Origin of the sequence: Streptomyces sp. GMY02, assembly GCF_019056675.1 — a bacterium.
GTDB classification, from domain to species: domain Bacteria; phylum Actinomycetota; class Actinomycetes; order Streptomycetales; family Streptomycetaceae; genus Streptomyces; species Streptomyces odonnellii.
Map to the genome: position 1 here is coordinate 3,799,656 of NZ_CP077658.1, position 115,343 is coordinate 3,914,998.

The window sequence follows — 115,343 nt, forward strand, 5'->3', positions numbered from 1 at the left end:
GGCCGGCGTCGAGGGTGCTGCTGTTGCTGCTGGCGAAATGCGCGTCGTGCAGATCCTGGCGGCCGAAGGCGTGAATGGTACGGATGCCTTGAAGTGATTCGGTGACGAACGCGGCGAGGTGTCCTTCGGCGGCGCGCTGCCGCCGTTCCGTCTGGCGGGTCAACCGGGTGTAGCGGGCTGCCGTGATGAGTATCAGCGGGGCGCCCCCGATCGCGATCAACCCCAGGCGCCAGTCGACGGAGAGGATGACGATGGCGTAACCGGTGAGGGCCAGCAGTCCGGGCAGAAGTGTGGAGAACAGGTCGACCAGAGCGTCCTGGATCCGGCTGGTGTCGATCGCGACACGGCTCGTCAGTTCCCCGGCGGCCTGCCGGTCGTGGTAGCTCATGGGTAGCCGTTGCATGTGGGCGAAGACGTCCGTGCGGATCTCCGCGGTGATGCGCTCTCCGGCGCTGTTCATCACACGGTCACCGAGGTAGTCGAACGCCCCCGAGGCGAGAGTGATCAGCAGCAGTGCGACGGCGGCCACGCTGAGCATGGCCAGCGGGGAATCGCCCACGATGCCCGTGAGCCAGACCAGTGGGCCGCTGGTCCGGCCCTTGAGTACGTTGTCGATGACCAGCGCCAGCGGCCAGGGTGCCGCCAGGTCGGCGATCAGCTCTCCGATGCGCAGCAGCACGCCGAGCACGAGCGTGCCCAGGTGCGGGCGGCCATAGGAACGGAATCGCCATAGGTGTCGCAGCATTCCCGCGTCGTCACGCCGGTCCTTCGTCCCCGCATCGTCACGGCAGCCCTCCATCCCCGTATCGACACAGCGGCCCTTCGTCCCCGCGTCGTCACAGCGGCCCTTCATCCCCGTATCGACACGGCAGCCCTCCATCCCCGTATCGACACAGCGGCCCTTCGTCCCCGCGTCGTCACAGCGGCCCTTCATCCCCGCATCGTCACAACGGCCCCTCATTCCCGTATCCGCACTGCGGCCCCTCATCTGCCCACCTCCCCGCTCAGGTCCGCGCGGGCGGCCTCCTTGAGGGCCGCGTTGCTCGCGCCCGGGCGTATGCCGTGCTCGGCCATGGCGGTCAGCACCACCGGCGCGAGTCCGGGGTCGGCACGCGTGATCGCGGACAGCAGCCGTGAGAATTGGCCGCGCTCGTTCAAGGCGTCCTTGGTCGGCTCGGTCACCCCGGCGGTATCGGCCCCGGCCGACTCCATGCCGCGCAGCAGCGCCGTATCGAAGCGCGCCGCGTCGGCACCCGTGGCGACGACCCGCTCACGGGCGGACCAGCATGCCGATGCCCACACGGTGCCGTCGGCGTGCGGGTCCTGGTCCGGCCCGCCCCAGAAGTGCGCCATCGTCCACCGGGGTTGCAGTTTGCGGCGCCGCGGGTCCCACTCGGCGATGGCACCGCGGTGCCAGCCGTAGATGTCCGGGGTGCCCAGCAGGATGGCCGTGAGGAAATCGGCTGTGCCCTCGTCCAGGGCGATTTTCCGGTTGGACTGCTGGGCCGGAGGACGCAGCCGGTTGAGCCGGAAGTCCGCGGTGTGCCGGCACAGATGATGACCGACCTCGTGACAGATGATCGCGACGTTGTGTGAGGGGGCGTGGAAATACCGGCTGCCGTCCGGTGTTGGGACGAATCCGGCGCCGCCCCCGAGATGAACCTCGCCCGCACAGCTCAGAGCGGCGGGCTCGTCCGTGAGTGACGGCCTGGGGAGCCGGTAATGCCCTCCGTGCCAGCGGCGGGGCTGGTTGTGCATCCCGATTCTGACCACCAGGTGAGGGAGAGGGTGGCCGAGCAGGGCTGAAGCGAACCGCAGGGCACGCTGGACGTGGAAGGCCGTGTTGGTCACGCCGAATGCTCGGGCCTGCCGGTCCGCGGCGGCGTCAGCCAGGGGGCCGCCACCGCCGGCGGGGTCGAACATCAGCGTGGAGCCGTCGAACAGCAGCCCGCCGCGCTCGTCACGGATCGTGGCCTCGGGCAGCACCAGTTCGGCCGGCCGCAGCTCAAGGACGTCCAGGGCGGCTTCGCGCAACTGCCCGGGCCGGGAACGCCCGTCAGGTATGTAGACGATCGCCGGGATCACGGGGCATCATCCCCAGGCAGCAGCAGCGTCGGCGAAGGGTTCCGTCGTGGCGACGGGCTGCCGGTCCGGTGCGCGCACCAGGTCCACAGCCGCGCCGTTCGCCAACTGTGGCGGGGACACGACCGGCAGGCCCGTGGCCGCGCGTGCTTCCTGGGAGGCAAGGGGGCTGGCGGTGACGAGGCCGCTCACCACGCGGACCGGAACGCCCATTCCCCGCAGGATCGTCACCCCGGCCACCGCGTCCAGCGCGTTGGCCGCCGCCAGTACGACACTGTCGGCGAATCCGGGCAGGCACTCGGCCAGCGCCCGTGTCTCGGACTGCAGCAGCCCGTCGGCTATCTCCAGGACGACCGCGTCCGCACCGTCGTCGACCAGGGCATCGCGAATGGCGACCATCGTGGTCCGCAGCCGCTCGACCGGATAGCCGAATGTGGAGGACATGCCGAAGTCGAGGAATTCGGCTACCGCGCGGGCGCCCGCGTCGATGTACGTCCAGCGGTCCTTGCCGCTGCCGGAACCGGTGACCTTGCCCGCACCGGCAGCCAGTCCGGCTCGCGTCCAGCCGCACACCATGGCCGATGCCGTTGTGGTCTTGCCCGCGTTCATCGACGAGCCGAGTACGACCAGAGTGCCCCACTCCGGCGCCGTGTGCGGCGACGGCGTCCGCGCGTAGTGTTCCAGCGACAGCGGCATCCCGGACCGGTCGTTCAGCGTGCCGATCACCTTCAACTCGGTCGGCGGCAGCCGTCGCGTATGCGCCGAGGCGACCGTTCCCACAAGGCCGCCCGCCGTGAGCAGATGAACGTTGGGTCCGGTCGGCAGGTAGCCCTCGTAGAAGTCCGTGGCATACCGGTTGCCGTACGCACCCACCACGATGTCGCCCGAGTAGAGACGGACGCGCCGACCATGGACATCCTCCAGATGGTCGAGCTCGCCCAGGTGGGCCACGGTGGCTACCACAAGATCCCCGAGCTGCGGTTCGCGCACCGATCCACCGGGCGCGGTCGCGTCCCGGTCGTGGATACGGCGCGTCACATAGCCCCACTTGGCCCCGGCAAAGTCTCTCATCACAGATCCCTCACGGTGCGGTTCGGGCCCGTGCCGGCGCCCGAACTAGTGGTCGTCCATTCGATCGCTCCCACCCATGTTCCGTGCTCCCGCGATCGATCGCATTGTGGTGGTCGGTCCTGGCGGTGGCCGGTGAGGCGAAGATCCAGGGCCGGGGCGGGAGTCGGCAGGTCCCAAAATTCTTGGCGGGTACGGTGATCGAGGTGCTGCCGCGGGCCTACCGGGGAGAGCTACGAGTTCGAGCAGACTCCGGCCGGGACTCAATTCGTGTACGACACACCGATGCAGGCCCGTGTATGGCACACCCAGGCGTTCTTGAACGGATCGGCGCTCCTGAAGGCCATGCACACCGTGGGTTCACATCCCGTCACCCCGACGGCCGAAACATCGGGTCAGGGCCGGTCTTCCGATCCAATCCGATCCGATCCGATCGACCGTTCGGGAAGGCCGGCGGCCCTCAAGCGTTCCCGGAGTGGCTTCGGGAGGGTTGGGGCGAGCGGTCTTCGGTGAGGAGGAGGGTGGCGACCGCGTCGGAAGTCAACCGGTCGCCGACCCGGCGGACCTGACCGGCGCCCCTGATGCCGGCCCCCGCGCCGGTCCCGGCACCGCTCCCCTGGCGGCCAGGGCGGTGGCCGTAACGTCCCGCGTTGGTACGGCTGGACGGTTGCGGACGCCGGACAGGTCGTGCGCGGTCACGCTGTTGCGGTCGTGGACGCTGCGGCCGAGGGCGAACTGCGGCCAGATCCCGGCGGCCTGGCGGCGGCTGCGTTCGCTCCACTCCCTGGCCGGCCCGCTCCTGGTTTTGTAGTAGTTCAGCGCATAACCGCCGGAATGGACCCTCAGCAGGCAGAACCCGCCGGGATACTCCTTCACCGCGCTGACCTCCTGCAGTGTCACGCCGGGCGCCCGCGGGACGATGGTCCGCTTGTTGCGGTGGGTGTGGCCCGCGTGGTGCAGGAAGACGCCGGGCGCCGAGGCGTAACCGTCCAGGATCGACCGGGCCTGGCGTCTGTTCAGGCGCTGGCCGCTGGTCACCGGGAACGGCGAGTGCGGTACGGCCAGCGGATGGTGCCCGAACACCACCGTGGGCTGGTCCTTGTGCTGCCTCAGGCCGGCCCGGAACCAGGACAGTTGTTCTCCCGAGAGCCCACCGGCATCGCCGCCGTTACCCGGCTTGTCGTAGGTGTCCAGGCCGACGACGCGCAGACCGTGCAGGTCGCGGGAGAAGTACGTGGGCCCGTCGCCCTCGAAGAAGCCGTCGCGGAAGGAGTCGTACGCCTTGGGGCGGTCGTGGTTTCCGCGGGCGACGAAGTAGTCCTGGCCGTAGTTGCCGAAGCCGTCGAGGATCTCCTTCGCCCTGCGCAGGTCCGCCGCCCCGCCCTCGGCGGAGATGTCCCCCGCGGCCAGCAGATAGTCCGCCCCGCACCGAGCCGCGTCCTCCACCAGGGCCCGGCTCATCACCTCCGGGTACGGCGCGAGCCCCGGGCGCTGCGCGAGGCCGCGCAGCAGCGGGATGCCGGCGATCCGCCCGGCGGTGGTCTCCCCGAGGTGGAGGTCGTTGCACAGCGCGATCGAGAACAGGTAACGCCCGGGCGGCGGCTGGGGCGTGGTGAAGGAGTACGGTCCCGCTGAGCCGAGCCCGTACGAAGAGGTGCCCACCGCGTTGCCCGAGACGAGGTGCAGAGGGGTGGGCGTGGCCGCCCTGCCCCGGGAGCGCGCACGGTAGTAATACGTCTGGCCCGGCTCAAGGCCGGTCAGTTCCACATAGTGGTACGCGCTGGGGCCGTCCCCCACCGCAATGCGGTCCAGCCGGGCGGGATGCGTACCGTAGACGACCTCGCCCTCGGTGACGGCGGGAAGCATACGGCCGAGGCCGTCGTCAGTCCCGGGGACACCGGTGTACCAGGTGACAACGGCCCGGTCTTCGGTCAGCGTGACCAACTCAAGGTTGACGGCCGACACCGCGTCGCGGCCGCGGGAACGGCCGCACCTGGTATCGCGGCGGGAGTCGAGGGCGGCCACGCGCGAGGCGGAGGCGATGACCGCGGCCCAGTGGAGGAGTTCCTGCCGGGTGGAGCGACAGCAGCGCATGTGGGGGCAGTGCCCGCGGGCCATGAACGCCCGAGAAGCTTCCGTGGGCACCATCACATATGCGAAGTGACATCTCCCTCCGCCCACCGCCCGCCCGCCACTTGTCGCCGGTACGACGCCGAGACGTCCGAGCCCCGCGGTTGCCGGCATCGGCCGTGCGGGTGCGGCTTTCGGTCTGTCGGTTGGTTGTCGGCGGGGTGTCGGTGGGGGCTGGGAGCGTGTGTGCGCGGGGGCGGGGGCAGGGGCGTACGCGTCGTTTGGCGTCGGAGCCCTCCGCCGCTCCCGCCTTGGCGAGCCCAAACCAAGGAGCCCCAAACGTCCGTGGCCGCTCTCGGGCTGGACCGGCTCGATGCCGTCGTCCACAACGCCGGTGTCGCGCTGGACCATCCGCCGCGTCACGAGACCACGGACGGCCACGAGCTGATGTTCGCGACCAACCACCTCGGGCACTTCGCCCTGACCGGATGGCTGGCCCCTCTGCTCGCCGCTGCACCGGCGGGCAGAATCGTCACCACCGGCAGCGTTGCGGCCAAGACCGCGGCTCGTCTCCGGACCGCGAGCCGCGCTCTGACCGGCATCGATCCGACCGGTGCCGACGTGCCCCGTGTCGACTGGTTCGGATTCCTCAAAATGCCCCCGGCGGTCGCTAAGTTTGCCGTAACCGAAATGGTTCCCTTCGAAATCCCAAAGGGAAATCTCGGAAAGCTCGGAAATCTCAAAGGATTGGCGCGATGGGACAACTCGACAGCAAAGTGGCTCTCGTGACCGGCGGAACGACCGGGATCGGCCGTGGGATCGCGGAGCGGCTGGCCGCCGAGGGGGCGACGGTATACGTGACCGGGCGGCGGAAGTCCGAGCTGGACGAGGCCGTGGAGATCATCAACGGGCGGGCGACCGGTGAGCGGGCCATCGGTGTGCAGAGCGATGTGTCGAATCTGGTCGACCTCGACCAGTTGTACGAAATGATCGGGACCCGCAGCGGACGGCTGGACGTCCTTGTCGCCAACGCCGGCGGCGGCACCTTCGCGCGGCTCGGGGAGATCACCGAGGAGCACTACGACCGTACCTTCGACGTCAACGTCAAAGGGCTCCTCTTCACCACCCAGAAGGCACTCCCGCTGCTCCCCGACGGCGCCTCGATCATCGTCCTCTCCTCGATCAACGCCTCACTCGGCCTTGAGAACCTGAGCGTCTACAGCGCCACCAAGGCCGCCATCCGCAACCTCGCCCGCACCTGGGCCGCCGAACTCGCCGGGCGCGGCATCCGCGTCAACGCCATCAGCCCCGGCCCCATCGACACACCCGGGATCCTCAGGATGGCCGGTGGCGATCCGCAGGCCGAGAAGGATTTCAAGGACAGCATTACGGCGCGGATTCCGCTCGGCCGGATGGGCCGGACGGACGAGGTGGCCGCCGCGGCCCTGTTCCTCGCCTCCGACGAGAGTTCGTTCACCACCGGAGCCGAACTGTTCGTCGACGGCGGCTTCGCACAGGTCTGACGGCGGCTTCGCGCAGGTCCGACCGCAGCACAGGGTTGATCGAGACGCAGGGCTGATCGAGGCGCGGGGCTGATCGCGCCATCACCGGGCTTCCGTGTCGTCACGGGGCTAGCCCCGTCACACCCTTGGCGCGAGCAGGTCCAGCGCCTCGTCCCAGCGGAAGCCCTCCGCGGCGTCGGCGCCGCCGTCGGGCTCGTGTGGGGTGTGCGTACCGATCAGGACGTTCATCTCGCGCAGCCGGTCCAGGCTCTGCCGGTACGCCGGGTGGGCGGCCTGGGCCGCGTTCAGAAAGGGCAGTACGGCGGTGGGGATGCCCATTCCGTACGCCTCGCACAGGATGCCGACGGCCAGGGTGTCGGAGATGCCCGCCGCCCACTTGTTGATCGTGTTGAACGTCGCCGGGGCCACCGCTATCGCGTCCGGCGGCGGGAGGGGGCGCGGCTCGCCCGGGGTGCGCCAGGCCGAGCGGATCGGATAACCGGTTCGGGCGATGATCGCATCGGTGTCGATGAACCTCAGGGCATGCGGTGTGGCGATCACGCCCACATCCCAGTGCCGCTCCTGAGCCGCGGCGATCAGGGTGGTGACGTCCGCGGCGATCCCGGCCGCGCAGACGACGACATACAGAAACGGGTTCTTGCGCTCATCACCTGGCCGGTCAGTCGGCTGATCCGACTGACCGTCAATCGGCTGATCCTGGAACTGATCCGTCATTGCCCACTCCCCGTCATTGCCCGCTCCCCGTCACTGCCCGCTCCCCCCGCGGAGTCGCGGCCCCCTGGAGTCGCGGCCCCCTCGACCGCGAGGATGTCGCCCGGCCGGAGCCGCTCGTACAGCCACTCGGCGTCGGACGAGCGCAGACCGATCCAGCCGTGGGTGGTGTCCTGCCGGCCGACCGCGCTCTCGTTGTAGGTCATGGCGACGATGTAATTCGTACGGTTGTCGGGGGTGCGCAGTTCGATGACCCACGGCAGCCTGACCTCGTACTCGCCCCCCAGGACCGCGCCCGCGCCCATGCCCTCGGTGGGCATGAGCTTGGTGGGGTACTTGGCGGTGACGGTCATCCGGCCGGTGGGCGTGGGGGCCTTGAGCGCGCCCGAGGAGATGGGCAGTTCGCGGCCCTCGACGGTCAGCAGCCGACGCGAGAGATCGGCCGTGCCCGCGGGGGGTGCCGGAGCGCTGTGGCTCGCCGCCGGGGTGGTTGTCCGCCCGGCGGTGCCGCCCTGACCGACACCGAGGCCGACAGTCAGGGCCACGACAACGGCTCCGGCGGCGACAGCTCCACCCGCCAGTGCCGCGCCGCGTCTCCGGCCGCGTCGTACGGCCGCACGGCGCCTGATCTCCGCACCCGGAAGGCGTGGCGGACTCTCGTGCGACTGGGCCAGTTCGCGCAGCGCGTCGGTGAGTTGGGCACGGGAGCGCGCGTCGGCTCCCGCTCCCGCTCCGGTTTCCGCTCCCGCGCTGCGGGCGGTGAGACCGGCGGGGCCGGTGAGGCGGGTGCGGTCGGTGAGGCGGGTGCGGTCAGTGGGATCAGTCAGGTCGGCGGGGTCGGTGAGGTCATCGGACACGGCCGTCCTCCTTCTCACCCTGCTCATCGGCGTCGCCCACGGAGAGATGCCGGGCGAGCGCCGCCCGGCCGCGCGCCAGACGGGCCTTGACGGTTCCGACAGGGGCGCCGGTTTCGGAGGCTACCTGCTCCACGCTCAGGTCGCACAGATGGTGCAGGACGACCGCCGTCCGCTGGGCCTCAGGCAACTGCCGCAGCGCCGCGACCAGTGCCGTGCGCTCGGGGTCCGGGCCGGGGGTGTGTTCGGGCGCGTGGGTACGGCGTACCAGCTCCAGCCAGCGGCGCGTCCGGCGCCACCGGCTCACCGCGAGCCGCATGGCCACCGTACGGATCCAGGCCTCGGGAGCCTCGTCGGCCAGGAAGCTCTGCCGCCGGTCCCAGGCCCGTACGAATGCCTCCTGGACGACATCCTGCGCTTCGCCGTGGTCCCCGGTCAGGGCGTACAACTGGCCCGTCAGCCGAGGGAACGCGGACGCGTAGAAGGCGTCGAACTCGTCCTCGGTCATGCCCCCGTCGGCCCCCTCCCCGTACCGACCGCACCGAACTTCTTGGTTTCTTGTGCAACCCGTTCGGCTCCGTGGTGCGTACAGGTCGCGTACATCGAAACACAAGAGGGGGAATCACATGATCTCGGGAGTCAGGACCGGTCGTCCGGCCCGTAGCGCAGGTCGTCCGGCCCGTGTCCGGAGCGCGGCGGCCGTCTGCGCGGCAGCAGCCGCAGTCACGCTCGCGCTCGCGGGCTGTTCGGCCCAGGCGGGCACGAGCGGTACGGGCGGCACGGACGGTACGAGCAGCACGGACGGTACGAGCGGCAGCGCCAGTGGCACAAACGGGAAAGCCGGTCAGAAGCAGCCCGCCGCCGCGGACCCCGCCGCCCGGCGCGCGAACACCCAGGCTCAGCCCACGCCTTCAGCGACGCCCTCAGCGACTCCGGAGCCCGCGGCGCTCAAGAACGTACGGATCAATGTCACCGACGGACAGACCGTGGGCGTCGGCATGCCCATATCGCTCACATTCGACCATCCGGTCCCGGCCGCCGAACGGGCGGCCGTGGAGCGGCTGTTGACGGTCTCGACCTCGACGGGCGTCACCGGCTCCTGGAGCTGGATCAAGGACCGCAATCTGCTGGACGGACAGCGGATCGACTACCGGCCGCGGCAGTTCTGGGCACCTGGCACGAAAGTGACGGTACGGGCCGGCTCCGGTGTCACCCGTAACTTCGCGGTTGGCCGCTCGTTGGTCGCCACCGTCGATGTACGCACCCACACGATGACCGTCGTCAAGGACGGCACCACCCGGCAGGTCCCGATCACCGCGGGCGCCCCGGGCATGGACACCTGGAACGGCACCATGGTCGTCTCCGACAAGCAGCGCCGGGTGCTGATGGACTCCCGCACGGTCGGCTACGGGGACGCGTACAAGGGCTACTACTCGTACGCCGTCCACCTCACCACCTCCGGCACCTATCTGCACCAGAACCCCAAGGCGGACACCTACGCGGGCCGGCAAAACGTCACGCACGGCTGTGTCGGCCTCGCGACGGACGGCACGGCCAGGCGCTTCTACGAGGAGGTCATCCCGGGGGACGTGGTACGGGTGACCGGTTCGACGGAGACGGTGGCGGCGGGCAACGGTTACGGGGACTGGAACCTCGATTGGGAGGAGTGGCGGGCGGGCAGCGCACTACGCTGAGTCCGGCCGCGGTCACGACGTGATGCGTATCCGTGCGGGGATCGGTATTCATATACGTCAAAAGTTGCGCACGCATTAAAGTGTCTCTATGGGCATGCGCATGAGCGGTCACGATCACAGCAGAACAAAGAGCAGGTCGGAGCGCGGAACGGAGTGGGAGACCGCGGTCCTCGACGGAGGGCCGGCGGACGGGGTACGGATGCGGGTCACCGACCGGCCCGCGGTGGTGCAGGTGACGTACCCCTGCGAGGTGGAGGGGCCGGCGGGCGGAGCGCAGGTGGAGGCGCTGTACGTGTACCGGCGCGATCCGCGCGTACAGGAGCAGCCACTGCGGTACGGGTTCGACCAGGCGAGCCCCTGAGGGGTACGGGAACGGGGTCCGGGGGTGATGTACGGGCTTGAGGCCGGGGGCCGGGGCCGAGGGCCGAATCGGGCAGGCCGCGCTTCCAGCAGGCTGCGGGATCCGGGGGCCGGTCCCCGGCCCGGTCTCGCTCCCGCCCCGGCTCCCGCTCAGGCAGGGCGGGCCGGCGGGCGCGTGGCACGGTCGGTCAACTGCCCCAGCATCAGCCGGACCACGGTCACGACCTCGGGGTCGTCGACGAAGTACACCTGTCTGCGCCCCTCGCGGCGCGACCGTACGAGCCCGGCCAGCTTCAGCTTGGTCAGATGCTGGCTCACGGCCGGGAGCGCGCCGCCCACCCGCTCGGCGAGTCCGGTGACATCGCTCTCGCCCTGGGCCAGCGCCCAGACGATACGCAGCCGTGCGGACGACGCCAGCAGCCCGAACGCGGCGGCGGCCTCGGCGAACACCTCCGCGGGAGGGTCTCCTGAGCCGGAGCGCGGAGAGTTGGGGCCCTCGGAGCCGGAGCCGGACCGCGGGGAGTTGGGGCCCTCGGAGCCGAACCGTCCGGAATCGGGGTCTCCGGAGCCGGGCCGCCCGAAGCCGGTGCCTCCGGAATCAGGGCCTCCGGAACTGAGGCGCCCGAAACCAGGGCGCCCTGAGTCGGGAATCGCGGAGCCACCGACGTCTGCCGCCACGACCGCTCTCCCGTCCCGCACGGTCCTTCGACCCGACTTGCCCGAACCTGCCCGAACCAGAACCCGACGGCTCAGTCTAGGCACGGGGAGCCAGTCGCCCCACGGGCTCACGGACGCACAGGAGGATCGTTCCGCTCGACGATCGTGCCGGTCACCACACGGCCGCCGGACGCGGTGGTCTCCGTATCCGTCCTCGTCCCCGCACCCGCATCCTCGCCCTCCTTCTCCTTCTTCAGCGCCTTCGTCTCGCTCTTGAGGATCCGCGCGGCCTTTCCTGCCGAACGGGCCAGCTCAGGAAGCTTCTTGGCGCCGAGCAGCACCACAACGACGATGAGGATCAGGGCAAGTTCACTCAAGCCGAACATCGGATCTGCTCTCTCCCGGGGACGGACGGGACCGGTGGGTGGCCGGTACGGGACCGATGCGGGCGCATCGGTATCTACAGGTCTGTAGAAGTATCCCGTACCGTACGACCGGCCAACAAGCCCGCGCCTACACCCACGCCCACACCCAACAGGCCCACCATGAACTACGCGGGGACTCCGAGCGCCCTCTTGGAGGAGCGGTAGCGCGTCATCAGAACCGGGCGGATCCAGCGCATCGGCGCGGGGAAGTTGCTCACCAGGGGCGCGTAACCGGGGACTGCCTGGGGATCCTCCATCAACCCGAACACCAGGTGCGGACCCGTATGCGGCGCTCCACCGATGATCGCCTTGCGCAATCGGGTCAGCTCGGCTTCGGGCACCTGCGGCATCAGGTCCTGCAGAACCGCTTCCTCTTGGTCGAAGTGCCTGTTCAGAACGGCCTGGACCCGCTGCGCCGACGGCAGCCCCAGGAGCGCCGCCTGGCCCACGACCACCAGGGCCGCGTCCGGCTCGCCCGTCACATGCTGGGCGGCGAGCGTGTCGACCGTCCTGGCGAGCGTCTGCAGTTCGGCGTCCAGCGCTTCATGCGCGACGGCCAGTTCGTCGATTCGCAGGGCCTCCAGCGGAACGAGATCACGCAGGGCCGGCCAGAAGAGTACGTCCTCGCTCGCGTGATGCCGGCGGATGGACGCGATCAGCCAGCGAGCGGTGTTGACGAGCACCTTGACGTCGACGGGCTCACCGCCGGCGAGACGCCCGAATGATTCGGATACGAGGGCGGTGCCCCGGCGCAGGATCGTGTGAACGGCGAGGAGTTCGTCGTACAGGCACGACCGATCGGCACAGAGCCTGGGTGGAGCAGCCATCGTCTTTCCTGTCCCATATGGGGAAGCAACGCAATGGATCATCACATCACACTTACTTGAAATGACTACCCATACAATGTAAAAATTGTATACATAAGGTCTCATTTCTCCTCTACCCAGGGGGGATCGCCCCACACTTCGGCGTCATGGATGCGTCAGTAACGCGTTAATGGGACGTCAATGGGCGACCCGTCGCGACAGGCGTCGAGCCGGACTCCGCGCGGGAGTTGTCCACAGGCTGAGGGGGACTCCGACTGGATGTCAGGGATCCGGCGCAGAATGGGGGCATGAATCAGATCGCCGGTTCGATGCCGGAGTGGGAGAAGCGCTTCCGGGCGCCGCGGGTTTCGCTGCCCGACTGGGCGGAGGACGCGCCGGACCGAGCGCTGTTCGTGTCCAATGCGACGGGCACGTATGAGCTGTACGCGTGGGATCGCGCGACCGGCGCGCAGCGTCAGGTCACGGACCGGCCGAACGGGACGACGGACGGGGTGCTGTCGCTCGACGGTGAGTGGATCTGGTGGTTCTCGGACACGGACGGGGACGAGTTCGGGGTCTGGATGCGCCAGCCGTTCATCCCCCGGCAGGAGAGTGCGGCCGCCGGCGAGGGCGGCCGGGACGGAGCGGGGGGTGCGGAGCCGGAAAGGGGCGGGATCTCCTCGCTCGACGAACCGGCCGCGCCGGGGCTCGGTCCTTCCTATCCGGCCGGGCTCGCGCTCGGCCGGGACGGCACGGCGGTCGTCGGGCGGTCGACCGACGAGGACGGCTCGACGCTCCATGTCGTACGGCCCGGGGCCGAGCCCGTCGAGATCTACCGGCACCGGGAGTCAGCCGGGGTGGGTGATCTGTCGTACGACGGGACGCTGCTCGCGATCGAGCACACCGAGCACGGGGACGCGATGCACTCGGCACTGCGGGTGCTGCGGCTGGACGGCTCGGTGGTGGCGGATCTGGACGACACCGAGGGGGGTACGCGCGAGCTGGGGCTCGAAGTGCTCGGCTTCGCACCGGTGGACGGGGACAGCCGGCTGCTCGTCGGCCATCAGCGCAGGGGCCGCTGGGAGCCGATCGTCTGGGATCCGCTGACCGGCGAGGAGACCGATCTGGCGATCGAGCTGCCCGGGGACATCAGCGCCGAGTGGTATCCGGACGGCTCGGAGCTGCTGATCGTGCACAGCTTCGAGGGCCGCAGCGAGCTGTGGCGGTACGACTTCGCCAAGAGCGCGCTGATCCAGGTGGAGACCCCGCCGGGGACGGTGTCGGGGGCGACGGCCAGGCCGGACCGGAGCGTGGAGTATCTCTGGTCGTCCGCGGCCCTGCCCCCGCGGGTACGGTCCACGGCGGGCGGGGTCGTGCTGGACCCGCCGGGGATGGCGGCACCCGCCTCGGTGCCGGTGGAGGACGCCTGGGTCGAGGGGCCCGGCGGCAGGATCCACGCGCTGGTGCAGCGGCCCGCGGGTGAGGGTCCGTTCGCGACGGTCTTCGAGATCCACGGCGGTCCGACCTGGCACGACAGCGACGCGTTCGCCGCTGGACCTGCCGCCTGGGTCGACCACGGCTTCGCGGTCGTACGGGTCAACTACCGCGGATCCACGGGATACGGGCGGGAGTGGACGGACGCGCTCAAGCACCGGATCGGGCTGATCGAGCTGGAGGACATCGAGGCGGTCCGGGAGTGGGCGGTCGAATCCGGTCTGGCCGACCCGGAGAAGCTCGTCTTGGCGGGCGGTTCCTGGGGCGGCTATCTGACCCTGCTGGGGCTCGGCACCCAGCCGGACGCCTGGACGGTGGGGCTGGCCGCGGTGCCGGTCGCCGACTATGTGACGGCGTACCACGACGAGATGGAGGCGCTCAAGGCGATGGACCGCACGCTGCTGGGCGGCACCCCGGAGGAGGTCCCGGACCGCTGGAACGCGTCGTCCCCGCTGACCTATGTCGACGCGGTCCGCGCGCCGGTCTACATCTCGGCGGGCGTGAACGACCCGCGCTGCCCGATCCGCCAGGTGGAGAACTACGTGGACCGCCTCGCGGCCCGCGGCGCGGTGCACGAGGTGTACCGGTATGACGCGGGCCATGGCTCGCTGGTGGTGGAGGAGAGGATCAAGCAGGTCAGATTGGAGCTGGACTTCGCGACTAGACATCTGAAGTAGACGGGGCGCCCCGGCCGGGGCGCGGGGGTGCGGGAGCCGGGGTTCGGACGGTCGAGCCCTGGGCTCGACAGGCACCGGCTTCCGGGCCAGGCCTCGCGGCCCTCGGCTCCCGGACCTCGGCTCCCGGGCTCGGGCTTCCGGGCACGGTCGAGGTGGCCGGTGCCCGGACCCGGCAGTCGCGGCCGGGTGACCGGGGTTCGGGCACGGGTCCGGTGGCCCGGACTAGGCGGCCGGGTCCGGGTGGTCGGGCGCGGGCACCGGGCGAGGTGGCTGGCGCCCTGGTCCGGCGGTCGCGCCGGGGTGGCCAGGGTTGGGGCACGGGTTCCGGTGGCCCGGACGAGGTTGTCGGGTCCGGACGGTCGGGGTTTGCGGGGGCGGACCCGGAAGCACGGACCCCGGCAGCTCGGACCCGGGGGCGTGTGGTGGGATGCGGGTCCGTACCTTGGAGGGGTGTACCGGTTTCTGGTGACTCCGCGCTGGTGGGGAATCAATGCGTTCGTCGTGCTGGCGATCCCCTTCTGCATCTTCATGGGGACCTGGCAGCTCGGCCGGTTCGAGGACCGCGTCGCCACCCACGAGGCGGCCCAGGAGCGGCCGGATCCCGGGGAGCGGGCCGCGGTGGCGCTGCGGACGCTGCTGCCCGTCGATCAGGAGACATCCGGCCGGCTGGCCACGGCGACCGGGCGGTATGGGGAGCAGTTCCTGGTGCCGGACCGGGAGCTGGACGGCAGGAACGGCTCGTACGTCCTGACCATGCTGCGCACCGACGACGGCGAGGCGTTGCCCGTGGTGCGCGGGTGGCTGGCCGAAGGCAGGAAGGCACCCGCGCCGCCGGGCGGCGAGGTCCGGGTGACCGGGGCGCTCCAGGCCTCCGAGTCCGCCGGATCCGACGGAGTGCGGGCGGGCGGGGGGTTGCCGCCGGGGCAGCTCGCCATGATCAGCGCGGCCTCGCTGGTCAACGTCGTGCCGTACGAGGTGTACGACGCGTGGATCACCGTCAGCCGCGCGTCGGACGGACTGCTGCCGGTGCCCGCGACCGCGCCGCAGAACACGGGGCTGGATCTCAAGGCGTTCCAGAACCTCGGATACACCGGTGAGTGGTTTGTCTTCGCGGGCTTTGTGCTGTTCATGTGGTTCCGGCTGTTCCGGCGCGACGCGGAGGCGGTCAAGGACCGGGCGCTGGGTCTGGAGACCGCGGCATAACGAGCGCAGGAGCGCAGCCGTCGCGAGCACCACCGAGACCCGACACCTCCGGGGCTCGCGACGTCCGAGCCAGGGGCGTCCGGGCCCGGGGCGGCCCCGCGCGACCGGTGCGCGCCGACCGCCGCGCCGTTACTGCGCGTTGAGGACGCCCGTACGGTAGATCGTGCCCGCGCAGGCGTTGGGGATGGTCGTCTGGGCGACCGGGGCTCCAGGCTCCGGGGTGTGCAGGACGGAGACGCTGCCGTCCATGGTGCCGCCTTCGGAGAGGAGCTGGGACTCGGTGTTCGTACCCGTGCCGGTTCCCGCGTCCGTACCGGTGCCGCCGCCCGTGCCACCCGTCGTGCCCGCGCCCGCCGAGGTGTCGCCGCCCGAAGGTGACGGGTCGGGAGAGGCACCGGTGGTGGGACAGGTCTCGGCCGGCACCCAGGCGAACTTCACCTCGTAGGCGCTGTTCGGCGCCAGCAGCACCGTCGTTGTCTCCTGGGACGGGTCGGGCAGCCCGGTCGCCGCGTCGCCCGCGGCGTGCGCGACCACGTTGATCTTGCTCGGGTCGGCCGCGCCCCCGGTCTGGAACGCTACCGAGCCGCTGCCGGTGACCGCGCAGTCGGTGCCGGAGACATTGGTGACGCGGAAGGTGCCGTACACCGTGCCCCCGGAGTCGGGCGCGCCGGCTTCGGCGGCCGTGACCCCGAGCTGGTCGGCGGAGCAGGCGGGCGAGGACGAGGAGTGGGTGTCACCGGGGTTGGCCTTGTCGCCGGAACCGCCCTCGGTGGTGCCGCCCGAGGCGGGGTTCTCGGGCTTGTCGACCTTGTCCGGGGTTTCCTTGGCGGGAGACACCTTGTCGGAGGGCTGGTCGGAGTCCTTCCAGCCGCCGCCGGAGTCCTTGCTCGCGTTCGTGCCGCCCTGGGCCTGTTCACCGTGGCCGGCGTTGATGGAGTGGTCGTCGGCGGTGCCGGCGGAGTTGGCGACATGGACGAAGGCCGGGACGGCCGTGCCGAACAGCAGCGCCGCGGCGGCCATGCCGACAACGGCCTGGCGCTTCCTGGCGCGCCGGGCCGGTACGGCCTTGCGCAGATGGTCGAGGGCGCCCTCGGAGGGTCGCAGGTCGTCGACGGCGCTGTGGAGCAGGCGGCGCAGGGCCAGTTCGTCGGCTTCGGAACCCCCGGAACCCTCGGAGCCACCGGAACCGGCGAGGCCGTCAGAGCCCTGGACGCTGTCGAGGCCGCCGAGGCGGTTCAACCCGCCGAGGCCGCTGAGTCCGGAGAGACCGGTACTCGGGCCACCGGACCGGTCCGCGCCGAGACCATCGCTCGGACCGGCACCCCGCTCGCCACTCCGGTCGCTGCTCAAGCCGGCGTCCCGCTCGCCGCTCTGCTCGCCCTTCAGGTCACCGGCGTCTTCGCCGGCGTCACCGCCCGGCTCGCGGCTACCCGTAGCCCCGGTGCTCGTACCAGCGGCCGTGCCCGTACCAGCGGCCTCGCGGCCGTCGGCCGCACCGCCGCCGGCCTCGGAACCGCCGACACCGCTCGTACCGCCAGCAGCGCCGACGTCACGCATACTGCCCGCGCCACTCGTACCGCCGGCGTCTTCGCGGTCGCTCCCGCGGCCGTCGCCGCTCTCACCACTGCTGCCGGCACCCGAATGCCCGAGGCCGCTCAGCTCGTTATCCGGCCCGTTGTTCACAATTCCGTTCCCAGTCAGGTCGTTCAACGGCGCGTCCGGCCCGATCGGCTCATGCTCATGGCCGAAGCCGTGCCGGTCCTTCCGCCCACTCATGCCGTGGCCTCCATGGCGACGCGCAGCGCCTTGATCCCGCGCGAGCCGTACGCCTTCACCGAGCCCAGGGATATGCCCAGGGTCTCGGCGACCTGCGCCTCGGTCATGTCCGCGAAGTACCGCAGAACCAGCACCTCGCGCTGCCGCCGCTGCAACCCGCGCATCGCCTTGATCAGCGCGTCCCGCTCAAGCTGGTCGTACGCCCCCTCCTCCGCGCTCGCCATGTCCGGCATCGGCTTGGAGAGCAGCTTCAGACCGAGGATGCGACGGCGAAGCGCGGACCGCGAGAGATTCACCACGGTCTGGCGCAGATACGCCAGCGTCTTCTCCGGCTCCCGTACGCGGTTGCGCGCCGAGTGCACCCGGATGAAGGCCTCCTGGACGACATCCTCGCAGGACGCGGTGTCGTCCAGCAGCAGCGCGGCAAGTCCGAGCAGCGACCGGTAGTGGGCGCGATAGGTCTCGGTGAGGTGATCGACGGTGGTACCCGCTGCCATCGTGCCGTCAGCGTCCTGGCGCTGGGACGGCAGCCCGGCCGGGCGCGCGGCGGGCATGGGGGCGATCACCGGCATACCGCCGGGCGTACGGGGCCGCCGGAGCGGCCGTACCGCCGCGCCGCGCACCGGGGCGATCGCTGTGATGTCGAGAACCTCTGCCACGCCTGTTGGACACGCTTCCCCCCGTCAGGGTTGTACGCGCACGTCACCCCACTTGACGCTGCACCAAATGCCACCATGCGTACCCGATCTCCCCCTATGCCCCAATTTCTCGCAGCACCGCGAAGGGGCGACCGCAGAGACGCTTCCCGGCCGGTCGGCGGTTGCAGCGCACGCGCAAAAAGTCGGACGGGCATCGTCGAACAAGACAGCGTCCCCGCTCAAGCAGCCCGAACAGATCCGTCTGACCAGGCGCTTGACCACAGGACGTTCACAGATCGTACAAAGTTTTAGGGTTCAACGGCTTCTTGTTTTCGTCGACTTTTGAGCCACACCTGAGGTTACGACCGGTTAAGGCGGTGGGTCGCTCCGGGGGTGGAGGCGTTTACGGGTGCGTGGCGCGAGTCACAGGCACGGATTACGAGCGCGACAGCTCCCGCGCGATGCCTTCGGCGATCTGAGCCGTGTTCAGGGCGGCGCCCTTGCGGAGGTTGTCGCCGCAGACGAACAGTTCCAGCGCCCTGGGGTCGTCCAGCGACCTCCGTACGCGCCCCACCCAGGTCGGGTCGGTCCCCACCACATCCGCCGGGGTCGGGAAGTCGCCCGCGCCCGGGTTGTCGAACAGCACCACGCCCGGCGAGGTCGCCAGGATCTCGTGTGCCCGGGCGACCGTGATCTCCTGCTCGAAGCGGGCGTGCACGGCGAGGGAGTGCGCGGTGATCACCGGGACATGGACACAGGTCGCGGTCACCCGCAGTCCGGGCAGATCCAGGATCTTCCTGGTCTCGTCACGTATCGCCAGTTCGTCGGAGGACCAGCCGCCCGCCTCGGGCACGCCGGACCAGGGGACGACATTGAGCGCGAGCGGCGCGGGGAAGGGGCCGGTGGTGTCGCCCACGGCGCGGCGCACATCGCCGGGGTGCGTGCCCAGTTCCGTACCGGCCACGACGGAGAGCTGCTCGCGCAGGGCGCTGATGCCGTCCTGGCCCGCGGCGCTCACCGCCTGGTACGAGGAGACCACCAGCTCACGGATCCCGAACTCGGCGTGCAGCGCGCCCACCGCGACGATCATCGACAGCGTCGTACAGGCGGGGCTCGCGACGATGCCGCGGGGGCGGGACCGTACGGCGTGGGGGTTCAGCTCCGGTACGACCAGGGGCACATCGGGGTCGAGCCGGAAGGCGGCCGAACTGTCCACGACGACCGCGCCCTTGGCGGCGGCGACGGGTGCCCAGCGGGCGGACACCTCGTCCGGTACGAGGAACAGAGCGACGTCGACGCCGTCGAGCGCCTCCTCGGAGAGCCCGACGACCTTGGTCGCCTCACCGCGGACGAAGAGCTCACGGCCCTCCGAACGCGGGGAGGCGATCAGACGGATGTCGCCCCAGACGTCGGCGTGCTGCGACAGGATCTGGAGCATGACGGCGCCGACGGCCCCGGTCGCACCCACGACCGCGAGCGCCGGCCGCCCGTTCATCGCGCGGCGCTCCGCCATGGGGTCCCCGCGGGGACGTTTCCGTACGGGTGCTCGCCGCGCGGGGGGTTCATCGGCCGGTGCCTCCGTAGACCACGGCCTCGTCCGAGTCGCTGTCGAGGCCGAAGGCGGTGTGCACGGCCCGGACGGCCTCGGTCACGTCGTCCGCGCGGGTCACCACGGAGATACGGATCTCGGAGGTCGAGATCAGCTCGATGTTCACGCCCGCGTCCGACAGCGCCTCGAAGAAACCGGCCGTGACGCCCGGGTTGGTCTTCATACCGGCGCCGACGAGCGAGATCTTGGCGATCTGGTCGTCGTACCGCAGCGACTCGAAGCCGATCGTCGACTTCGTCTTCTCCAGCGCGTCGATCGCCTTGCGGCCCTCGGTCTTCGGCAGCGTGAAGGAGATGTCGGTCAGACCGGTCGCCGCGGCGGAGACGTTCTGGACGACCATGTCGATATTGATCTCGTTGTCCGCGATCGCGCGGAAGATCGTCGCCGCCTCGCCGGGCTTGTCGGGGACGCCGACGACCGTGATCTTCGCCTCGGAGGTGTCATGGGCGACACCGGAGATGATGGCCTGCTCCACCGTGCGGTCCCCTTGTGGCTCGTTGCTGACCCATGTGCCCTGGAGCCCCGAGAACGAGGAACGGACATGGATCGGGATGTTGTAACGGCGTGCGTACTCGACGCACCGGTGCAGCAGCACCTTGGAGCCGGAGCTGGCCAGCTCCAGCATGTCCTCGAAGGAGATCCACTCGATCTTCCGGGCCTTCGTGACGACCCGGGGGTCGGCGGTGAAGACACCGTCCACATCGGTGTAGATCTCACACACCCCGGCGTCCAGCGCTGCGGCGAGCGCCACGGCCGTGGTGTCGGAACCGCCGCGCCCCAGGGTGGTGATGTCCTTCTTGTCCTGGGACACGCCCTGGAACCCGGCGACGATGGCGATGTTGCCCTCGTCGAGCGCCGTACGGATCCGGCCCGGCGTGACATCGATGATGCGCGCTTTGTTGTGGACCGAGTCGGTGATGACGCCGGCCTGGCTGCCGGTGAACGACTGGGCCTCGTGGCCCAGGTTTTTGATCGCCATCGCCAGCAGGGCCATGGAGATCCGCTCTCCGGCGGTCAGCAGCATGTCGAACTCACGCCCGGCAGGGATCGGGGACACCTGCCCTGCGAGATCGATCAACTCGTCCGTCGTGTCGCCCATCGCCGATACCACGACGACCACTTGATGGCCGTCCTTCTTGGCATCGACGATGCGCTTGGCGACCCGCTTGATGCCCTCGGCATCGGCTACGGAGGAGCCTCCGTACTTCTGCACGACAAGGCCCACGTGCGCTCCTCGCTCGGTCCGTCGCTACTGTCGGCTCAGTTTAACGAGCGGCCGCGTGACGACTCGGACATATCACATCGTGAGACGTCCAGCTCACTCAGTGATCACCAACCGCCACCCGCCATCGGGGCCCGGCCACTCGCTGAGGATGCATGCCCGGCCTGCCGGAAGGCACGCGGGAACGTGTGCCGCATCACACAGGAGGGCACACGCGCCCTGCGGCAAATGCCTCGCGCGGGCAGCGGAGCGGGACGTTCCCCCAGCGGGTCTCGGCAGGTCTCGGCGGGTCTCGGCGGGTCTCAGTAAGTCTCAGCGGGCGGTGGGCAGGCCCAGGGGGCGGCGATTTCCGCTGCCATTACCCTGCCCGCCTCCTCCGCCAGCGCGTCCTCGCCCAGGTCCTGGTCCGTGTCCAGGCCGTCGAGGGCCGGGAGGGGCTGGTCGAGGCGGACATGGGCGACCAGGGACTGAAGGGCGCGGAGGGTGGCGGAGGCCGTGGAGCCCCAGCTTGAGAAGTACGAGAACTGCCACCACCACAGCGCCTCGGTCGTACGGCCCGCGCGGTAGTGGGCCATGCCGTGGCGCAGGTCGGTGACGACCCCGGCGATGTCGTCGGAGATACGGGCCGCGACGGGCGCCTTGCGCGGCTCGTACGGGTCAAAGACCTCCGAGTACACATCGATCGGCTCAAGGATCACGGCGAAGCGCTCGCGCAGCTCGTCGACGTCCGGTTCCGGGCCGAGATCGGGCTCGTACCGTTCCTCGGGAAGGATGTCCTCGTGCGCGCCGAGCCGGCCGCCGGCCAGCATGAGCTGGGAGAACTCCAGCAGCAGGAACGGTACGGCGCTGTCCGGCTCATCGCCCTTCGCCACTTCCGTGACGGCCACGATGAAGCTCTCGATCTGGTCGGCGATCTGGACCGCGAAGTCGTCCGGGTCCTGATGGGCGGCGTGCAGCGTTGCGTCAGACATCGAGAAGTCGTCTCCCCTCGAAGGCACGCCCGAGCGTGACCTCGTCGGCATATTCCAGGTCGCCCCCCACGGGCAGACCACTGGCCAGGCGTGTGACCTTCAGACCCATGGGCTTGATCATGCGAGCGAGGTACGTGGCCGTGGCCTCGCCCTCCAGGTTGGGATCGGTCGCCAGGATCAGTTCGGTGACCGTACCGTCGGCGAGACGGGTCAGCAGCTCACGGATCCGCAGATCGTCGGGGCCGACGCCCTCGATGGGGCTGATCGCGCCACCGAGCACGTGATACGTACCGCGGAACTCACGGGTACGTTCGATCGCGACGACATCCTTCGGTTCCTCGACCACGCAGATGACCGCAGGATCGCGGCGCGGGTCACGGCAGATCCCGCAGCGCTCCTCCTGGGCGACATTGCCGCAGACGGCGCAGAACCGGACCTTGTCCTTGACCTCGAGGAGCGCGTGGGCGAGGCGGCGGACATCGGTCGGCTCGGACTGGAGGATGTGGAAGGCGATCCGCTGCGCGCTCTTGGGACCGACGCCGGGCAGCCTGCCCAGTTCGTCGATGAGGTCCTGAACCACGCCTTCGTACAACGGACTGCCTTCCTTGATGCCGCACTGTCGCCGCGGTGCCGCCGCGATGTCTCGCCGAGTACGTACGTATCGGATCGAACTGAATTGAACCGGATCGGACTGGACTGCTACGGGCCGGATACTCGCCCCGTACGTACGCTAGTTGGTGCCAGGGGCTCCTTAGAAGGGCCTCAGAAGGGCAGTCCCGGCATACCGCCGAGGCCCTGCGCCAGCGGACCCAGCTTCTGCTGCTGAAGCTGCTGCGCGTTCTCGTTCGCCGCGTGCACGGCGGCGATCACGAGGTCCGCGAGCGTCTCCCCCAGCTCCTGCAAGGAGGACGCGGACTCGGGGTCGACTGCCTTGGGGTCGATCACCAGCCCCCGCAGTTCGCCCGAGCCGTTGACGGTCGCCTTGACGAGGCCACCGCCCGCCTGGCCGTCGACCTCGGTCGCCGCCAGCTCCTCCTGCGCCCGTGCGAGGTCCTGCTGCATCTTCTGGGCCTGCTGGAGCAGCTCGTGCATATTGGGCTGACCACCACCGGGAATCACAGTCACTCCTGGCATTCGACGACGTTTTTCTCCGTAAGGCGAGCCTACGTGGTCACCGGGCGGCCCGCTCCACCCCACCGGAACGAACTCTTTCGAGTGAGAGCCTCACAGCTTCTCCACCTGTTCAAGGCCCACACGTGCGGGTAAATGCCGGGATTTCCGGCACGCGGCCCACCATTCGGCGGTAGGAATGCATGCACGAAACCGCCCGCCGCCGCCCGTCGGCCGCCCGGCGTACCGCCCGACCCGTCGATCCACCGACCGCCCCGACCACGCACAGCCACGCACCGTCACAGCAGACCGCAGAGGAGTGCCCAGGTGAGCCAGCCGGAGATGCAGCCCGGAGGCCCTGCCCGGGAGGAGGAGACCTCGTCCGACGCAGGTGCCGGAGCCGGAGGTGCCGGGGGTGGCGCGGGCGGCGCGGGCGGCGCGGGTGGGGGGAGCGCGGGTGGCGGGAGCACCGGCGGTGGGAGCGGGGGTGCCGGAGGCGGTGCCGTGCCGCACGGCGGCGAGGCGGACGGCGATCTGACCGGGGGCCCGTTCCCGCACGGCGACTGGGGCGAGCCCGCGGAGCGGCTCGACGAGCTGTACCGCTGGGTCGAGACCGGGGCGCTGCGCACCGTCGACTGGTATCTGACCACCCGGCTCCGGAAGCGGCGCGCCGCCCGCGTCCTGCGGACCGCGACCGCGCTCGGCGGGACCGCGGGCGCCGCCCTGCCGCTGCTGGATCTGACCGGGGCGCTGGAGGGCGCGGCGGGCTGGGGCTATCTCTCGCTGTTGCTCGGCGCCGCGTCGCTGGCCTGCGACCGGTATTTCGGGCTGACGTCGGGGTGGATGCGGGCGGTCGCGACGGCACAAGGGGTGCAGCGCCGTCTTCAGACGCTCCAGTTCGACTGGGCGTCGGAGTGTGTACGGGAGGTCCTCGGGCCGACGGAGGGTACGGCGAGCGAGGCGGCGGAACGGTGCCTGACGGTGCTGCGGCGGTTTACCGAGGATGTGACCGAGCTGGTACGGGCGGAGACGGCGGACTGGATGATCGAGTTCCGCGCGGGCCCGGCGCCCCTGGTGATGCAGTCGATGCCGATGGGCGGGGCGCGGGGCGAGGGCTCCGTACCGCCGCACCCGGGGCGCTTCCCGCTTCCCCCGGGCACCCGGCCGAACATGCCGAGGCAGCGACCACCGGAGCCGAGGTGACGGCGGGCCGCCGCCGGGGCCGCCTTGGAGGCGGGGCGCGGTGACGGCGGGGGCAGGGGCCGGCGTGGATCGCGCCGGGCCCTGCCCCCGCCGTCAGCCGAAGTGGCTGAAGCGGCCGAATCGGCCGAGTCGGTCAGCTAAAGATGATCATGGAGCCCTGGCCCAGGCTTCTGGTGGCCGCCGCGTGCAGCCCCAGCCAGACATGGCGCTCCCGGGCGAACGGACTGTCGTCGTACGGGATCGAGGTCGCCGGTTCCTCCAAGGACGTGGGGCGCTCCGGCGGGGCGGGGGCGGCCGGGGGGTTGGCCGGGTCGATACCGATCGCCGGGGCGACGATCTCCAGCTCCCGCAGCAGCCCTTGCGTGGAGCCCAACGGGCCGCCGCCCGCGAGGAGTTCGTCGTTCGACAGGGGCGCGTCGTAGTCCACGGGGACATACGCGCCGGCGTGGTCGTAGTGCCAGACGAGATGCGACTGCTGGGCTGTCGACTCGAACATCTCCAGCAACTGCTCGTAATCCCCGCCCAGTTCGCCGACCGGCGTCACCGCGAGGCCGCAGAGCTGGAGCAGGTACGCGCGGCGCAGGAAGTGCAGCGCGTCGTAGTCGAAGCCGGCGACCGGGGCGACATCGCCCGAGAGGCCCGGCATATAGGCGAAGACGGGGACGGACGGCAGCCCGGCGTCGCCGAGCGCCTTGTCGTATACGGCGATCTCTTCGGCGAAGGGATTGTCGGGGCTGTGGCACAGCACATCGACGAGGGGGACCAACCACAGGTCACAGGCCAAGGGAGGCTCGCTCTCCAACGGGTCGTACGCGTGCGCGCGATGGTCGGGACAGCGTAATGCGGCGGGCACGTTCAGCGAAGGGTCCCCGTCGGGGCGCGGTTGCGCGACCAGGCGGTTGACGCTCCGCCAGGTGGCCCCGGGAGCGCGCGGGTGGCTCCGGGGGCGCGGTGCCGGCGCTCGTCATCCCTTGCGGAGAGCTCCGGCCGCCGGGCTCGCTCCCGCGCTCGTACGGGCTGTAGCTGTAGCTGTAGTTGTAGCTGTATTCACACCCGTGCCCCCGGTCGGTGGCAGGTCCCAGATCCAGACGCCTCCGATCCGCTTCCCCGGGCGTCCGAGCAGCTTCTCCAGCATTTCGTACAGGGCCGCGTCATTGGCCTGGGGCGCGAGCACCACCACGCCCGCCCGCCAGAAGGCGAGGTCGTAGCGCGCCTGCGCCCGCCAGTTGGCGCCGATGACCGGGGTCTGGCCGCCGTAGCGGACATCGCGGAAGAGGTTCGAGGTGTAGCGGGCGGGGGCGCCGTAGATGCCGATGCGTTCCTCGCCCCACGGTCCGTTGAAGTAGCCGCCGGGCACGGAGAATCCGAGGCCGGTCGCGGACTGCCAGTGCAGCGCCTCCGCGCTGCCGGGATCGGGCAGCGGTACGGGTACGACGGACTCGCCCTTCGTGACGTACGCGCGGTACATCCCGTCGGCGATGAACGGCGGGATGTCCGGGCGGTCGCGTACCGGCAGCGCGGTCGGCAGGATCGGGATCAGCGCCGCGGCCACGGCGGCGAGCCCGATGAGCCGGTGCCTGCGCCAGCGCGCGGCAGCGACCGGGATCACTGGCGCACCGGCGCCCGCGCCGACGCTCGTACTCGTACCGGCATCCGAATCCGTGCCCGCACCGACACCGGCATCCAGACTCGCGCTCGTATCAGCATCGGCATCGGCATCCGGACCCGCGTCCGTACCGGTGCCGGTACCGGCGCTCGTATCCGGGTTCGCGCCGGCGTGCGCCGTCGCCGCGCGCGCCGTCAGCCGGGCCGTCGCCAGGGCCAGCAGCGCGCCGAGCGCCGGGGCGCAGATCATCGCGACCCTCGACTCGATGACCGACTCGAAGAGCGGCTGGTGGGCGAGGGCCCGCCAGGGGCCCGTCAGTACGACGTCCGTGAAGGGGATACGGATCTTCGGCCCCAGCGAGAGCAGCGCCGCCGCCACCGCCGTGAACGCCAGCGCCCTGACCGCGGCCAGCCGCCACAGCCACACCACGATCCCGAAGGCGAGGGCGATCAACGGCCAGCCGTAGAAGGCGTTCTGCTCGGTACGGTTCATCGCGAGCGCGTCGGCCGTCGCCTCGTCGCCCAGCAGCGCGCGGCCGGAGAACTCCAGGAAGGCGAGCGGGCTGTTGCCGGCGTTGTCGCCGTGCAGGACGCTGTGGTAGCTCTGCGGGCCGAAGAACTGCCAGTACAGCGGGAACGCGAGCAGGGGCAGACAGACCTGGAGGGTGTAGCCGAGCCCGGTGAGCAGAGGGCGCAGGGCCGCGCGCGCGACATCGCGCCGTACCACCGCGTACGCCAGCGCGAAGAGCAGCATGCCCATCGCGGCGAGCAGCAGCGGCTCCTCGCCGAGGAAGATCTGATACGTGACGAAGAGGCCGAGCAGCAGGCCGTCCCGCATGACCCGGCGCGCCTCGTCCTCGTCAGTTGTGGTGCGGGCCTTCGTGGTGCGGGCCTCGTCACGTGTGGTGCGGGCCTCGCAGAGCCGGAGCGCCCGGTCGATGATCACCGGGATCATGAAGAGGACAAGGAAGTTGGGGTGCGCGTTGGCGTGCGACATCATCGGGGGCGCGAACGCCGCGAGCCCCGCGCCGAGCGCCGCCGCGCGCCGGTCGCGCACGAGCCGGCGCGCGAACAGCCAGTACCAGGAGTAGGCCGTGGCCGCCAGACCAAGGGTGAGCACAAGCGCCCAGGTGACGGTCGGGCCCAGCGCGAGCGTGACGGGGGTGAGCGGCACGGAGAGCCCGAGCATGGCGGTGTTCGCCATCAGGTTCACGCCGTCGGGGACGTTCTGGAACGTGGTGAACAGCGGATTCCGCAGATGCACGACATTGTCGGCGGTGACCCGGAAGAACCACTCCCACTGGTTCTGGTCCGACCCGGCGTCGGCGAGATAAGCGTGGTCGAGATCGGCCCACAGGCCGTTGTAGAGGTAGAAGGCGGCGAGCAGGAACAGCCCGGCCACGGCGAGATCGGTCCGTCGGGAGCGGGGGGCGCCGACGGCGGGGACGGTTGCACCGGACGCGGTACGGGCATCCGGACCGCCTCCGGCGGTCGTACGGGCGTACGCGCCGGCGCCGCCCGGCTCGCCCGCGCGTCCCGCTCGGAGCCGTACCAGTTCCAGCAGCACCCTGCCGTAGTCCAGCGGCCGTACCTTCGAGCCCGGCTGGTGCGCCCAGCGGACCGGGACCTCGGTCACCGGCCAGCCGGAGCGCCGGAAGAAGCGAAGGATCTCGACGTCGATGCTCCAGCCGTCCAGCCGGGAGGCGGCGAAGGCCGCCCGTGCCTGCTCGCCGTCGAAGAGCTTGAAGCCGCACTGGGTGTCGCTGATGCCGTCGACGGCGACGAGCTGTATCAAGCGGTTGCCGACGCGCCCGAGCCACTCGCGCACGGCGAGCTGCCGTACCTCGATGCTCGCGTCGGGGTGGGCGCGCGAACCGATCGCCGCGCCCCCGCCGTCCGCCGTGAGCTGCTTGTCGAGCCGGTCCAGTTCGTCGATGGGGGTGGCGAGATCGGCGTCGGTGACGAGGACACGACGGCCGTACGAAGCGAGGACGCCCTGACGGAGGGCATGGCCCTTGCCGTGGTTGCCGTCGCTGGTCAGCACCTGTATCCGCGACTCACCGGCCGCCGCCTCGGCCGCGATCGCTCCCGTACCGTCCGTGGAACCGTCGTCGACGACGATCAGCTCCCACACGCCCCAGCGGCCCGCGTCGGCGGCCAGATACGCACAGATGGCATCGAGGGTGGGGCGCAAACGGGCCTCTTCGTTGTACGCCGGTACAACGACGCTGAGATCCACACGCCCGGAGTGCGCGCCGGGGACGCCGCCCTGGTCGCCCCCGTCCGCGCCCGGCGCGGCGCTCCCGTCCGCAGGCTCCGATGCGTTCACGCCGTCCCCGCCCCCGTTTCCGCTCACCGCGGCGAACTCTCCAGTCTGTCGGCCCACTTGAGCGCGTGGTCGTCGTACTCCGCGATCACGGCGCGTACCCCGGCGGCGTCGCCGAGGGTCAGTGCGTCGACGAGCTGTTCATGCCCGTTCCACAGCCACTTTCCGCCCTCGGTCTCCTCGCGGAGGAAGGGGACGGAGAACACCCATGCCTGGACGCGCAGCCGGTGCAGGAAATCGGCGACATAGCGGTTGGCGACCAGCGCGCCCAGCTCTCGCCAGAATCGCAGGTCGTAGCCGATGAGGATGTTCAGGTCCCCGCATCGCGCCGCGCGTGCGGCCTCCTCGGCCCGGCGCCGTACGGACACCAGCTCCGTACCGTGCGCCCTGGCCGCCAGCCGTTCGCCCTCCAGCTTGCCGAACACGCCGTCCACGATCAGTGCGCGGGCCTCGACCATGCCACGGAAGTCGTCGATCGAGAACCGGTGCACCCGGAAACCGCGGTGCTGGTCGGAGTCGAGCAGATCCTGTGCGGAGAGATCGACCAGGGCTTCCCTGACCGGGGTCGCCGATACGCCGTACTGCTCGGCGATCTGCTTGACGGTGAACTCCTGCCCCGGCAGTAAACGCCCTGCCAGCACTTCGTCACGCAGCGCGTCCGCGATCTGCTGCCGCAAGGTGCTGCGGGTCACGGCTCCGCTGGCGGGCATGGTCTTTCGTTCCCCTCATCCGGCTCCGGACACCTTAAGGCAGCGGCGCGGTGCCCCTTCCTGCCCTCCCCGCCCTCCGTCCCCTCCGGCCCGCCCGGGCCCTGTCCGGCGGACCTACGCCGTGTACTCGTCGGCGACCGTCAGCGCCCCGTCCAGGACCGCCAGCCCCTCCTTCGCCTCGGCCTCGGTGATGTTGCAGGCGGGGACCGCGTGCGTACGGTTCATGTTCACGAAGGGCCACAGGCCGTTCCGCTTGCAGGCGGCGGCGAAGGCGGCCATGGGCGCGTTCGCCGCGCCGGTCGCGTTGTACGGGACGAGCGGCTCGCGGGTCTCCTTGTCCCTGACCAGGTCGAGGGCCCAGAACGCGCCCATGCCGCGGACCTCGCCCACCGAGGGATGGCGGGCCGCCAGCTCGCGCAGCCCCGGGCCGAGCACCGTCTCCCCGATGCGCGCGGCGTGCTCCACGGTCTTCTCCTCCTCCATCACCCGGATGGTGGCGACGGCCGCGGCACAGGCCAGCGGATGGCCGGAGTAGGTGAGCCCGCCGGGGTACGGGCGGGTGGCGAAGGTCTCCGCGATCTCGGCGGAGATCGCGACGCCGCCGAGCGGGACGTACCCGGAGTTGACGCCCTTGGCGAAGGTCAGCAGATCCGGTACGACCCCGTAGTGGTCGGCGGCGAACCAGGCGCCCGTACGCCCGAAGCCCGCCATCACCTCGTCCAGTACGAACACGATGCCGTGCCGGTCGCAGATCTCCCGTACCCCCGCGAGATAGCCGGGCGGCGGGGGCATGATGCCGGCCGTGCCCGGGACGGTCTCCAGGATGACCGCGGCGATGGTCGCGGGGCCCTCGAAGGCGATGGTCGTTTCGAGGTGCTCCAGCGCGCGGGCGCACTCCTCGGCCTCGGTCGTGGCGTGGAAGGGCGAGCGGTAGAGGAACGGCGAGTGGAAGTGGACGACGCCGGACGTTCCGGTGTCGGACGGCCAGCGGCGCGGGTCGCCGGTCAGACCGATCGCGGTGGAGGTGGATCCGTGGTACGAGCGGTACGCGGACAGCACCTTGGGGCGGCCGGTGTGCAGCCGGGCCATGCGGATCGCGTTCTCCACGGCCTCGGCGCCGCCGTTGGTGAAAAAGATCTTGTCGAGATCGCCGGGGGTGCGCCGCGCGATGAGGCGCGCGGCCTCGGACCGTACGTCGACCGCGAACCCGGGCGCGAAGGTCGTGAGGCGCCCGGCCTGTTCCTGGACCGCGGCGACGACGGCGGGGTGCTGGTAGCCGATGTTCGTGAAGACGAGACCGCTGGTGAAGTCGAGGTAGCGGTGCCCGTCGTAGTCCCAGAAGTACGCGCCTTCGGCACCCGCGACGGCGAGCGGATCGATCAGTTCCTGCGCGGCCCAGGAGTGGAACACATGAGCGCGGTCGGCGGCCTTGACGGCGGCGCCCGCCGCCGGATCGGTAGAGGGGATCATGCGAGCCAGGGTAGAGAAGGCCTGGTGGGGCGTGGTACGGCCAGGGTGTATGGCATGGGCGGCGCGGCTGGGCATGTTGTCGGGTGTGGCGGGCGGGTGCGGGGCGCGGTGATCGCCGGCGTGGGCGGGGCCGGGTCGCCGCCGCCGGGTCGCCGGGGCCGTTACGGGCGGTGGGGAGCCGTGGTGTGATGGGGATGTGAGCCGTGCCGCCGAAGAGTCCAACCGTCGCTTGCTCCGGGCGCGCGACGCGATGGACCGCGCGTACGCGGAACCGCTGGACGTACCGGCCCTGGCGCGGATCGCCCATGTGTCGGAGGCGCATTTCACACGTACCTTCCGGGCCACGTTCGGCGAGACCCCGCACCGCTACTTGCAGCGCCGCCGTGTCGAGCGGGCGATGTTCCTGCTGCGGGAGACCGACCGCAGTGTGACGGAGATCTGCTACCAGGTCGGTTTCGGCAGCCCGGGAACCTTCAGCCGTACGTTCCGCGACATCGTCGGCCGGTCACCGCGGACGTACCGCAAGGAAGCGGCTGCCACGGGCGTACCGACGTGCTTCACGATGGCGTGGACGCGGCCCAGCGCCTGACCGTCCGCACGGGCCGGCCCGTGGCGTCCCTGGTGCCGGTCGACTGAGTGGTTTCGTCCCGATCGCCGAGCAGTTTCGCGCCGGTCGACCGAGCAGTTCCGTGCCGGTCGACTGAGCAGTTTCGGATAAGTTTTTGTCCGGCTTGCCCGCTAGCGTGAAGCACATGTTCAACGCCATCACGCATTCACAGATATTCGTTCTCGATCAGGACGAGGCCCTCGACTTCTACGTCGGCAAGCTCGGCCTGGAGGTTCACGCCGATGTCGACCTGGGCTTCATGCGCTGGCTGACCGTCGGCGTCGCCGGTCACCCGGAGCGGCAGATCCTGCTGGAGAAGCCGGGCGCCCCGGCGATGCCGGAGGAGACGGCCCAGCAGGTCCGCGAGCTGGTGACCAAGGGGGCCATGGGCAGCGTCATCTTCAGCACGGACGACTGCCGCAAGACGTACGAGACGCTGGTGGGACGGGGGGTCGAGTTCACCCAGGAGCCCACCGAGCGCCCGTACGGAATCGACTGCGGCCTCCGCGACCCCTTCGGCAACAACATCCGCTTCACCGAGCCGAAGGCGTAGCCCGCGAGCGCGTAGCCCCCGGGCTCGACGGGCCGGGGCTCGACGGGCCGGGGCTCGACGGGCCGGGGCTCGCACTGCGGGGGCCGGCCCGGCCCCGCAGCCGTCAGCCCCGCGGCGGGCCCGTCGTACGGAAGCGGGCCCGGTAGGTGGACGGCGGGACTCCCAGGTGGCGGAGAAAGGCGCGCCGCAGGGACTCGTTGGTGCCCAGGCCGGTCCGCCGGGCCGCGGCCGTCACCGTTTCGCCCGCTTCCAGCAGCGCCTTCGCGGCCTCCAGGCGTACCGATTCGACGTACGCCGCCGGAGTCGTGCCCGTCTGCTCGTTGAAGACGCGTGAGAGGTGGCGCGTGCTCAGGCCGGCGCGGCGGGCGAGGTTCGGGAGGGAGTGGTCCGCCGCCGGGTCCGCCGCGATCTCGCGCAGCAGGGCGCGCAAGCCGTCGTGCGGCGGGCTCGGCGTGCGTGCCGCGACCGAGAACTGCGACTGCCCGCCCGGCCGCCGCAGGAACACCACCAGATCCCTCGCAACCTCCCGCGCCAGATCCGCGCCCTCGTCGTCCTCGACCAGCGCCAGCGCGAGATCAATGCCGGCGGTGACACCGGCCGAGGTGTACATACGGCCGTCCCGTACGAAGATCGCGTCCGGTTCGACGGTCACCGCCGGGTAGCGCCTGGCCAGGGCCGCCGCGTGCCGCCAGTGGGTGGTGGCGCGGCGGCCGTCCAGCAGCCCGGCGGCGGCCAGCGCGAACGCGCCGGTGCAGACGGACGCGACCCGCGAGGAACGGCCGGCCAGGTCGGTGACCGCGTCGAGCAGTCCGGTGGGCGGCGGGCGCAGAGGCAGTTCGTCCGAGCCCGGGACGACAAGGGTGTGGAAGTCCGTGACGTCGGCCACCGCCGTGTCGGCGTGCAGGCGGGTGCCGGTGGAGGTGGTCACGGGGCCGCCGTCCGCCGAGCAGACCACGGTCTCGTACGGGCCGCCCGACCCCGCCGGGCCGTACGCGCCGCCCAGCCCCGTCGCCGTACCGAACACCTCCAGAGGCGCGGCGACATCCATCAGCCGAACGCCGTCGTAGACGAACACCACGACTTCTTCCCGCGCCCCGCGCGTTCTGCCCCCGCATGACACCGACCGTAGCCCGGATCCATGGCCGGATGTGTGGGATGTGTGTCCCTGGAGACATGGCGGGAGAACGCCACCTGGCCTGACAGTGGAGGCAGGGCCCGGTGTCGCACACGGGCATCGAGGCCCGAGCCGAGGCGGCCCGCGCCCCCGGGCCGCCCCCGGCCCGGAGCCCGTCGCACGGAGTCCGTCGCGGACGCACGGCTCCGCAGCCCCACCCGGAAGGAACCCGCCATGACCGAGCGCATCGCCGACATCGAGATCCCCGACAGCGGCCTCGTCAAGGAGGCCACCGAGCTGGTGCGGGACATCGAGAGCCCCCTGCTGTACGACCACTCCCGCCGGGTCTTCCTCTTCGGCTCGCTCCAGGGCCGGCGGCGCGGCCTCGCGTACGACCCCGAGCTGCTCTACATCGGCGCGATGTTCCACGACCTCGGCCTCACCGAGCGCTACCGCACCTCCCACCAGCGCTTCGAGATCGACGGCGCCGACGCGGCCCGCGACTTCCTGCTCGGCCAGGGGCTGCCGGCCGAGAGCGCGCGGCTCGTCTGGACCGCGATCGCCCTGCACACGACACCGGAGATCCCGGCGCACATGGAGCCGGAGGTGGCGCTGGTGACGGCGGGGGTGGAGTTCGACGTGCTGGGGATCGGGCTGGACACCGTGCCGGAGAACGTACGGAACGCGGTGGTCGCGGCGCATCCGCGGCCCGACTTCAAGCACCGGATCCTGCGGGCGTTCACGGACGGCATCCAGCACCGGCCGGAGACGACCTTCGGCAATGTGAAGGCGGATGTGCTGGCGCGCTTCTCGCCGGGGTTCGTACGGACGGACTTCGTGGACGTGATCGAGAACTCTGCCTGGCCGGAGTGACCCCCGGCGGACCCCGGCCGGACCCCGGTGCCGCCGACGGGCCCCCCGCCGGACCCCCGTGCTCCCGGCGGACCCGGGTGCCTTGACCGACCGTGCCGGTTCGCCGCCCGCCCGCGCCGGTTCACCGACCGCGCCGGTTCACCGCTCGTACGCCGAGCCCCCGCACAACTCCCCCAAGTGTCATTCGAGATAGTCGGGACACCCGGCAAGTCCCTTCGCCTCATGCGAGATGATCCAGGCCGGACACCGGACCGGACGTACGACGTACGGGGAGTACGAGGAGGGGCCGCACGGCCATGGAGAAGCTGGTAGCAGGAGATCCGCAACGCATCGGCGCCTACCGGCTGCTGGCACGGCTCGGCGCGGGCGGCATGGGCCGGGTCTATCTGGCGCGCTCGGACCGGGGCCGTACGGTCGCGGTCAAGCTCGTACGGCGGGAACTGGCCGAACAGGAGGAGTTCCGCAACCGGTTCCGGCAGGAGGTCGCGGCGGCGCGGCGGGTCGGCGGCGCGTGGACGGCGCCGGTGCTCGACGCGGACACGGAGGCGCCGGTGCCGTGGCTGGCGACGGGTTACGTGGCGGGGCCGACGCTCCAGTCGATCGTGTCCGGCGGGCACGGTCCGCTGCCGGAGCGTTCCGTACGGATACTCGCCTCGGGGCTCGCGCACGCGCTCCAGGACATCCACGCGGCCGGACTCATCCATCGCGACCTCAAGCCGTCGAACGTGCTGGTGACGATCGAGGGGCCGCGCGTCATCGACTTCGGGATCGCCCGCGCACTGGAGACGGTCACGGCGGAGGGGCTGACGCGGACGGGCTCGCTGGTCGGGTCGCCCGGCTTCATGGCGCCGGAGCAGGTACGCGGGGACCGGGTGACGGCGGCGTGCGACGTGTTCTGCCTGGGCTCGGTGCTGGCGTACGCGGCTACGGGACGGCTGCCGTTCGGCGGGGCGGACAGTGGCGCGCACGCGCTGATGTACCGGATCGCGCAGGAGGCGCCGGACCTGTCGGGGCTGCCGGAGCAGCTCGCGATCCTGGTGCACGCCTGCCTCCAGAAGGACCCGGCCGCGCGGCCGACCACGCGGGACATCCTGGCCCGCGTCGGCGAGGCGGCGGACGCGGGCGCGGGCCCGGGCGGCGAACCCTGGCTGCCGGGCGGCCTGCTGGCACAACTGGGCCAGCACGCGGTGCGGTTGCTGGAGTACGAGGACCCGACGGGCCAGATACGGACCCCGGAGCTGCGGGTGCCGCCGGGGGCGGCGGGTGCGGTGCCGGGGGCGGGTTCGGGGGTCGCGCCGGGAGCGGCCGGGTCCGCTGCGGGCTCGTTGCAGCAGGGTGCGAAGGCGGCTGCTGCTGCGGGGGCTGCGGCGCAGGCCGCAGCAGCCGGGCGGGGTCCGACAACGCAGCCTGTTGCGGCCGCGGCAAAGGCGCAGGCGGCGCAGGTGCCCGCGGCGACCCTGGAGAAGACACCGACGGGGCCGCCTGCCGCGCCGAAGGCACAGGCGGGTACGGGGGCGGGAGCAAACACCGGCGGACTGCCTGCTGAGCCTCAGGCACAGCAACAGCAGCAACAGCCTCAGGCGCACCCGGCACCGGGGGGCCGGCCTCAGGCGCAGCCGGGACTCGTACCGCAGGTGCCGGCCCAGGGCCAGGCAGCACCGGGGCAGCCGCCCCAGGCACAGAAACAGCTTCGTCCAGAGCCGGCGGCGCAACAGCAGCCGCAAGCACCGGCACCGGCACCGGCACCGGGCCAACCGAAGCCCCAGGGACAGGGCCAGACTCAACCGCAGGCCCAGATCCCGGGCCAACAAGGCGGGGTCCAGGGCCAGGCGCAACCGCAAGCACTTGCACAGGCACAGGCATTGGCACCGGGTCAGCCACAGCCCGCGGGCCAGGCTCAGGCCCCGTCGCAGCCGCAGGCTCAGGCCCAGCAGCAAGCGCCAGTCCCCGGTCAACCGCAGCCGCAGCCGCAGCCGCAACACCAGGGCGAGCACGCACCCCAGGGCCAGGCCGGGCCGCAAACGCTCCCTCTGGCCCGGGTACCGGGCCAAGTGCCGCACCAGCCTCAGGCCGAGGGTCACGGCCAACCCGTGCCGCCGTCACAACCGCACGGCCAAGGCCAGGCGCAGCCCCACGGCCGGCCGCCCCTGCCCGCACCCGCGTCGGCCACCCACGCCCCGCCCACCGTGCTCAACGCCGCCGCAGCGGCCGTACCGGCGGCGCCCCAGCCCGGCGCGCACCCGGCCCCCCTGCCCGTACCGCAGCCGCCTCACCCGTACCGCGGCCACCCTCAGTCCCAACCGCGGCCCTACGGCCAGTACAGCCCCGTCGGCCCCGCGAACCCCGCCCGTCCCGCCGGCCCCTTCGGGCCCACCCCGCCGTACGGTCCGGCCCCCGTGCCCGCCCCGGACCAGCCGTCCCGGCGCAGTGCCCGCGGTACCGCCGCGCTCATCGTCGTCGCGCTGATCGTCGCGATCGGGGCGGGCGGGTCCGTGTACGCCTTCATGAACGGCGGCAGCACGCAGGACGACGGGCGGGCCGGGGCCAGTGCCTCCCCCGGCCCCAAGGCCCCCGCGGACAGCACGCCCGGCTCCAGCCCGTCCGCGTCACCCACCGACACCGACACGGCGGACGCCGGCGCCGTACCCGAGGAGTACCTCGGGACCTGGTCCGGAGGGCTGGAGACCGCAGCCGGGTACAGCACCCGGCTGCTGGTCATCCGGCAGGGCGAGGTCGGCGGGACGGTTCTCTCCCTCACCGCGGACGGCCCGGCGCAGGACGGCGGGAAGTACCACTGCGTCTTCGAGGCGCCGCTCGCCGCCGCCCCGGAGCCCGGCACCCCGCTCCGTATAGGCCCCTCCAAGGTCGCCGAGGGGGAGCCGATGTCGTCCTGCACCCCGGGGAAGCCGACCGAGCTGACCATCGGGCCGGACGGCAGCCTCCACCGGGAGTCGAAGGGCGGGGAATCCCTCACGTACGCCAGGACCAACGAGAGCGGCTGACCGGCCAGGTTCGCGGACTGGGCCGGGCCGCCCGGCCCGGCCCGCGAACCCGCTCCACCTCGCGCCCTCTACAGGGACAAGCCCTACAGGAACGAGTTGATCTGGATCGTCTCCGTACGCCCCGGACCGACCCCGATCGCCGACACCGGCGCCCCCGACATCTCCTCCAGCGCCTTCACATACCCCTGCGCGTTCTTCGGCAGGTCGGAGAAGGACTTCGCCGTCGTGATGTCCTCCGACCACCCCGGCAGGTATTCGTACACCGGCTTCGCGTGGTGGAAGTCCGTCTGGCTGTACGGCAGTTCCTCGACCCGCCGGCCGTCGATCTCGTACGCCACACAGACCGGGATCCGCTCCCAGCCGGTCAGGACGTCCAGCTTGGTGAGGAAGAAGTCGGTCAGACCGTTGACCCGGGTCGCGTACCGCGCGATCACCGCGTCGAACCAGCCGCAGCGCCGGTCGCGCCCCGTCGTGACACCGCGCTCGCCGCCGATCCGGCGCAGCGCCTCGCCGTCGTCGTCGAACAGCTCGGTCGGGAAAGGACCGGCGCCGACCCGGGTCGTGTAGGCCTTGAGGATGCCGATGACGCGGCTGATCCTGGTCGGCCCCACACCCGTGCCCGTGCAGGCGCCGCCCGCCGTCGGGTTGGACGAGGTGACGAAGGGGTACGTGCCGTGGTCCACGTCGAGAAGCGTCCCCTGGCCGCCCTCGAAGAGGACGACCTTGCCCTCGTCGATGGCGTTGTTGAGCACCAGGGTAGTGTCGGAGACGTAGGGCTTGAGCTGGTCGGCGTAGGTCAGCAGCTCCTCGACGATCTTGCCGGATTCGATGGCACGCCGGTTGTAGAGCTTGGCGAGGATCTGGTTCTTGAAGTCGAGAGCCGCGTCCACCTTCTGGGTCAGGATCGACTCGTCGTACAGGTCCTGGACCCGGATACCGACGCGGTTGATCTTGTCGGCGTAGGTGGGACCGATGCCCCGTCCCGTCGTACCGATCTTCCGCGAACCGAGGAACCGTTCCGTCACCTTGTCAATAGTGGTGTGGTACGAGGTGATGAGATGAGCGTTACCGCTGATCAGGAGCTTCGACGTATCGACACCACGCTCGTTGAGCCCGCTCAGCTCGGAGAGCAGGACGGCCGGGTCGACCACCACTCCGTTACCGATCACCGGGACACATCCCGGGGAGAGGATTCCGGAAGGGAGGAGATGCAGTGCGTACTTCTGGTCGCCCACGACGACCGTGTGACCGGCGTTGTTGCCACCCTGATAGCGCACGACATAGTCCACGGATCCACCGAGCAGATCGGTGGCCTTTCCCTTGCCTTCGTCACCCCACTGAGCACCGAGCAGCACAAGTGCGGGCACAGGCGTACACCCCTTCCGGGCGGGGCATGTCCAAGGTCGGGGGCCGCGCACGCCGTCCATGCGGCTCGTGCTCATGTACGCCGTACGACATCGCACCACGCTGTAGCCACTGAAACCGCTGTACCGCTGTACGACTGCTTGCACTGCCGTACCGCTTGTATGACTGTACGAGCTTGTACGACCGTACGAGTCAGCCCTGACCGTCGAACCGGTGCCCCGGAATAGACGAAGCCCCTGGCGCAATAGCGCAAGGGGCTCTTGCACAAAGATGCTACCCGAGGAAGGACCGAGCTGTTGGCTCCAGAGCCCGCCGAGAACGGCGCGCAGCAGCTTCTGGTGGTCATCGACCCGGTCGCCGGCAGAGCCGACGGCGAATCGGTGCGGATCGCGAAGGACGTGCTCAGCGCGGGCGCCGCGGTGAAGATCTGCTTCCCCGACGGCCCCGAGGAGTTCGCGCGGGCGCTGGCCAGACGCGGGAACAGACGGCCGGTGGTGGTGGGCGACGACCGCGCGCTGCTGCGTACGGTCTCGCTGCTGCACCGCGAGCGGGAGCTGGCCTCCGGGGCACTGTCGGTGGTGCCGGTGGGGGCCGCCGTGGATCTGGCGCGGTCGCTGGGCGTCCCGACGGGCGCGGTGGCGGCCGCGCGCGCCGTGCTGGACGGGGTGGTGCGCCGGCTCGATCTGCTGGTCGACGACAGCGACGGGGTGGTGCTGGGCGATCTGCGGATCCCGGCGCTGCCCGTGCTGCCCGCGCCCGGCACGGGGGCGGCTCCGGTGGCCGCGTCGGTGTGGCACGCGTGCCGTTCGCTGGTACGGACGCTCGTACGGCCTGTTCCGCAGGCGCTCGCGGCGCATTCGCACCGGCTGCGGGTGGAGGCGGACGGGGTCGTGCTGAACGATCTGGACGAGCCGGTCGAGGGCGTCACGGTGCGGTCGTGCGGAGGGCGCGCGGAGGTCGTGATCCGTACGTGCGCGTCGCCGGAGCCGGTCCGGGCGAAGGCTCTGTCGGTGACGGTGTCGGGGGCGGACTTCCGCTACCGGGCGGACGCCCGGGTGGCGGGGCCGGTACGGACACGGACGTGGACGCTGCGGCCGGACGCGTGGGAACTGACGCTGCCGAGCGGCGCGGCACGGGCACGTCCGTAGGGCGGGGCCCGGACCGCGGGCCGGAGCGGGAGACCGGGGCCGCGGCCGGGGCTGGAGGCTTACGGCGGTCCGGCGGGGCGTGTGATGGTCCAGTGGCCCGGCGGTCCGGTGGGGCGTGCGACGGTCCGGCGTGGTCCGGTGGTCCGGTCCGGTGGGCGTACGGACGTCAGGCCGGCGGGAGCGCTCCGTCCGGCTCCGCCGGGTGCAGCCTCTCCTGCTGGATCCGCCACCGGTCCATCAGGGACCCGAGTTCGTTGTGGAGGAACTCGAAGAACTCCCTCGTCTCCGCGACCCGCGCCCCCGCCGGGGTGTCCGCGCCGAGCGATTCGACCCCGGCCCGCAGGGTGTTCTCCCAGCGGATCAGCACCGAGTCCCGGCTGGCGAAGGTGGCGTACCAGAGCTGGTGGTGGAGCCGGTAGCGGTCGCGGCGCGAACCTGGGTCGCGCTCCCTGCTGACCATGCCGACCTGGCTGAGATAGCGGATCGCCCCGGACACCGCGGCCGGACTGATGCTGAGCCGCTCGCTCAGCTCGGCGGAGGTCATGCTCGCGTCGTCCGAGGTGAGCAGCGCCGTGAAGACCCGGGACGCGGTGCGCTGCATTCCGGCCTCGGTCATGTCGGCCGCGAAGCGCTCGACGAAGCGGGAGACGGCCTCCTCGTTCCGTTGCGGGCCGGGCCCGCTCGCACCGCCCATAGCGCCTCGCTCGCCCGTACCGCCCGCACCACCGCGCTCAGCCGCAGCGCCGCGCTCAGCCGCACCACTCGTACCGCCCATGTCACGGCTCCCGCTGTCCATCGCCCCACCGTCTCCCTGCTCGGATCCGCCCCGGTCACTTCCCGATCTTAACGCGACCCCTTTTGACGCTTTCTTAACTTCACAAGTTTGTGAAAGTAGCGTACGTTCCGAAGCATGACGAAGGCAATCACGGTCGCCGGACTGCACAAGTCGTTCGGCCGGACACACGCGCTGGACGGCCTCGACCTGACCGTCGAGACCGGCGAGGTCCATGGCTTCCTCGGCCCCAACGGAGCGGGCAAGTCCACCACCATCCGGGTCCTGCTCGGACTCCTGCGCGCCGACTCCGGCGCGGCACAGCTCCTCGGCCGGGACCCGTGGAAGGACGCGGTCGAACTGCACCGGCGCGTGGCCTACGTACCCGGCGATGTGACGCTGTGGCGGAACCTCTCCGGAGGGGAGGTCATCGACCTGTACGGGCGGCTGCGCGGCGGCCTCGACCCGGCGCGGCGGGCCGAGCTGGTCGAGCGCTTCGAACTCGACCCGACCAAGAAGGGGCGTACGTACTCCAAGGGCAACCGGCAGAAGGTCGCCCTGGTCGCCGCGTTCGCCTCGGACGTCGATCTGCTGATCCTGGACGAGCCGACCTCCGGGCTCGACCCGCTGATGGAGGAGGTCTTCCAGCGGTGCGTCGAGGAGGAGCGCGACCGGGGCAGGACCGTGCTGCTCTCCAGCCATGTGCTGAGCGAGGTGGAGGCGCTCTGCGACCGGGTGAGCATCATCCGCAAGGGCGTGACCGTGGAGTCGGGTTCGCTGGCGGAACTGCGGCATCTCACCCGTACGAGCGTAAGCGCGGAACTCGTCGGCGCGCCCGACGGGCTGGCCGGGCTGCCCGGCGTCCATGACCTGGCCGCGCAGTCGGTCGAAGGGGGCCGGGGCCACCGGGTCAGGCTCCAGGTCGACACCGAGCATCTGGACGCGGTGCTGCGCTCGCTCTCCGCCTCCGGGATCCGCTCGCTGACCAGCACGCCGCCGACTCTCGAAGAGCTGTTCCTGCGCCACTACGCCGCCGACGGCAGCGGCCCGGCCGATGCCCCGGATACGACCGGTCCCGGAACCGGTCGCGGAGCCGGTCGTGGAGCGGACAGCACCGGCGCGTCCGGCGGCGGAGCGGACGGCAGCGACGCGGCGGTGGCCCGATGACCGCCACCACCGTCGGCGCCCCGGCCGCACGCTCCGTACGCTCCCGCCATCTCGCCGGCACCGGGCCGCTGCTGCGGCTCGCGCTGCGCCGCGACCGGGTCATGATGCCGGTGTGGGTGCTGGTCATCGGCGCTTCGTACATGTCCGTCGCGCAGTCCTTCGCCGCGCTGTACGACACGGCCGCCAAGCGGGCGGATGTCGTCCGGTCCACGGCGAGCAACAGTTCGCTGCGTGCTCTCTACGGTCCCGTCTTCAGCGACTCCCTCGGCGGGCTGGCGACCTGGCGCATGATCGGCTTCGGGGGCGCCTTCGCGGCCGTGATGAGCCTGATCATCGTCATCCGGCACACCCGCGAGGAAGAGGAGACCGGCCGTCAGGAGATGCTCTCCTCGGCGATGGTCGGGCGGCGGGCGCCGCTGACCGGCGCGCTGCTGGCGGCGCTGACCGCGAACGGAGCGCTGGCGCTGCTGGTCACCGCGGTGATGGCCACGTACGCGCGGGGCGAGGGCGAGAGCGGCGCCGGGCAGTTCGCCGGTTCGCTGGCGGTCGGGCTGGCCACGGCGGGCGTCGGCATGCTCTTCGCCTGCACCGCCGCCATCGCCGCGCAGATCACCGAGAACGCGCGGCTGGCGAAGGGAATGACGGCCGCGGTCATCGGCGCCGCGTTCGTCCTCAAGGCCGCGGGCGACTCGGCGTCCGCCGACGGCTCGTCCGTCCTGACCTGGCTGTCCCCGCTCGGCTGGGCCGAGAACGTCCGGGCGTTCGCCGGCGAACGGTGGTGGGTGCTGCTGATCCTGCTGGCCGCGATCGGCGTCCAGGCCGTCATCGCGTACACCCTGGCGGGACGGCGTGACATCGGGATGAGCTTCCTGCCCGCGCGGCCGGGCCCGGCGCACGGTCGGCTGGGCACGGCGGACGCGCTCGCCTGGCGGCTCCAGCGGGGCGGTGTCCTCGGCTGGGGAGCGGGGTTCCTGGTGGCCGGGCTGATCTTCGGCGGTCTCACCGACGGCGCCGCCGACCTGGTCGGCGGCAACGAGCAGACCAGGGAGATCTTCGAGCGCATGGGCGGCCGGCAGGGTCTGACGGACTCGTTCCTGGCCGCGATGACCGGCATGCTCGGTATGGTCGCGGCGCTGTACGTGGTCGCCTCGGTGCTCCGGCTGTACGGCGAGGAGACCGGCCAGCGCGCGGAACCGGTACTGGCGGGCGCGGTCGGCCGGCTCCGCTGGGCGGCGGGCCACCTGGTGATCGCATTCGGCGGCGCGGCCCTGATCATGCTGCTGGGCGGTCTCGGCCTGTTCCTGGGCTACGGCCACCGCCTCCCGGGCATCCTCGGCGCCTCGCTCGTCCAGCTCCCCGCGATCTGGGTGGTGGGCGGACTGGCGGTCCTGCTGTACGGCCTGTACCCGAAGGCGGCCGCAGCGGCTTGGGGGGTCGCGGGCCTCATCCTGGCCCTGGGCTGGATCGGCCCGGCGGTGAACCTCCCCCGGCCGGTCATGAACCTCTCCCCCTTCACCCACCTCCCCAAGCTCCCGGGCGCGGACATGACCTGGCCCCCGGCCCTGATCCTGACGGCGGTGGCGGCGGCGCTTGTAGCGGCGGGCCTGGGGGGCCTGAGCCGCCGGGACATGCTGACGTAGACCGGACCGTACGCGTACGACACCGGCCCGCTTTGCCCACAGCCTGTGGACGAAGCGGGCCGCCGCGTCGGGCGCGCGTCAGCGCACGAATCCCTTCAGCTCTTCAGTGTCGAGTCCGATGCCGACGGGATCGGGGAGCAGCACCTTCACGCCGAAGTCCATCACATGCCGATCGCGGTAGCCGTCCGCCGCGGGATCACTGTGCACGGTCACCGTGCCGTGGTCGCGGTCGATCAGCAGGTGAACCGGGATCCCTGCGGCAGCGTAGGCAGCGAGATTCTCCGTGTGATGCCGCCGATCGATCTCGGAGCCGGTCTCGTACGAGGCGATCTCGGCCGCCATCAGCACTCCTGCCCGGCCCTCGCGGTCCGCCCCGACCAGCAGCCCCAGCTCGCCGCCCGCGTACAACCGCAGTTCAGTCCGGACCTGCGTACAGCGTTGTCTCAGCCACGTGGTGATCTCTTTGCAGTCGGCGTCCGTCGTGGCCTTGAAGCAGATCTGTCCGCCCAGAAACTCCAGCTCGACGGTGTCTGACACCTTGTCGACCAGCTTGGCGATCTTCTCGAACTCCTCGACCGACATCTGAGCCGCGCGCTCTGCCGCACCGGTCATCGTGCACCTCCTGTCAGGCGGAGGCCAGCGTGACAGGTCCCCGGACGGCCACGGCCGCATAAGCCGAACCGATCACTCGTGCGAGCGATCAAATGACCAGTACTCGCCATGCGCCCCGGGCGGGCCGATCAGCCCGGTGTCACCAGGCGTGCCTCGTACGCGAAGACCGCCGCCTGCGTACGGTCGCGGAGGCCCAGTTTCACCAGGATGCGGCTCACATGGGTTTTGATCGTGGACTCCGCCACCACGAGGTGTTCGGCGATCTCCGCGTTGGACAGGCCCTGCGCGATGAGGACCAGGACCTCCGTCTCGCGTTCGGTGAGGTCGCCGACGCGGGCCATGGCCGGGGCGCGCGGGGTTTCGGAGAGTTTGGAGAACTCCGTGATCAGACGGCGGGTGACGGTGGGGGCCAGGAGCGCTTCGCCGGAGGCGACCACCCGTACGCCGTCCGCGAGCTGGCGGGCCGAGGCGTCCTTGAGGAGGAAGCCCGAGGCACCCGCGCGGAGCGCCTGGTAGACGTACTCGTCGAGGTCGAAGGTGGTCAGTACCAGCACCTTCGCGTCCGCGTCCGCCGCCACGATCTCGCGCGTGGCCTCGATGCCGTTCAGCTCCGGCATCCGGATGTCCATCAGGACGACATCGGGGCGCAGCGCCGTGACCTGGCCGATCGCCTCGCGGCCGTTCACGGCCTCCCCGACGACCTCGATGTCCGGCATCGCGTTCAGCAGGACCGAGAAGCCCTCGCGGACCATCACCTGGTCGTCGACGATCAGCACTCGAATCGTCACGCCGCGTCCCCTTCCCGCTCGCGCCCCACGCCGCCCGCGCCGCCCGCGCCGCCTTCGGCGTCCCGCCCGTCCCGTTCCGCCGCCGCGACCGGTATGAAGGCCACGACCTCGTATCCGCCGTCCTCGGTGGGTTCCGCGGTCATCTCCCCGCTCAGCATGGCCACCCGTTCCCGCATCCCGGTGATGCCGTGCCCGGCCCCGGGCGACGGCTTGACCAGGCCCCGCGGCGCGGTGTTGACGATGCGCAGGCCCAGCCCGCCCAGTACGTACGCGATCTCGACCCGCGCGGTCGACCCCGGCGCGTGCCGCAGCGCGTTGCTCAGCGCCTCCTGCACGATGCGGTACGCCGACAGTTCGACGCCCGGCGGCAGCTCACGTACCGCCCCGGTGACCGTCTTCTCCACGGTCAGACCGGCCTCCCCCACATTCGCCAGCAGCCCGTCGAGATCGGCGAGAGTGGGCTGCGGGGCGTCGGGGGCCTGGTAGTCCGCCGCCCGTACGACCCCGAGCACCCGGCGCAGTTCGGTCAGCGCCGCGACCGCGTTCTCCCGGATCGTGACAAAGGCCTGCTCCAGCTCGGGCGGCGGGTTCTCCACCCGGTACGGGGCGGCCTCGGCCTGGATCGCGACCACCGACATATGGTGCGCGACCACATCGTGCAGCTCGCGGGCGATGGTGGTGCGCTCCTCCAGGAGCGTGCGCCGGTCGCGTTCGACCGCGGTGACGCTCTGCTGCGCCGCCACCTCCTGCTCCGCCTTCCTGCGCACCTGGAGCAGGCTCACGGTCAGCAGGACGAGCGCGGAGACGAAGAGCATGGGGACACCCGAGGAGCTGTACCCGTACGGCGTGAGGAGCACCTCGGAGAACAGCACGTACGCGGCCGTCATCACCCAGAGCCAGGCGGCGGTGCGCGGGCGGGTACGGGCCGCCACCACCGTCATCACGATCAGATAGGCGGCGAAGGCGCTGGGCTCCCAGGGCCAGTCGCGCCACCCCACGACACTCAGCGCCGCGGACAGCACCAGCGCCAGCCACCAGGCCCCGACCGGCCTGGTCAGGGTCAGCAGCACCGGTACGACGGGCAGCAGGCGGAACAGGGAGCCGCCGTCGGCGAAGCCGATGAACAGCACCAGCAGCGCCGCGGCCACGATGACGGCGTGCGGGGTCCGGGCCGCGTACTCGCGTATCCGGCCCGGCAGCCGGCGGGTGAGCGGGCCGTCCGTCCGCATGGGGGCCAGCGGGCGGTAGGCGAAGGCATCGTGGAAGAGGTCCTGGCGCAGGCTCCTGATCGCTCCCGCGGCCAGGCGGAACTCCGGGCTCCGGGCCTTCCCGGTATCTGTCTGGGTCACGCTGCCACGGTAGGGGGAGTGCGGGGACGGGGTCGTCACCACGGAAGCGGATCCTCGGCCGTCCGTCCCAGGTACTACACGGGTCGGCACTGGGCGGGTCCGGGCACTACGCGGGCCCGGGCCACCGCGCGGGGCCCGCGCGCTTCACCACGCGAGCTGTGCGATCTCCTCCGCCACCACCGCGCACGCGTCCGCCTTCGGGTCGATCAGCGGGAAGTGGCCGACGTCCTCCAGCAGCGTCAGGCCGACCGTTTCGCCCGCCCTCGCCGCCGCGGCCACATACTCCTCGGCGACGGTGTACGGCACGGTCAGATCCGTACGGCCCTGCACCACCGCCGTCGCGATCCCCGTCGGCAGCAGCGCCGCCGGGTCCGCGCTCTCCCTGCGGCGCTTGAACTCCTCCTCGCCGCCCAGCAGTTGCTGAATCGCTCCGCCGCACACGTCCAGCTCCACGGCCCGCAGCAGATCCGCGATCGGCGCCAGCGCGACGACCCCGCGCAGCGGCGGCGGTTCCGGCAGCCGCCAGGGCGAGCCCGCCGGCAGCACATGCCGGGCCGACGCCCACAGCGCGAGATGCCCGCCCGCCGAGTGCCCGGTCACCACGGTCCGCCGGGCATCCGCGCGCGGCAGCGCGTCCGCGACCAGCGCGGGCAGCGCGTCCATCGCCGCCGCCACATCATCGAACGTCTCCGGCCACCGCCCCGCCACCGGAGCGCCGTCGCCCTGCTGCGGGACCGCGGGGCCCCGCCGGTACTCGACATTGGCGACGGCGAAGCCGCGGCGGGCCAGGAAGTCCGCGAAGGGCGTCAGATGCCCGCGGTCGTACGGCGCCCGCCAGGCACCGCCGTGCAGGACGACGACCAGCGGCACCCGCTCCTGGTCGCCCCGGGGCGCGTAGAAGTCGATCACCTGATCAGGGTGGTCACCGTACGCGGCGGTGGTATCGGGCCGGACGACCGGATGGGCCAGGACCGACTCGGTCTCTGCGGCGTCACGCGCGAGGGCATCGGGCGCGGCGGGGTCCGGCATCTTGCGCCAACCTTTCGGTACGGGGGCCGAATTGACCTGATCAGCGGGGACGGTATCAGCCCTGAAGGGGGTCGATCACACCCCGCGTCCCGGTCCGGCCACCGCCCCGGCGCCCGGGCCGCCGGGAAGGCCCGCCGAGATCCCGCCCGGCACCCCCGGCGAGGTCCCGGGCGCCACCTCCCGCAGCACCTCCCCGAGCACCCGCGCGGCTCGTTCCGCATCGGCGAAACCGATGTACAACGGGGTGAAACCGAAGCGCAGCACGTCCGGCCTGCGCAGATCGCCGACGATCCCGCGCGCGATGAGCGTCTCCATCACGGCGGGCGCCTCGGCGCAGCGGAGGGCGACCTGACTGGCGCGTTCCGTATGCGCCGCCGGGGTCAGCGAGGCGACCCGGCCCGGCGGCGCGTACGCCTCGACGCACTCCAGGAAGAAGTCGGTGAGCGCCAGGCTCTTCGCGCGCACCGCCTCCATCCGTACCCCGGCCCACACGTCGAGGGCCGCCTCCAGCGCCAGCATGGAGAGGATGTCGGGGGTGCCGACCCGGCCCCGTACCGCGCCCTCCGCCGGCGTGAAGTCCGCGGCCATCGCGAACGGATCGGTGTGCGCGTTCCAGCCGGGCAGCGGGGAGTCGAAGCGGGCCTGGTGGCGCTCGGCGACATAGAGGAAGGCGGGCGAACCGGGCCCGCCGTTCAGATACTTGTACGTGCAGCCCACCGCGAGATCCACGCCGTGCTCGTCCAGACCGACCGGCAGCGCGCCCGCGCTGTGGCACAGATCCCAGACGGCGAGCGCCCCGGCCTCGTGCACGGCGGCGGTGATCCCGGGCAGGTCGTGGAGCCGTCCCGTACGGAAGTCCGCGTGGTTGACCAGCGCCACCGCCGTACGCGGCCCGAGCGCGCCGGCCAGCTCCGCCGGGGCGACGGGCACGATCCGGCTGCCCGTCATCCGGGCCGCGGACCGGGCGATATAGCCGTCCGTGGGGAAGGTCGTGGCGTCGACGAGGATCTCGTCCCGGCCGGGGCCCGCGAGGCGGGCGCCCGCCACCACGGCCTTGAAGACATTGACGCTGGTGGAGTCGCCGACCACGATCCGGCCCGGCGCGGCGCCGACGAGCGGCGCGATGCGGTCGCCGATCCGCTCGGGCGCCTCCCACCAGCCGCTCTCGGTCCAAGAGCGGATGCGCAGCTCGCCCCACTCGCGGGCGACGACGTCCTGGAGGCGCTCGGGGACATGGCGGGGGAGAGCGCCGAGCGAATTGCCGTCGAGATAGACGACACCGTCCGTGAGGGCGAACAGCTCGCGGCGGCCGGCGAGTTCGTCGGCGGCGTCGAGCGCGGCGGCGCGCAGCGCGAGGGGCCGTGACTCCTCCGGCGATTCCGGCGATCCGGACGTGGCGGCCGGCGACTCGGACACGGCTCGGCCTTCTTCCAGCGACTCAGACATGGCTGCGCGCCGTCCACAGCTCGGGGAACACGTTCTTCGCGGCCCGTTTCTCCAGCCAGGCGACGCCCGCCGACCCGCCCGTCCCGGTCTTGGACCCCATCGCACGCCGGGTCGCCACGAGATGGTCGTTGCGCCAGCGCCACACCAGTTCACCGACGTCCGTCAGCGCCTCGCCGAGCCGGATCAGTTCGCTGTGCTGGTCGCGGTCCGCGTAGATCCCGGCCCAGATCTCCTCGACCGCGGGCGACGGCTCGTACCGCGCCGACAGATCCCGTCCGAGCACCTCGGGCGGCACCGGCAGCCCGCGCCGGGCGAGCAGCCGCAGGACCTCGTCGTACAGGCTCGGCTCCTGGAGCGCCTTCTCCAGCTCGGCGTGCACGCGCGGGGCGCCACGGTGCGGTACGAGCATCGACGCCGACTTCTCGCCGAGCAGGAACTCCATCCGCCGGTACATCGCCGACTGGAATCCGGAGCCCTCGCCGAGGGCGCCGCGGTACGAGTTGAACTGCGCGGGGGTGAGCTGGGCGAGCGGGCGCCAGGAGGCGTTGAGCGCGTCCAGCTCCCGTACGGAACGCTTGAGGGCGTCGACCGCCGGGCGCGTACGGTCCTCGCGCAGCGCGCGGGACGCGGTCTCCCACTCGTGGACGATGACGGTGAACCACAGCTCCATGACCTGCGTGGTGACGAGGAACACCATCTCGCCGGGGTCGTCGGAGCGGGGGTGCTGGAGGTGGGTGAGGACGTCGGCCTGGACGTAGTCCTCGTACGGGGTGGTCCCGGCGAAGTCGAGGTTCGGGGCTTCCGAACCGGCTTCGGGGGTATCGGGGGCGTGCGACATCTCTGTCTCCTCGACATGTGCTCCGGGTAGCGGTCCGCCCCTTCCGTGTTGGTTACGGAGCCCCGGTCCCCTGTGGGCATCATAAGCCGGTACCGGCGTGGGAGGCGGGGTCGAGGCGGGCCCGGACCGGGGCTCAGACCCTGGGTCCGTCGATGTACGTCCCGTGCTCGTCGTACGGCCACGCGTTGGACACACAGCCGTCCAGACCCTTGATCTGCTGCATCATGACCGGCGCGGGACGGCCGGGGCCCGAGCAGCCCAGATGGTGGTGGATGCCGATCTCATGGCCGACCTCGTGGTTGATGACGAGGTGGCGGTATTCGGCGGGAGGACCGTCGAAGGTGGGCGAGCCGAGGAGCCAGCGGCGCAGATTGACCACGACCCCGTCGGTGGTCTCGCAGTTCAGCTCGCCGTGGGTGTTGAGGCCCTCGGCGAGGCAGAGCGCGTCGGCGGTGGCGGGGGTGGCGATACGGATCACGAAGTCGGCGTCGGCCTTCGAGGAGACGAGCTGGAAGGAGCCGCGGCCGTGGGCGGCCCAGCCGCGCGGGTGGGCGAGTATCGCCTCTATCTCGGCGGCGGCGGCCTTCGCGGATATGTCGACGCCCTTCTCGACCTGGACGCGGTAGCGGCGCAGTGGACCGGAACCGACCCGGCGCCCTTGCGCCTGCGCGGTGGTGAAGGTCCCGGGCCCGGAGGCGGGGACACGGGGCGGGGAGCTGCTGGGGGACGGGGAGCGGCTGGGTGACGAGGACGGCGACGGGGACGACGGCGACGGGGAGCGCTCCGGAGGCGTCGGCGCGCTGGGACTCTTCGGAGGCGCCGTCGTGCTGGAACTCTCCGGGGGCCGCAGGCCGCGCACGTCAGCGGTCTCGGCGGCCCCTCCGGTACTGGCTTCGCCCCCGTCCCCCGACCGCAACGCGAACGCGGCACCGCCGAGGACGACCACGAGGACCAGGCCGAACCCGCCGAGGGCGAGCGGACTGAGCGAACGCCGACGGCTGCCTCGGCTCGTGCCTCGGCCGGTGCGTCCGCTGGTGTCTCGACGACTGGTGGCGCGCTTGCCCAAGACGGGACTTCTCCCTGGTGAGACCGGTGTACCGGATACGAACGGTGGTAGCGGCGGGACCAGGTCGTACAAGTGCGTCGTACGGAGTCGTGTACAGGTCGTCGTACAGACCGAAGGCCCGCGCCCTGGCAGACGGGCGGGGCCTTCGAAAGGTTGCGTGCTGCACCGAATTACTTGACCCGGGGGTGCGGCCCGGCGCGGGCGCCCCAGCCTCGGGTTCGGGCTCAGCCTTGGGCTTGGGCTTGGGTTCGGGTTCGGGTTCGCTCAGCCCAGCGTGTCGGCCGCCAGCGGCGAGGAGTCCCGCAGAAACGTCGAGCAGCGCTCGTACTCGTCCTGCTCCCCGATCGCCTGCGCGGCCCGCCCGAGCGCGTGCAGCGCCCGCAGGAACCCGCGGTTCGGCTCGTGCTCCCAGGGCACCGGACCGTGCCCCTTCCACCCGCTCCGCCGCAGGGCGTCGAGCCCCCGGTGGTAACCGGTCCTGGCGTACGCGTACGACTCGACGACCCGCCCGGCCTCGAACGCCCCATCGGCAAGCTGTGCCCAAGCCAGCGACGACGCCGGATACTTGGCGGCGACCTCGTCGGCCGGCGTTCCCTGGGCGAGCAGCTCCCGCGGCTCCGGATCATCGGGCAGATGAGTGGGGGCGGTCCCCCCAGAAGGTTTCCATGGATGGCCATACGTACAGTCTGCCTTGCCCCGGCCCGCGCCCCGCTCACGGGACATCCGGTTTTCCGTCCGCCGCCGGGCGGTCCGTGGGGCCGCGGTCCCCGGGCACCTGGTCCCGGGCCGGCCGTACCGCCTCGGGTTCCAGGGGCGGGGCCGCCAGGCCGCAGTGGACCTTGCATTCCGGCTGTTCGCCGGTGGGTTTCGGGGTACGGATCGTCACCGCCGCGATCAGGGCGCCGACCACCAGGATGCCCGCGCACAGCGGCATCGCGCGGTCGAAGCTGGCGCCGAACTGGGCGGCCGAGCGGTACGCCTCCGGGCCGAGGCCCGTCAGCAGGGGGAGGGCCGCGACCGCGATGAGGCCGGCCGCGCGGGCCGCCGCGTTGTTGATGCCGCTGGCGAGGCCCGCCCGCGCGGTGTCCACGGACGCCAGGACCGTCGCTGTCAGCGGCGCGACGAGCGTCACCATGCCCAGCCCCATCACCAGCAGCGCGGGCAGCACATCCGCCAGATACGACGACCCCTGGCCCACCCGCAGCATCAGCAGCATGCCCCCGGCGCACAGCAGCGGCCCCACCGTCAGCGGGAGCCGCGGTCCCGTCTTCTCCCCCAGCTCGCCCGACCGTGCCGAGAGCAGCAGCATCAGGATCGTCGTCGGCAGCAGCGCCGCCCCCGCGCCCAGCGCCGAGTAGCCGACCACCACCTGGAGCTGGAGCGCGGCGAGGAAAAAGAAGCCGCCGAACGCCGCGTACACGCACAGCGTCACCAGATTCACCGCGGTGAACAGCCGGGACCGGAAGATCGACGGCGGCAGCATCGGTTCCGGGCGGCGTCGCTCGACCATGACGAAGGCCACGGCGACCACCACCCCGGCCAGCCCCGCCCAGACCGTCTCGCCGATCAGCGCGTACGTGATCAGCGCCAGTGCCACCGCCCCGAGCACCGCGCCCAGCACATCGAACCGCCCGTGCGCCGCCGGGGCCCTGGTCTCCGGTACATGCCGCAGCGCCACCGGCGTACAGATCGCGGCCAGCGGCACATTCAGCAGGAACACCCAGCGCCAGCCCGGGCCGTCGACGAGCCAGCCGCCGACGAACGGCCCGATCGCCGCCCCCACCCCGCCCAGCCCGGACCACAGTCCCACGGCCCGCGCCCGGTCGTCCGGATGGAAGCTGGCCTGGATGATCGCCAGCGATCCGGGGACGAGCAGCGCCCCGCCGATGCCCTGCAACGCCCGAGCGGTGATCAGCACCTCGGCGTTCGGCGCGACTCCGCAGAGCAGCGAGCCCAGTGCGAACCAGACCACCCCGAGTACGAAGATCTTCCGCCGCCCGTACCGGTCGCCGAGCGACCCGCCCAGCAGGATCAGCCCGGCCAGCGTGACCAGATAGGCGTTGACGGTCCACTGGAGGGACGCCAGATCCGCGTTGAGCGACCTCCCGATGTGCGGCAGCGCCACATTGACGACGGTCGAGTCGAGCAGAGCCATGCTCGAACCCAGCACCGTCGTCAGAATGATCCAGCGGCCCGTGGCCGAGGACAGCCTGATTTCCATACGGGGATCATCCCTCGCCCCCGCGCCAGCGGGCGACCCGGCCACCGGCACCGGACCGGACCGGTGCGGTGCGGTCTGGTCTGGTCCGACGACATGGCTCGGGCCCGGCACCGCGTACCGTACGTACGAGATGCCGGGCCCGGCGCCCGAAGACGCGAACCGCGCGGAACCAGCGGAACTACTTGAGCTTCGTGCCCGTCGACCGCAGCGCCGCACAGGCCTCCGTGACCCGCTTCGCCATGCCCGCCTCGGCCAGCTTGCCCCAGGTCCGCGGGTCATAGGTCTTCTTCGAACCGACCTCGCCGTCGACCTTCAGCACACCGTCGTAGTTGGTGAACATGTGCGCCGCGACCGGACGCGTAAAGGCGTACTGGGTGTCCGTGTCCAGGTTCATCTTCACGACACCGTTCTCCAGCGCCGTGGCGATCTCCTCGGCCGAGGAGCCCGAGCCGCCGTGGAAAACGAAGTCGAACGGCTGGCTGCCCGCGGCCCTCTCGTACTTGGAGGCCACGCCCTCCTGGAGGTCCTTGAGCAGCTCGGGACGGAGCACCACATTGCCCGGCTTGTAGACACCGTGGACATTGCCGAAGGACGCGGCCAGCAGATAGCGGCCCTTCTCGCCCAGCCCGAGCGCCTCGGCCGTGCGCAGCGCGTCCTCGACGGTCGTGTACAGCTCGTCATTGATCTCGTGGCTGACGCCGTCCTCCTCGCCGCCGGTCGGAGTGATCTCGACCTCAAGGATGATCTTGGCGGCGGCGGCCTTGGCGAGCAGCTCCTCGCCGATGGCCAGGTTGTCGGCCAGCGTCTCCGCGGAGCCGTCCCACATATGCGACTGGAAGAGGGGGTCGCGACCGGCCCGTACCCGCTCGGCGGAGATGTCGAGCAGCGGACGGACATAGCCGTCGAGCTTGTCCTTGGGACAGTGGTCGGTGTGCAGCGCGACCGTGATGTCGTACTTCGCCGCGACCACATGCGCGAACTCGGCGAGGGCGACCGCGCCGGTCACCATGTCCTTGTTGTACTGACCGCCCAGGAACTCCGCACCACCAGTGGACATCTGGATGATGCCGTCGCTCTCGGCCTCCGCGAAGCCGCGCAGCGCAGCGTGCAGGGTCTGGGACGAGGTCACATTGATGGCCGGGTAGGCGAACTTGCCTGCCTTCGCCCGGTCGAGCATCTCGGCGTAGACCTCGGGGGTTGCGATGGGCATCGGGCCGCTCCTTGTGATGTGCGGGTGTGAGGTGCTTGTCCCTGACTGGGGTCCCTGACCTGGGGGCGACGTCATCGTCGACTCCATCCTTCCAGACTCCCGCACGGGCTCCACTCGGAGCACCACCCTGGCGGCTCCTGTCTGGGCCACCGGACAACGGCAGTGGCCCTGGCTGTTTCACGTGAAACAGCCAGGGCCACACCAAATGCCCAGCTCAGAGTTGCTGTACGGACGCCGTACGGGCAGCCGGCCGGCCGGGGAGACCGCCGAGGCGGGGTACGTCCCGGGCGTCCCGGCGTCCCCGACTCAGGCCAGACCCAGTTCATCCAGCCCATAGACAGGGAGATACGGAAGTCCCGCCTCGGCGATGGCCGGAGCCGCCCCCCGCTCCACGATGACCGCCACCGCGACCACCTCGCCGCCGGCTTCCCGTACGGCCTCGACGGCCGTCAGCGGCGAGCCGCCCGTGGTGGAGGTGTCCTCGACGACCAGACAGCGGCGGCCCTTCACCTCCGTACCCTCGATCCGGCGCTGAAGACCGTGCGCCTTCTGTGCCTTGCGGACGACAAACGCGTCCAGGCGCCGGCCCCGGGCGGCGGAGGCGTGCAGCATCGCGGTGGCCACCGGGTCGGCACCCAGGGTCAGCCCGCCGACGCAGTCGAAGTCCAGCTCGGCGGTGGCGTCGAGCATGACCTGACCGACCAGCGGCGCGGCATGACCGTCCAGGGTGATCCGGCGCAGATCGATGTACCAGTCGGCCTCACGGCCCGAGGAGAGGGTCACCCGGCCGTGGACCACGGCCTTGTCCTTGATCAGTTGCAGCAGCTCAGCCCGTGCGTCAGTCATGGCCCCGAGCTTATGCGCTGCGCGCGGCCGGCCCGGATGCCGTCCCCGGGACCGGACCCCGCCGCCTGTGCTCGGCCCGGGGCCAGGTCGGCGCCGTACGCCGTGCCCGGCCCGGGGCTAGGTCCGCGCCGTACGCCGTACGCGGCCTGGGGCCAGGTCGGCGCCGTGCGCCCCGCATCGCGAGGCCGTGCTCAGAGCCGCCGCCAGGTCCAGTTCGCGGTGATCTCCAGCGGTTCCACGGGGGTGACCAGCCGGGGCAGGGTGTTGAGCCCGTTCGGCGGGCCCGACTGGGGCTCCACACAGACCGCCTCGGCCTGCTCGTCGTACACCACGACCCACTCCGCCCGGCTCGTGACCTTCAGCTCCAGTTCGCCGGGCCAGGTCAGGGTCACCGCCACGCCGTCGGGCATCCCGAAGCAGTCGTCCCAGGGGCCGGGGCTCGGCGGGACCCGGCGGCCGGTGGGCAGATGGTCGGCGCCGCGCTCCTCCTGCCAGGCCGGGGCGAAGTCGATACCTGCCTTACTGCCGTTGAGGGTGCGCAGGAACCAGGGGTGCCAGCCGGCCTGCGCCGGGAAGGACGTGTCGTACGTCTCCACCCCCAGCGCGAGCGACAGCGAGTCCTCGGTCAGCTCGAAGGTCTGGGTGACCCGCCCGCTGTACGGCCAGGGGTCGACGAGGTCGTACGTGAACGCCGCCTCGCCGGCGCCCGCCCGGGCCGTGCGCCAGGCCGTGTCCCGGCCGGTGCCATGGATCGCGTGCGGCGGGGAGTTGAGGGGCATCTGATGGACCACGCCGCCGTTGCGGAACTGCCCGTGCTCGATGCGCCCGCACCACGGCACCATCGGGAAACAGCCGTACCGTGCGCCCTGGCGCAGCAGTTCGGTCCCGCCGATCCGCAGACTGCCGATCCGGCAGCCATTCGCCGGGTTGATGGTCAACTCGGCGTCGCCCGCCGCCAGTCGGATGCTCTCTTCGCTGCTACTCACACCCCGACACTACTTGCGGCGGCGCAGTGCGCGGCCCACCACCACGGCGGAGGCGAGCGCCAGCGCGGCGGCCGGCGCGACCCAGCGCAGGGTGGCCCCCGCGCTGCCGGAGTCGGGCGCGGGCACGGGGGCGTACCGGCCGCGCGGCGGCGCGTGGTCGACCTCTTCGGCACTGCGGCCGATCATGGTGCGGCGGGCGTGGGCGGCTTCGGCGGGCGGTTCGCCCTGGATGAGGAAGTCGCCTTCGCCGGAGATGGTCTCGCCGTCGAGGGGGGACGAGGGGAGGTCGACCTCGAAGGCGGAGACGTCGAGTTCGTCGTCGTCCAGCTCATCGTCCAACTCGGCGTCGTCCAGGTCGTCTTCATCGAAATCGTCGGCGTCGAGGCGGTCGGCGTCGATGTCGTCGGCGTCGAGATCGCCGTCGCGCTCACCGGTGGGACCGACGGGCTGGTCAGTAGAGCCGCCGGCCTCGCCGGTGTCCTCAGCCTCGATGTCCTCGGCCCCGGACTCGGCTCCGGACTCCTCGGCCCCGGTCCCCTCGGCCCCGGTCCCCTCGGCCCGGGTCTCCTCGGGCTCCGCCCCAGCCTCGCTCTCCGGTACGGCGTCCGCAGCCGGAGGCCGGCCCGAAGCCGCCGCAGCCGCCGACCCACCCGAAGCCTCCACGGCCCCGGCGATCCCGCCCGCCTCACCCGCCTCACCCGAATCCGAGCCCTCGGCCTGCCGGGCTGCCTCAGCCTGCTCAGCCGCCTCGCCCTGCCCGGCCGCCTCAGCCCGCTCGACCGACTCAGCCGCCTCGGCCTGCTTGACCGACTCAGCCGACTCAGCCTGCTCAGCCGACTCGCCCGTCCCAGCCCCCAGGCCCAGCTCCGCCGCCACCTCCCCCAGCCCCGCCGCCAGCCGGTCCAGAAGCCGGTGTGCCGCCGCCGTCACCGCTTCGGCGGGCAGGTCCGCCAGCCGGCCGTCCACGCTCGATCCGCCGGTGAACGTCAGCGCCGTACCGCCCGGTGCCGCGGCGAGCCGGAGCGTGAGCGTCAGCTTCGCCGCACCGGTGCCCCGGGCCTCGGTGCCCTCGCCCTCGGCGGTGAAGACCCCGTCCCGTTCGGCCAGTGTCAGCGTGCCGCGGTAGGTGATCGTATGGCCGCCGGCACGGACCTTGAGCCGGCCCGAGAGCGGGCCCGCCGACGCGTCGGCGTCCTGCTGGAAGCCCGGAACACAGCGGGCCACCCGCGCGGGGTCCCGCAGCGTCTGCCGGAGGGCCTCTGCCGCCACCGGAACGAATACCTCATGCTCCATGGAAACCGAGCCTACTCAGCCCAGGCCCCCGAGGCGGCCTTCTTGCCCGGGCGGATTCACCCCCGCTCACTCCGTGTACCGCGGGTGCACCAGCGTCGACGGCGGCAGGTCCGGTATGCGCGTGCGCTCCACCCCTCTCGCGCCCGCCGCCAGCAGGGGAGTCCCCAGGGACCGCAGCCTGGGCGCGTCCTCCGCCAGACCGAGATCCGGGCGGGCGCCCAGCCGGGCCAGCGCGAACCCCCAGTCGGACAGCGCCGGGGTGCCGTCCTTCACCCGGTCGGGCCCCGCGGCGAACCCGGACGGCGGGCCCGTCGCGCTGTACGGAGCGGTGCCGAAGCCGGCCGCGCGCAGCGTCGCGTCGACCGTCCAGTACGTACGCGGCTGGGTCGTCGGCGATCCCGCGTGCACCGCCAGCCGCCCGTCCTCCGCGAGCACCCGGGTCGTCAGGCAGTAGAACTCCTCCGAATACAGCTTGGTGCTGGCCGTGATCCCCGGGTTCGGCAGGTCCGAGATCACCACGTCGTACGTACGCTCCGGCCCGGCCCGCAGCCAGGTGAACGCGTCCGCGTAGACCGTACGCAGCCGTGGATCGTCGAACGCGTGCCCGTTCAGCGCGGCCAGCGCGGGGTCCTCCCGGGCCAGCCGGACCACGCCCGGGTCCAGCTCGACGACGGTGACCACCCGCACGTCCCCGTACTTCAGGACCTCGCGCGCGGCCAGCCCGTCACCCCCGCCCAGGATCAGCACGCGCCGGTGGCGCCCGCGCATGGCGGGGTGCACCAGCGCCTCGTGGTAGCGGTACTCGTCGCGCCCGCTGACCCGGAGCCGCCCGTCCACATAGAGGTCCAGCGGCCCGTCCCGCCCGCCGGTGAGCACGACCTCCTGGACGTCCGTGTGTACGGCGACCCGCACCCGGTCCCCGTACACCGCGCGGCGGGCCGCCCGCTCGAAGTCGTCGACCAGTACGGCCGCGGTGGCCAGCACCGACAGGACCAGCACATTCGCCCCCACCAGCAGCCAGCGCGAGCGCGGGCTCAGATCGCGCCGGAAGAGCCAGAGGACCAGCGCGCCGCCCGCCACCGCGTTGACCCCGCCGGTCAGCAGCGCGCCCGTGAGCTGTCCCAGCCAGGGCAGCAGCAGGAACGGGAAGGCCAGCCCGCCGACGAGCGCCCCCACATAGTCGGCCGCGAACAGATCGGCGACCGTCCCCTCCGCGTCCTGCCGGGAGAACCGCTGTATGAGCGTCATCAGCAGCGGGATCTCGGCGCCGATGAGGATGCCGATGGCCAGCGAGAAGCCCACCAGGGCATACCGCGACTCGCCCACCCACACGAAGCTTCCGTACAGCACGAGCGCCGAGCAGCCGCCCAGCAGCGCGAGCGCCGCTTCCAGCAGCCCGAATCCGACCGCCGCCCGGCAGCGCAGCCGCTTGGCGAGCAGCGAGCCGACCCCCATCGCGAAGACCATCACGGAGAGGACGACGGAGGCCTGGGTGACGGAGTCCCCGATGAGATACGAGGCGAGCGCCACCAGCTCCAGCTCGTACACCAGTCCGCAGGCGGCGCAGATGAAGACCACGGCGAGAATCAGGAAGCGCCCGGCATCCGGCCGCACGGGCAGCCGTGTCGCACCCTGGGGCGGCGAGGACGCGGTCTGCTGGATCATGTCCGTAACGCTACGTCACGAATTCATTGCGGTTTGTCACCCACACGGGTGTAACTAGAGCATCGCAGGCATACGGGCGCCGACCCGTGTGCGGGTCACCACGAGCTGCCCCTCCTGGGGGTAGGCGTGCCAGGTACGCCAGTGGACCTGGCCTTCGTCGCGCTGCGCCAGCATCGCGGTGAAGGCGTACGGCGCGCCGGGGAAGATGCCCGCGAGCCCGTTGGGATGGTCCGCGACCAGCGCGAGCAGCTCCTGCGCGCGCCCCGCGAACGAGCCGTGCGAGAGGGTCTCGACGCGCGCCGCGAATTCGTACTCCCAGTCCCCGAGCCGTTTGGAGACACCGAGGGGTAACGGGGTGCTGCTGCCCGGGATACAGGCGACGGTCTCCGAGCAGACGCCGCGCTCCTCCTCGAGAAGCACCTGGTGGGAGGCGCCGAGGAGTCTGAGCTGGACTCCGGCGCCGTCGAGTTCGAGATCGAGGACGGCCAGGGCGGGGAGTGGCTCCCGGCCCAGCGCCCAGGCCAGATCGGCGGCGCGGGAGTCGGTGTAGGCCGTATTGAGATGGGTGAGCATGGGCAGGCTCCGCAAACACGCTTGACGGGTGGACCGGGGACGACCCCGACGATGAGCGAGGGAACCTGTGGGGGGAGATCGCCGGCTCGACTCCGCGGGAGTTCCGAGGCTGGAAGCTCTCATCAGTGAGGGAATCACGAAGTACGCCATGCTCACAGCGTTTTTACCCAACTTGACGGGGTTTTCCATCCCCTCGGGGGCTCTACAGTTCAACTGTTCAACGAAAGCGACGAAGACCGGTGGAGAAGGGCTCGCGATCGGTCAACACGGAGATGCCCGGCGGGAGTTCACTCCCACCGGGCATCGACGGCACCGCGGACCAGCTACCCCGTGTTAGCTGCCTCCGCCGCCGCATCCCCCGCCACCACCGCACGAGGAGCCCCCTCCGCAGGAGGAGGAGTCACCGCCTCCGCACCCGCTCGACGCGGAGCCGCCCCCGGCCCACCAACTCCCGTCGGAGCGACGCTTCCTGGTCCTCGTCGAGGCACCGCGGGCGGCACGGCCCCTGCTCGCGTTGCGCGACATGCGGGAGAGGCGCTTCGCACGCGCCTTGTCCCGGTTGCCCACGCTCGACACCAGCCCGACCAGCGCGATCGCCACCATGATCACAACGACCGCGATTCCCAAACCTGTCATCGATCTCACCGCTTTCCGTTCCCCCGAAGCGAGGCCGTCCGCGCCCCGTCGCCCGGCCGCCCTCGCACTCATCCCGCCGCGTCCCGCGCTCACTTGTCCGTGAACGCGGCGCGTGACTGGGGTGTCCCCCCGGCCTCGGCGGCCCAAAGCTGACTTGAGCAACTCCAGAGGTTCGGCACAGGATGACCGGCATGACCAAAGAATGGCTCGGCGGAACGACGATCTTCGCGGAGATGTCGGCGCTGGCGGTGCGGACCGGAGCGATCAACCTCGGCCAGGGGTTCCCCGACACCGACGGCCCGGAGTCGGTGCGGGAGGCGGCGGTACGGGCGCTGCGCGACGGCCGCGGCAACCAGTACCCGCCCGGGCCCGGCGTCCCCGAGCTGCGCGCCGCGATCAGCGACCACCAGCAGCGCTTCCACGGCCTCTCCTACGACCCCGGCACCGAGGTCCTGGTCACGGCGGGCGCCACCGAGGCGATCGCCGCCGCGCTGCTGGCGCTGGTCGGCACCGGTGACGAGGTGATCGCGCTGGAGCCGTACTACGACTCGTACGCCGCCTGTATCGGCATGGCGGGCGGCACCCGCGTACCGGTCACCCTGCGGCCCCGCGACGGCGCGTACCACCTGGACCTGGACGAACTGCGCGCCGCCGTCACCGGCCGCACCCGGCTGATCCTCCTCAACACCCCGCACAACCCCACCGGCACGGTCCTCGGCCGCGAGGAGCTGACGGCCATCGCCGAACTCGCCGTCGAGCGCGATCTGCTGGTCGTCACGGACGAGGTGTACGAGCATCTCGTCTTCGACGGCGAACACATCCCGATCGCGACCCTCCCCGGCATGCGCGAACGCACCCTGACGATCGGCTCCGCCGGCAAGACGTTCTCCTTCACCGGCTGGAAGGTGGGGTGGGTGACGGGAACGCCGGAGCTGGTGACGGCGGTGCGCTCCGCGAAGCAGTTCCTGACCTATGTGGCGTCGGGGCCGTTCCAGTACGCGATCGCGGAGGCGCTGCGGCTGCCGGACAGCTACTTCGAGGGGGTACGCGCCGATCTGCGGGCCAAGCGCGATGTGCTCTCGGCGGGGCTGACGGCGGCCGGTTTCGACGTCTACCGCCCGGCCGGCACGTACTTCGTGACGACCGACATCCGCCCCCTCGGCGAAACCGACGGCTTCGCCTTCTGCCGCGGCCTGCCGGCCCGCTGCGGCGTGGTGGCGGTCCCGAACGCGGTCTTCTACGACCACCACGAGGAGGGCGCGCCCTTCGTACGCTTCGCGTTCTGCAAGCGCACGGATGTGCTGGTGGAGGCGGCGGCGCGGCTGAAGACGCTGGCGTAGCGGTACGCCCGTACACGCGCTCCGTACACGCGCACGGGCATGGACAAAGCCCGGCCGGGACCGTGATCAGTTGATCGCGGCCCCACCGGGCTTCTGTCGTTCCGAGGGCGCCTGGGCGCGGCTCAGACGTCGTCGGGCTTTTCGTCGCCCGGCTGGAGGCCGAGCTGCTCCACGAGCCACTTGTCGAACTCGATCGAGGCCCGCACCCAGCTCACCGTCGACGACACGAAGTGCTCCAGGCTGACGCCCATGCCGATCAGCATCTGCGCCTCGCCGATGAGCCTGACGGTGGGGAGGCTGTCGCCCTCCTCGTGGATGTGGCTGTAGACCTTGGGCCACAGCGTGCGGCGGTTCCAGTCGTCGATCGCGTCGAGGATCTTGGACTTGTCCCCGATGGGGTGCGGCCGGTCGTAGAACGTCCGCACCGAGAAGACCTGCTGGTCCTCCTCGCCGCGGAACATGAAGTACGTACGGAATTCCTCCCACGGCGCCGCGAGGTCACCCTCGTCGTCGACGACGTACTTCAGCTCCATCTGGTCGAGAAGCTGCTTGACCAGATCCTGATCAGGGACGACGGGGCCCGCCGGTCCCGCACCCTGCTGCTGGGGCTGGCCCCCGAAATTCGGAATCGAGGACGGGTCGATGCTCACCGTGAATTTCCCTTCGTACGGTTCCTGCCATCCTCCCCCATCCCAGCAGGGCCCTGGCAACCCCGACCCCTCCTGGGATGTCGCGTCTTTGCGTTCGGGGGCCGGCCTGGGGCCCGGCCTGTGGCCCTCCTACAGCGTCTTCCCGCTCGGCTCCGGCGGCTCCGGCGGCTCCAAGGTCGCCGTGCCCACGATCAAGTCGTCCGCGAAGCGGTCCACCCTGACCGTGTCGCCGTCCTTGATTTCGCCCGACAGGATTTCCTTGGCCAGGCGGTCGCCGATCGCCGTCTGGACCAGGCGGCGCAGGGGGCGGGCGCCGTAGGCCGGGTCGTTGCCCTCCGTGGCCAGCCAGTCCAGGGCCTCCGGGGTGATGTCCAGGGTGAGGCGGCGGTCGGCGAGGCGGCGGGACAGGCGGTCGGTCTGGAGCTTGGCGATCCGCGCCAGGTCGTCCTTGGTCAGGGCCGAGAAGACCACCAGGTCGTCGAGCCGGTTCAGGAACTCCGGCTTGAACGAGGCCCGCACAGTCTCCAGGACCTGCTGCTTCTTCGTCTCCTCGGTCGTGGTCGGCTCGACCAGGTACTGGCTGCCCAGGTTCGACGTCAGGATCAGGATGGTGTTGCGGAAGTCCACCGTCCGCCCCTGGCCGTCGGTGAGCCGGCCGTCGTCCAGCACCTGGAGCAGGATGTCGAAGACCTCGGGGTGGGCCTTCTCCACCTCGTCCAGCAGGATCACCGAGTACGGACGCCTGCGCACCGCCTCCGTGAGCTGGCCGCCCTCCTCGTACCCGACATAGCCGGGAGGCGCGCCGACCAGCCGGGCGACCGAGTGCTTCTCGCCGTACTCGCTCATGTCGATACGGACCATCGCCCGCTCGTCGTCGAAGAGGAAGTCCGCGAGCGCCTTGGCCAGTTCGGTCTTGCCGACCCCGGTGGGGCCGAGGAAGAGAAACGATCCGGTGGGCCGGTCGGGGTCGGCGATCCCGGCGCGGGTACGGCGTACCGCGTCGGACACCGCGCGTACCGCCTCGGTCTGGCCGATCAGCCGCCTGCCCAGCTCCTGCTCCATGCGCAGCAGCTTCTGCGTCTCGCCCTCCAGCAGCCGCCCGGCCGGGATCCCGGTCCAGGAGCCGACCACATCGGCGATGTCGTCCGGGCCGACCTCCTCCTTGACCATCGTGTCCTTGGCCGCCTCCTGCTCGGCCCGTGCCGCCGCCTCCAACTCCCGTTCCAGGCCAGGGATCTCCCCGTACAGCAGCTTGGAGGCGGTGTCGAAGTCGCCGTCGCGCTGCGCGCGTTCGGCCTGGCCGCGCAGGTCGTCGAGACGTTCCTTCAGCTCACCGACCCGGTTGAGGCCCTGCTTCTCCTTCTCCCAGCGGGCGTTGAGGCCGCGCAGCTCCTCCTCACGGTCCGCCAGATCGCGGCGCAGCTTCTCCAGCCGCTGCTTGGAGGCGGGGTCGGACTCGTTCTTGAGCGCCAGTTCCTCCATCCGCAGGCGGTCGACCGCGCGCTGGAGTTCGTCGATCTCGACCGGCGAGGAGTCGATCTCCATCCGGAGCCGCGACGCGGCCTCGTCCACCAGGTCGATGGCCTTGTCGGGCAGGAACCGCGAGGTGATGTAACGGTCGGAGAGGGCGGCGGCGGCGACCAGCGCCGCGTCCGCGATCTGCACCTTGTGGTGCGCCTCGTACCGGCCCTTGAGCCCGCGCAGGATCGCGATCGTGTCCTCGACGGTCGGCTCGGCGACCAGCACCTGCTGGAACCGCCGCTCCAGCGCCGCGTCCTTCTCGATCCGCTCGCGGTACTCGTCCAGCGTGGTCGCGCCGACCATGCGCAGCTCGCCGCGCGCCAGCATCGGCTTGAGCATGTTGCCCGCGTCCATGGCGGAGTCGCCGCCGGCGCCCGCGCCCACCACGGTGTGCAGCTCGTCGATGAACGTGATGATCTGGCCGTCGCTCTCCTTGATCTCGGAGAGAACGGTCTTGAGGCGCTCCTCGAACTCCCCGCGGTACTTGGCCCCCGCCACCATCGCGCCGAGGTCCAGCGAAACCAGCCGCTTGTTCTTGAGCGATTCCGGCACGTCGCCCTTGACGATCCGCTGTGCGAGCCCCTCGACCACGGCGGTCTTGCCTACGCCGGGCTCCCCGATCAGCACCGGGTTGTTCTTCGTACGGCGTGACAGCACCTGCACCACGCGCCGGATCTCCTGGTCCCGGCCGATGACCGGGTCGAGCCTGCCCTCACGGGCGGCGGCGGTGAAATCGGTACCGAACTTCTCCAGGGCCTTGTACTGGCCCTCCGGGTCGGGTGTGGTCACCCGGCGTCCCCCCCTTGCCTTCTCAAACGCGTCCAGCAGCTTCTTCGCACCGGCGCCCTGCTCCTCCAGCACCTCTCCGGCCCGGCCGCCCTTGGCCGCGACCCCGATGAGCAGGTGCTCGGTGGAGAGATAGTCGTCCCCAAGTTCCTTGGCCCGCTGGGCGGCGTCGGCGATGACGGCGAGGGTCTCACGGTTGGGCTGCGGGGGCGCGACGGTGGACCCGGTCACGCTGGGCAGCGCGGCCAGCACCCGCTCGGCACCGGACCGTACCGCCGCCTGGTCCGCCTCGACGGCGGCCAGCAGATCGGTGACGTTCTCGTTGTCCTGGCCTTCGAGCAGCGCGAGCAGCAGATGTGCGGGGGTCAGATCGGGATGTCCGGCCGCCACGGCGCGATTGGTGGCGGCGTTGATCGCGTCCCGGCTCTTGTTGGTCAGCTCGGCGTCCACGGGCCCACTCTCCTCCTAGCTGGTTCGACCTGACTGCGTCAACCTATGCAAAGTTGAGTCTATTCCACTCAAGGGCGCCACCCTAGGCTTCCGGTATGTCCATCGACGTACGGGATCCCAGCCCCGATTTTCTCGCGTTCTGGCGCGAGCACCATGTGTGCACCCTGACCACACTCCGCCCGGACGGCACCCCGCATGTGGTCCCGGTGGGCGTGACGTACGACCCGGAGGCCGGGCTCGCGCGGATCATCACCAACAAGAACAGCAGCAAGGTCGCCAACATCCTGGCGGCGGGCCCGGGGGGCGCGCGGGTGGCGGTGTGCCAGGTCAAGCGCGGCCACTGGGCGACGCTGGAGGGCCGCGCCACGGTCCGTACGGAACCGGAGCTGGTGGCGGACGCGGTGCGCCGCTACGCGGAACGGTACGGACGTACTCCCTCGCCCAACCCGGACCGGATCGTCATCGAGATCGCCCTGGACCGGGCGATGGGCCGCGCCTGAGGCGCACGGAGTGCGGGCAGATCCACGGGCGGATCCACGAGACAGCGCGGATTCACCGGACAGCGCGGACCGGACCCGGAAGGCCCGGACGGCCGGGACACGGCACGACCCGAGTCCGGGCAGCACAACGGCGCCATCGTGTTTCAGGTCCACGATGGCGCCGTTGTGTGGGGGAAGCGCCAGAGCGATTTACAACGACGGGGGAATCGCTCAGGCGCTGCGGGGGGTGGCGATGGTGGTCTGCGGTTCGACCAGTTGGTGGTCCCTCTGGTCGAGGTTCACGAAGATCATGTCGTAACGGATGGCACATCGAACCGGCTGCGGAGCCCCACGCGGCCTCCGAAGGCAGCGGTAGGCGCGGACGTCCTCGTCCTCCTCGCGTACGACGACGATCGGCTCTCCGAACAGGGTGACCATCAGCGAGTCGCCACGGTGAGGAATGGCCGTGACAAGATCGATGAAGTGCCATCCCGACCGGTAGGCCGTGGCCATCTCGCGCCGGAAGACCCGGTCGTCCGGCGGGACGGTCACGCGCTCGGATCGGCCGATGCGGGGACCCGGCTGCTCTGCGCCGGTGCCACGTCCCAACCGATGTCGCCCGGGGTAACGTCCTGCGGAGCGCTGTCCCAGCTTATGTCACCCGACGTCGGGCCCTGAGCACTCTGAACAGTGGATCCGGCCGGCGTGGAGTCCCAGCTGATGTCCCCCCCGACAGCCAGCGCGCCATAGGCCAGAGCCGCAGAGAAAGCAGTGGCTACCACCGCGCGAAGCATTCTCTTGTACATAGTCGGCTTCGTCCTCACTTGATGGATTCCTCTCCCCCGCCATGTAGACGATGTCTCACCCGAGCACGTCAACACCACCGGGACGAGGCATCATGTTCCTGTATGTTCAGGACCCTGGGGGGTGGAGATTTGCCAGCGAACGACTCAAAACAGACACATCCCCATGCCGTCACCGATTTGTGTGATGACGGCAGACGGCTTTACGCCAGTGCGCTGCGCTCCGGCCGCATAGCCCGGAGCGAGGCCGCGGGGACTCCATGCCTCATGGAATTCGCGCTTCTGCACCCCGATCCGGACGACGCGGCATGGCTTCGCCCTGTTCCGCCGTCCGCGGCGCTCGCCAAGCGGCTCCATCCGATAGAGCGCGAGATCCAGGAACGCCGTCACTTCGCCGTAGAACTGACCGACTCTTTCGAGCCGTTCATGACGATCAGCGCACAGGACCCGCCGACCACCCACGCGATCACGGTCCTGGAGGGCGTCAGCCGTATCAACGCGGCGCTCGACCTGTCCACCGCCGAGTGCAGGACCGAGGTCCTCACCGTGCAGCCCGGCGGCGGGCGCAGCGAACATGTGCTGGCGGAGGCGCTGGAGCGCGGCCGGGCCGTGGTCGACCGCGGCATCAGTCTGCGCACCCTCTACCAGCACACCGTCCGGCACAGCCAGGGCACCCTCGCCTACGCGGAGAGGCTGGCCGAGGGCAAGGTCGAGATACGGACACTCGAAGAACTGATAGAGCGGCTGATCATCTTCGACCGCACGGTGGCGTACATACCGGCGCGCTCCGACCGGCAGATCGCCCTGGAGCTGCGCCACCCGGGGCTGGTCGACTATCTGGCGCAGGTCTTCGAGCAGCTCTGGCGGCGCGCCACGCCCCTCACGGAGCAGGTGGCGTACGAGCCCACCCCCGACGGCATCACGGGCATCCAGCGGTCCATAGCGAGGCTTCTGGTCGAGGGGTACGTGGACGAGGCCATCGCCCGGCGCCTGGGGATGAACGTACGGACGTGCCGCGCGCACATCGCCAAGCTGGCCACGACCCTGGGCAGCGGCAGCCGGGCGCAGCTCGGTTATCTGGTGGCGCAGTCCGGGATCCTGGACCGCGAGGAGGAAAGCTGAGCGGGGGTACGCGGGGCGACGGGAGCGGTACGGGAGCCACGGGGGCGGTACGGGGGCGGCCGGACCGGAGACGGGTAAGGACCCGCGACAGACAGGAAAGGACCCCCAGCCCCACCTATGGGCTGAGGGTCCCTCACAGAGCCGTACAGGGCCACCGGGCCGCCCGTCCCTGAGCCGCCGCCCCCCGGGCCTGCGCAAGCGCCCGCCCTGCTCCCCTGCGTAAGCGCCCGCCCTACTCCGTCGGCCTCTTCGGCCGCCAGACCACCAGCGCGCTCGCCTGCTGCACATCCTGATACGGCACCAGATCCCGCCGGTACGAAGCGTGCACCTGCGCCTCGCGCTGCCGCATCGCCGCCGCCGCGCCGTCCACCGCCGCCGACAGTTCGGCGATCCTGGACTGGAGCGCGGCCACCTGGTTCTCCAGCTCGATGATCCGCTTGATACCGGCCAGATTGATTCCCTCGTCCTGCGACAACTGCTGCACCTGCCGGAGCAGTTCGATGTCACGGGCCGAGTAGCGGCGCCCGCGTCCCGCCGTACGGTCCGGGGAGACCAGACCGAGGCGGTCGTACTGTCTGAGGGTCTGCGGATGCAGCCCGGAGAGCTGGGCCGCCACCGAGATGACGTACACCGGCGTCTCCTCGGTGAGCTGGTACGGATTGCGCCGCCGGCCGTCCCCACCGGGCCTGTCCGCCCTGTCAGCCATGTTCACGGGGCTCACGCTCCCTTCGCCGCCTGGAACAGCTCCGCCCGCGGGTCTTCGTCCGCGGTCGCCTTGCGGTAGGCCTCCAGCGCGTCACGTGCCTGCGCGCCGAGATCCCTGGGCACCACGACCTCGACCGTGACCAGCAGGTCGCCACGGGTGCCGTCCTTCCGCACGGCGCCCTTGCCACGCGCTCGCATCGTACGGCCGTTGGGCGTCCCCGGGGGCAGCTTCAGCGTGACCGGCGGGCCACCGAGGGTCGGCACCTTCACCTCGCCGCCGAGCGCCGCCTCCGTGAAGGTGACGGGCACGGTGACCGTGAGGTTGTCGTCCTTGCGGCCGAACACCGGGTGCGCGTCGACATGCACGACGACATAGAGATCGCCGCCCGGGCCGCCGCGCTCGCCGGGAGCGCCCTTGCCGCGCAGCCGGATCCGCTGGCCGTCGCTGACGCCCGCCGGGATCCGGACCTGCATGGTCCGCGAGGACCTGGCCCGCCCACTGCCCTTGCAGACCTCGCAGGGGTCCTGGGCGATCAGCCCGCGGCCCTTGCAGTCCACGCACGGGTCGGTGAGCGAGAAGCCGCCGCCGGTGCCGCGCGAGACCTGCCCGGTGCCCACACAGGTCGGGCAGACCCGCGGTGTGCCGTTCTTGTCGCCCGTGCCCGAACAGACCTTGCAGGGCGCCTGGCTGGACATCCGCAGCGGGACCGTCGCGCCGTGGACCGCCTCGGTGAAGCTGAGCGTCACCTCGGACTCGATGTCCTGGCCGCGCCGCGGCTGCGTACGGGTGCCCGTACCACCGCGGTTGAAGATGCCGCCGAAGACGTCCCCGAGCCCGCCGCCGAAGCCGCCGGCGCCGGTGCCCGGCTGCGTACCGCCCTGGGCACCGCCGAAGAGGTCGCTCAGGTCGAAGTTGAACGAGCCGTTGCCGCCGGCGCCGGGTCCGGGCCGGAACCCGCCGTTGCCGAACAGGGCGCGCGCCTCGTCGTACTCCTTGCGCCTCTTGGGGTCGCCGAGGACGTCATTCGCCTCGGAGACCTCCTTGAAGCGCTCCTCGGCCTTGAGGTCGCCCTTGTTGGCGTCCGGGTGGAACTCGCGGGCGAGCTTCCGGTACGCCTTCTTGATCTCGGCCTCGGTCGCGTCCTTCGGGACGCCGAGAACCTTGTAGTAGTCCTTCTCCACGAAGTCCTTCGTGCTCATTCCCGACGTCCCTCCTCTCCGTCGCCGTCAATGCCCCTGCCGTCTCCGGCCGGCACCGCGTCAGCCCTCCTCCGGGCCACCGCTCTCCTTGTCGTTCGCCGGCTCGGCCTGCTCGTCGGCGGACTTGGGCTGGGCCCCGGGCTGGGGCTCGGCCACCGCGACCCGGGCCGGCCGGATCGTCCGCTCGCCGAACCGGTACCCAGGCTGGAGGATCGCGACGCACGTCGTCTCCGTGACATCCGGCGCGTACGAGTGCATCAGGGCCTCGTGGACCGTCGGGTCGAAGGGCTCGCCCTCCTTGCCGAACTGCTGGAGGCCCAGCTTCGCGACAACCGTCTCCAGTGACTCGGCCACCGACTTGAAGCCGCCCACCAGCTCCTCGTGGTCCCGCGCCCGGCCGATGTCGTCGAGCACGGGAAGCAGCTCGGTCAGCAGACTCGCGACGGCGATCTCCTTGACCGTGACGCGGTCGCGCTCCACCCGCCGGCGGTAGTTCTGGTATTCGGCCTGGAGCCGCTGGAGATCCGCGGTGCGCTCGTTGAGCGCCATACGGACCTGGTCCAGCCGCGCGGTCAGCGCTACTTCCTGTACGTCCCCGGCCGAGGCCGCCGGGCCCGGATCCCGCAGGGGGTCCGGCTCGGCGGCATTCGGCGTGGCGTCATCGTGTCCGGCGCCTGAGGGGACGTCGGGCTTCTCGTCGAAGCCCGGGGTCTCCTCGGTCACACCGCACCGTCCTTCTTGGGCCGCTCGTCGTCCACGATCTCGGCGTCGACGACATCGTCGTCGGCCTGGGTCCGCCCGGCGCCCGCGGCACCGTCGGCGCCGCCCGCGGCGGCACTGGCCTGGGCGTCCGCGTACATCGCCTGGCCGAGCTTCTGGGAGACGGCCGCGAGCTTCTCCGTGGAGGTACGGATCTCCGCGGTGTCCTCGCCCTTCAGCTTCTCCTTCAGCTCGCCGATGGCCACCTCGACCTCGGCCTTGACGTCGCCGGGGACCTTCTCCTCGTTGTCCTTGAGGAACTTCTCCGTCTGGTAGACGAGCTGCTCGGCCTGGTTGCGCGTCTCGGCGGCCTCGCGGCGGCGGTGGTCCTCGTCCGCGTACTGCTCGGCCTCCTCACGCATCCGGTTGACCTCGTCCTTCGGCAGCGAGGAGCCGCCGGTGACGGTCATCTTCTGCTCCTTGCCGGTGCCGAGGTCCTTCGCGGCGACGTGCATGATGCCGTTGGCGTCGATGTCGAACGCGACCTCGATCTGCGGCACACCGCGCGGGGCGGGCGGCAGACCGGTCAGCTCGAACATCCCGAGCTTCTTGTTGTACGCCGCGATCTCGCGCTCGCCCTGGTAGACCTGGATCTGCACCGACGGCTGGTTGTCCTCGGCCGTGGTGAAGATCTCGGAGCGCTTCGTCGGGATCGTCGTGTTCCGCTCGATCAGCTTGGTCATGATGCCGCCCTTGGTCTCGATACCGAGGGACAGCGGGGTGACGTCGAGCAGCAGGACGTCCTTGACCTCGCCCTTGAGGACACCGGCCTGGAGCGCGGCGCCGATGGCGACGACCTCGTCCGGGTTGACGCCCTTGTTGGCCTCGCGGCCGCCCGTCAGCTCCTTGACCAGCTCCGCGACGGCGGGCATACGGGTCGAGCCGCCGACCAGCACCACGTGGTCGATCTCGGAGAGCTGGATCCCGGCGTCCTTGATGACGTTGTGGAACGGGGTCTTGCAGCGGTCCAGCAGATCAGCGGTGAGCTGCTGGAACTGGGCGCGGCTGATCTTCTCGTCCAGGTGCAGCGGGCCCTCGGCGGACGCCGTGATGTACGGAAGGTTGATCGTCGTCTCGGAGGAGGACGACAGCTCGATCTTCGCCTTCTCCGCGGCCTCGCGGAGACGCTGGAGAGCCATCTTGTCCTTGGACAGGTCCACGCCGTGTCCATTGGCGAACTGCTTCACCAGGAAGTCGACGACGCGCTGGTCCCAGTCGTCACCACCGAGGTGGTTGTCACCGTTGGTGGCCTTCACCTCGACGACGCCGTCACCGATCTCCAGCAGCGAGACGTCGAAGGTGCCGCCGCCGAGGTCGAAGACCAGGATCGTCTGGTCGTCCTTGTCGAGCCCGTACGCCAGGGCGGCGGCCGTCGGCTCGTTGACGATACGGAGCACGTTGAGACCCGCGATCTCGCCGGCCTCCTTGGTGGCCTGGCGCTCCGAGTCGTTGAAGTACGCCGGGACGGTGATCACCGCGTCGGTGACCTTCTCGCCCAGGTACGCCTCCGCGTCCCGCTTCAGCTTCTGCAGCACGAAGGCCGAGATCTGCTGGGGGTTGAAGTCCTTGCCGTCCAGGTTGATCCGCCAGTCGGTGCCCATGTGGCGCTTGACCGAACGGATGGTCCTGTCGACGTTCGTAACCGCCTGGCGCTTCGCGACCTCGCCGACGAGCACCTCGCCGTTCTTGGCGAAGGCGACGACGGACGGCGTGGTCCTGGCGCCCTCGGCGTTGGTGATGACGGTGGGCTCGCCGCCTTCGAGAACGCTGACGACGGAGTTTGTCGTGCCCAGGTCGATGCCGACCGCACGTGCCATTTCGATTCCTCCATGACTTGAGTGGAACAGGCTCAAGGATGCATCACAGACCCCAGCGAGTCAAAGGACCTGAGCCAAGGGGACTCAACTATTGTGCGGATGCCTTGCGCCCGGCGGGTTGCCCCCGGTTCACGACGCTTCCCCATGCGATCGTTCTGTATCAAATACCTTGAATGAGCCAGAAGCCATGTAATCCCTAAAGGCTCTGAAACGTAACAGAACGCACAGAAACGGTCAGGTGTGACCTTGAAGCGACGCATGATGTGGCGCCCGCAGCACCGCCCGGACCCCAAGCGCCTTCTGGATCTGACGCTCGGCTCGGCCCTTCTGGTGCTGGCCGCGCCCCTGCTCACGGCAGCCGTCCTCGTCCTCGCACTCTCCCGGCCGGCCGACGGCGTATTCCTGCGCGACTACCGCACAGGGCTCAACGGACGGCCCTTCATCCTGAGTTCCCTGCGTACCCGCCGGTTCCGGCTGGATCTGCTCTCCCGGCTGCCCCATGTCGTACGGGGAGACCTCTCCCTGGTGGGGCCCGCGCCGCTGAAGGTCGGCTCCGCCGCGGGGGCGGCGCCGTGGCGTCAGCTCGTACGGCCGGGACTGACCGGTCTGGCGCAGGTACGGCGGCACTCGACACTGCCCTGGGACGAGACACCGCTCCTCGACCAGCACTACGTCGAGCACCACTGGATCGGGCTCGACCTGGCGATCCTGGCCCACACCCTGCCCGCGCTCTACAAGGCGCGGGTCCGGCGGGACCCCCACCGCCTCCCCCGCGGCCACTCCCGGGCGGACACCTACTGGCTGGGCACCGTACGACGGCCCGACCCCGGACTGCCGCACGCCCGGCGCCCGGCGGCGGTCCCGGCCAAGGGGGCGGCCAGGGCGCGCTGAGCGGCAGCCGGGCTCCCCGCGACCACGGCCGGCACCCCCGAGCGGCGGCCGGGCCCCGGAGCGACGCAGATCACCGGCTGCGCCGCTACATTGCGGCGGGACAAGTGGGTAACCTCAGCCACGGACTGATTAAGTTACCGCTTAGTAGAGTGGGACTTCCTACTCTTGTCATCAGTCGCTGTAACCAGCCGCTTTCCACCCGCGCAGGCCCCGAGGAGCCACTCCATGCAACTCGCCGCGATCATCGTGTCGCTGGTGCTCGCCGTCGTCGGTGTGGCGCTGTTCGGCCGGGCCATCGCCCAGATCTACCGCTTCGTACGGCTCGGCCAGGACGTCCCCGCAGGCACCCGCACGGACGAGCCCGCCCGGCGCACCCTGACGGTCGCCAAGGAGTTCCTCGGCCACACGCGGATGAACCGCTGGGGCGTCGTCGGGGTGGCGCACTGGTTCGTCGCGGTCGGCTTCTTCACCCTCGTACTGACCCTGGTGAACGCCTTCGGGCAGCTCTTCAAGGCCGACTGGCTGCTTCCGGTCATCGGTGACTGGACCCCGTACGAGGTGTTCGTCGAGCTGATCGGCGCGCTGACCACTCTCGGCATCCTCACCCTGATCGTCATCCGGCAGCTCTCGCTCCCCGGCCGGGCCGACCGCAAGTCGCGGTTCGCGGGCTCCAACTTCGGCCAGGCGTACTTCGTCGAGGCCGTCATCCTCATCATCGGGCTGGCGATCCTGCTGCTGCGCGGCCTGGAGGGCGCGCTGCACCACGCCGACTCGTACCAGGCCGCGTATCTCGTGTCGTATCCGCTGGTCGCCGCCTTCAAGGGGCTGAGCACCGGCACCCTGCAGAACCTGGTCTACCTGATCGCGATGATCAAGATCGGGACGTCCTTCATCTGGATGATCACCGTCGCGCTCAAGACCGACATGGGGATCGCCTGGCACCGTTTCCTGGCCTTCCCGAACATCTGGTTCAAGCGCGAGGCGGACGGTTCCACGGCCCTCGGCGCGCTGCTGCCGATGACCAGCGGCGGCAAGGAGATCGACTTCGAGGACCCGGGTGAGGACGATGTCTTCGGTGTCTCCCAGATCGAGCACTTCTCCTGGAAGGGCATCCTCGACTTCTCCACCTGTACGGAGTGCGGCCGGTGCCAGTCGCAGTGCCCGGCCTGGAACACCGGCAAGCCGCTCTCCCCGAAGCTGCTGATCATGTCGTTGCGCGACCACGCGCACGCGAAGGCGCCGTATCTGCTGGCGGGCGGCGGCAAGGACGCGGAGGGCGAGGAGAAGGCCTCCGCCGAGCAGCTCGCCGGGGTGCCGGCCGCGGCCCTCGCGGAGGCCGAGCGCCCGCTGATCGGAACGCTGGAGGCCGCGTCCGACGGCGGCTTCGCCGCGGGCGGCGTCATCGACCCGGACGTGCTCTGGTCCTGCACCACCTGCGGCGCGTGTGTGGAGCAGTGCCCGGTCGACATCGAGCATGTGGACCACATCGTCGACATGCGGCGCTACCAGGTGATGATCGAGAGCGCCTTCCCGAGCGAGGCCGGGACGATGCTCAAGAACCTGGAGAAGAAGGGCAACCCCTGGGGCCTGGCCAAGAAGCAGCGCCTGGAGTGGACGAAAGAGCTGCTGCGGGAGGGCGCCGGCTTCGAGGTGCCGGTCGTCGGCAAGGACGTCGAGGACCTGTCGGAGGTCGACTACCTCTACTGGGTGGGCTGCGCGGGCGCGCTGGAGGACCGGGCCAAGAAGACCACCAAGGCCTTCGCGGAGCTGCTGCACATCGCGGGTGTCTCGTTCGCGATCATGGGCGGGGACGAGAAGTGCACGGGCGACTCGGCCCGGCGTCTGGGCAATGAGCCGCTGTTCCAGCAGCTCGGCCAGGAGAACGTCGCGATGCTGAACATGGCGTTCGGCGAGTCCCTCGACGAGGACGGCACCGCCGACGCCGCCACGAAGAAGCCGAAGTCGTCCAAGAAGATCGTCGCGACCTGCCCGCACTGCTTCAACACCATCGCGAACGAGTACCCGCAGCTCGGCGGCGAGTACGAGGTCATCCACCACACCCAGTTGCTCCAGCACCTCGTCGACGAGGGCAGGCTCGTGCCCGTGACGCCGGTCGAGGGGCTCATCACGTACCACGACCCCTGCTATCTGGGCCGTCACAACAAGGTCTACACACCGCCGCGCGAGATCATCGCCAAGGTCCCGGGACTGCGGAACGAGGAGATGCACCGCCACAAGGAGCGCGGTTTCTGCTGCGGCGCGGGCGGCGCGCGGATGTGGATGGAGGAGCGGATCGGCAAGCGCGTCAACGACGAGCGCGTGGACGAGGCGCTCTCACTGAACCCGGACATCGTCTCGACGGCGTGCCCGTTCTGTCTGGTCATGCTGACCGACTCGGTCAACGGCAAGAAGAACGCGGGGCAGGCGAAGGAGTCGCTCCAGGTGGTGGACGTGGCGCAGTTGCTGCTCGATTCGGTACGGACGCCCGCGGGGCCGGAGGGTGCGGACGCGCAGGAAAGCACGCCGGAGCCTGAACCGGTGAAGTAGCGGGCCCGTGAGGTAAGTGTTCGGGATACGAACGGCCGGCGGCCGGACCTGACTGGGAGCGGGTCCGGGCCGGCCGTCTCCGTTTTCTTGTGCTTGCCGCTTTCTTGTGCTCGCCGTCTTCTTGTTGCCTGTCGCCGTCTCCGCTTTCTCGCGCTTGCAGGCCGTCTCCGTTTTCTTGTGCTGGTACGTCTGCTTACCTGTGCGCATCGGATTGGGACGCGTGGGGCGGGGTGGTTCGGTCGTGCGGATGCGATGGCGGATGCGGATCGGTGCGGGTGTGGTCTCCGTCTGTGCCTCCGTGTGTACGGCGGTGCTGCTGGCCGGGTGCACGGCGGCCCCGGACCCGGCGGGCAGCGGCGGAGGCGGGGACGCGAAGAACGGCGACACCGCGCCGCTGGCGGGCACGGGCGACGCCGCACGCCGTCCCGTACCGCAGGGCCGGGGCAGCCGGCTCCCGGACGACTTCAATGGCGACGGCCACCGTGATCTCGTACTGAACGACCTGGTCAAGGCGGCGGACGACTCGTACGGGGACGACGCGGGGATCGGGATCGTGTACGGGACGGGCGCGGGCGGTTCGGGCGCCTCTGGTACGGCGCGGGGCTCGGGTGGCGGTACGGGCACGGGGCGGGGCTCGGGGGCCGCGCTCGATCCCGCCGTACGCCAGATCCTCGGCCCGCGGACCCATGGCGCCCGGGTCGGGGGCACGCTCCCGGCCGCGTTCGACGCCATGGCGGCGTGCGACCTCGACAAGGACGGGTACGGCGATCTGGTCATCGCCACGGACCCGCCGTACGACGGCACCGGCATGCCGCCCGTACCACTCCAGCTTCTCTTCGGCGGCCCGTCCGGCCTGACCGGCAGGGCGGTGGTCCTGCGGATCCCCGGCCAGGCGCGCTTCGGCAACGAGTGGCCCGACCACCCGGTCTGCGGTGACTTCGACGGGGACGGGTCGGTGGATCTGGCGGTCACCGCGAGCGCGGGCCGGGTGAGTTTTCTGCGCGGTCCGTTCAGCCGGGCCGGGGCCCCACGCAGCGCCTCGGCGCCGGTTCCGGGCGGCGGCCCGGCGCTCGAAGCGCCCGCGCCCGCGGCGGATGCCGACGGCGACGGTTACGACGACCTGGTGTACTCCGCCCGCGCCCACGCGCCGGGGACGGCCGCTCGTGGCGCGCTGCTGCTCGGGGGCCCGGACGGTCCGGGGCGCGCGGGCGGCTCGTACCGCTTCAAGGCGGTGGGGCTGCCGCCCGCGCCCGCGCTGCCGAACGGGAAGGGCGGCGGTGAGAGTGCCACCGAGGTGCTCGTCTCCGCGGACTTCACCGGGGACGAGCGGCCTGATCTGGTGACCCGTACGCACCGGGGAGAGACGGCGGATGTGATCGCGGTGTACGAGGGGACGGGCGGCGGGACGGCGGGAGCCGACTGGGCGGACGGCGGGACGGGTGGGGAAACGGGTGGGGGAACGGGCGGTGGCAAGGGCGGTGGCACCGGCGGGGGCTTCGCGGACCGTCCGGTGCTCACGTTCAGCACATCGCTCTTCCTGAAGTAACTCCCCCGGTTCCTGGGCGGGTTCCTGGGGCAAACCCCCCAGGGTCCCCTTAGGGGATGTCACAGCTCGGCCGCAATGGACGGTCCGTTGGGCCGGCTCAGCGATGCCGGACGCCAAGACCAGGTACGTTCGATCGCGTGGCTGGATTCAGGATCGGACGCGGCCGGGACAACCGCACCTCGCAACAGCAACCGCAGCGGCAACAACCGCAACAGCAGCCGTACGGACGGCAGGCGGCACCGCCGCCGCCCGGTTACGGCGGCGGGCACCGGGCTGCGCCTACGTACGGTCAGCAGCAGTGGCCCCCGGCGGGCAGCAGCGGCGGAGGCCAGTACGGCGGGCCGGGCGGGCACGGCGGTGCGCAGCGCGGTGGCGGCGGTGGCGGGCACGGCGAGCCGGAGTACTTCGGTGACCCGTACGGCCAGCAGCCCCCGCAGGGCCCGCACGGCGACCCGTACGCCAACACCCCGGGCCACACGCAGATGTTCAGCGTCGGCGAGGACCCGTACGGCGACGGCGACACCTACCGTGCCGGCGCCGCCCCGGCGCCCGCCGGCCCCCGGCTGGGCTGGAAGGACCTGCTGAGCGGCATCGTGCTGCGCCCCGGCGCGACGTTCCTGCAGATGCGCGACTACCCGGTCTGGGGCCCCGCCCTGATCGTGACGTTCCTCTACGGCCTGCTGGCGCTCTTCGGCTTCGACGCGGCCCGCGACGACACGATAAACGCGACGCTCACGACCGCCATCCCGTACGTCCTGACGACGGCTGTCGCCTTCGTCCTCGGCGGGCTGATCCTGGGCGCGGTGACCCATACGCTCGCCCGCCAGCTCGGCGGCGACGGCGCGTGGCAGCCGACCGTCGGCCTCTCGATGCTGATCATGTCGATCACGGACGCCCCGCGACTGGTCTTCGCGGTCTTCCTGGGCGGCGAGAACGGCCTGGTGCAGATCCTCGGCTGGGTCACCTGGATCGCGTCGGGGGCGCTCTTCACACTGATGGTGGGCAAGTCGCACGACCTGCCGTGGCCGAAGGCGCTGGGCGCGTCGGCGATCCAGCTCATCGCGCTGCTGTCGCTGCTGAAGCTGGGCACGATCTGAGGGATGTGCGGGCCGGGAACGATCTGACGTGTGCGGGCTGGGCACGATGATCTGACGGGTGGGGGCCGGGCACGATCTGACGGGTGCGGGAGCGGCTCAGTGGCTCAGTCGTCCGTCGGGCGGCGTAGAACCGGTACGACCGGCGGCTGGACGCTCCAGGGGAAGTTGATCCAGTCGTCGGTGCGCTTCCAGACGTACTCGCACTTCACGAGGGACTGAGTCTTCTCGTAGATCACCGCGCTGCGCACCTCGGCCACATGGTCCACACAGAAATCGCGGACCAGCTTGAGCGTCTTGCCGGTGTCGGCGACATCGTCCGCGATGAGGACTCTCTTGTTCGAGAAGTCCACCACATTGGGTACGGGCGCGAGCATGACCGGCATCGGGAGCGTGGTGCCGACGCCGGTGTAGAACTCGACGTTGACGAGATGGATGTTCTTGCAGTCCAGGGCGTACGCGAGACCGCCGGCCACAAAGACGCCGCCGCGCGCGATGCTGAGGACGACATCGGGTTCGTAACCGTCGTCGGCGATTGTCTGCGCGAGTGCGCGAACGGCGTGCCCGAACTGCTCGTACGAGAGATTCTCCCGTGCCCCGGTCATACCGACCGTCTCCCCCGTCTCCGTCTCACACCTGAGTCCGATGGAAGTTCAGATAGGAGCGCGAGGCCGTGGGCCCGCGCTGGCCCTGGTATCGCGAACCGTACCGCTCGGAACCGTACGGATGCTCCGCCGGCGAGCTGAGCCGGAAGAGACAGAGCTGCCCGATCTTCATTCCCGGCCAGAGCTTGATGGGCAGGGTGGCGAGATTCGACAGTTCGAGGGTGACATGCCCGGAGAATCCGGGGTCGATGAAGCCGGCGGTGGAGTGCGTGACCAGCCCGAGCCGTCCGAGGCTGGACTTCCCCTCCAGCCGGGAGGCGATGTCGTCGGGCAGTGAGATCACTTCGTACGTCGAGGCGAGTACGAACTCCCCGGGGTGCAGGATGAACGGCTCGTCGCCCTCCGGCTCGACCGTACGTGTCAGATCGGCCTGTTCGATGGCTGGATCGATATGGGGATAGCGGTGGTTCTCGAACACCCGGAAGTACCGGTCGAGCCGCACATCGATGCTGGAGGGCTGCACCATCGACCCGTCGTACGGCTCGATGCGCACACGTCCGGAATCGAGCTGGGCCCGGATGTCCTTGTCTGAGAGAAGCACGCCCCGAGGATACGCAGAGCGCGCGGGCCCGCCTCAGTCGGGCGGCCCGCGCGCTCCCTCACCCCTTGGTCAGCGCGGTCAGCGCTGTTCCGACTCCACGGGCTCCACCGGCCCCGTCGGCCCCGCCGACTCCACCGTCTTCACGGGCTCCGCGGCCGCCACGGGCACGGCATGCCGCAACCGCGCACACCGAGGACACCGGATGAGCCGCCCGGGCCCGATCCTGGCGGTGTCGAGCTGCTGCATCGGGAACGTCGTGGTGCTGAACACATGCCCTTCGGCACAGCGGACGACGGTGCGCTCCATCAAGTCCATCAGGTCCTTTCCCCAACAAACACGGACGAACGCCCACACTAAGGGATGAAGAAGACACCCCCCACCCCGGCACTCCGCCCCGACCCTACGCCCCAACTCCCGCCCCCCAAGCCCACATCGCCCCCACGCCGCTACCGCCTCCACCCCCCGAACAACACAGCGACCCCGCGGCGAAATACGCCCGGGGTCGACGATGGGGTAGAGTGACCGACGATGCGGGGCGGATGAGAGCCCCACTTTCGCGGGTGTAGTTTAATGGTAGAACATGAGCTTCCCAAGCTCAGAGCGCGAGTTCGATTCTCGTCACCCGCTCCACGACAAACCTCCAGGCCAGTGGCCCGGGGGTTATTTGTTGTCTAGACCATTTCGAAGCCGCGTGCCATTCGCCTGCCATAACAACGGCTAACGTAATGAGTTGAGTTGTCGGTGGGTGATGAGGCAGCAGGCGAGTTTGAGGAAGGCTTCGTGGATGTCTGCTCGTCGTTCCCATCGGATGCGCAGGCGTCGGAAGCCGTGCAGCCAGGCGAAACTCCGTTCTACGACCCAGCGGTAGGTGCCCAGCCCGGTGCCGTGCGGGGTGCCGCGGCGGGCGATGGCGGGGACGATGCCGCGGGCGCGGACCTGGTCGCGGTAGATGTCGTGGTCGTAGCCCCGGTCCGCGAAGAGTGAGTCCGGCTTGCGGCGGGGACGGCCGACCCGGCCGCGGACCGGCGGGATCGCATCGAGCAGGGGCAGCAGCTGGGTGACGTCGTTGCGGTTGCCGCCGGTCAGCAGGACCGCGAGCGGGGTGCCGTGCCCGTCGGTGATCAGATGGTGCTTCGAGCCGGGCCGGCCCCGGTCGACCGGCGAGGGGCCCGTGTGGATCCCCCTTTTAACGCCCTGACGTGAGAGGAATCGACCACACACCGCGACCAGTCCAGCCGTGAGGCCGCGTTCAGCTCGGCCAGGAGGACCTCGTGCAGCCGCTGCCACACACCGGCCTCGTTCCAGTCCCGCAGCCGCCGCCAGCACGTCATACCCGAGCCGAAACCCAACTCCTGCGGCAGGTACTCCCACTGAATTCCGGTGTGCAGCACGTACAGGATCCCGCACAGTACTTCCCGGTCCGGTAACGGCTTGCGGCCGGGGTACCGGAACCTGCGCTCACGCTGCGGCAGCAGCGGTTCAACGCGGTCCCACAGGGCATCCGACACGATCCACGGCGACATCCCCACACCAGACGGAACGCTCAACTGCCGCCCTGGACACGGCCATCAGCACCGATCCACCTCTTTGTGTTAGCCGTTGTAAGCCTCCAGCTTGGGGACCTGAGGGCACCTCCGCGAAGGCAGCTAGCAAGGCCGCGACCGCCGTCGGAGCGCCCATGGCCTGGTTGCAGTTCCGGTTGCGTTCGCCTCCGTACAGCACCGTTCAGGCAACCCTTCTTCACGTTCTCCACCGCAGGTCGGAACGCTCCCGTAAGCACCAGAACCCTCAGGTGAACATTTCGAATCGGAATCCTGCTGTACAGCAGCGAAGTACAGCAACCACAGCAACCGACCACATCCCATGGCTCCCCTCAGAACCCCAGCAGCAGCCTGTATGGACGTCGTTGACCGAGCTGGCTAGAGCTACGGATCAGAGGTTGCCGCCGTAGGTGTCGAAAGACGTCTCCACTTGCAACAAGGCTCCTGTCTCCGCCCCGCTCCAGCCGGGCCGGCGCCCGTACCGCGCTCACAGCTATCAGCCGCCTGATCTCAGAGAAGGGGTGCGTCGTGGCTGGGGCGGTCGGCTCCACGGCTCTAGGCAGCCGCTTTGGCGCGAGCCTCGAATATCATGGCCCCAACGTCATGCCTCACCGGACAGGTCCACAGACTGCCCGACGCGCCGGAAGCTTACGGGGCCATGACCACCCGCGCCAAAGCAGCTCCAGCCCAAAGCCGTTCCGCCGACCTCGTACTACTGGCAGAATCATCGACACTGGCTAAGCCATGAGGTACACAAAAGCATGAGCAGAAAGCGCGAAAGTCGATTCATTAGGAATTACCAGCAAAGCTAATGAAAGCGAGGGAGCTTCACCGGATGAACACCGCAGAATTTTCCGATCTGATTGATTACCACCCGAGCCAACTAGCGTCACGAAATGAACACCATCGATTTGAGCGACTGTGTACCGAAATTGCTCGACGCCGCATAGCTACGAATTTACTGGTATCCACTGGACCGGTGAGCGCAGGTGGCGACGGGGGAAGGGATGCGGAAAGTTTCGAAAGCGCACTTCCATACGAAGTCTCCACCTGGTTTTCCCTTCGGGCTACCACCGCGACCGTGGCCGTAGCTTGCAGCCTCGAAAAAGAGTATGCCAAGAAGATAAGAAACGATGTGGCAAGAATCGCTGCATCTTCGGACCGTAAATTCAACCGAATCATATTCTTCTCCAATCAGCCTATCCCGTCCGGCAAGAGAATGAAACTCACCAAAGAACTATCCCTCAATGAGTGCACGCTAGCCATTTGGGATCGCGCCGCAATATCTCATGCCCTATCGGAGCCGGACATGCACTGGGTAGCCCACCATTATCTAGACATTCCGGCAGAGTTGGTGGAAAGCGTACAACCGACAGAAGACCCAGAAGGCGTCCCAATGGAAGAAATATATTATGTGCCGGGACAAGCTCTTGCAGATGTAATCCATTCCGCCCTGACGATACCGAAAAATCATAGCTACTCCACTTCCATCGAACTAACGGAGCTACAGCGTCGATATGTGGCTCTGCATCTTTCCTTAGATGGACTTCCTCTTACCAGGCAGCACGCTTATGAATTGAGTCGAAAATCCGACGAGGCGGCGAAGAATCTGCGTGATGTGGGAAGCTCCGGCGCGGAAGCGCTTAGGGCGATGGGACTACTTGACTAAATTGCTTCGGGTCAAAGACGGGTCGCCGCGGCCGAGATGCGCTGATGACCTGAGCGGCTCCTGTCGCCTGGTTGTGACCTGCCCGCTCTCCCTGCCCAACACGTCCGCCCTTGAGCGATAGCCGTGAGTGTCTAACTGCGTGACGACGCCCTAGGACGGCGGACAACGGCGCACACCTGCGGACTATCACAGCAGGCGAGGGCCACACCGGCCCAAAGCCGAGCCCCGGCCCAAGTTGCCTCGGGACGAAGCGGTCGTCGCCCGACCTCGTGCCCGATCCGTGCCCGAAGGTGCGGTAAACCGCAGTCAACAGCGGGCGCCGGACCGAGCGCTGCGGTTCGCATGAGCGCCCGTTGACGCTGGTCAGAGGGTCACCCGTGCCCGAAGGAGTGGTGTTTCCCAAGCTCAGAGCTCAAGTTCGGTTCTCGTCCCCCTCGGCGGACCGCTTCGCCGAGCGCGACGCGGATGGTGCGGTGGGCTTGGTGGGCGGTGGCGGGCTTGCTGCGACCGTCTTGCATCATCTTGCAAAGAGCGCTCCAGGCGCTCCCGACTCAAGCTTGATGAGCCGATGGGCGCCCAGCCGGTATGAGGTGGACGCGGACCGCGACCTCATAGTGAGGCCGAACGGCAAAGGTCGTATGCCCCAATGAGCCACCCCTCGGATGCAGCTTGTGGTTTCCTGTCACCCGGTCGCGAAGATCCGAGCGCGGGGTGGAGCCGATGTCGTTGACATCCCAACTACAGGACGGGGAGATCGGCCGCTGGTGCACGCGCCGGTTGACCGGTACGGCGGAGGTCGCCGCGCTGCTGCCGAAAGCGGTGCGAGGGCGGCGGACGGTGTTCCCCCGCGGTCAGGTCGACGGCCGGCACTGGGCAGCGGTCGGCGGCGCGTTCGGCGCCCGCTTGGCCGCTCTGGTGCAGCCCGCTCCGCCGTACTACGCACTGCACGGACTCGTAGCGGCAGGACTGGCCCGCCGGGAGTGGGCGGACGAGCAGGCGGCCCAATATCCGACGCACGCCGGGCTCGGCGCGGCGCAGCGAGGGAAGGCGCTGGACGTGCGGCCGACCGTCACGGGCTGGCTGGACCTGGTGCCCGGGGCGGGACCCTCGGCGCAACGCAGCGAACTGCAAGCAATCGTCAGCAACACCCTGGGCACCAGGTCCGGGCCGAACCTCGCTCTGCCCGCCGAACCGGTACTGGCCGACTTCCTGGAGCGCACCCGGACCTACGCCGAGCGGCACGCCCCACTCGGTCAGCTCGGCACCCCGGGCGCCGAGGCCGGACTCGCCAGGAGCTACTGGCTGTTGGAGATGTTCGAGAGCGTCTACCGCTCCGGGGCAGTGGACGAGTCGATGCACCAGGTCTTCCGGCCCGGTGTCCCAACGGTCGAGGTGATGCGGGCGGCCGCAAGTGAGCCGGTGGTCGAGGAGCTGGCGCGGCTGGCAGAGCAGACACAAAGTTACGGCGCCCTGGCCGAGTTACGCCGGCTCGCCGGAAACCCCGCCCCTGGCCAGCCGTTGGGCATAGCGGGCCCGGTCCTCGTCAGCCACTGGGCCGATGGCGACCTGCTGATATCCGGCCCCGAAGGTGCCACTCTGATCGACGTCAAGACAGTGGTCAAGACCGACCGACCGGACCGCTCCTCCCGCTGGCTGTGGCAACTCCTGTGCTATGCCTGGCTCGACACCACCGACCGCTACCGCATCCGCAATGTGGCCTTCTACTTCGCCCGCCACGGCGCCCTCGTCACCTGGCCGCTTACCGAATTCACCAATCTGCTCCTGGGCGGCACAGACCCCCACGAAGCCCGCACAGAGTTCATTACAGCGGCAACGAGAGCCATAACGAGCGAAGGAGCACGACTGCCGACTCCGCAGGCTGACCTGCCGCCGACGTGAACCTCGTGCGAGATGCAGTTCAGCCGTACGACCCTCACCTGTATCACCAAGCCGTAGCTTCGAGGACGTCAGGATCGCCAGGGCTCGTGCAACGAGGTATTCGCGCTGGGGCAGCGTCGCGCTTCGCGCCACGGGATGCTTCGCTCGAGCACACCGCTTCGTGGCCCCGAACGCGACGCTCCCCGCCGTACCGGCCAACGTCGCCCGAGCCGTCTTCGTATGCGCCCAGTCGCAGGCCAGCCCTATCCCAGCCCTTCAGTGGGGTACACCAAGGTCAGAAGCGGTCGATTCAGCAGGTCGCAGCGCAGGCCGAGGACCCTGGTTATCCCTGGTCAGAGCCCTGATGCGCTCCTGGGCGCCGCTGATTCCCAAGCTCAGAGCGCGAGTTCGATTCTCGCCACCCGCTCCACGCTCAGCTCCATGGCCACAGCCTGGGGCTGCGCAGGCCGCGCATGGCTATTTTGGTAGAGAAACGAGTAGCGTAAGTGGCGGGCGAGTCGGCGGGCGGCGGCTACGCCGAAGGCGTGCTGCCCAGGGAACGCTCGGCGTTGTCGACCAGCTCCTTGTAAGTAAGCACCTCGACGCGATTGACGTGTGTATTGAGGGTGCGAAGTGCCTCGTTGATCGACTCTTCCGGCACGGAGGGTTGGACCGAGGGGTGTCCGATAAGGACCATCGCGCTGGCCCGGCGGGTCTCGATCCCGAGCTCCTCGCGGAGCCGGTGACGGTTCTCGTCCAAGCCGACCAGATAGTTCACTGCCTGGCCGACGGCGTTGTGCACCTGAGCCGTGGGAACCCACGAACCGCGGTACTTCTTCACCAGTGGGCCGGCCAAGCTTGCGGCGCGCTTCAGTTCGACCACATGCAGCGCTCCGTCACCACGAATCAGAGGGATGTCGACTTCGTCGCCTGGCACAAGCCTACGGTGGGCGGCCTCCCCCACGAACCGCCCGCCGAAGATCCAGTGTTGTCCTTCCAGGGCTTGCTGTAGCGCGTGTTCGGAAGCCGTGGTGTCCTCCACAACTGCACGCAAAGCCTCCAGGCCCGCCGCTCGCCGCTGCAACTCCGCCGCTCTTAGAACCATTTGCCCCTCCGTGTCGGCGGCAAGAAGGGCGACGGCGGCGGGTGACGTGGCGATCCGGCGGGCGGCCTCTGCCGGATCCTCGATGTCCACCCGTTCACGCAGGACACGTTCCAGCCACACCGCCATCTCTGCCCGGCCGCGGAGAACGCGGTACCGCCCCGGGCGGCCCTCAGGAGCGTCGAGAAACCGCGCGTCCTCCGAGAGTGAGCCGAAGTGCGCGATCAGATCGTCCACTCCGGCCCGCGGGTGTTCATCCACGTACTCACGGCTCGCCTCCGCGACGAACCTGAAGGAGTTCCACAGCATGTTCGCGGCGAACTCCCGCAGGTTCTCATTGCGTACGCCGTCCTGAAACAGGCGATACCGCTCGTCGAAGTCAGGCTGGAGAATCCGCCCCTCGGCGTAGTCCAAAGAGTCCTGGACCAGCCGGACGACCTGCCACTCTCCGACATCCGCCGCGCGCCGACGAGTCGCTTCCAGCATCTGGATGAGGGCCTTCCCACCTCTGCGATGGCCTCCACTTCCACTGTTCATATGGGCGCGCGCCGAGACGAGCGCAGCCTTCACGTCCGGGTGAACTGTCGCCTCCAGCACACACTCCAGCTGCAAATCCAAAGAGAAATCTGATCTAACACTCATGCGACGAGTCTGACCGAAGGGTCCGACAGCCGGGCCCCCACCGCGACGCCGTATCTCGCTCGGGCGCCGGCGACACCGATCGGCATTCCCGCTCACGCTCGCCCGCACCCGAGCTTCGGAGCACATGGTGCTACAGAGTGCTACCCTGGAGCAATGTCAGCCCAGCGTGAAATCACCCAACGTGACCTGCGTAGCCGTTCCAAAGAGATCATGGACGCCGTCCAGGGCGGGCAGTCCTTCACCGTCACTCGCGACGGTCACCGGATCGGCGAACTGATCCCGTTGCGTAGGCGTCGGCGGTTCGTCCCACGTTCGGAGTTCGCCGCCATGTCCCGCACTGCCTCGGACGTCTCCCTGGAGGCGTTCCGGTCCGATCAGGACGCCACGGCCGAGCAGGGGACGGACGACCCCTATGCCCGCTGAATACGCTCAGGGCCTGCTCGACACCAACATCGTGATCCTGCGCAAGTGGCTCGATCCCCAGGAACTCCCTGCCGAGGTGGCGATCAGCGCCATCACCCTGGCCGAACTCTCCGCAGGCCCCCACGAGGTACGCAGGAACGAAGAACAGAAGGACTACGACGAGCACACGGAACGAGGTCGCCGCCTCGACATCCTGCAACGCGCCGAGAGCGAGTTCGACCCCATCCCCTTCGACGCCGAAGCCGCCCGCATCTACGGGAGAGTATGTGCGGCCGTGATCGGCGCCGGCCGCAAACCCCGCCGCCGGATCGCAGATCTCATGATCGCCGCCATTGCCATCGCCGAAGAACTACCGCTCTTCACCACCAACCCTGACGACTACAAGGGCCTCGACGAGCTGCTGACCGTCGTACCCGTCACCCGGCCCACCGTCCTTCACGACCGGTAGGGCCTGCTCGCCGCGCCACTTCCGCACCACGCGCAGCAGTACAGAGCGGTCAACCACGGTCACCAACGACACCGGTCCAAGGGGCACTTCAGGACCATACGTGTAGCTGACCAGCACAGACTGCGAAAGAGCCCCTGTGATTCCCAAGCTCAGAGCGCGAGTTCGATTCTCGTCACCCGCTCCATGACAAACCCCCAGGCCAATGGCCCGAGGGTTATTTGTTGTCTAGACCATTTCGAGGCCGCGTGCCATTCGCCTGCCATAAGAGACCGATTATCGCGCGGAATTGAGAAGCGCAAGCCCGTGGACAACGACCCGACGCCCGGCCATCTCATATCGCGAGATCCATTTCGAGTGACCTGCGCCATACGATGGCCGGATCGTGGATGTTGCGCGGACGTGAAGCGCCGGACCAGCGGAGTGCCGGTCCGGCGCTCAGAGAAGCGTCACGCCTCCGGCAGGGCCGGTCCATCGACGTCACGCGGACGCGGAACGAGTGGGTGGACTGTCGCGCCCTCGCCGGCGCCGTCCGCCGCCTTCACCTGCTGACGGCGTACGTCGGTGTCAATGTCGGCCGCGAGCTTGCGCTGGTGCTCCTTGGTGGAGTGCTGGTACATCAACTGCGCCTTCTCGGACGACTGACCCGCGCGGACCATGAGGTCCTTGAGCTTGGCGCCGGTGTCGGCGGCGAGGGTGTTGCCTGTGTGCCGCGGGTCGTAGAAGCGGAAATCCCCGGGCAGGCCGACCTTGTCGCGCGCCCTGCGCCACTTGCGGCCGAAGGTGGCTCCCCGCAGCGCCGCCCCCTTCTCACCGACGAACACCAGCCGTCAGGGCCAGGCTGGGCGAACCAGTCCAGGTGCCGCCGCACGTCGACGTGCACGAAGGCCGGCAGCACGATCTCCCGCTTACCCGCACGGGACTTGGGGCCCCCCACGACGCGGTGACCGGTGTTCAGCTCGGGTGCGGCACGCCGCACCCATACCGACCCGGCGTCCAGGTCGATGTCGCCCCGCCGCAGCTCGGCCAGTTCCTCCGGGCGCATCGAGGCGAACGCGCCGAGCAGCACCATCAGGCGCCACCGCAGCCCGATCACATCGGCCAGGGCGAAAACCTGCGCGACCGTGGCGACGGGGCGCTCGTCCGCCTCCTCGCGGTCGACGCTGCGGATCCGGCACGGGTTCTTGCGGATCATGTCGTCCTCGACCACCGGCCCCCTGATGGCCTTGAGCAGCCGCTTGGGCAGCTTTGCCGCGTCGTCGGCGAGCGGAAAGAGTCGGCCCCATCGAGGACGACCCCGACCGTGTCGTCGTCCACGGCGGAGCGGCCCAGGTCCGCGGCGTCGCATCCGGCTCCGGCCACGGGCACCTCGTCGGCGGCCTACTCCACTTGAAGCGGCGGAGGCTGGAAACCACAGCGCCGATCCCCGGCCCTACTCAGAACCCGGGGACGGGAAGGAAGCCTGGCCACCACGGCGGTACACCGCTGGGACAGTCATATGTGATGCCACTCCAGAAAAGCGAGATGGCGCACCAGGAAAGGCCAAGGAGTACCAGCACGAGGGCGAGAGCGTGGAGGAGCGGTCGGTTCCCCAGGAGGGCGCCCACCACCACCCAGCCCAGGAGCAGGACAGCCCAGAGGCATGGAATGAAAAGAAAGAAGAGGAAGGTGCTGTTCGCCGCATTGTTCACTCCAGCGTCGCAGGCGCTCAACGCCCTGCCGAGAAGCATGGCCGTAAGCACCGCAAGAACCAGCCCCACCACGGTGCCGAGACATCCATGCAACCGTCGGCTGCCCATGCATCCCCCCATAGCCGTCGGCTCCGGAAATACCTCAGCCGTACGGCGCGTCAATGTACCCACTTGCCCAGCACGTCCTGACCAGCGGGGACCGGCCCGGTCCGTGACGGACGGGTCGGGCCGGTCCCTGGCTACTTGACGGCGCCACGACCGGCTCCGAATGGACTGTCGAGGGCAGGCTCGCGCGCCGGACCGGGCCCGACGGCGCGACCGAGACCTGGACGTACGACGGCGAGGGCAACTGCATCAGGCATACCGACCCCATGGGGCGAGCCACCCGCTTCGAGTACACCCATTTTGATCCGCTCATGGCCCGCACCGACCCGGTCGGCGCCCGCTACGAGTACACCCACGACACCGAGTTGCGGCTGACACGGGTGACCAACCCGCAGGACCTGAGCTGGTCGTACACATACGACGCCGCGGAGCGGCTGCGACCTCTCCGACGCATCGCCGACCGGCGGGAACCTGTCTGACGCATCGCTGAGCGACGCGGACCTGCGGTCCGCTGTGCTGATCTCGGCGAAGACCGACGGAGCGGTGATGACCAATGCCCGTCTGGACGGGGCACGTCATGGCTCCCTGCGGCCCTGAGCCCGGGCCCTGCCGGCCCTGGCCGTGCCGGCCGTTCGCCGCGTCCTCGTAACCCGGGAGGCGAACCGAAGACACTGTCCACCTCGGCGAGCGCGTCGCGCACATCCCATACCGATCGGCCACTGGGGCCGGGCGTCACAGAGCCTCCGACGTTCCACACGAGTCATTCGAGCAGGAACCGCACACGACAGCACACCGCGCACCCGAGGTCCCGCTCCGCACACCGTAACGGCAGACAACCTGGCTCAGACGGAAGGACCAACGCACCCTGCTGCGGGACGTTTTGGGAGGCCCACCCGCACCGCTGCCACACCACATAGGGCGGTGTGCCACGGACAACAGGGGTCCACACCGGTTACCACCCATCAACGCCACACCTCGCCCGACCTGCGAAGATACGCCCCTGAGCGCCCGACCTTCCCAAGCTCAGAGCGCGAGTGGGCGGCGGGGTGGAGCCGTGATCAAGGACTTCTCAGACGCTCACAGCGCCGCATGACGCCTTGTATGGCCGCGTCCTGTCGCCCGGCCCGCCGCCGGCGCCTCCCGGAATGAGGGCCCCGGCCGCTGCCGGCCCGAGCTCTGGTGCAAGACGGCGCTCGCCGGAGGGGACCCCCAGTTACAAAGGCCCGTCCGCATGGAGAAGGATGCGGGGCGGGAGGGGAATTGAATGCGTTCAGAAATGCGGGAGCCGGGGCAGACGAAGGCGCGCGTGAGGGACAGGTTCGGCGCGGTGCTGACGGCTTCGATGTCGGTGCTGTCCGTCGAGGCTGTGATCGGGGCGATGGCGCTCGTCGCATGGGAGCAGACCCAGGAGACCCCGGGCCTTCCCTACAATTCGATGGGGGTCTTCTTCCTGATCGTGATGGCGCCGTTCGTGGCGGCGGCCGCGGCCGTCGTCGGCGCCCTGCTGTCGGTCGGCGTGGTGATGCCGCTCCTGGCCGCGGCCGGATGGCTCGGCCGTCGGCTCTCGGGACACGAGGCGTGGTGGTGGGTCCCGGCACTGGCTGCCGCCGGAACCGCATCGCCGGCCCTGGCCGTTGCGGTACTTGTGGAGGCCGGTCTCTTGGCGGGCCTCGGCGGATGGCTCGCGGTGACGACCGCGCTCGCCGCCGCGGCGCTGGTCGCCCGTAGGCTGCTACTGCCGGACCGCCCGCGGCTCTCCGGTGGCGCGATGTTCGGGCGGGTGGTGCTGTACGGCACGCTCGCCGTCGTCACCGCCGGCACGCTCGTCGGCATCGGCCTGTACGCCGGGATCGGATACGAGCCTCCACGGCTGAGCATGGAACGGGCCATGGGGACGTGGTCCGACGGGAAAGGCGGAACGCTCGTCCTCACGGCGGACGGCAAGGCCACGGCGACCCGCATCGAGACGTTCGAGGACGACGTCCTCGACCCCGTGATGCACAAGTGCAGCGGCACCGGGACCTGGGAGTACGACCCGGGTGCCGGACCGTGGTCCCAGCAGGTGGTCGTGTCCGTCGACGACTGCTCCATGGACAACTGGGAGGTATTCGGGACCCCCGAGCACCCGAAGCTGTTCGTCTACATCGGCGACCCCGACAGCTGGGACCTCTACATCCTTCAACGCCGCGACCAGGACATGCCTTGGAGGCCGCTGATCGGCAACAGTGTGGCGGGCTGAAGCGTCTGGACAATAAGGGGCTCAGCTTGGGCCGGATTGGTTGAGGGAGCTTGTGGAGCGGAGTATGGAGGAACGAGACGGTGCGGGTCGAGAGCTGAACGCGTACGAGCGGGTCCTCGCGGAGGACCGTCGAGTCGTGCGTGAGATGCTCCGTGCGAGCATCGGCGGTGCCCACGCCGGGCTTACCGTAACGATCTTCATCGTGGCCTTGTTCACTGCCGTTGGCGGTGCCCTGTGGGCTGTGATCGTCGGTGGAGCAGTTGCGTTCTGGTTCATCGCCGCCCTTTTCGTGACTGTCCGCCGTGGCCGCCGCGGGCGGGCCGCAGTCACGCGCGCTTACCTACTGACTTTCGGCTGGGCCAGTTGGCTGTGATCACGACGGGGGTTTTGGGCTGGCACGAGCGTGCGGCATCGGAAGTCCTGCCGGTCGCAGCCATTCGCCGATCGCGGCGATAAGGACGGTGGCCTCGAAGCGGACTGCGAGTTTGTCGAACCGGGTGGCCATCACACGGTTTCGCTTGAGCCGGTTGATCCCGCACTCGACCGCGTGCCGGGCCTTGTAGTCCTCGCGGTCGAAGACCGGAGGCCGCCCGCCGACCTTCCCACGCCACGCTCGGTTCCTGACCTGGTCGGCCAACTCTGGGGTCGTGCAACGGATCCCGCGCTTACGCAGATAGGCCCGGTTGGCGCAATAGGAGTACGCCTTGTCGCCCCACACACCCCAGCGGACGAACACGAGGACGACCAGGTCCGACGCGAGGGAGCCGGATGCCTTCAAGGACAGCCGTCACCCCACCAGGGGCAACAACGTAATACCGAATCGCCGGCCCTCATAAATCCAGGCGGGTTCGCAACGGTTGCTTAGGTTGACCAACGGTGTGCGTACCGGGGTCCTCATCAACCCAGGAGAGTTCGCAACCGAGCGACCCCTGCCTGAGCGCTCCAGCGTGCCCTCCGGTCGTCATCACCCCAGGAGAGTTCGCAACTACCGGTTCTGCCCGGTCGCGTCCGCGTGTGCGGTGGTCCTCATCAGTCCAGGAGAGTTCGCACACCGGTCCGAGAGGGAGATGGCGCCGATTCGTGCGGCCCCGGCCAACGGCCGTCAAGCAGCACTGACCTGTCATTCAAAGAGCACAGCCCAGCAGGGATACCTTCTGTCACCTTTTCAACAGCGACACACAAGTGGCGCTTATCCATCTCGCACCGCTGCCGCACCAGTCAAGGCGATATACCACGGCCAGCCGGAGCACGTAATAGCTACTCCGCAGATCACAACCCAACAGCCACGTGAGGCGCTGACCTGCGAAGAGGCAAACAAAGCGCCAGTAATTCCCAAGCTCAGAGCGCGAGTTCGATTCTCGTCACCCGCTCCAAAGAAGCCCCAGGTCAGAGACCTGGGGTTCGATTGTTTGTCCAGATCTCTCAAAAGCCTGCGCGTCGTTCTGCCCGCCATAAGTGCCCTGCGGGGGAGCCAGGTTGGCCACTGGGCAGCGCGTCGGGAGCCGGGTGGGGGGCACGAGCCGGCGGGCGGCGCCGGTCGAGCCCGGTGCCGGACGCGGGCCTACTGGCATGCGGCGCAGCGGAAGGCTGCGTCATTGGCGCTGGCGCCTGCGTCGGCGCCTCGGTGGAGTGCCGGTAGATCGGCTGAGCCCGCTCGGACGGCTGGCCCCCGCGAGCCATCAGGTCCTTCAGCCTGGCGCCGTTGTCGGCGGCGAGGTTCCCAGGGTGCCGCAGGTCGTAGAAGCGAAACTCCTTCGGCATGCCGATCGCGACGCGGGCAGCAGGCCACTCCCGGCTGATGCCGGCGCCGAGGAGGGCCGCACCCCGCTCACCCACGTCGACGAGGCCGTACGGCCCGCATGGCCAGCCCTTCGTGGTTTTCTCCTGTCGGCCCCGGCGAACTGACCTCTGGGACCGCCGTACGGTTTCAGACTTCGTGTCGGAATCTCACAGCGGGTGCCGGACGGAAGTCGGACCCGACGTGGCGCTGAGACGTGCAGGTCGTGTCTGTACCTAGTTCGCGTAGAAACGTCGGCGCCTGGAAAGCCGAGGTAGCCGCGCCGGGAACAGCCGGCGCGGTCGGCACGGTTGCATCGACCGAGGGACCGGCGCCGCACGGGCGGGGAACGCGGAGACCACGAGGTCGTCCGCCCCACCTGGATCCGGGTTCTCGGGGTCGCGGTACGCCCGCCGCCACTCGGACCAAGACGTATTTCTACAGAGGACTTGCTCTATGACTGACCGGCCCCTGACGCTCATGGCAGTACACGCCCATCCTGACGACGAGGCCACCGGAACCGGCGGGGTCCTCGCGCGGTACGCGGCGGAAGGCATCCGCACGGTTCTCGTGACGTGTACCGATGGCAGCTGCGGTGACGGACCGGGAGGTGTCAAGCCGGGCGATCCCGGTCACGATCCGGCGGCCGTCGCCTTGCTGCGCCGCCAAGAACTTGAGGCGAGCTGCGACGTCCTGAAGGTCAGCGATCTGGAGATGCTGGACTATGCCGACTCCGGGATGATGGGTTGGCCGAGCAACGACGCCCCCGGATCCTTCTGGCAGACCCCCGTGGAGAAAGGCGCCGCCCGGCTTGCGGAACTCATGCGGCATTACCGACCCGATGTGGTCGTCACCTACGACGAGAACGGCTTCTACGGTCACCCCGACCACATCCAGGCGCACCGCATCACAATGGCGGCGCTGGAGATGACCGCGCTGACACCGAAGGTGTACTGGACGACGATGCCCCGCTCGATGATGCAGCGGTTCGGGGAGACAATGCGCGAGTTTCAGGAGGACATGCCGGAGCCGGATCCTGCCGAGGCCGCCGCGATGGCCAAGATCGGCCTCCCCGACGATGAGGTCACCACGTGGGTGGACACCACCGCGTTCAGCGGTCAGAAGTTCGACGCGCTGGCCGCGCACGCCAGTCAGGGCGAGAACATCTTCTTCCTCAAGATGGGCAAGGAGAGGTTCGGCGAGCTGATGGGCATGGAGACCTTCGTACGCGTCCAGGACGCCACCGAGGCGGCCGTACCCGAGAACGATCTCTTCGCCGGACTACGCTGATCCGCCCGCCCGACCGGCCGGGAAAGCAGATCAGCCTCAGCGGATCTACCCTCCCCCCTCTCACTCCGAGGAGCCGCCGCATCCAGGTGGGCCAGCGCCCAGTTCCCCGACCAGACCGACCGTCTCCCAAGACTCAGCACAACGGGGCCGTGCCACAACGTGCCAGTACCGTCGGTACACAGCGGCCACCAGGGGCTTCACCGAAGCCTTGAGTGAACGGCCACAAACAACCATCGCCCCAGGCCAGAGGCCGTTATCTGGCCGAAGTTCGGGGTGATTCCCAAGCTCAGAGCGCGAGTTCGATTCTCGTCCACCGCTCCACGATAAACCCCCAGGTCGATGACCCGGGGGTTATTTGTTGTCTAGACCATTTCCGGGTGAGCCGGCCCTCCGCCAGCCCTATCTGCTGGCAGGGGCCACGTTTGAGTGACTTTCCGCGCCACCTGGGAGCCTTTGGGCGCCAGGCTCCTCAAATGGCGAGACACATTTCATGTGAAGTGGGTCGCACGGATGTGAGCTGTCACGACATTTTGCGGGTGCGATGTCGGCCTCTGGGCTGGTGAGGTCGTGTATTCGACGGTTGTTGGCTCTGGTCAGGCCGGCGACGCAAGCCGAGGCTGTCTGGAGCCGATATAGCTTGGGCTCTCGCTCCTGACCGATGAGAAAGCGCTCATGTCGAGTCGCGACCCCGCGATGGATAGCCGATCTCCCTGATTTCCTCATCCAAGTCAGACAGATCGGTCTCGGCGTTCAACGACGAGACTGTTTCCGGCGTCAGTGGCCGCAAGGCATATACATGACGTACGGCTTCCGGGTCCACGGGAACCTCGTAGTAGTCCTCAGCGAACCGCTGGTATGCCTCAGGCGAACGATCCGCCAGCAGGTGGAACAGCCTCTCCGCCCCGTCAGGGTCGTCATGGCCAGCGGGAAAATCGATCGTTCCGTGCCTCCACTGGCTGTCCGCCACCTCGCGCCACAGGCAGGCAGTAACGACAGGCACGTTGCCCTCGTCGGTGAACGCGGGCTCTTCGACCCACGGCCTGAAGACCGAGGGGACGCTGTCGATCACACCCGGCCAGGGTTCGCCATCGCGTGCATACGGACTCATCGGTGACTCATGGCCGAAACCGCGAACATAGGCACCTACCGGTGAGAAGACGATGGAGTACTCGTCCCCTGAGCCGTTGCGCATCGAGGCCATCTCCTCACCAACGGCCCAGGCGGAGTTGAAGGAGTAGTACCGGTACTCCCAGTCAGGGCTCAGAATCGCGTCGAGCACCGCCAAGGAACGGCACAGATTCCGCAGGTCACCGATGGCGGGAAATCGTCGAGCAACGTCATACACAGTCACGCGCACATCCAACCGCACGCCTCTGACACCGGGATGGCTTCGGACGTGATCAGTCAGAAGATGCCGAAGAAGCGATCCGACCAGGTGGGCCGCTCAACGTGCCAGGACAGCCGGCTCGGACCGTCGTAGTCGCACTCCAGCAGTTCCTCGGGAACCACCACATATCCGAGGTCGACCAGTACTCGATTGACCTTGGCGAGATCGGCGGCGTCCAACTCCCCATCGGCTTGGGCCTCGTCCGTACCCAGGAAGGCTCCTGGGTTGTCGGCACAGACGAGAGCCAAGGAGCCGAACTTGCTCACGCAGACGACGATCCGCGTCCCGCACACCGTTGCTTCCGCCGGTACGACGACACGTCCGTACTCACTGGAGTCCTGGGTGTCCTGCTCAGCCGTGCAGCGAACCGCAAAGCGGTCTTCCAGCCGGGCCACCAGGCTCCCGAAAAGAACGGCGTTCTCACCTCGGTCGTAGTGTCGTGGCCATTCCAGCCACTCCGGATCATCGAGCTCACGCAGCAGCGCCAGCAGATCCACTTCGCTCACCGTCACCCGCCCATCCTGACGCAGAACCACACCCGGAACTACACGGAGTGCCGCACGGGAGGCAGCACGTATGCGTGGTGTCAGAGCTCACCTGAGCATCGGCGAGCGGATCGCCTTCCACCGCAGACGCCGCGGCTACACGCAGCAAGTGCTGGCCAGGCTCGTCGACCGTAGCACGGATTATGAAGGAGCTCAGTACACGGACGAATTCTCCGTTCGCTATATCAACCCGGTTGAAAAACCAAGAGGCTGGGCGCCGCCTCGGAGCCTGGTACAACAACGATCGGATCCTGCCGGCCTCGCAGTCTTTCAACTGGCCTTGGCGCGGCAGCTATCCGCCAAATCTGCACGAGGCAGTATTGATCTTTACCGTCCAACTCTTCTTCCTGCCCCAGCGGAATTTCCAGGGTGCGCCACGAAAGTGGGGAGATGAAAGGCCCCCTCTCGCCGTTGAACATCCACTGCCATCGCATTTTGTACAGGCCATGCGAGGGCAGGATCAAAGGGACCTGTTGCACCCCGCCGTCAACGGTATAAATTTCAAGGTCACCTCCGGGAAGTTCCACCTCCACTTCTTCCCGGCCGAACCAATTGGCATCCTTTTCGGGAGGGGGGGTAGACCAGCTCTCCAACCGAACGACCGCCTCAATTACCTGAGATGGCACCTGCAGATAGACCAGGCCGGGGGCGGAGAGTAACCAATGTGCATTATCCGGATCTAGCCCATACGCATCGACAGCTGTATCAACCAACCCAAACAGGCGGTGGCTTGGACTAACCACGGTTTCAAATATGTCCAGCAGCCTGCCCAAGGTGCACCTCTCTCGCATCGACAGTGGAGTCACAAGTAGCATTGTTACCCGAACATTAAAGCGCCCCCACATCTCGGCCGCCTCGAAAGATCGCCGCAAGAATAGATGAGAGGGCCGGCCCGCCCCTCGGACCGGCGCAGAAGTAGACGCTGAGCCCTTTCCAACCTCACGACGACATGGTGAAGGAGGAGAAGGACCAGGACGATGGCCGTGATGCGGTTAGTGCTGCAGCGAAGCTTCCGCAGGAAGCGCCAGAGCTTCAAGGTGGTCATGCCCTGCTCGTCGAGGCAGCGGGCCTTGGCGTACGTGCTCTTGTGTCACCGCTTGAGGCGACGGCCACGGAAAGGCATCCGGATAAACCGTCTGCGCCTTGGTTCGCCCGCGGCCATGTCGACAAAGGCCCGCTGCAGATTACCTATTACTGAGACCTGTTCAGCACCGAATCCCGAGCTTTCGCGGGTCCAGTTGTCACACCGGTGGACTGCTGGAATCCAAGCAGCCAGCTGATGACGGCTCAAGAGCAGTGTTCCGGTCTGGTCCGTCCCCGGTCGTTACGAGCCCTCCAGGGCTGATGCCGGCACCGAGGGTAAAACCGCTGGTCAGTGCCGTCTGACAGCGGCGTCTCGGGCGGATCTTGCAGTGATCCGGTGGTAATGCATCAGCGCAGGTCAGGGCGTTGGGCAATGCACGGCTACGACTGTTGCGGAGTGGTCAGTGGCGCCCGTCAGTTTACGGGTTCGGCCCCTTAGCAGGCGGCTCCGAGCTCGGAGCCGCCTGCTGGGTGGTAGAGCGAACGAGCAGCTGGGTCCATGGCTTCCGACGCCTGCGAGCTTGCGGGGAGAGGCACGATGACATCCAGGAAGTGCTACTCAAGCCGGCCTGCTGCCTGGTCGCCTACCGACGCGTCAGAACATTCTGCTAGCTCCTCTTACGAGGCTGCCACGGTGCCGCCGGGGGCCCTGCGGTCCTCGATGTCCTCGACGTGGGTCAGCAGATAACGGGGACCGTCCACGGTATCCGCGACAACGGAGTTGCGCATGGACACCCAGACGAACGAGCCGTCGCGCCGCTTGAGGCGTAACTCGGCGCGGCCGCCCTCGGCCGAGGTTCGCAGCAGGGTCCCGATGTCCTCGGTGTGCACGAGATCGGAGAACGAGTACCGGCGCATCGCGGACGCGGGTCGGCCGAGCAGCCGGCACAGCGCATCATTGGCCCGCAGGATCCGGCCGTGCTGAGCGCCCCCCATCTCGGCGACGGCCATGCCGCTCGGGGCGTACTCGAACGCCTGCCGGAACGACTCCTCACTCGCCCGCAGAGCCTGCTGCTCCCGCTCCAGGCGCACCAGGGCCCGCTGCATGTTCCCGTGCAGCCGGGCGTTGTTGATGGCGACTGCGGCATGGGCCGCGTAGACCTGAAGCGCCTCCCGGCCCAATGCGCCAGGGCGTATCCCGTTGCGCGGCCGGTCGACCGATATGACACCGAGGAGTTCCCCCTCACCCTCTCTCGGCAGGTACATCGGTGCGAACAGCCGGTCAGCGGGGTGCCATGCGTCCTCGAACGGAAGTACGGGTCCCTCGGGGTGCCAATGCGGTACGTCGTCCTCGTCAAGGACCCAGCCCTCAGTGTGCGGGATGAAACGGAGGGAGTCCCACGCCTCACCCATGGTGAGGCGTCGGTCCCAGGATGCTCGCGAACCCACTCTGCCGGTCATCACGGCATCGGCGGCAGGGCTGCCGGAGAAGGCGGCGACCACGAGGTCACCGTCGGGGCGCACCAGATTGACGGCGACGAGTTGGTACCCGAGTCCCGCGACGACGCCGTCGGCGACGGACTGAAGGGTGTCGGCGAGGCTCCGCGCGGGCGACACCTGGCTGATGAGCTGGTCGAGCAGGCTCCGTAGGCTGGCGAGCCGGACGTACGGCTCCGTCTCGGTGACGGTCGACTCGGCGTGGTCCCCGGCGGTCGCCTGTGCCGCGGTCCAGTTGTCCCAGCCGCGCTGCGAGGTCGCGGCCATGGGCCGGAAAGCCGTGTTGCGGAGGAAGGGCGCTTTGCCCAGGCTGTCACGGCAGAGCCGGTGCGGCTCGGGCAGGGCCTTCAGACCGAGTTCCACCCGCAGCCGCTGGTAGATCGTGTCCAGATCGAGGAATTCGCCGCCCTCCAAAACACCGTCCTTGATGAGTCTGATCAGTTCGCCCGTGAACGCGGTGAACCGCTCACCGGGCGGGGACACCGCGACCGCGTTCTCGGCGGCGGCAGCGAGCAGATAGGTGCCCTCGACCTCCAGCTCGGCCCCGGCGGACTGGGCGCCGAAGGTGCGCGCGCTGTAGCAGCAGTCGGCGATGAGGATCCGCCGGGCGGCGGGGCTGTGCTCGATCGACCGGCGGATCCATTCGTAGGGGACGGCCGTGTCGTGCACGGACATCCTGTCGCTGTCCCCGACGGCCAGGTGCAGTTGGCCCGTCCTCGGTTCGATCAGCCCGTGCCCCGCGTAATACACCAGCAGGGTGTCCTTGGCGGCTTCCGCCGCCTCCGCCACGGACTTGGAGAGCTGCCGCGGCGTCTGTGGATCGAGCACCAGATGGCAGTTCTCCGGGGGAAGTCCCCAGATGTCCTGCTGCGCGAAGAGATCCGCGAGGGTCTTCACTCCGCTCGCGACGGCAGGCAGATCATCGAGCATCTCGAAGGCACCGACTCCTATGAGCACCGCGCGTGAGGTCGCGGGGTCAGGTGGGTTCGCCACGCCCGTCCCCTTGCTCGTCGGTCCGGTCCTCCCGACTGCCGGTCCGGTCGCCTCGACTGTCGGTCCTACCGTCAGTCAGGGACTCCAGCAGGCGCCGCGTCTCGTCGTGCGAGGAGTCGGAGATGGTGACCCTGGCGCCGTCGGGGCGTTCCACCGTGACGACCGGCTGCCCTGACCGTGTCGCGCGCCAAGAGGCCAGGGACAGCGCGAGCGAGGCGGCGCTGAAGCCGCTACTCACCACTAGCGAGATCAGGTCGATCACATCGCCCTGTGCTCCCGCCCGGAGCGACCGTGCCGTGTCGAGTACGGGTCGCGCGTGGCGACGGGCCGCAGGCTCCGCGAGCAGCCACGCGTGAAGTGACCGCAGCTCGCCCTCTGCCGTATCGTCGTCGCCCAAGCCGACGCGCAGTCTCACCCACGCCCCCCCTTCATTTCCCACCCGCCCACGAGGGTGGGCGGGACAGCTTAGGGCCCATGGCACGGAGCACGACATTCCGGTGATCAAGGGAACGGGAACAGGCAACGGGAATTATGAACAGCGCGCCTCAACTGGCGGTCTGACACCGTTGCGAGCCCTCCAGGGCTGATGACGACCACCGTGGAGGACCGGACGGCCGCCGGTCCCTCGGCTCCTCATCAGCCCAGGAAGATCCTCATCCGGTCCAAGACCGGCCGACCCCCTCGGCATGCCTCTCGCAAGCGTCCGCTCCACGCGGCGCCTTACGGGAGCCGCATGCCACTACGTGCCATTGCCAGGGGTAAACAGCGGTCACTACGGGCCCTGTTCGACCGCAGGCCAGGAGCACATCCGCACTACGTTTTCGCTGGTCAGAGCCATGCATGGGGATCACGTGCTCGGTGATTCCCAAGCTCAGAGCGCGAGTTCGATTCTCGTCACCCGCTCCACGTGAAAGCCCCAGGTCAGCGACCTGGGGTTGTTTTGCTGTACAGACCTATAAGGGCTGTCCGCGCCCTCCACGTGCCCGCAGGAAATTCGCAGGCCGAACGTTCACTGCCGCACAACAAGGTGGTGCGGCAGCGAGCACGTCCCACATTCCGAGACGGCATTGATGTGACCCGCGTGACTCCAAGGGAAGCACTTCGTTTCATACGCAAAGCGTGTGTCACTAAACCACCGACGCGCAGTCGGCGCCCCTTGCTTCCGCTGGAGGCCGTGAGGGCGAAGTCGTCTACATACAACGGGAGGAGGAACGACTTCTGGTGTCGGCGTTACCCGAGCCCGCGTCGAGCAACGGCCGATCAGCTGAACCGAGACGGACCAACCCTCACCGAACGCTTCCGAGGCCGCCGAAGACTCGCACAATCCACTGATCCACCCTCGCCGCGAAGTCCGCTGCTGATTCGATGTCCGAGGCGGGGAGGGCGCCACCATCGTCGAGGCCATCGAAGAAGTCCACATCGGCCCAGCCACCGCGAAACAGAACTACTGACAGCAAAGCCTCCGCTGAACCGGAGGTGATCAATCCGAGCGGATCGGGATCATTCACCCGAGCCCAGTCGGTCTCCAAAGGCTGGGGCCACTCAGCCTCCCAATCCCTCCAGGTCATCTCTCCCACCGCAAGGCCGGCTGATCTCCAGCGCGCGGCTCGCTCCGCCAGCACGGCAGCCGCCGCGTCGAGATCAACAACTCTGTCCACAAGGGGATCCCCCTCATGGACAAACCCTGGGAGCCCCGGGCATCCGACCATCAGATCGCGCGCACGAGCAGCCCATCGTTCCTGCTTCTCAGCAACACTTCCAGGGCTGCACCTACGGACTCGATCCCCAATCCGCCAACAACCGTTCCCGCTTGTGACCTATGCAGCCACCCCGAGGATTCGGTTGACGATCTCTGCGGCCTGTTCCGGGTGTTCCTTGAGCCAGTTGCCGAGGTGTTCCCGCACGGCCTCCTCGACGCAGTCCCGCACGTCGGTGTTGCCCAGCTGCTCGCGTGTGGAGCCGAGGAATTCGGGTTGGTCGAGTCTCACGGACACGACTGCCGTGAGACCTTCGCTGATCTGGTCGGCGCGGGGATCGGGGTCCGCTGCTGCTAGCAGTCCCTGCTCCCGCGCATACCCGATGACCGCGGTTGCTACTCCGTCACGGAAGCCATCCACGTGCGTGCCGCCCTGGGAGGTGGCCCGACTGTTGGCGAAACTGCGCAGCCGCTCCTCGTGAGCGTCGCTCCACAGCAGGGCCACCTCCATCGTCCCCGCGATGCGCGGGTCCTGCCGCTCGAATCCGATGACGTCTGGATGGAGGAACGGCCCGGTCTCCGCGTTGAGGGCGGCCACGAAATCCCTTACCCCGTCCGGGAACCGGAAGCTCACCGCCCTCGGGCCGGCCACGGGGCGTTCATCGGTCAGCGAGATCTCAAGGCCCCGGTTGAGGAAGGCAACCTGCCGGAAGCGCTCCGCCAGGACAGCGAACGAGCATCGCGTCGTCGTGAAGATCTCGGTGTCGGGCCAGAACGCGATGGTCGTACCGCTACCGGTCGCCAACCCCACGGCGGTGGGCGGGGCGACCGGGACTCCGCGCGCGTATTCCCGAACCACCCGGCCGGCCCCCGCGCCCTGCGCCTCGGCCGTCAGCCGGCTCGACAGGGCGTTGACGACGAAAAGCCCCGCGCTGAAGTAACTTATGGCCCCGATGCACCAGCCTGCGGGCTGGGGCCCGGCAGGCATGCGGGTCAGCAGCGCTTCGAGATCCGGGCGGTCGGCGTCCCCGGTGGCGTCGAAGGGAACCCCCGGCCCGTCGTCGGCCACCCGCACGCAGCCGTCGAGCGTGAGCGTGACGTCGACGCAGCCTCCGCCCCCTGACAGAACCTGGTTCACCGCCCGGCCGACGACCTCGAACACCAAGCCGTGCAGTCCGCGTTCGCCGGTCGAACCGATCCACATCCCGGGCCACTTCCGAACGGCTTCCCGCCCCTGAAGCACCTCGATCCGGGCAGCGTCGTACCCTGTGCCGTCCCCACTCACAAAGGCCCCTCCCATCGCGTCCAGTAGACCTCCCCAGCCTAGGCGGAATCAAAGAAAACACCAGGTCAGGGCCACTTCGCCGAAGTCGCAGCCCGGCGGGTGAGGACGTGCCCGGCAGCAGGTGGCCCAGCCGCCACGCACCACGCCCAAAACGTGTCAACAGGCCCGCCAAAGCCGCGTACGACCCCGTTCCGGACGCCTCTCATGCCCCCAAATCAGTTACGCAGCAAGTCATCAGGGAAGTCCGATCACGGCACACCTTGCCGCAGCCCCTCGCCCAGATTGAGCAACCCGTCAATGCAGCTTTCACCGGGTCAACTTCATCTGCGGCAGTCGACCCGACCGTGCCATAACGTGCCAGTCAGAGCGGTAAACAGCGGTCACCAGCAGTACCGACAAGGCAACCCCAAGCTGCTCTCGGATCGACTGTTTCAGCAGCTCAGAGGGCCTTCCGACAGTCGGAAGCCGGGTGATTCCCAAGCTCAGAGCGCGAGTTCGATTCTCGTCACCCGCTCCATGACAAACCCCCAGGTCAAAGACCCGGGCCGTCCTCATAGCGAATACCGCCGAACCGCCATGACGTCCGCACCCGGCTGTGGAGCGGCCTCCTCGTCGGCGGCACCCGCGCCCTGACCACCGCCGGCCGCTGGGCCGAAGCGCTCGTCCATGTCGGGACGCACCGCGGCGTGGGCCCGGAGCGGCGCCGCTTGGAGCGGACGCCGCCACACCGCCGCTGACAGGGACGGCCAGGGCCCTCGCGCGCGGGCTCCAGATCCGGACAGGACCTAGCTAGGCGCGCGACCTCCATCCCGTTCACGTTATTGGATAGGAATCATGTACAGGGCCGCGCACATGTCCACTAAGCACCTTTATGCCCCTTAAGCGTTCAGGATACTGAACAAGAATCATGTACACAGTCATTGACGTGTCCATGGAGCATCCCTACCGTTCCTGACCAAGCGCCTTCTCCGGTACCTCCACTGAGTCCTGACCAGACCCAACCCACCTGGAGACACGATGCAAGTGAAGCCCCTCATGGCGTGCGTCAGCCTGCTGACCGGCACGCTCTTCACCCTCCCCGGCACCACCGCACAGGCTGTACCCGCACCTCACGAGGCGTCGGCCGCCGCCGCCGCGCTGTACGTGTCGCCGAACGGCACCGACAGCGCGGCGGGCACGCAGTCCGCCCCGACGACCCTCACCTCGGCGATCGCAAGGATCACACCCGGCGGAACGATCTACTTGCGGGGCGGCACGTACCGTTACTCGCAGACCGTCACCATCCCGCAGGGCGCCGATGGCACCTCGGGCGACCGCACCGAACTGACCGCCTATCCGGGCGAGACTCCGGTGCTGAACTTCGCGGCGCAGTCGGAGAGTTCGTCGAACCGCGGGCTCGCCGTCAACGGGTCGTACTGGCACGTCAAGGGAATCGTCGTCGAGCGCGCCGGGGACAACGGAATCTTCGTCGGCGGCAGTGGCAACGTGTTCGAGCGCACGGTGACGCGCTTCAACCGCGACACCGGGTTGCAGCTCTCGCGAATCGCATCCGACACTCCCCGCGACCAGTGGCCGTCCAACAACCTCATCCTGAGCGCGGAGTCGCACGACAACGCCGACTCCGACGGTGAGGACGCCGACGGCTTCGCCGCCAAGCTCACCTCCGGACCCGGCAATGTCTTCCGCTACGCCGTGTCCCACAACAACATCGACGATGGCTGGGACCTCTACACCAAGCCGGATACCGGCGCGATCGGCGCGGTGACCATCGAGGACTCCCTCGCCTACGAGAACGGCACCCTCTCAGACGGCACCCAGAACTCCAGCGGTGACCGCAACGGCTACAAGCTCGGCGGCGAGGACATCAAGGTCAATCACGTCGTTCGCCGCAGCATCGCCTACGACAACGGCAAGCACGGATTCACGTACAACCGAAACCCGGGCAGCATGACGATCTCGGACAACGTCAGCATCGACAACGCCGAGCGCAACTTCTCGTACGACGCCGGTACCTCGGTCTTCCGCGGCAACGTCTCCTGCCGCGACGACGACGGGTCCAACGACAAAACCGTGGGCGACGCCGACGGATCGAACCAGTTCTGGACCGGCTCGAACGGATCGCGGTGTTCCGCGTACGCCGGGGCGCTGGGCTGGTCCTTCGCCGCGGACGGCCGCCTCGCGGTGACCTTCGGCGGCGACCAGGTCACACCGTAACCGGCTTTCTCCGCAGGGCATGTCCCGGCGCAACGACAACGACAGCGACAACGACAACACCCGTGTACGAGAAGGAAGTTGAGGCGAAGATGAGGCGAGGACGATCAGTCGCACTGCGACTCCACGCTGCGCTGGCCACGATGGCTCTCGCGGCCGTGACCGGTGTGGTTCTGTCCATGCCCGAGGCATCGGCGGCGACCGGCGGTGTCACCGGCTACGCGACCCAGAACGGTGGGACCACCGGCGGTACGGGCGGACAGACGGTGCGGGCCACCACGGGGACCGCGATCCACGCGGCCCTGTGCGGCCGGGCCAGCAGCAGCACCCCGATCACCATCGAGGTGCAGGGGACGATCAACCACGGCAACACCAGCAAGGTGTCGGGCGACAGTTGCAACACCGCCGCCGGCGTGATCGAGCTCAAAGAAATCAGCAACGTGACGCTCATCGGTGTCGGCAGTGGAGCCGTCTTCGACCAACTGGGCATCCACATCCGCAAGTCCAGCAACATCATCATCCAGAACGTGACCGTCCGGAACGTCAAGAAGTCCGGCTCGCCCACGTCCAACGGCGGTGACGCCATCGGCATGGAGAGCGACGTCCATAACATCTGGGTCGATCACGTCACCCTGGAGGCATCGGGTGGGGAGTCGGAGGGGTACGACGGCCTCTTCGACCTGAAGGACAACACCCGGTACGTGACCCTCTCCTACAGCACGCTGCGCAACTCCGGCCGCGGTGGCCTCGTCGGGTCCAGCGAGAGCGAACTCTCGAACAGCTTCATCACGTACCACCACAACCTGTACGAGAACATCGACTCCCGCACACCGTTGCTGCGCGGCGGCGTGGCCCACATCTACAACAACCACTACGTGAAGCTCAACGAGTCCGGCATCAACTCCCGGGCCGGGGCCCGCGCCAAGGTGGACAACAACTACTTCAAGGACTCCAAGGACGTCCTGGGCACCTTCTACACCGACGCGGCCGGGTACTGGCAGGTCAGCGGCAACATTCTCGACAACGTGACCTGGTCCAGCCCCAGTAGCGAGAACAACCCCGCGGGGCCCGACCTGAAGTCCAACACCACGGTCAGCATCCCCTACACCTACAGTCTCGACGCGGCCGGCTGCGTGCCGAACATCGTGGCCCGGACGGCAGGTGCCAACAAGGGGCTGCAGGTGTCGGACGGCAACTGCTAGGTGTATCGATCACGAGCGTTGTCGACGCTCGTCGGGTCTCGAACATGGCGAAGACCTCTGTGCGGCGGGAGCTGTCCCATGTCCCAGCACCCGCCCACGGAGGTCTTCGCCCTTGATCACGACCTCCACGTCAACAACGCTCACGATCAGTACGCCGGCGAACCGAACGCGGAGCCCTGGATGGAGAGGTCGACCAGCGATATCTGGAGGGCGAGCGCGTACTCCTGGGCATCCCGGCTGAAGCCGGACGTGGAGAAGATGGCATAGCTGTAGCGATAGCGCGTCCGGGGCCGGCTCGGCCCGACGCCGCGAATCGACGTGATCACGTTCTCGTTGACGTCGTGCACCACTCCGTGCCCGTTGCGAACGGTCGGAAGCGCTGGGCGAGTACCCGTCGCTCGGGATCCGCTCCTGGTTACTGCGGCCTCCAGCCTTGTCACCCCGCGCCGGCACAACTGGGAACGCGGGGTGCACACCGGCAGCGTGCCGGCGGTGCGGCTGGTATATCGGCCTGTGCCGGATACGGCGGTGCCGCCCAGAGGGCTCAACCGTTAGGCTCCGCCCGGTGAACGACGACAGTCAACGCATGGCGAACTTCCGCGTCCACGTCGTACCCGCCGTGCTGGCACTGGCCAATCCGCCGTGGCAGCAGGACGTGTGGCTCGACCGGTCCACATCCGAGAACCTGGACCACATCTTCCACACCCTGTTCGACGACTTCTGCGACGCCGACAACCCCGAGCGATACCTCGGAACCAGCCTGCGGACCGAGGAAGAGGTCTCCCTCATGCGGCAACTCGGAGCCGCGCTCAACGCCGCGGGCGACGAGGCTCCGAACGACACCACTGAGGAATACCTCCGCGCCGACAACTGGCCGGAGGTCGTGGCCATCGCCGGACGTCTCGCACACGTCATGGTCACGAACGACCTGAGCGAACTCGTCACACTCCACGAGGTACTTCGCGAGGCCAGGAAGGGCGGCGCGTCACCTCTCGCGTGCTGACCGCGACCGTCCCCGAACCGTCGCCAGAGCGGATCCTACGGGGATCCTGACACCCCGGCTGCTTCCCGCACGCACCCCCTGCCCTGCGCGACGCCTCTGCGGATACTCCGCGCCACTGTGTGCCATTCAGCAGGGTAAACAGCGGTCAGCACGGTCCCCGTCCGACCGCTGGCCAAGAGCACATCCGCGCTTCGTTTTCTCCGGTCGGAGGCACTACTCGCGGTCAAGCGCCGGTTGATTCCCAAGCTCAGAGCGCGAGTTCGATTCTCGTCACCCGCTCCACGAAGGCCGGTGGACGTCCGCCGTGCTGCCGAGCCGTTTGCGGTTCGCGGCCTGGTCGGCGGGCTGGGGGATCACCGCCCGGATCCCGCGCCGGCGCAGGCGGGTACGGATCGCCCGGGACGAGTACGTCTTGTCCGCGAGGACCACGTCGGGTGTCGTCCGGGGCCGCCCGGTCGGTCGTGGAACCCGTATCCGTGCCATGACCTGTGTGAATGCGGGTGCGTCACCGGCCTGGCCGGGGGTGATGACGAACGCGAGAGGGCGGCAGTTGCCGTCGGCGGCGAGGTGGATCTTCGTGGTCAGCCCACCGCGGGGGTGTGGCGTGCCCTCCGCGTGCCCCATCTGGCGGAGGAGGCAGATCTGGCGCACTTGCCCGACACTCAAAAGGACGCGTGCTTGCCGTCCTCGCGTTCCTCGCGGGTCATGTGACGCGGGCAGGCGGGTGCATCGTCCTGTTGGCGCAGCACCGACCTCATCTTCACCTCGCGAGAGATCAGGCCGATTGCCGGGGTGGACGGGCCGGGGGCTGATGCGGATGATGTGGCTCAGATCAGTGGGTAGGTGATCAGAAGAGCCGGTTGGGGGCCCTGCTTATGAATGATGCCGTCGAGTTGGCAGACATGATCGCGCAGCTGCGCCAGGAGCTGAGCCGGGCGATGTCAGCCGGTGAGGACGCCGACCTGCGGTTCAAGGCGGAGCGGGTGGAGCTGGAGCTGACTGTGGGGGTGGAGCGGACCCATGAGCCGGGGGTGAAGGTGAGGTTCTGGGTGTTCGACGCCGGTGCTACGGCGAAGCGATCGGCCACGGTCACTCAAAAGCTCACGTTGACGTTGCAGCCGGTGCGGACGGACACGCCGGACCAGATGGCGTTGATCTCCGGAGACGAGTTGCCCGGTGAGGACTGACGGGGCGGCCGTAAGCGGCGGGCTGGACCCGCACCGCATCGCAGAGGTCATCGTCACCACCACCGCCGGTGGCAGGCGGCGCGGGTCGGGGTACCGGGTCAGCGACACGGCCGTGCTGACCGCGTTCCATGTAGTGGCCGAGGCCGCGGGGGTGCAGGTGCGTTTCGATGCCGACCGACCGGGTCAATGGGTCGCGGCGGCGGCGGTGGCCTGGTGTGACACCGGCACCGATGTGGCTGTGCTGACCTTCGCGGCCCAACCGGGTGCCACGCCCGTCGCGCCCGCACAGTTCGGGCGTATCGGTGACGACCGTCATGCCGTCATCGGTGTGCATGCAGCGGGATTCCCGCTGTGGAAGCGGCGCCGCGGCGCCGATGGGAAACAGTTCCGGGAACTGCACCAGGCGGATGGAACCGTGGCGGCGCTGTCCAACCTGAGGACCGGCACCCTGGAGATCACCATTCCGGCAGCGACTGCCGACCCTGACCCCAAGGTGTCGCCCTGGTCGGGGATGTCAGGGGCCGCCGTATGGGCCGGGTGCCACATAGTCGGAGTGGTCGCCGAACACCACCGGTGGGAAGGGACAGGCCGGCTGACAGCGACCCGCATCGACGACACCCTGCGCCGGGTCGGCGAGCCGCACCGGGGAGAGCTGGCCGAGCTGTTGACGATCGCCGACCCGGAGGCGCTGCCTGACGTGGGTCCCAGGCCGCCCATTGCGGATTCGCCGCCACCGCAGGCAAGTTCGAAGGTCATCGGTCTGCCGGTCACGCATGGGCTGGAGTTGTTCAAGAACCGTACTGACGTACGCCAGACGATCGGCCGCCACCTCTCGGATCCGGCCATCCGCATGGTGACCGTCACCGGGCGACGAGGCATAGGCAAGAGCGCGGTCGCTGCCAAGGTCATGGAGATGCTGGAGCGGGGTGAGTGGCCGGGCATCGCCCAGGCTCCGGTTCCGTCGGGGCTGGTGAATCTGAGCACCCGTACGTCAGGTATCTCCCTGGAGCGCCTCTACTTCGACTGCGCCCGCCTGCTCGGCTCCGATCGCGAGACGCGTCTGCTGGACATCTGGGCCGCGAACCGCCCCGTACAGGACAAGATCGGCGAGCTGTTCGCCGCGATGGGGCACCAGCTCTTCATCATCCTGATGGACAACCTTGAGGACCGGCTTCAGGACGACGGCCGACTCGACGACGACGAACTCGCGATCTTCCTCGACTGCCTCTTCCGGGCAAGATCCACGCCACGGCTGCTGATCACGTCACAGATACCGTTACGACTCGCGCCCGAGTTGCGCCGTTTCGCCGCAGAAGTCGAGCTGTCCGACGGGCTGCCGCCCGCCGACTCCATCGCGCTGCTGCGCGAACTCGACCAGGACGGGGGCCTTGGTGTGGCGCAGCTGTCCGACGAGCAGTTGCTGCAGGCGGCGGTCCACGTCCACGGGGTTCCTCGCGCGCTGGAGCTGTTGGTAGGCGTAGTGGCCGACGACACGCTGACATTACCGACGCTGCAGGACGTACTGCAGGACTTCACCCAACGCGGCGACGTGGTCGCCAGCCTCGCCCAGGACCGGTACCGGCGGCTCGTCCCCGAAGGCCGCACCGTGTTGAACGTCCTCGCGGTGCTGCGCACGCCCGTGCCACGGGAGGCGATCGAGTGGATCGTGGGCGGCCTCGATCCCGGCCTCGACATCACGCCGGTCCTGTCCCACCTGCTACGGATACGCATGCTGTCGGTGGACCGGACCAGCCGCACCTTCGCGCTGCACCCGATGGACGCCGACCTCGCGTACGGTGCCATGCCACGCGATGGCACGCTGGGACGGCTGTCCGTGGAGCGGCGGGCAGCCGACTGGTACGCGAGCATCGCCCCGCCCCGCTCGCACTGGCGCAGTCTGGACGACATACAGCCGTACCGGCGCGAATTCGACCACCGTGTGCGCGCCGGGGACATGGACGATGCCGCACTGGTCCTCGGCGCGATCAGCGAATGGATGCTCTGGCAGGGCTCGGTGCTCGCCGTGATCTCGATGCATCTGACCACGGAGGGACGGTTGACCGACGAACGGGCGCGCCTTGCCCATCTGATCGGCTTCGGGCACGCCCGGCTGAGCGGAGGCCCGATGGCACACGCGGCTGACCTGTTCATCGAGGCGGCCGACCTGGCGGGGCGGATCGGTGACCTCCAGGCGCTGCAGAACGCCATGTTCGGCCTGGGCGACGCCTACCGCCAGCTGGGCCGCCTCGACGCCGCGGTGGACCCGCTGGCCCAGGCTGTGGAGCTGGCTCACGAGATCGGCGATTCCGAGCGCGAGGTGCACGCGATCCTGAGCCTCAGCCTCGCCCACAGCTACCTGGGTGACGGGGCGGCGGCCCTTGCTGGTGCCGACCGGCTGCACGAACTCGCCCGCACATCCAGCGACCTGCTCACCGAGGCCCGTGCCTGGAACGCACGCTCAATCGCCCTGCTGGTCCTGGGCCGCTGGGAGGAGGCGATCGCGGCCGGCGACGGAGCCATGCGTGCGTACCGGGACGCGGGCAGCAAGGAAGCGGTCACCTACGCCCTCAACGCCCAGGGCATCGCCTTGATCGCGTTGGGGCGGACGGGAGAAGCGCTGGCCGCACTCGACGAGGCGCTCGACGAGGCGTCGCTGATCGAGAACCCACGCGCGGAGGGAGTCTGCCTTTACAACATGGCGTGGGCCTACTGGACCGATGGCCGGTACGAGCAGGTGGCCGGGGCCGCCGAGCGAGCAGCGGCCTCACTACAGCTCGCCGGGGCGTCGGAAGCGACGGCGGCGGAAGCGCTCGCCGAGGCGGCCCACGCCCGGATGGTGCCCGACCCGCGGACGGCCGCCGACGCGCTGGCCCGGGCCGCCGACGGTGTCGGCGGCAATGTCGAAATGGTTCGACCGGCCTGGCTCATCGAGGAGTCAGGCCGGTTGCGCGGCGAGACCTGACGCTGCCCGGCGCGGGCGAGCGCCCTGCCCCGAGGAAACGAGGACTGCTGGAGAGTCGGATGTGGCGAATGCGTACTTGGGCCACGAAACCGAGGCCGCCGATCCGCAGCGCGGGGAGACCCGATGAGTGCCGCCCGCCGCGGCAAACGCCGTGCCACGCTGCCGCCCCGCGCATGGAGCGTGCACGCGGCGTCCGTCTGGTTGATCGCACTCTCCGGCGCGGCCGTCTCGGCCGCGGTCCTGGACGCAGGGGGCTCCGCCGGCGTGGACACGCATCGCGAGACGGCGTCCCGCGAGGAGGTCCTCACGTTCTGGACTCCTGAGCGGATGAAACAGGCGAAGCCCGCCGAGATGCCGGTGCAGCCGGTGGAGTGCGCGGGCCAGCAATGGTTCGTCCGCCCGCACTGCTGGTGATCCCGACCGACAGGTGTGCGCTGGGACCGGGGCGGACCGGCGACCGGGCCAGACCGATTCAGGCATCTTGCGGCACGTCTGCGGCACGTCGCCCGGGTACCCCCGCCTCGGTGCCACCAGGGCAGATGTGTCCGTAGGTCCGGGCGAGTACGAACACCGCGTCGGCCATGACCTGACGCAGTTCTTCCGGCGCGACGACCTCGACATCGATACCGAGCCGTAGCAGCTCGCCACACGCATGCTCGGTGCTCTCCGTCGGGATGACGGCCTCGCTCCAGCCGTCACCGCCGACTGCGGTTGCGGTGGCGTCGAATGCCCGTACCACCTCAGGGGGGACGTTGGCGGCCAGCCGCTCGCGGCCCCTCGGCGACAGCCGGATGGTGGCGGTGCCCGTATGACGACGCGCCTGGAAGCCGTCCAGATAGGACGACCAGTACTCACCCAGGACGAAGTCCTCCGGCCGTTCGAAGCGCTCATCGCTCAAGACCGCGTCGAGGACCTGGGTGACCCGGTAGGTGGCGGTCCGGCCCTTGGCCGCTGCCACGAGATACCAGGTACCGGACTTGAGCACCAGGCCATAGGGATACAGCCGGCGGTCCACCTCTTGCGGTTCGCGCCAACGCCGGTACCGCACGTCCACTGCCTGCCGACGGAACACCGCGTCCACGAGCAGGGGCAGATACGGGGTCGCCTCGGCTTCCCGGTACCAACCCGGAGCATCCAGGTGGAACACCGCGTCGGTCCGCGTCGCCTCTTCGCGCATGCCTGCGGGCAGAGCGGCCAGCAGCTTCAGCCGCGTCGCGGCCACTTCCTCGGCGAGCCCCAGATCGGCGGCGGGCGTGGGCAGTCCCGCGAGGAACAGCACCCTGGCCTCGCGCTCGCTCAACCCGGTGAGGCGGGTGCGGTAACCGTCGAGCAGCCGATAGCCGCCGGTGCGGCCCTGCTCGGCGTAGACCGGGAACCCGGTGGCCCGCAGACGGTCCAGGTCTCGGTAGGCGGTACGCACGGAGACCCCCAGCTCGTCGGCCAGCCTTCGTGCCGACATGCGGCCACGGGTCTGGAGCAACAGCAGCATCGACAGCAACCGGTCGGCAGACATACGAGGATTCTGCTCCGAAACACTGACAGGTACTGGCACACCTGGGCCCTACCGTCGGCACGGGCCGGTCCACCCGGCTCGAAGTGTGGGAAAGACTCGAAGTGCGCGAAAGAACGGAGTCCGCTGTGCCCGGAACCGGCCCCGCCGTCCGCCCTGCCGTGATCGAGCTGCGCCAGTACACCCTGCGCCCTGGCCGACGGGACGAGCTCATCGAGCTGTTCGACCGGGAGTTCGTCGAAACGCAGGAGGAGACCGGAATGATCGTCCTCGGCCAGTTCCGCGACCTCGACGATCCGGACCGTTTCGTCTGGCTGCGCGGCTTCAAGGACATGGAGGCCCGGCGGCAGGCCTTGTCAGCCTTCTACGGCGGGCCGGTCTGGGCCGCGCACGGCCCCCAGGCCAACGCCACCATGGTCGATTCCGACAATGTCCTGTTGCTGCGGCCCCTGCCGCCTGGGCGCGGCTTCGGGGTGACCCCGTCCGAACGGCGGCAGCCAGGCGCCACGGCACCGGACCGGTTCGTGGCCGCCACGCTGTGGCACTTCCCTCCGCACACCCACGACGGCATCGAACTGATCCAGGACGGCCTCGTCCCGCTGCTGCGGCAGGCAGGGCCCGCACCGTTCGCCGTTCTCACCACGGAGACGGCAGCCAACACGTTTCCCAGGCTCCCAGTCCGCACCGGGGAGAACATCGTCGCGGTCTTCACCTCGTACTCGGACGAGAACGCTCACCGCCGCCACCTCGCCGATGCGATGGCCCATCCCCTCGTACGGAACGAGATTCTTCCGGACATCGAGCGGACACAGACCGCAGCCCCCCAGCTCCTGCGGCTGGCGCCCACAGTCCGCTCACTCATCCGTTGAGGGAACGGAGCGCCCTTGAGGGCACGGGGCGCCCTCTCGCACCCGGCGGCGTATAGCCCCCAGCCTCCTGAACGGCGCATGCCGCTCCGTGCCAGTCATGGAGGTCAACAGCAGTCAATACGGGCCCACAGGTCTGCAAGAACGCACCTCACGGGTGTGGGCCAGGTCTGGGCGTCGGTGTGCGACGCGACGGTTCCAGGGTGGTTCGGCGGCTAGCGTCCGGAGCCCGGTAGCCCGCCAGCGTCCCGAAGGGCGCTGGCGGACTGTCCCGAATTCCAGGCGGGTTCAGGGGACGATGTGGCCTGCGGCGCGGAACAGTTCGTACCACTCGGCCCGGGTGAGTGGAAGTTCGGAGCCCTGGGCGGCGCCCGCGACGCGCTCCGGGCTGGTGGTGCCCAGTACGACCTGCATCTGAGCGGGGTGGCGGGTGATCCAGGCGGTCGCGATCGCGATGGCGGGGACGTCGTACTTGTCGGCAAGACGGTCGATAACGGCGTTGAGCTCGGGGTAGTCCGGCGAGCCGAGGAAGACACCCGTGAAGAAACCGGCCTGGAAGGGGGACCACGCCTGGATGGTGATGTCGTTCAGACGGCAGTAGTCGACGATCCCTCCGCCATCGAGGGTGACCGACTGCTGCTCCGCGAGCATGTTCGCAGCGACCCCCTGAGCGATGATCGGCCCGTGTGTGATCGAGAGCTGAAGCTGGTTGGCCACGATGGGCTGACGCACGTACCTGCGCAGCAGGTCGATCTGGCGCGGGGTCTGGTTCGAGACACCGAAGGCGCGCACTTTGCCCGAGGATTCGAGCTCGTCGAAGGCGCGGGCGACCTCTTCGGGCTCGACAAGTGCGTCGGGGCGGTGCAGCAGCAGGATGTCGATACGGTCGGTCCGCAGGGCCGCGAGTGAGCCCTCGACCGATTTGACGATGTGCTCGTAGGAGAAGTCGAAGTACGGCCCGTCCGTGACGATTCCCGCCTTGGTCTGGATCGTGATCTCGTCGCGCTGCGACGGGCTCAGCGCCATCGCGTCCGCGAAGCGGCGTTCACAATGGTGCAGCTCGCCTCCGTATACGTCGGCGTGGTCGACGAAGTCGATGCCCGCGTCGCGCGCGGTGCGGACGAGTTCGCGGACCTCCTCGTCCGTCTTGTCGGCGATACGCATCAAGCCGAGCACGATGTTCGGGGCGAGGATGTCGGTGCCGGGCAGGGTGAAGGTCTTCACAACGGCTTTCCTTTCAAATTTTCAGGTCCGCACGCACAGTACAAAACGGGTCCACTCCGCACGTCAGGAGGCGGGGGTCCATCGGCGGCCGGCCGGTCCGGCTGCCATGTGGCTCAGCCCCTCGCACAGCGCTCTCCATTCCCGGCCGCGGCGGCTTCGCCCTGGTCGTACAGTCCGTCCGACGCCGCCGCACCTGCGGAAATCCCCTCGCGCTTTGGCCGGAACGGGCTGAGACTCGTCGCATGGATGACATGGGGGCGTTCCGGGAGGCGGTCACCGCGTGGGCGGCCGGTGGTCCCGGCGATCCCGCGCGCGAGCTGGCCGCGCGGCTGGCCGTCCGGGCGGCCGTCCTGCTCGAAGGGCCGAGCGACGTCGCGGCGGTCAACACGCTGGCAGAGAGCCGCGGCCGGAACCTGGCGGCCGAAGGGGTCTGCGTTCTGCCGATCGGCGGTGCGATGAGCATCGGGCGCTACGCCCGGCTTCTCGGTTCACCCGGTCTGGACCTCCGCCTCACGGGACTGTGCGACGAGGCGGAGCGTCCCTACTACGCACGCGGCTTCGAACGGGCCGGTGCGACGCAGCAAGGCTTCTTCGTCTGCGCGGCAGATCTGGAAGACGAGCTCATCCGCGTGCTGGGCGTGACACGGGTGGCGGAACTCGTCCGGGCCGAAGGCGACCTGCGTGCCCTCCAGACCTTCCTGCGCCAGCCCGCGCAGCAGGGCCGCGCGCCACAGCAGCAGTTCAGGCGCTTCCTCGGAACGAAGAAGGGGCGCAAGATCCACTACGGCCGTGTGCTCGTCGAGGCCCTCGGCCCCGACCAGGTCCCGGCCCCGCTCGACGGCCTGCTCTCCAGCCTCTGACCACTGGGCGCCGGGAAGTGTTCGGCCTTGCGCTCGTAGCGGCGGTGCGGACGACCGCATGCGGACAGCACGCCACCCGACCGCGCGCGGTTCGTCGGCCTACTGGCCCGGCCGCCGACGGCAGGACCGGGGCCGGGGCCGGGCTCACGTCGTAGGGATGAAGTCCGGCAGGGTCAGGGACCGGTGGGCCGGTTGTCCCCCTGCGGTAGGCATCGTGCGGAGACCCCGGAGCCTTTCGTTGCGTTGCTCCAGGGCCTCGGCGGTGGTCGGGAAAAGGGTGGCCCCGCCCTCGCCGGCCAGGCCCTGGTTCGCGGTCACAAACTCACGGGTGCCCTGTTCGTAGGCGGCGAAGCCCGCGGTGTGGTCCCGGTCGGCCAGGGAAGCGGCGAGCATGTACGCGCCGACGAGCGCGAGGCTGGTGCCCTGGCCGGTGAGGAACGAGGGCGCGTACGCGGCGTCGCCCACCAGCGCGACCCTGCCGCTGGACCAGCGGGGCATGCGGATCTGGCCGACCCCGTCGAAGAACAGGTCGTCCGCGTCGCGCATGGCGGCCAGCATGCCCGGGACCTCCCATCCCGCGTCGGCGAAGACCGCGGCGACCAAGTCGCGTTGGGCTTCCGGGTTCCGGAACGCTTCGAACGGCGGTTTCGGCCGGGCGAAGTTCAGGAAGGCGTGCACCTCGTCGTCTTCCCCCACCGCATAGAGTGCCGCGGCCCTGCCCGGGGTGTTCCACATCACGGTCTCGTGGGAGAGCCCGAAGGTGTTGGGCATGGTGAACACGGCGAAGCAGTGGCCGAGGTACCGGTGGAACTGCTCTTCGGGGCCGAACAGCATTTCCCGGGTGCGTGAGTGCGTACCGTCCGCGCCGAACACCATGTCGACCGTACGTCTGCCGCCCCCGCGCAAGGTGACATCGACCCCGTGGCCGGACTGGCCAAGGGTGTCGATGGAGTCGTTGAACAGGAACTCCACGTCATCACGGACCGCCGCGTAGAGAGCGTCGGTCAGATCCCCGCGCCGCACCTCCAGGTCCCGTCCGTCCACACCGCCGGTGACGGTATGCGGGTGGACCGACGCGACCTCGCCGCCGTTCCCGCCGAGGAAGGTCAGT

At 69.6% G+C, this 115,343-nt stretch carries 96 protein-coding genes, 1 tRNA gene and 9 pseudogenes (2 of these 106 cut by a window edge); 39 read left to right on the plus strand and 67 right to left on the minus strand.

Annotated elements, in window-relative coordinates; translation table 11 throughout:
- From KQY30_RS15935 to KQY30_RS15950, 4 genes are all read right to left on the minus strand, one after another.
- Positions 1 to 934 carry the beginning of an ABC transporter ATP-binding protein gene (locus tag KQY30_RS15935; RefSeq protein WP_217307391.1) on the minus strand. It extends 1,016 nt beyond the left edge of the window, so 934 of the gene's 1,950 nt are visible here — the first part of the coding sequence; it begins with the start codon at positions 932 to 934; the stop codon falls past the left edge of the window.
- Positions 935 to 984: 50 nt separating this feature from the next.
- Positions 985 to 2,085 (minus strand): hypothetical protein, encoded by a 1,101-nt coding sequence (locus tag KQY30_RS15940; RefSeq protein WP_217307392.1) that lies wholly within the window; start codon positions 2,083 to 2,085, stop codon positions 985 to 987.
- A gap of 6 nt (positions 2,086 to 2,091) precedes the next feature.
- A complete protein-coding gene (locus KQY30_RS15945; RefSeq protein WP_217307393.1) occupies positions 2,092 to 3,153 on the minus strand; it encodes a DUF1611 domain-containing protein in 1,062 nt (353 codons plus the stop codon).
- Positions 3,154 to 3,690: 537 nt separating this feature from the next.
- On the minus strand, positions 3,691 to 5,244 hold the full coding sequence (locus KQY30_RS15950; protein ID WP_217307394.1) for a metallophosphoesterase family protein: 1,554 nt from the start codon (positions 5,242 to 5,244) through the stop codon (positions 3,691 to 3,693).
- Positions 5,245 to 5,562: 318 nt separating this feature from the next.
- Between KQY30_RS15950 and KQY30_RS15955 the strand changes: the two are divergent.
- Positions 5,563 to 5,775 (plus strand): annotated as a pseudogene (locus tag KQY30_RS15955) (SDR family NAD(P)-dependent oxidoreductase); the annotation flags it as partial.
- Between the two features lie 200 nt (positions 5,776 to 5,975).
- The gene (locus tag KQY30_RS15960) at positions 5,976 to 6,743 is read left to right on the plus strand and encodes an SDR family NAD(P)-dependent oxidoreductase (protein WP_217307395.1); all 768 of its coding nucleotides are present in this window, start codon (positions 5,976 to 5,978) and stop codon (positions 6,741 to 6,743) included.
- A 117-nt stretch (positions 6,744 to 6,860) separates the two neighbouring features.
- Here the strand turns inward: KQY30_RS15960 and KQY30_RS15965 are convergent, their stop codons facing one another.
- Genes KQY30_RS15965 through KQY30_RS15975 form a run of 3 tightly spaced genes read right to left on the minus strand, consistent with a single transcriptional unit; the run spans position 6,861 to position 8,816 of the window.
- Positions 6,861 to 7,457 (minus strand): flavoprotein, encoded by a 597-nt coding sequence (locus KQY30_RS15965; RefSeq protein ID WP_217307396.1) that lies wholly within the window; start codon positions 7,455 to 7,457, stop codon positions 6,861 to 6,863.
- A complete protein-coding gene (locus KQY30_RS15970; RefSeq protein WP_217307397.1) occupies positions 7,454 to 8,311 on the minus strand; it encodes a L,D-transpeptidase in 858 nt (285 codons plus the stop codon). The genes KQY30_RS15965 and KQY30_RS15970 overlap by 4 nt, the downstream gene beginning before the upstream one ends.
- Positions 8,301 to 8,816 carry a SigE family RNA polymerase sigma factor gene (locus tag KQY30_RS15975; RefSeq protein ID WP_217307398.1) on the minus strand — a complete coding sequence of 172 codons (516 nt, stop codon included), beginning with the start codon at positions 8,814 to 8,816 and terminating at the stop codon, positions 8,301 to 8,303. The genes KQY30_RS15970 and KQY30_RS15975 overlap by 11 nt, the downstream gene beginning before the upstream one ends.
- 118 nt (positions 8,817 to 8,934) lie before the next feature.
- On the opposite strand from KQY30_RS15975, the gene KQY30_RS15980 reads away from it, so the two are divergent.
- Both KQY30_RS15980 and KQY30_RS15985 read left to right on the plus strand, forming a co-directional pair.
- The gene (locus KQY30_RS15980) at positions 8,935 to 10,002 is read left to right on the plus strand and encodes a L,D-transpeptidase (RefSeq protein WP_217307399.1); all 1,068 of its coding nucleotides are present in this window, start codon (positions 8,935 to 8,937) and stop codon (positions 10,000 to 10,002) included.
- Positions 10,003 to 10,102: 100 nt separating this feature from the next.
- The gene (locus KQY30_RS15985) at positions 10,103 to 10,363 is read left to right on the plus strand and encodes a hypothetical protein (protein ID WP_217307400.1); all 261 of its coding nucleotides are present in this window, start codon (positions 10,103 to 10,105) and stop codon (positions 10,361 to 10,363) included.
- Between the two features lie 149 nt (positions 10,364 to 10,512).
- Here KQY30_RS15985 and KQY30_RS15990 read toward each other — a convergent pair whose 3' ends face one another.
- From KQY30_RS15990 to KQY30_RS16000, 3 genes are all read right to left on the minus strand, one after another.
- On the minus strand, positions 10,513 to 10,812 hold the full coding sequence (locus KQY30_RS15990) for a metalloregulator ArsR/SmtB family transcription factor (protein WP_217307401.1): 300 nt from the start codon (positions 10,810 to 10,812) through the stop codon (positions 10,513 to 10,515).
- A gap of 335 nt (positions 10,813 to 11,147) precedes the next feature.
- Positions 11,148 to 11,405, minus strand: coding sequence for a twin-arginine translocase TatA/TatE family subunit (locus KQY30_RS15995; RefSeq protein ID WP_217307402.1), 258 nt, complete (start codon positions 11,403 to 11,405; stop codon positions 11,148 to 11,150).
- Positions 11,406 to 11,569: 164 nt separating this feature from the next.
- Positions 11,570 to 12,271, minus strand: coding sequence for a hemerythrin domain-containing protein (locus tag KQY30_RS16000; RefSeq protein ID WP_217307403.1), 702 nt, complete (start codon positions 12,269 to 12,271; stop codon positions 11,570 to 11,572).
- A gap of 308 nt (positions 12,272 to 12,579) precedes the next feature.
- On the opposite strand from KQY30_RS16000, the gene KQY30_RS16005 reads away from it, so the two are divergent.
- Both KQY30_RS16005 and KQY30_RS16010 read left to right on the plus strand, forming a co-directional pair.
- On the plus strand, positions 12,580 to 14,421 hold the full coding sequence (locus KQY30_RS16005; protein WP_217311090.1) for a prolyl oligopeptidase family serine peptidase: 1,842 nt from the start codon (positions 12,580 to 12,582) through the stop codon (positions 14,419 to 14,421).
- Positions 14,422 to 14,871: 450 nt separating this feature from the next.
- Entirely contained in the window at positions 14,872 to 15,624 is a 753-nt protein-coding gene (locus KQY30_RS16010) for an SURF1 family protein (protein ID WP_217307404.1), read from the plus strand.
- A 129-nt stretch (positions 15,625 to 15,753) separates the two neighbouring features.
- Here KQY30_RS16010 and KQY30_RS16015 read toward each other — a convergent pair whose 3' ends face one another.
- The 7 genes from KQY30_RS16015 to KQY30_RS16045 form a co-directional block, all read right to left on the minus strand.
- Positions 15,754 to 17,400, minus strand: a complete 1,647-nt coding sequence (locus tag KQY30_RS16015) for a DUF4232 domain-containing protein (protein WP_254407154.1) — start codon at positions 17,398 to 17,400, stop codon at positions 15,754 to 15,756.
- On the minus strand, positions 17,397 to 18,059 hold the full coding sequence (locus KQY30_RS16020; protein WP_217307405.1) for a SigE family RNA polymerase sigma factor: 663 nt from the start codon (positions 18,057 to 18,059) through the stop codon (positions 17,397 to 17,399). Before KQY30_RS16020 ends, KQY30_RS16015 begins: the two co-directional genes overlap by 4 nt.
- 415 nt (positions 18,060 to 18,474) lie before the next feature.
- Positions 18,475 to 19,551: an aspartate-semialdehyde dehydrogenase gene (locus KQY30_RS16025; RefSeq protein WP_217307406.1), complete on the minus strand. Its 1,077-nt coding sequence runs from the start codon at positions 19,549 to 19,551 to the stop codon at positions 18,475 to 18,477.
- 49 nt (positions 19,552 to 19,600) lie between these two features.
- Complete coding sequence (locus KQY30_RS16030) at positions 19,601 to 20,872, minus strand: aspartate kinase (RefSeq protein ID WP_046500945.1); 1,272 nt, start codon at positions 20,870 to 20,872, stop codon at positions 19,601 to 19,603.
- A gap of 299 nt (positions 20,873 to 21,171) precedes the next feature.
- On the minus strand, positions 21,172 to 21,840 hold the full coding sequence (locus tag KQY30_RS16035; protein WP_217307407.1) for a DUF5063 domain-containing protein: 669 nt from the start codon (positions 21,838 to 21,840) through the stop codon (positions 21,172 to 21,174).
- Positions 21,833 to 22,432: a recombination mediator RecR gene (gene recR, locus KQY30_RS16040; protein ID WP_217307408.1), complete on the minus strand. Its 600-nt coding sequence runs from the start codon at positions 22,430 to 22,432 to the stop codon at positions 21,833 to 21,835. Before recR ends, KQY30_RS16035 begins: the two co-directional genes overlap by 8 nt.
- A gap of 170 nt (positions 22,433 to 22,602) precedes the next feature.
- A complete protein-coding gene (locus tag KQY30_RS16045) occupies positions 22,603 to 22,959 on the minus strand; it encodes a YbaB/EbfC family nucleoid-associated protein (RefSeq protein WP_217311092.1) in 357 nt (118 codons plus the stop codon).
- A 318-nt stretch (positions 22,960 to 23,277) separates the two neighbouring features.
- Here KQY30_RS16045 and KQY30_RS16050 point away from each other — a divergent pair, with 318 nt between their 5' ends.
- Positions 23,278 to 24,153: an SLATT domain-containing protein gene (locus KQY30_RS16050; protein ID WP_217307409.1), complete on the plus strand. Its 876-nt coding sequence runs from the start codon at positions 23,278 to 23,280 to the stop codon at positions 24,151 to 24,153.
- Positions 24,154 to 24,286: 133 nt separating this feature from the next.
- Here KQY30_RS16050 and KQY30_RS16055 read toward each other — a convergent pair whose 3' ends face one another.
- The 4 genes from KQY30_RS16055 to KQY30_RS16070 all read right to left on the minus strand — a co-directional run bounded on the left by KQY30_RS16055 (position 24,287) and on the right by KQY30_RS16070 (position 30,264).
- Positions 24,287 to 24,937 (minus strand): hypothetical protein, encoded by a 651-nt coding sequence (locus KQY30_RS16055; RefSeq protein ID WP_217311093.1) that lies wholly within the window; start codon positions 24,935 to 24,937, stop codon positions 24,287 to 24,289.
- Positions 24,938 to 25,117: 180 nt separating this feature from the next.
- Positions 25,118 to 27,997: a dolichyl-phosphate beta-glucosyltransferase gene (locus KQY30_RS16060; RefSeq protein WP_254407602.1), complete on the minus strand. Its 2,880-nt coding sequence runs from the start codon at positions 27,995 to 27,997 to the stop codon at positions 25,118 to 25,120.
- Between the two features lie 113 nt (positions 27,998 to 28,110).
- Positions 28,111 to 28,794 carry a GntR family transcriptional regulator gene (locus KQY30_RS16065; RefSeq protein ID WP_217307410.1) on the minus strand — a complete coding sequence of 228 codons (684 nt, stop codon included), beginning with the start codon at positions 28,792 to 28,794 and terminating at the stop codon, positions 28,111 to 28,113.
- Between the two features lie 114 nt (positions 28,795 to 28,908).
- Complete coding sequence (locus KQY30_RS16070) at positions 28,909 to 30,264, minus strand: aspartate aminotransferase family protein (RefSeq protein ID WP_217307411.1); 1,356 nt, start codon at positions 30,262 to 30,264, stop codon at positions 28,909 to 28,911.
- Positions 30,265 to 30,460: 196 nt separating this feature from the next.
- Here KQY30_RS16070 and KQY30_RS16075 point away from each other — a divergent pair, with 196 nt between their 5' ends.
- Entirely contained in the window at positions 30,461 to 30,853 is a 393-nt protein-coding gene (locus tag KQY30_RS16075; protein ID WP_217307412.1) for a helix-turn-helix domain-containing protein, read from the plus strand.
- 163 nt (positions 30,854 to 31,016) lie between these two features.
- The gene (locus KQY30_RS16080) at positions 31,017 to 31,424 is read left to right on the plus strand and encodes a VOC family protein (RefSeq protein ID WP_217307413.1); all 408 of its coding nucleotides are present in this window, start codon (positions 31,017 to 31,019) and stop codon (positions 31,422 to 31,424) included.
- Positions 31,425 to 31,527: 103 nt separating this feature from the next.
- Here the strand turns inward: KQY30_RS16080 and KQY30_RS16085 are convergent, their stop codons facing one another.
- Positions 31,528 to 32,502: a GlxA family transcriptional regulator gene (locus tag KQY30_RS16085; protein ID WP_367997423.1), complete on the minus strand. Its 975-nt coding sequence runs from the start codon at positions 32,500 to 32,502 to the stop codon at positions 31,528 to 31,530.
- 270 nt (positions 32,503 to 32,772) lie between these two features.
- Between KQY30_RS16085 and KQY30_RS16090 the strand changes: the two genes are divergently transcribed.
- Together KQY30_RS16090 and KQY30_RS16095 are read left to right on the plus strand one after the other, a co-directional pair.
- Positions 32,773 to 33,411: an HD domain-containing protein gene (locus KQY30_RS16090; RefSeq protein WP_217307414.1), complete on the plus strand. Its 639-nt coding sequence runs from the start codon at positions 32,773 to 32,775 to the stop codon at positions 33,409 to 33,411.
- Positions 33,412 to 33,707: 296 nt separating this feature from the next.
- The gene (locus KQY30_RS16095) at positions 33,708 to 36,413 is read left to right on the plus strand and encodes a serine/threonine-protein kinase (RefSeq protein WP_217307415.1); all 2,706 of its coding nucleotides are present in this window, start codon (positions 33,708 to 33,710) and stop codon (positions 36,411 to 36,413) included.
- Positions 36,414 to 36,496: 83 nt separating this feature from the next.
- On the opposite strand, the gene KQY30_RS16100 is transcribed toward KQY30_RS16095, so the two are convergent.
- Entirely contained in the window at positions 36,497 to 37,780 is a 1,284-nt protein-coding gene (locus KQY30_RS16100; protein ID WP_046508536.1) for an adenylosuccinate synthase, read from the minus strand.
- Positions 37,781 to 38,071: 291 nt separating this feature from the next.
- On the opposite strand from KQY30_RS16100, the gene KQY30_RS16105 reads away from it, so the two are divergent.
- Entirely contained in the window at positions 38,072 to 38,926 is an 855-nt protein-coding gene (locus KQY30_RS16105) for an acylglycerol kinase family protein (RefSeq protein ID WP_217311095.1), read from the plus strand.
- A gap of 166 nt (positions 38,927 to 39,092) precedes the next feature.
- Here KQY30_RS16105 and KQY30_RS16110 read toward each other — a convergent pair whose 3' ends face one another.
- The gene (locus tag KQY30_RS16110) at positions 39,093 to 39,620 is read right to left on the minus strand and encodes a GbsR/MarR family transcriptional regulator (protein ID WP_217311096.1); all 528 of its coding nucleotides are present in this window, start codon (positions 39,618 to 39,620) and stop codon (positions 39,093 to 39,095) included.
- A gap of 216 nt (positions 39,621 to 39,836) precedes the next feature.
- On the opposite strand from KQY30_RS16110, the gene KQY30_RS16115 reads away from it, so the two are divergent.
- A complete protein-coding gene (locus KQY30_RS16115; RefSeq protein WP_217307416.1) occupies positions 39,837 to 40,865 on the plus strand; it encodes an ABC transporter ATP-binding protein in 1,029 nt (342 codons plus the stop codon).
- Positions 40,862 to 42,505: an ABC transporter permease gene (locus KQY30_RS16120; protein ID WP_217307417.1), complete on the plus strand. Its 1,644-nt coding sequence runs from the start codon at positions 40,862 to 40,864 to the stop codon at positions 42,503 to 42,505. The genes KQY30_RS16115 and KQY30_RS16120 overlap by 4 nt, the downstream gene beginning before the upstream one ends.
- A gap of 78 nt (positions 42,506 to 42,583) precedes the next feature.
- On the opposite strand, the gene KQY30_RS16125 is transcribed toward KQY30_RS16120, so the two are convergent.
- The 15 genes and pseudogenes from KQY30_RS16125 to KQY30_RS16195 form a co-directional block, all read right to left on the minus strand.
- Positions 42,584 to 43,117, minus strand: coding sequence for a Uma2 family endonuclease (locus tag KQY30_RS16125; RefSeq protein ID WP_217307418.1), 534 nt, complete (start codon positions 43,115 to 43,117; stop codon positions 42,584 to 42,586).
- Between the two features lie 128 nt (positions 43,118 to 43,245).
- Positions 43,246 to 43,905, minus strand: coding sequence for a response regulator transcription factor (locus KQY30_RS16130; protein WP_079023056.1), 660 nt, complete (start codon positions 43,903 to 43,905; stop codon positions 43,246 to 43,248).
- Positions 43,902 to 45,254, minus strand: a complete 1,353-nt coding sequence (locus KQY30_RS16135; RefSeq protein WP_217307419.1) for a sensor histidine kinase — start codon at positions 45,252 to 45,254, stop codon at positions 43,902 to 43,904. Before KQY30_RS16135 ends, KQY30_RS16130 begins: the two co-directional genes overlap by 4 nt.
- A 144-nt stretch (positions 45,255 to 45,398) precedes the next feature.
- Entirely contained in the window at positions 45,399 to 46,283 is an 885-nt protein-coding gene (locus tag KQY30_RS16140; protein ID WP_217307420.1) for an alpha/beta hydrolase, read from the minus strand.
- A 75-nt stretch (positions 46,284 to 46,358) separates the two neighbouring features.
- Positions 46,359 to 47,699: a kynureninase gene (kynU, locus tag KQY30_RS16145; protein WP_254407155.1), complete on the minus strand. Its 1,341-nt coding sequence runs from the start codon at positions 47,697 to 47,699 to the stop codon at positions 46,359 to 46,361.
- A 22-nt stretch (positions 47,700 to 47,721) separates the two neighbouring features.
- The gene (locus KQY30_RS16150) at positions 47,722 to 48,567 is read right to left on the minus strand and encodes a tryptophan 2,3-dioxygenase family protein (RefSeq protein ID WP_046497214.1); all 846 of its coding nucleotides are present in this window, start codon (positions 48,565 to 48,567) and stop codon (positions 47,722 to 47,724) included.
- A gap of 133 nt (positions 48,568 to 48,700) precedes the next feature.
- A complete protein-coding gene (locus KQY30_RS16155; protein ID WP_217307422.1) occupies positions 48,701 to 49,633 on the minus strand; it encodes a DUF3152 domain-containing protein in 933 nt (310 codons plus the stop codon).
- Between the two features lie 264 nt (positions 49,634 to 49,897).
- Positions 49,898 to 50,310: pseudogene (locus tag KQY30_RS16160) on the minus strand (DUF3151 domain-containing protein).
- A 35-nt stretch (positions 50,311 to 50,345) separates the two neighbouring features.
- Positions 50,346 to 51,854, minus strand: coding sequence for an MFS transporter (locus KQY30_RS16165; protein WP_217307423.1), 1,509 nt, complete (start codon positions 51,852 to 51,854; stop codon positions 50,346 to 50,348).
- 178 nt (positions 51,855 to 52,032) lie between these two features.
- On the minus strand, positions 52,033 to 53,064 hold the full coding sequence (fbaA, locus tag KQY30_RS16170; RefSeq protein ID WP_217307424.1) for a class II fructose-bisphosphate aldolase: 1,032 nt from the start codon (positions 53,062 to 53,064) through the stop codon (positions 52,033 to 52,035).
- Positions 53,065 to 53,370: 306 nt separating this feature from the next.
- Positions 53,371 to 53,910, minus strand: a complete 540-nt coding sequence (pyrE, locus tag KQY30_RS16175) for an orotate phosphoribosyltransferase (protein ID WP_217307425.1) — start codon at positions 53,908 to 53,910, stop codon at positions 53,371 to 53,373.
- A gap of 191 nt (positions 53,911 to 54,101) precedes the next feature.
- Positions 54,102 to 54,896 carry an aldose 1-epimerase gene (locus KQY30_RS16180; RefSeq protein WP_217307426.1) on the minus strand — a complete coding sequence of 265 codons (795 nt, stop codon included), beginning with the start codon at positions 54,894 to 54,896 and terminating at the stop codon, positions 54,102 to 54,104.
- A gap of 9 nt (positions 54,897 to 54,905) precedes the next feature.
- Positions 54,906 to 56,189: an SRPBCC domain-containing protein gene (locus KQY30_RS16185; protein ID WP_217307427.1), complete on the minus strand. Its 1,284-nt coding sequence runs from the start codon at positions 56,187 to 56,189 to the stop codon at positions 54,906 to 54,908.
- 66 nt (positions 56,190 to 56,255) lie between these two features.
- On the minus strand, positions 56,256 to 57,854 hold the full coding sequence (locus KQY30_RS16190; protein ID WP_217307428.1) for a polyamine aminopropyltransferase: 1,599 nt from the start codon (positions 57,852 to 57,854) through the stop codon (positions 56,256 to 56,258).
- Between the two features lie 54 nt (positions 57,855 to 57,908).
- Positions 57,909 to 58,427 (minus strand): DUF2617 family protein, encoded by a 519-nt coding sequence (locus tag KQY30_RS16195; protein WP_217307429.1) that lies wholly within the window; start codon positions 58,425 to 58,427, stop codon positions 57,909 to 57,911.
- A gap of 827 nt (positions 58,428 to 59,254) precedes the next feature.
- On the opposite strand from KQY30_RS16195, the gene KQY30_RS16200 reads away from it, so the two are divergent.
- A complete protein-coding gene (locus KQY30_RS16200) occupies positions 59,255 to 60,403 on the plus strand; it encodes a pyridoxal phosphate-dependent aminotransferase (RefSeq protein ID WP_254407156.1) in 1,149 nt (382 codons plus the stop codon).
- 122 nt (positions 60,404 to 60,525) lie between these two features.
- On the opposite strand, the gene KQY30_RS16205 is transcribed toward KQY30_RS16200, so the two are convergent.
- Together KQY30_RS16205 and clpB are read right to left on the minus strand one after the other, a co-directional pair.
- A complete protein-coding gene (locus tag KQY30_RS16205) occupies positions 60,526 to 61,053 on the minus strand; it encodes a YbjN domain-containing protein (RefSeq protein WP_217307431.1) in 528 nt (175 codons plus the stop codon).
- A 129-nt stretch (positions 61,054 to 61,182) separates the two neighbouring features.
- A complete protein-coding gene (gene clpB, locus KQY30_RS16210) occupies positions 61,183 to 63,810 on the minus strand; it encodes an ATP-dependent chaperone ClpB (protein ID WP_217307432.1) in 2,628 nt (875 codons plus the stop codon).
- A gap of 95 nt (positions 63,811 to 63,905) precedes the next feature.
- On the opposite strand from clpB, the gene KQY30_RS16215 reads away from it, so the two are divergent.
- Positions 63,906 to 64,310 (plus strand): pyridoxamine 5'-phosphate oxidase family protein, encoded by a 405-nt coding sequence (locus KQY30_RS16215; protein ID WP_217307433.1) that lies wholly within the window; start codon positions 63,906 to 63,908, stop codon positions 64,308 to 64,310.
- 210 nt (positions 64,311 to 64,520) lie between these two features.
- On the opposite strand, the gene KQY30_RS16220 is transcribed toward KQY30_RS16215, so the two are convergent.
- On the minus strand, positions 64,521 to 64,841 hold the full coding sequence (locus KQY30_RS16220) for a (2Fe-2S)-binding protein (RefSeq protein WP_046495139.1): 321 nt from the start codon (positions 64,839 to 64,841) through the stop codon (positions 64,521 to 64,523).
- A gap of 356 nt (positions 64,842 to 65,197) precedes the next feature.
- On the opposite strand from KQY30_RS16220, the gene KQY30_RS16225 reads away from it, so the two are divergent.
- A complete protein-coding gene (locus KQY30_RS16225) occupies positions 65,198 to 66,214 on the plus strand; it encodes a helix-turn-helix transcriptional regulator (RefSeq protein WP_217307434.1) in 1,017 nt (338 codons plus the stop codon).
- A gap of 232 nt (positions 66,215 to 66,446) precedes the next feature.
- On the opposite strand, the gene KQY30_RS16230 is transcribed toward KQY30_RS16225, so the two are convergent.
- From KQY30_RS16230 to dnaK, 4 genes are read right to left on the minus strand one after another with little or no spacing between them, the layout of a single operon-like run.
- A complete protein-coding gene (locus KQY30_RS16230; protein WP_046500259.1) occupies positions 66,447 to 66,920 on the minus strand; it encodes a helix-turn-helix domain-containing protein in 474 nt (157 codons plus the stop codon).
- 11 nt (positions 66,921 to 66,931) lie between these two features.
- The gene (gene dnaJ / locus KQY30_RS16235) at positions 66,932 to 68,119 is read right to left on the minus strand and encodes a molecular chaperone DnaJ (protein WP_217307435.1); all 1,188 of its coding nucleotides are present in this window, start codon (positions 68,117 to 68,119) and stop codon (positions 66,932 to 66,934) included.
- A 60-nt stretch (positions 68,120 to 68,179) separates the two neighbouring features.
- Entirely contained in the window at positions 68,180 to 68,842 is a 663-nt protein-coding gene (gene grpE / locus KQY30_RS16240; RefSeq protein WP_217307436.1) for a nucleotide exchange factor GrpE, read from the minus strand.
- The gene (gene dnaK, locus KQY30_RS16245) at positions 68,839 to 70,695 is read right to left on the minus strand and encodes a molecular chaperone DnaK (protein WP_046500254.1); all 1,857 of its coding nucleotides are present in this window, start codon (positions 70,693 to 70,695) and stop codon (positions 68,839 to 68,841) included. Before dnaK ends, grpE begins: the two co-directional genes overlap by 4 nt.
- 258 nt (positions 70,696 to 70,953) lie before the next feature.
- On the opposite strand from dnaK, the gene KQY30_RS16250 reads away from it, so the two are divergent.
- The 4 genes from KQY30_RS16250 to KQY30_RS16265 all read left to right on the plus strand — a co-directional run bounded on the left by KQY30_RS16250 (position 70,954) and on the right by KQY30_RS16265 (position 76,776).
- Positions 70,954 to 71,586 carry a sugar transferase gene (locus KQY30_RS16250; protein WP_217311097.1) on the plus strand — a complete coding sequence of 211 codons (633 nt, stop codon included), beginning with the start codon at positions 70,954 to 70,956 and terminating at the stop codon, positions 71,584 to 71,586.
- Between the two features lie 225 nt (positions 71,587 to 71,811).
- On the plus strand, positions 71,812 to 74,133 hold the full coding sequence (locus KQY30_RS16255; protein WP_217307437.1) for a (Fe-S)-binding protein: 2,322 nt from the start codon (positions 71,812 to 71,814) through the stop codon (positions 74,131 to 74,133).
- A 247-nt stretch (positions 74,134 to 74,380) separates the two neighbouring features.
- Positions 74,381 to 75,679: an FG-GAP-like repeat-containing protein gene (locus tag KQY30_RS16260; protein ID WP_254407603.1), complete on the plus strand. Its 1,299-nt coding sequence runs from the start codon at positions 74,381 to 74,383 to the stop codon at positions 75,677 to 75,679.
- A 137-nt stretch (positions 75,680 to 75,816) separates the two neighbouring features.
- Positions 75,817 to 76,776 (plus strand): Yip1 family protein, encoded by a 960-nt coding sequence (locus tag KQY30_RS16265; protein ID WP_217307439.1) that lies wholly within the window; start codon positions 75,817 to 75,819, stop codon positions 76,774 to 76,776.
- Between the two features lie 104 nt (positions 76,777 to 76,880).
- On the opposite strand, the gene KQY30_RS16270 is transcribed toward KQY30_RS16265, so the two are convergent.
- The 3 genes from KQY30_RS16270 to KQY30_RS16280 form a co-directional block, all read right to left on the minus strand.
- On the minus strand, positions 76,881 to 77,378 hold the full coding sequence (locus KQY30_RS16270) for a phosphoribosyltransferase (protein ID WP_217307440.1): 498 nt from the start codon (positions 77,376 to 77,378) through the stop codon (positions 76,881 to 76,883).
- Positions 77,379 to 77,403: 25 nt separating this feature from the next.
- Positions 77,404 to 77,979, minus strand: coding sequence for a dCTP deaminase (dcd, locus tag KQY30_RS16275; protein WP_217307441.1), 576 nt, complete (start codon positions 77,977 to 77,979; stop codon positions 77,404 to 77,406).
- Positions 77,980 to 78,057: 78 nt separating this feature from the next.
- Positions 78,058 to 78,294 carry a hypothetical protein gene (locus KQY30_RS16280; protein ID WP_217311539.1) on the minus strand — a complete coding sequence of 79 codons (237 nt, stop codon included), beginning with the start codon at positions 78,292 to 78,294 and terminating at the stop codon, positions 78,058 to 78,060.
- Positions 78,295 to 78,535: 241 nt separating this feature from the next.
- Here KQY30_RS16280 and KQY30_RS16285 point away from each other — a divergent pair.
- A tRNA-Gly gene (locus KQY30_RS16285) sits at positions 78,536 to 78,609 on the plus strand.
- An 87-nt stretch (positions 78,610 to 78,696) separates the two neighbouring features.
- On the opposite strand, the gene KQY30_RS16290 is transcribed toward KQY30_RS16285, so the two are convergent.
- A protein-coding gene (locus KQY30_RS16290) for an IS5 family transposase (RefSeq protein ID WP_254407157.1) occupies positions 78,697 to 79,502 on the minus strand; the annotation gives its coding sequence in 2 pieces (ribosomal slippage) (positions 78,697 to 79,182 and positions 79,185 to 79,502; 804 coding nt in all).
- 853 nt (positions 79,503 to 80,355) lie between these two features.
- Between KQY30_RS16290 and KQY30_RS16295 the strand changes: the two genes are divergently transcribed.
- Both KQY30_RS16295 and KQY30_RS16300 read left to right on the plus strand, forming a co-directional pair.
- Complete coding sequence (locus KQY30_RS16295) at positions 80,356 to 81,189, plus strand: hypothetical protein (RefSeq protein WP_217307443.1); 834 nt, start codon at positions 80,356 to 80,358, stop codon at positions 81,187 to 81,189.
- A 720-nt stretch (positions 81,190 to 81,909) separates the two neighbouring features.
- Positions 81,910 to 83,088, plus strand: coding sequence for a hypothetical protein (locus KQY30_RS16300; protein WP_217307444.1), 1,179 nt, complete (start codon positions 81,910 to 81,912; stop codon positions 83,086 to 83,088).
- A 511-nt stretch (positions 83,089 to 83,599) separates the two neighbouring features.
- Here KQY30_RS16300 and KQY30_RS16305 read toward each other — a convergent pair.
- Complete coding sequence (locus KQY30_RS16305; RefSeq protein WP_254407158.1) at positions 83,600 to 84,766, minus strand: Shedu anti-phage system protein SduA domain-containing protein; 1,167 nt, start codon at positions 84,764 to 84,766, stop codon at positions 83,600 to 83,602.
- A gap of 198 nt (positions 84,767 to 84,964) precedes the next feature.
- On the opposite strand from KQY30_RS16305, the gene KQY30_RS16310 reads away from it, so the two are divergent.
- The gene (locus KQY30_RS16310; RefSeq protein ID WP_217307446.1) at positions 84,965 to 85,234 is read left to right on the plus strand and encodes a type II toxin-antitoxin system Phd/YefM family antitoxin; all 270 of its coding nucleotides are present in this window, start codon (positions 84,965 to 84,967) and stop codon (positions 85,232 to 85,234) included.
- Positions 85,224 to 85,682 carry a type II toxin-antitoxin system VapC family toxin gene (locus KQY30_RS16315; protein ID WP_217307447.1) on the plus strand — a complete coding sequence of 153 codons (459 nt, stop codon included), beginning with the start codon at positions 85,224 to 85,226 and terminating at the stop codon, positions 85,680 to 85,682. The genes KQY30_RS16310 and KQY30_RS16315 overlap by 11 nt, the downstream gene beginning before the upstream one ends.
- A gap of 446 nt (positions 85,683 to 86,128) precedes the next feature.
- Here KQY30_RS16315 and KQY30_RS36455 read toward each other — a convergent pair.
- Positions 86,129 to 86,916, minus strand: a pseudogene (locus tag KQY30_RS36455) (tyrosine-type recombinase/integrase); the annotation flags it as partial.
- A gap of 702 nt (positions 86,917 to 87,618) precedes the next feature.
- Between KQY30_RS36455 and KQY30_RS16330 the strand changes: the two are divergent.
- From KQY30_RS16330 to KQY30_RS16345, 4 genes and pseudogenes are all read left to right on the plus strand, one after another.
- A pseudogene (locus tag KQY30_RS16330) lies at positions 87,619 to 87,912 on the plus strand (hypothetical protein); the annotation flags it as partial.
- A 34-nt stretch (positions 87,913 to 87,946) separates the two neighbouring features.
- Positions 87,947 to 88,072, plus strand: coding sequence for a pentapeptide repeat-containing protein (locus KQY30_RS37440; RefSeq protein ID WP_217311098.1), 126 nt, complete (start codon positions 87,947 to 87,949; stop codon positions 88,070 to 88,072).
- 709 nt (positions 88,073 to 88,781) lie between these two features.
- Complete coding sequence (locus KQY30_RS16340) at positions 88,782 to 89,714, plus strand: hypothetical protein (RefSeq protein ID WP_217307450.1); 933 nt, start codon at positions 88,782 to 88,784, stop codon at positions 89,712 to 89,714.
- A gap of 145 nt (positions 89,715 to 89,859) precedes the next feature.
- Positions 89,860 to 90,087, plus strand: coding sequence for a hypothetical protein (locus KQY30_RS16345; RefSeq protein ID WP_254407604.1), 228 nt, complete (start codon positions 89,860 to 89,862; stop codon positions 90,085 to 90,087).
- On the opposite strand, the gene KQY30_RS16350 is transcribed toward KQY30_RS16345, so the two are convergent.
- Positions 90,088 to 90,492, minus strand: coding sequence for a transposase (locus KQY30_RS16350; protein WP_254407159.1), 405 nt, complete (start codon positions 90,490 to 90,492; stop codon positions 90,088 to 90,090).
- Between the two features lie 1,455 nt (positions 90,493 to 91,947).
- Between KQY30_RS16350 and KQY30_RS16355 the strand changes: the two genes are divergently transcribed.
- Positions 91,948 to 92,781, plus strand: coding sequence for a PIG-L family deacetylase (locus KQY30_RS16355; protein WP_217307452.1), 834 nt, complete (start codon positions 91,948 to 91,950; stop codon positions 92,779 to 92,781).
- A 670-nt stretch (positions 92,782 to 93,451) separates the two neighbouring features.
- Here KQY30_RS16355 and KQY30_RS16360 read toward each other — a convergent pair.
- The 9 genes and pseudogenes from KQY30_RS16360 to KQY30_RS16395 form a co-directional block, all read right to left on the minus strand.
- Complete coding sequence (locus KQY30_RS16360) at positions 93,452 to 94,132, minus strand: hypothetical protein (RefSeq protein ID WP_254407160.1); 681 nt, start codon at positions 94,130 to 94,132, stop codon at positions 93,452 to 93,454.
- A 53-nt stretch (positions 94,133 to 94,185) separates the two neighbouring features.
- A complete protein-coding gene (locus tag KQY30_RS16365; protein WP_217307454.1) occupies positions 94,186 to 94,680 on the minus strand; it encodes a hypothetical protein in 495 nt (164 codons plus the stop codon).
- 218 nt (positions 94,681 to 94,898) lie between these two features.
- Entirely contained in the window at positions 94,899 to 95,486 is a 588-nt protein-coding gene (locus KQY30_RS16370) for a hypothetical protein (protein WP_217307455.1), read from the minus strand.
- Positions 95,487 to 95,665: 179 nt separating this feature from the next.
- Positions 95,666 to 95,794 (minus strand): annotated as a pseudogene (locus KQY30_RS36460) (IS5/IS1182 family transposase); the annotation flags it as partial.
- A gap of 650 nt (positions 95,795 to 96,444) precedes the next feature.
- Positions 96,445 to 97,377 (minus strand): annotated as a pseudogene (gene cdgB / locus KQY30_RS36465) (diguanylate cyclase CdgB); the annotation flags it as partial.
- A 222-nt stretch (positions 97,378 to 97,599) separates the two neighbouring features.
- Positions 97,600 to 98,226, minus strand: a pseudogene (locus KQY30_RS36470) (caspase domain-containing protein); the annotation flags it as partial.
- Positions 98,210 to 98,641 carry a hypothetical protein gene (locus tag KQY30_RS16385; protein WP_217307457.1) on the minus strand — a complete coding sequence of 144 codons (432 nt, stop codon included), beginning with the start codon at positions 98,639 to 98,641 and terminating at the stop codon, positions 98,210 to 98,212. The pseudogene KQY30_RS36470 and the gene KQY30_RS16385, both read right to left, overlap by 17 nt.
- A gap of 871 nt (positions 98,642 to 99,512) precedes the next feature.
- Positions 99,513 to 99,884, minus strand: a complete 372-nt coding sequence (locus KQY30_RS16390; protein ID WP_254407161.1) for a hypothetical protein — start codon at positions 99,882 to 99,884, stop codon at positions 99,513 to 99,515.
- 159 nt (positions 99,885 to 100,043) lie between these two features.
- Positions 100,044 to 101,084: a DNA gyrase subunit B gene (locus KQY30_RS16395; protein ID WP_254407605.1), complete on the minus strand. Its 1,041-nt coding sequence runs from the start codon at positions 101,082 to 101,084 to the stop codon at positions 100,044 to 100,046.
- Between the two features lie 1,140 nt (positions 101,085 to 102,224).
- Between KQY30_RS16395 and KQY30_RS16400 the strand changes: the two genes are divergently transcribed.
- Both KQY30_RS16400 and KQY30_RS16405 read left to right on the plus strand, forming a co-directional pair.
- Entirely contained in the window at positions 102,225 to 103,421 is a 1,197-nt protein-coding gene (locus KQY30_RS16400) for a right-handed parallel beta-helix repeat-containing protein (RefSeq protein ID WP_217307460.1), read from the plus strand.
- Positions 103,422 to 103,510: 89 nt separating this feature from the next.
- A pseudogene (locus tag KQY30_RS16405) lies at positions 103,511 to 104,617 on the plus strand (polysaccharide lyase family 1 protein); the annotation flags it as partial.
- A gap of 149 nt (positions 104,618 to 104,766) precedes the next feature.
- Here KQY30_RS16405 and KQY30_RS16410 read toward each other — a convergent pair.
- Complete coding sequence (locus tag KQY30_RS16410; RefSeq protein ID WP_254407162.1) at positions 104,767 to 104,967, minus strand: restriction endonuclease; 201 nt, start codon at positions 104,965 to 104,967, stop codon at positions 104,767 to 104,769.
- Between the two features lie 218 nt (positions 104,968 to 105,185).
- Between KQY30_RS16410 and KQY30_RS16415 the strand changes: the two genes are divergently transcribed.
- Entirely contained in the window at positions 105,186 to 105,623 is a 438-nt protein-coding gene (locus tag KQY30_RS16415; protein WP_254407163.1) for a hypothetical protein, read from the plus strand.
- Positions 105,624 to 105,915: 292 nt separating this feature from the next.
- On the opposite strand, the pseudogene KQY30_RS16420 reads toward KQY30_RS16415, so the two are convergent.
- Positions 105,916 to 106,217: pseudogene (locus KQY30_RS16420) on the minus strand (transposase); the annotation flags it as partial.
- 281 nt (positions 106,218 to 106,498) lie between these two features.
- Between KQY30_RS16420 and KQY30_RS16425 the strand changes: the two are divergent.
- The 3 genes from KQY30_RS16425 to KQY30_RS16435 all read left to right on the plus strand — a co-directional run bounded on the left by KQY30_RS16425 (position 106,499) and on the right by KQY30_RS16435 (position 110,186).
- Positions 106,499 to 106,810 (plus strand): trypco2 family protein, encoded by a 312-nt coding sequence (locus tag KQY30_RS16425; RefSeq protein WP_217307462.1) that lies wholly within the window; start codon positions 106,499 to 106,501, stop codon positions 106,808 to 106,810.
- Positions 106,800 to 109,772: a tetratricopeptide repeat-containing serine protease family protein gene (locus KQY30_RS16430; RefSeq protein WP_217307463.1), complete on the plus strand. Its 2,973-nt coding sequence runs from the start codon at positions 106,800 to 106,802 to the stop codon at positions 109,770 to 109,772. Before KQY30_RS16425 ends, KQY30_RS16430 begins: the two co-directional genes overlap by 11 nt.
- Before the next feature lie 123 nt (positions 109,773 to 109,895).
- Complete coding sequence (locus tag KQY30_RS16435) at positions 109,896 to 110,186, plus strand: hypothetical protein (RefSeq protein WP_217307464.1); 291 nt, start codon at positions 109,896 to 109,898, stop codon at positions 110,184 to 110,186.
- A gap of 58 nt (positions 110,187 to 110,244) precedes the next feature.
- Here KQY30_RS16435 and KQY30_RS16440 read toward each other — a convergent pair whose 3' ends face one another.
- Positions 110,245 to 111,285 carry a YafY family protein gene (locus tag KQY30_RS16440; protein ID WP_217307465.1) on the minus strand — a complete coding sequence of 347 codons (1,041 nt, stop codon included), beginning with the start codon at positions 111,283 to 111,285 and terminating at the stop codon, positions 110,245 to 110,247.
- 125 nt (positions 111,286 to 111,410) lie between these two features.
- On the opposite strand from KQY30_RS16440, the gene KQY30_RS16445 reads away from it, so the two are divergent.
- On the plus strand, positions 111,411 to 112,151 hold the full coding sequence (locus tag KQY30_RS16445) for an NIPSNAP family protein (protein ID WP_254407164.1): 741 nt from the start codon (positions 111,411 to 111,413) through the stop codon (positions 112,149 to 112,151).
- Between the two features lie 285 nt (positions 112,152 to 112,436).
- On the opposite strand, the gene KQY30_RS16450 is transcribed toward KQY30_RS16445, so the two are convergent.
- Positions 112,437 to 113,372, minus strand: coding sequence for an aldo/keto reductase family oxidoreductase (locus tag KQY30_RS16450; RefSeq protein ID WP_217307466.1), 936 nt, complete (start codon positions 113,370 to 113,372; stop codon positions 112,437 to 112,439).
- 242 nt (positions 113,373 to 113,614) lie between these two features.
- On the opposite strand from KQY30_RS16450, the gene KQY30_RS16455 reads away from it, so the two are divergent.
- Positions 113,615 to 114,232 (plus strand): TOPRIM nucleotidyl transferase/hydrolase domain-containing protein, encoded by a 618-nt coding sequence (locus KQY30_RS16455; RefSeq protein ID WP_217307467.1) that lies wholly within the window; start codon positions 113,615 to 113,617, stop codon positions 114,230 to 114,232.
- A 144-nt stretch (positions 114,233 to 114,376) separates the two neighbouring features.
- On the opposite strand, the gene KQY30_RS16460 is transcribed toward KQY30_RS16455, so the two are convergent.
- A protein-coding gene (locus tag KQY30_RS16460; RefSeq protein WP_217307468.1) for an FAD-dependent monooxygenase crosses the window boundary here: on the minus strand, positions 114,377 to 115,343 show its 3' portion. It continues 254 nt past the right edge of the window; the window shows 967 of its 1,221 coding nt (coding positions 255-1,221); the start codon falls outside the window, past its right edge; it ends in the stop codon at positions 114,377 to 114,379.

Excerpts from the sequence above, each read along its gene's own strand:
- KQY30_RS16400 (WP_217307460.1), top strand. The coding sequence starts at position 102,225 with ATGCAAGTGAAGCCCCTCATGGCGTGCGTCAGCCTGCTGACCGGCACG.
- KQY30_RS16110 (WP_217311096.1), bottom strand. The coding sequence starts at position 39,620 with ATGGGCGGTGCGAGCGGGCCCGGCCCGCAACGGAACGAGGAGGCCGTC.
- KQY30_RS16125 (WP_217307418.1), bottom strand. The coding sequence starts at position 43,117 with ATGACCGGTGCGGCAGAGCGCGCGGCTCAGATGTCGGTCGAGGAGTTC.
- KQY30_RS15950 (WP_217307394.1), bottom strand. The coding sequence starts at position 5,244 with ATGCGCTGCTGTCGCTCCACCCGGCAGGAACTCCTCCACTGGGCCGCG.
- dnaJ (WP_217307435.1), bottom strand. The coding sequence starts at position 68,119 with ATGAGCACGAAGGACTTCGTGGAGAAGGACTACTACAAGGTTCTCGGC.
- KQY30_RS16015 (WP_254407154.1), bottom strand. The coding sequence starts at position 17,400 with ATGAGTGGGCGGAAGGACCGGCACGGCTTCGGCCATGAGCATGAGCCG.
- KQY30_RS16165 (WP_217307423.1), bottom strand. The coding sequence starts at position 51,854 with ATGGAAATCAGGCTGTCCTCGGCCACGGGCCGCTGGATCATTCTGACG.
- KQY30_RS16190 (WP_217307428.1), bottom strand. The coding sequence starts at position 57,854 with ATGATCCAGCAGACCGCGTCCTCGCCGCCCCAGGGTGCGACACGGCTG.
- KQY30_RS16140 (WP_217307420.1), bottom strand. The coding sequence starts at position 46,283 with ATGCCGGACCCCGCCGCGCCCGATGCCCTCGCGCGTGACGCCGCAGAG.
- KQY30_RS16200 (WP_254407156.1), top strand. The coding sequence starts at position 59,255 with ATGACCAAAGAATGGCTCGGCGGAACGACGATCTTCGCGGAGATGTCG.
- KQY30_RS16095 (WP_217307415.1), top strand. The coding sequence starts at position 33,708 with ATGGAGAAGCTGGTAGCAGGAGATCCGCAACGCATCGGCGCCTACCGG.
- KQY30_RS16315 (WP_217307447.1), top strand. The coding sequence starts at position 85,224 with ATGCCCGCTGAATACGCTCAGGGCCTGCTCGACACCAACATCGTGATC.
- KQY30_RS16000 (WP_217307403.1), bottom strand. The coding sequence starts at position 12,271 with ATGGCTGCTCCACCCAGGCTCTGTGCCGATCGGTCGTGCCTGTACGAC.
- KQY30_RS16215 (WP_217307433.1), top strand. The coding sequence starts at position 63,906 with ATGTCCATCGACGTACGGGATCCCAGCCCCGATTTTCTCGCGTTCTGG.
- KQY30_RS16255 (WP_217307437.1), top strand. The coding sequence starts at position 71,812 with ATGCAACTCGCCGCGATCATCGTGTCGCTGGTGCTCGCCGTCGTCGGT.
- fbaA (WP_217307424.1), bottom strand. The coding sequence starts at position 53,064 with ATGCCCATCGCAACCCCCGAGGTCTACGCCGAGATGCTCGACCGGGCG.
- KQY30_RS16090 (WP_217307414.1), top strand. The coding sequence starts at position 32,773 with ATGACCGAGCGCATCGCCGACATCGAGATCCCCGACAGCGGCCTCGTC.
- KQY30_RS16025 (WP_217307406.1), bottom strand. The coding sequence starts at position 19,551 with ATGGCGGAGCGCCGCGCGATGAACGGGCGGCCGGCGCTCGCGGTCGTG.
- KQY30_RS16150 (WP_046497214.1), bottom strand. The coding sequence starts at position 48,567 with ATGTCGCACGCCCCCGATACCCCCGAAGCCGGTTCGGAAGCCCCGAAC.
- KQY30_RS16120 (WP_217307417.1), top strand. The coding sequence starts at position 40,862 with ATGACCGCCACCACCGTCGGCGCCCCGGCCGCACGCTCCGTACGCTCC.
- KQY30_RS16035 (WP_217307407.1), bottom strand. The coding sequence starts at position 21,840 with ATGTCTGACGCAACGCTGCACGCCGCCCATCAGGACCCGGACGACTTC.
- KQY30_RS16005 (WP_217311090.1), top strand. The coding sequence starts at position 12,580 with ATGCCGGAGTGGGAGAAGCGCTTCCGGGCGCCGCGGGTTTCGCTGCCC.
- KQY30_RS16115 (WP_217307416.1), top strand. The coding sequence starts at position 39,837 with ATGACGAAGGCAATCACGGTCGCCGGACTGCACAAGTCGTTCGGCCGG.
- KQY30_RS16225 (WP_217307434.1), top strand. The coding sequence starts at position 65,198 with ATGTTCAGGACCCTGGGGGGTGGAGATTTGCCAGCGAACGACTCAAAA.
- KQY30_RS16435 (WP_217307464.1), top strand. The coding sequence starts at position 109,896 with ATGAGTGCCGCCCGCCGCGGCAAACGCCGTGCCACGCTGCCGCCCCGC.
- KQY30_RS15960 (WP_217307395.1), top strand. The coding sequence starts at position 5,976 with ATGGGACAACTCGACAGCAAAGTGGCTCTCGTGACCGGCGGAACGACC.
- pyrE (WP_217307425.1), bottom strand. The coding sequence starts at position 53,910 with ATGACTGACGCACGGGCTGAGCTGCTGCAACTGATCAAGGACAAGGCC.
- KQY30_RS16440 (WP_217307465.1), bottom strand. The coding sequence starts at position 111,285 with ATGTCTGCCGACCGGTTGCTGTCGATGCTGCTGTTGCTCCAGACCCGT.
- KQY30_RS16185 (WP_217307427.1), bottom strand. The coding sequence starts at position 56,189 with ATGGAGCATGAGGTATTCGTTCCGGTGGCGGCAGAGGCCCTCCGGCAG.
- KQY30_RS15945 (WP_217307393.1), bottom strand. The coding sequence starts at position 3,153 with ATGAGAGACTTTGCCGGGGCCAAGTGGGGCTATGTGACGCGCCGTATC.
- KQY30_RS16250 (WP_217311097.1), top strand. The coding sequence starts at position 70,954 with ATGATGTGGCGCCCGCAGCACCGCCCGGACCCCAAGCGCCTTCTGGAT.
- KQY30_RS16270 (WP_217307440.1), bottom strand. The coding sequence starts at position 77,378 with ATGACCGGGGCACGGGAGAATCTCTCGTACGAGCAGTTCGGGCACGCC.
- KQY30_RS16300 (WP_217307444.1), top strand. The coding sequence starts at position 81,910 with ATGTCGTTGACATCCCAACTACAGGACGGGGAGATCGGCCGCTGGTGC.
- dnaK (WP_046500254.1), bottom strand. The coding sequence starts at position 70,695 with ATGGCACGTGCGGTCGGCATCGACCTGGGCACGACAAACTCCGTCGTC.
- KQY30_RS16355 (WP_217307452.1), top strand. The coding sequence starts at position 91,948 with ATGACTGACCGGCCCCTGACGCTCATGGCAGTACACGCCCATCCTGAC.
- KQY30_RS15980 (WP_217307399.1), top strand. The coding sequence starts at position 8,935 with ATGATCTCGGGAGTCAGGACCGGTCGTCCGGCCCGTAGCGCAGGTCGT.
- KQY30_RS16310 (WP_217307446.1), top strand. The coding sequence starts at position 84,965 with ATGTCAGCCCAGCGTGAAATCACCCAACGTGACCTGCGTAGCCGTTCC.
- KQY30_RS16280 (WP_217311539.1), bottom strand. The coding sequence starts at position 78,294 with ATGGACTTGATGGAGCGCACCGTCGTCCGCTGTGCCGAAGGGCATGTG.
- KQY30_RS16070 (WP_217307411.1), bottom strand. The coding sequence starts at position 30,264 with ATGATCCCCTCTACCGATCCGGCGGCGGGCGCCGCCGTCAAGGCCGCC.
- KQY30_RS15985 (WP_217307400.1), top strand. The coding sequence starts at position 10,103 with ATGAGCGGTCACGATCACAGCAGAACAAAGAGCAGGTCGGAGCGCGGA.
- KQY30_RS16230 (WP_046500259.1), bottom strand. The coding sequence starts at position 66,920 with ATGGCTGACAGGGCGGACAGGCCCGGTGGGGACGGCCGGCGGCGCAAT.
- KQY30_RS16260 (WP_254407603.1), top strand. The coding sequence starts at position 74,381 with ATGCGATGGCGGATGCGGATCGGTGCGGGTGTGGTCTCCGTCTGTGCC.
- KQY30_RS16345 (WP_254407604.1), top strand. The coding sequence starts at position 89,860 with ATGCTCCGTGCGAGCATCGGCGGTGCCCACGCCGGGCTTACCGTAACG.
- KQY30_RS16065 (WP_217307410.1), bottom strand. The coding sequence starts at position 28,794 with ATGCCCGCCAGCGGAGCCGTGACCCGCAGCACCTTGCGGCAGCAGATC.
- KQY30_RS16080 (WP_217307413.1), top strand. The coding sequence starts at position 31,017 with ATGTTCAACGCCATCACGCATTCACAGATATTCGTTCTCGATCAGGAC.
- KQY30_RS15975 (WP_217307398.1), bottom strand. The coding sequence starts at position 8,816 with ATGACCGAGGACGAGTTCGACGCCTTCTACGCGTCCGCGTTCCCTCGG.
- KQY30_RS16425 (WP_217307462.1), top strand. The coding sequence starts at position 106,499 with ATGAATGATGCCGTCGAGTTGGCAGACATGATCGCGCAGCTGCGCCAG.
- KQY30_RS15965 (WP_217307396.1), bottom strand. The coding sequence starts at position 7,457 with ATGACGGATCAGTTCCAGGATCAGCCGATTGACGGTCAGTCGGATCAG.
- KQY30_RS16195 (WP_217307429.1), bottom strand. The coding sequence starts at position 58,427 with ATGCTCACCCATCTCAATACGGCCTACACCGACTCCCGCGCCGCCGAT.
- KQY30_RS15995 (WP_217307402.1), bottom strand. The coding sequence starts at position 11,405 with ATGTTCGGCTTGAGTGAACTTGCCCTGATCCTCATCGTCGTTGTGGTG.
- KQY30_RS16455 (WP_217307467.1), top strand. The coding sequence starts at position 113,615 with ATGGATGACATGGGGGCGTTCCGGGAGGCGGTCACCGCGTGGGCGGCC.
- KQY30_RS16295 (WP_217307443.1), top strand. The coding sequence starts at position 80,356 with ATGAACACCGCAGAATTTTCCGATCTGATTGATTACCACCCGAGCCAA.